Here is a 112,343-nt window from a genome sequence, read left to right as displayed (position 1 = left end):
CAGCATGCCTTGCGCGTCCTTGATCAACACCCCGCCCGCGGCCGGAATGATCTTGCCTGACCAGGCGACCGAGAGTGCAGCCATGAACTGCGGCCGCTCCGCCGCCATGTCGCCCAGCTTGCGGCTGGATACGCCCATGGCAAGCGCGCCTGCCGCCTTGCCGCTGGCAACGTCGGGCCGTCCGAAACCGGCGCCATCCTCGCGCTCCATACCGACCAGGTGCCCGCCGGCGTCGAGCACGACGACTGTCAGCGGGTTGAGCCCCATCTCGCGCCCTTTCGCACGCGTAGTGGCGATGACAGTGCGAGCCTGTTCGAGGCTGAACATGTGCGAGATCCTTTGCGACGTACCAAACAAGGCACCTGCCTAGCGGCCGATGCCTCGCAAAGGCAACTGCAATGTATACACCACTTAGGTGTTCGCGCCGATTAGCTCTCGGCCGATAAGCATCCGCCGGATCTCGTTGGTCCCGGCGCCGATGTCGAGCAGCTTCGCGTCACGAAGGTACCGCTCCACTGGCCAATCTTTGGTATAGCCTGCACCGCCAAGCGCCTGGACCGCCTCCCCAGCCACTCGAAAGGCGCTTTCACTCGCAAGCAGGATCGCGCCCGCAGCATCGAAGCGCGTGGTCCGCCCTGCATCGCAGGCCCTGGCAACTGCATAGACGTAGGCACGCGCGGACTGGAGCGCGACGTACATGTCCGCCACTTTCGCCTGCATGAGCTGGAAACTGCCGACTGCCGTTCCGAACTGCTGGCGCTCCCGGACATAGGGAATGACCGTATCGAGGCACGCCTGCATGATCCCGAGTTGCAGGCCCGCCAGCACAACGCGCTCGTAATCCAGCCCGCTCATCAGGACGCCGACGCCTCCATTGAGCGGGCCCATGACCTGCTCTTCGGGCACGAAGCAATCGTCGAACACCAGTTCGCAAGTCGGCGAGCCGCGCATGCCCATCTTGTCGATCTTCTGCCCGATCGAGAAGCCCTCGAACCCGCTCTCGATCAGGAATGCCGTGATCCCGCGGGAGCCCTCACCCGTCTTGGCGTAGACGACGAGAGTGTCCGCGCAGGTGCCGTTGGTGATCCAGAACTTGGTGCCGTTCAGGCGGAAACCACCGGGCACGGCCTCGGCCCGCAGCTTCATGCTCACCACGTCCGAACCCGCATTTGCCTCCGACATCGCAAGACTACCGACGTGCTTGCCCGAGATAAGCTTGGGCAAATACCTCGCCTTCTGCTCCGCAGAGCCCCAGCGGCGGATCTGATTGACGCACAAGTTCGAGTGCGCACCATAGGACAGCCCCACAGAGGCGGAAGCGCGGCTCACCTCTTCCACGGCGACGACATGCTCGAGGTAGCCAAGGCCGATGCCGCCCCACTCCTCCTCCACCGTGATGCCGTGCAGGCCCAGTTCACCCATCTGTGGCCAGAGTTCGCGCGGGAACCAGTCTTCGGCATCGGCCTTCGCCGCCAATGGCGCGATCCTCTCGTCGGCAAAACGCGCGACGGTCTCGCGGATCATGTCCGCGCTCTCACCTAGAGCAAAATCGAAATCGGGAGTCGCACGCATCATTCGGCCGCCGCTACAAATTGGTTGTCGGGTGTCGCCGCGTCTTTGCCGTTGCCAGCCAGACGATAGGCATAACGAGTCAGGCCGATACGGGTACGGCGGAGGTGCAGGACAAGCGCCGCTTGCGCTGTCTCCACTTCGCCGCGCTCCATCGCATTATACATCAGCCGATGCTCCAGGTCGTGAGTGCGGTCGCTGCCGCTCATGACCAGCTTGAGATAGGCGCGGCGGTAGCTCTGGGTCGTATCCCACACCCGTTCGACGATCTGCGCCAGCAGCGGAGTGTTGTGACGACGATAGCTGATCCAATGAAACTCTCGGCCGAGAGCAATGGCTTCATCCAGGTCGGTGCAGCTTTCGTTCTGAGCGATGACACGCCGCAGATCCGCGAAATCCTCATCTGTGAGGTTGGGGACGCTCTCGGCCAGCAGCAGGGGCTCGATCCTCTCTCGAATTTCGTAAGAGATGACCAGATCACGGTTCGTCAGCTCGGTTACGCGGGCGCCAGCGTTAGCCCGCATGGTGACGAGGCCTCGCGCTTCCAGCATTCGCAGGGCGTCGCGCACCGGGATGCGACTGGTCCGCAATTCGTCAGCCAGTTCGTCCTGCTTGATCCGGGCGCCGGGCGCCAGTTCGCCGGATAGAATTCGTTCGGCAAGCAGGTCGGCAACGCGCTGACTTGCTACAGTAGACTGGTCCTTCGTCATCTGGCCCCTTGCGCATGACCGGCGCCCTGACGGGAAGCGGTTGCCTCTGGAGTAACCAAGCTCGCTCCTCTTGTCACGGTGCGCAGGCGTGGCCCGGAAGTTGCGCCGCCTGCTTGCTGCACAACTCGCATCACTTCCAGTCCACTCTGTAAAGGTCGAACCGCCGGTCGCGCAGGTTCTGCACCGCACCGGACTGGCGCGCTGTGAGCAACGCATCGATGCTGAGATCTGCAATCGCGATCGTCTCGGTGTTTGCCGCCGTATCGGCCGCGACGCCATCACGCGCGAAGGGGAAGTCGGATGGAGTCAGGATCGCGCTTTCGGCGTAGTGGATGTCCATGTTCTCGACGTTCGGCAGGTTGCCGACCACGCCCGAGGTCACGACGTAGCACTGGTTCTCAACTGCGCGTGCCTGGCTGCAGTAGCGAACGCGCAGATACCCGCGACGTTCGTCCGTGCAGAACGGCACGAACAGCAGCAGCGCCCCCTGGTTCACAAGGTGGCGGGCCATTTCAGGGAATTCACTGTCGTAGCAGATCATCACACCGATCGGGCCGCAGTCTGTTGGGATGACACTGGCGCCCTGGCCGCCGCGAATGTTCCACCAGCGCCGCTCCGAAGGCGTGGGATGCAGCTTCTCCTGCGTGTGCGTGGAGCCATCGCGCAGGAATATGTAGCTGATGTTGCGGATCTCGTCCTTGCCCACTCGAGTGGGGTGAGAACCGCCGATGATGTTGATGTTGTAGCTGACTGCCATGCGCTCCATGAACGCGGTAAATCTCTGCGTATATTCAGCGATTTTGGCGATTGCCTCGGCAGGCTGTAGCTTGCTCTCCTCGATCGAGAGCAGTTCCAGCGTGAACAGTTCCGGGAAAACCACGAAGTCCGCTGCGTAGTCGGAAGCAACGTCGATCCAGTATTCGACTTGCTCCTCGAACTCGTCGATGGCGGATATCTTGCGCATCATGAACTGCACGGTGGCCACTCGCACAGAGGAGGGAAGCCGCTCCTTCAGGCCGGGAACCCGATTGCCGGTATCCTGCGGCGCCAGCGGATTGGTCCAGTACATCAAGACGGCGTTGCCGCCGCTCTCACGGTCGTTGGGCAAGTACTCTGGTAGGATGCCGCGTGGCTCGTAGCCCTCGCTCATCTGAAACTCGATTACCTGATCGCGGACCTTCTTGGCCTTCACCGCTTCCACATAGGCGCTGGGATCGGGATAGTGGCGCCGGCGCCGCGAGTATCCCGGCATCCGTCCGGCGAAGGCAATGCCCTTCAGCTCGAAATCCTGGCAGAGTTCCCGCCGCTTGCGATAGAGCCGCTGCCCGATGCGCAGCCGCCGGAAATCCGGGTTCACGCAAATCTCGAAACCGTAGAGGACATCGCCGTCGGCAGCGGGCGGGCGGCCATAGCCGCCAGCGCTGATTTCTTCCCAGGTATGCGGCTTGAAGGCCAGCCCCTCCGGCACGATCATGGTGGCGCAGTGGCCAACGACCTTGCCTTCGTACTCGGCCACGAACTGGCCATCGGGAAAGTTGTTGATCTGCCCGCGCACTTCGGCACGGGTGAAGGCATCAGCCGGGCCATAGACTTTAGCGGAAAGGCGCGTGATTGCCGGGGCATCCGCCAAAGTGGCCGGGCGGATGATGAGCTTTGCTTTGGAAGTAGACATATTCGGTCCATATGCGCCTGCCATGCGGCAGTTCCAATGCCTTGATCAGGCGCGCACCACCTCCTGCTCGATCCGCCCGAAGATAGACTGGCCTTCTGCATCCCTCATTTCGACGGCGACGGTGTCACCCCAGCGCATGAACGCGGTCTCTGGCTTGCTGTCGCGGATGGTCTCAATCATGCGGATCTCGGCGATACAGGAATAGCCTAGGCCGCCATCCGAGACGGGGCGACCTGGTCCGCCGTTCTCATCCTTGTTGGACACGGTTCCGGAGCCGATGATCGTGCCCGCGCACAAAGGGCGTGTCTTGGCGGCGTGGGCCACGAGATCGGCGAGACTGAAGGTCGCGTCCTCTCCCGCCTGGGGGCGACCGAATGGCTGCCCGTTATAGTCGATGAGCAAGGGCAGGTGCACCCGCGCGTCCCGCCAGGCGCCGCCCAGTTCGTCGGGCGTCACGGCCACGGGCGAGAAAGCAGTAGGCGGCTTGGATTGGAAGAAGCCGAACCCTTTGGCCAGCTCGCCCGGAATGAGGTTGCGCAAGGACACATCGTTGCACAGCATGATGAGCTTTATGTGCTCGACCGCATCGGCAGGACTGACGCCCATGGGCACGTCGTCGGTGATGACGGCGATCTCCCCCTCCATGTCGCATCCCCAGGCTTCATCGCGCAGCGGGATCGGATCGCGGGGCGCCAGAAACGCATCGGAGCCGCCTTGGTACATCAGGGGATCGGAGTAGAAGCTCTCCGGCACTTCCGCGCCCCGCGCCCTGCGCACCAACTCCACGTGATTGATGTAGGCGCTGCCGTCGGCCCACTGGAAGGCTCGCGGCAGAGGCGATGCGCAATCGGCAGGGTCGAACGGTTCGCCGGGCCAGGCGCCGCTATCCAATTGCTCCGCAATTCCTCGCAGGCTGGCTTCGGCCTCGCTCCAGTTGTCTAGCGCTCCTTGCAGGGTCGGCGCGACCTCCGCGGCTTCGATGCAACGCGTGAGATCGCGAGAAACGACGACGAGACGACCGTCACGGCCGTGCTTGAGCGAGGCTAGTTTCATGCAGGGACTTTCTGAGGAGCGTCAGGTTGATTGTCGGGGTGAGCGGCCGCGAAGGCGGGAAGTGCCAGGCACGCTGCCTCTATGCGCGTGATCCGCGGCATGACGGCCAGATCGAAAGCGAAGCGCCGCGCGTTATAGAGTTGCGGGATCAGCACGGCCTCGAACAGGCCCGGCGTGTCGAACAGGAAGTCGCCGCTGCGCCGTTCCTCCAGCTTGGCCTCGACGCCGGCCAACGTCTTGCCGAGCCAGCGGTGATACCAGACGCGCACTGCCTCTTTGGACAGGCCCAGGTCCTGCTCCAGATAAGTCAGCACCGGTGAGTTGAGCGGAGCATGCAACTCGGTGGCTACCGCATAAGCGAGTTCGCGCGCGGCAAAGCGTTCTTCGATGGCGGACGGCAGCAGGCGGCGTTCAGGGTAGCGTTCATCCAGCCACTCCAGGATGGCGAGCGACTGGGCATAGACGCGGCCATCCACTTCCAGCGCCGGCACTCCGGCAAAGCAGTTGAGGGTACGGTAAGCCTCGCTGCGCTGCTCCGCCTTAAGCAGGTCCACCGGCACAGTTTCGTACTCGAGCGCCTTCAGGTTGAGCGCAATCCGCACCCGATAACTCGTGGAACTGCGGTGATAGGCGTGAAGTCGCATCAAACCCTGGTTTCTCCCGAGCTCTCCTGAGCAATCTTTTCGTGCAGCCACGCTGCATGGCGCGGCGCCTTGCGGGTACGAGACCATTCGTCCAGCATATCCTCGGCCACGTCCTTCAAACGCTGCATCTGCTCATCGGTGCCGAAGTCCCATGCGAGTTCCAGGCGATGCCCGTTTGGATCGAAAAAGTAGATCGACTTGAAGACACCGTGGTGCGTCGGCCCGACCACCTCAAGTCCTCGTGCCTCGACCCTCGCCTTCGCAGTCAGCAGGCTATCGTAGTCGGCGACCTTGAAGGCGATGTGCTGCACCCAAGCAGGGGTCGCTTCGTCGCGGCCCATCTCTCGGGCGTTGGGTAGTTCGAAGAAGGCGAGCACGTTGCCGGCACCAGCATCGAGAAAGACGTGCATGTAGGGATCCGGCGCCCCGGTCGAAGGCACCCTGTCCTCGGCAATGGCAAGTTTGAATTCCATGCCGAGCACGTCGCGGTAGAACTCGACCGTCTCCTTCGCGTCCCTGCAGCGATAGGCGACGTGATGGATGCCTGAGAGCACCGGAGGACCATCGGCGAGACTCATAGCGTTTTCCCTTCGAGCGGGCTCATGCGACGGGCTCTTCTAATTTCAGCACTCCGCGCCGCACCTGATCGCGCTCCATACTTTCGAACAGCGCCTTGAAGTTGCCTTCGCCGAAGCCCTCGTCACCCCGCCTCTCGATGAACTCGAAGAACACCGGACCCACGTTCGCCTCCGCGAAAATCTGGAGCAGGAGCCGCGTATGGCCGCCTTCCGTCGAACCATCTAGGAGGATTCCCCGCGCCTGCAGTTCCTCCACTGGCTGGCCATGCCTCGGCAAGCGCTCGTCGAGCATCTCGTAGTAGGTTTGCGGCGGCGCCGTCATGAAGGGCACACCTAACTGCTTCAGATGATCCCAGGTAGCGAGCAGGTCGTCCGAGATCAGCGCGATGTGCTGGATGCCTTCGCCGTTGAACTGGCGCAGGAACTCCTCGATCTGGCCTTTGCCTCCTTCACCTTCCTCGTTGAGGGGAATACGGATCTTACCGTCAGGCGCAGTCAGCGCCTTTGACGTGAGGCCGGTATATTCGCCCTTGATGTCGAAGTAGCGGATCTCGCGGAAGTTGAAGAGCTTCTCATAGTAATCTGCCCAGAAGGCCATTCTGCCGCCGTAGACGTTGTGCGTCAGGTGATCGATCAGCTTGAGGCCTGCCCCCTTGGGATGGCGCTCAACATCGGGCAAATACTCGAAGTCGATGTCGTAGATCGACAAGCCCCCGTTGCTCTCCCGCTCGTAGCGGTCAATCAGATAGATGATCGAGTTGCCGATGCCGCGGATACCCGGCAGGCGCAGTTCCATCGGACCTGTTTCCACCTGCACCGGCTCGGCCGAGCGCGCGAGCAGCTCGGCATAAGCCTTCCTGGCGTCACGCACCCGGAACCCCATACCGCAAGCGCTGGGACCATGCTCGCGACTGAAGAACCAAGCCGGCGAGTGTGGCTCGTAATTGGTGATGAAGTTGATGTCGCCTTGGCGCCATAACTCCACGTCCTTGCTGCGGTGACGTGCGACGCGGGTGAACCCCATGGCGGTGAACACCGGCTCCAGCACGCCCTTTTCAGGAGCTGAGAACTCAACGAACTCGAAGCCGTCGAGGCCAATGGGGTTTTCGAACAAGTCGCTCATGATCTGCGTTCTCCGGAAAGGTCGAGCGCCTGCTCGCCCGGCAGCAACTGCCCGGCGGGAAGCGGCGCCTCATCGCGCCAGCGCTCGTAAAGAGGACCAAAATCGAGCTGAACCAAGCCATCGATCAATTGATCGAGACTCTCGAGCACGAAATAATTCTGCTGGAAGCTGTCTATCGAATACGCCGTGCGCATGATGCGGATGGGATCGAAGGGCACTCGCAGGACGTTGCTGTCCTCGATCGCATAGACCGTCTCTCCTGCCGAGGAGACGATGCCTGCGCCGAACACCTTGAGCGCACCGTCCTCCCGCACCAGCCCGAACTCGACCGTGTACCAGTAGATGCGTGCCAGCATGTCGAGCGCGCCCATCTGCATCGCCCGCTCGCCAGCCTTGCCATAAAGCTCGAGGAAATGGGCAACGCTGGGGTTTAGCAGCATCGGTACGTGGCCGAAGAAGTCGTGGAACACATCAGGTTCTACGAGGTAGTCCAGCTCGTGCTCCTCACGGAGCCAGCGGGTCACAGGAAAGCGGCGATGGGCGAGGTGATCGAAGAACACGGCGTCAGGGATGAAGCCAGGAACCGCGACGAGACTCCATCCGGTCTCCGCACCGAGCACACGGTTCGCGTCCTCGAAGCGCGGGATGCCCTCAGCGCAATCGAGCCGCTCCAGCCCTTCCACGAATTGCGATGCGGCGTAGCGCCGCGCGAGACCACCTTGCGCAGCATAGAGCCGGCGCCAGCGCTCGTGCGCTTCGGGTGAATAGCGGCCCCAGTCCTGCGAAACAGTGAAGTCTTCCGCAGCGCTGCCGTACTCTCCCCGAAGCCCGCTCGTGCTTGTTTTGGTCACAGGGGTCTTCATGGATAGATAATGCCAGATCGGTCGCTTCAGTTCCGTGCGAACTTGGCTGCGCTGACAAGCCGAGCTAGTGAATTCCTTCAAGGATTTTGGTTACGGTGGTGCTTTCATGCAGCTGGATGAATTTGATCGAAAAATCATAGCGGCGCTGCAGGAGGATGCCCGCATGCCGGTGGCCGCCATCGCAGAGCGTACGGCGCTATCTGCTACGCCGGTCAGCCGACGGCTGAAGCGCCTGGAGGATGAGGGCCTGATCCGTGGCTATGTGCCGCTGCTCGACGAACGTAAGCTCGGCTTCGCTCTCGACGCCTACGTACTCGTCAATCTCGACGCCCACAGTGACGCAAACATCGCAGGCTTCGAACAGGCGATTGCTGACAACCCGTATGTGATCGCATGCCATGCCGTTACCGGCGACCGAGACTACCTGCTCCACGTCATTGCTCGCGACGTGGAGCACCTGGGCCAGATCACACTCAAGTCCATCGTTCGCACGCCCGGGGTGCGGGACGTGCAGTCCGTGATCGTGCTGGAGACGATCAAGAACACGCGCGCCCTGCCTTTGGAGTAGCCGCCGGAGGCCGCTCCTCCGACAGCTGCTTCTTTTGCCGGCGGCCTCCTGGGCTAGGCTCCGTCGCCCCTGCGCGATAGCAGATTTCGGGCCTGGCTGGCGATCTGCGCGAGCATCGCAGGCGCCGGGGGCACCGACTTCTCCGCACGCTCGACCATCGAGCGGAAGGTGCGAATGGAAGTCTTATGTGAATCCGTCCATTGCTCCACCGCTGCTACCGGGTCCTCGCGGTCTGCCTTGCGTTTCGCCAGCTCGGCCAGGAACTCCAGACGCATCTGCTGGAAATCGCGGGCGAGGCCCGCCACCAGCAAGCGCTCCCACGGATCAGACGGGCTCATCACCGCGGCACTGTTCTGCGCCCAATCGAGCCCGAGAGCCGAGCCTACGCGGGTGAACGCCGCCACCATCTTGCGCGGCTGAATGCCTGTCTCTTTGGCAAGCGCTGCGATACCGACGGCACCGTCGAGGTCGTATAGTTTCGTAACAGCGAGCGCTTCGGCTTCAGGCGCCCCCTCGTCGATCAAGGCCGCGCTGATGCGGCCGGAGTGCTCTCGTGCGCTATCGCCGAGCATTTCCGCTGTATCGGTCGCAAGCGCTGCGACCGTGTCGGTCAGCCGCTCCGCCAGCGCCTCCGGTGCCATGCTGCCCGCACCCACACGCAGCAGATCGGCCATGTGGCCGCGGACCGCGTGCGCCATCCCGTCGAACAGTGCCAACCGAGCGGTTTCCGACATCGGCGTCGTTTCGATCCGCTCCCATAGAGCCTCCAGGCCGAACAACCCGTCAGCTAGCGCGAAAGCGGAAGAGACCTGCCCGAGCGTCGCGCCTTCCTCCTCAGCCAGCTCGAACGGATGGATCATGCCCAGCCGATTGACGATCTGGTTCGCCAGCTTGGTAGCGACGATTTCGCCGGCGAGCCGATGCTCCCTGATGAAAGGAGCAAACTTGGCTTGCATCGGCTTGGGGAAAGCAGCCAGCAAGATCCCTTCCATACTGGGGGCCAGCGCCAACGGGCTTTGCTCGATAGCGTCCTGCAGCACGAGTTTGGAACTCGAGAGCAAGACCGCCAGCTCTGGGCGAGTCAGCCCCTGACCATCCATGGTGCGGCGCGTCAGCGTCTCTGAGTCCGCCAGCCCCTCGGTGCGGCGATCCAGACTGCCGGTCTCCTCCAGCGCCTCTATCAAGCGGATGTAGGAAGGCGTCGCAGCACTGCCGCCCCGCTCGGCGATCGAAAGCGCGAGCGCCTGGAGGCGGTTATCCTCCAGGACGATCTGCGCCACTTCGTCAGTCATGTCTCGCAGCAGAGCCACGCGCTTCGGTTCGGTCAATTTACCCGCCCGCTTCGCCGCTGCGAGTGCGATCTTGATGTTGACCTCGTTGTCCGAGCAATCGACACCCGCCGAATTGTCGATGAAATCCGTGTTGATGCGGCCGCCGCGCTGGGCAAACTCGATCCTGCCGGCCTGGGTGACGCCCAGGTTCGCTCCTTCGCCGATCACGCGGGCCCGCACCATCGCGCCGTCCACTCGGAGCGGATCGTTGGTGGGATCTCCCACAACTGCGTTGTTCTCGGCGGATGACTTCACATAAGTGCCGATGCCACCGAACCACAGCAGATCGACGGGCGCCTTCAGAATAGCCGCGATCAGAGCCTCCGGCTCCATCTCGTCGGCAGTCACGTCGAGCAGCCTGCGCATTTCATCGCTAACCGGTATGCGCTTTGTCGCCCGCGGGAACACGCCGCCGCCCTTGGATATCAGCGACTTGTCATATTCTTCCCAGCTTGAGACCGACAGCTCGAAGAGCCGCTTGCGCTCGGCCCAGCTCTTGGCCGGATCCGGCTTGGGGTCGATGAAGATGTGGCGATGGTCGAACGCCGCCACCAGTTCGATCGTTTGAGAAAGCAGCATGCCGTTCCCGAAGACATCGCCCGACATGTCCCCGCATCCGGCGACCCGCACCGCATCGGTCTGCACGTCGATGCCCATTTCGAGGAAGTGCCGCTGCACCGATATCCAGGCACCGCGAGCGGTGATGCCCATCGCCTTGTGATCGTAACCCTTGGAGCCGCCGCTGGCGAAGGCATCATCGAGCCAGAAGTCCCGCTCTTGCGCGATACCGTTGGCAACGTCCGAGAAGCGTGCGGTTCCCTTGTCCGCAGCCACCACGAAGTAAGGATCCTCTCCGTCGCGCACGAACACCGCTTCCGGGTGGATCACTTCACCATCGACGATGTTGTCCGTGACGGAAAGCAGCGTGCGGATGAAGATCTCGTACGAGGCTTGCCCTTCTGCGGCCCAGCCCGCGCGGTCGCGCTGCGGGTCGGGCAACAGCTTGGGATAGAAACCGCCCTTGGCGCCAGTGGGCACGATCACCGCGTTCTTTACTCTTTGCGCCTTCATCAGCCCGAGCACTTCAGTGCGAAAGTCGTCCCGCCGGTCTGACCATCTGAGCCCCCCGCGCGCGACAGGGCCGGCGCGCAAGTGAATACCTTCCACACGGCGCGAGTACACGAAGATCTCCCGCCACGGCACAGGCTTGGGCAATCCGGGTACGAGCGCGGAATCGATCTTGAAGGCCAGCGCTTCCGCCGAGGCCGGAGCGAACGCGTTGGTCCGGAGGATAGACTCCACCAGACTGCGGAAAAGCCGCAGGACACGATCGTCGTTGATTGCCGCAACACCTGAAAGGCCGGTGCGGATCGCGTCGGAAGCTTCTTGTTCAGCCACGTCCCTGTTGCCCGAGAAGGCGGGGTCGTGGCGCGCGCGGAACAGCGTGACAAGCGCGTAGGTGATGGCCGGCGAACGCCCCAGTGCATCGACGACGGTGTAGATCGTGTAGCTGACCCCAGCCTGGCGCAAGTAGCGATAGAAGGCGCGCAGCCAGTCCACTTCGCCTGCGCAGAGGCCAGCTGTGATGACCAGGCGGTTGAATGCATCATTCTCCGCCGCCCCGTTCAGCACGGCGGCAAAAGCAGTCTCGATCGCGTCGGCACGGTCGAGCAGTGGCTCCGCGGACTCCCCGCTGGGCATCTCAAGAAGGAAATCGTGGATGGTGCCCATTTGCCCACGGTCGAGCGGCGTCGGAATCTCCTCCAGCACGCGAAAGCCGAAGTTCTCGAGCGCAGGAACCGCGTCCGACAAGGGCAATGCCCCCTCGTTCTGGTATATCTTGAGGCGCAGGCGCTCCTGTCCGTCATTCAGCATGCGATAGAGCCGCACGTCGCGCCAACGGTGCGGCCCGGACCGAACCTCGGCCTCGCTCCCGGCAAGGCGCCGCAGATGACGGATATCGATGGCCGCCTCCGCCGCGCCGTAATCGCTCCGGTATGACATCGGGAACGCGTCGGCATAGCGGGCCGCAATCGCCGCCGCCCTTGCGCCCTCCCCGTGTGCCACGATAGCGGCTTCTACAGCCTCGCTCCAGCCGCGAAGCAGTATACGCAACTGCTGGTCGAGTTCCCCTTCATCCGGCAGTGTTTCGGCCTCACGCGTGTCGAGCACATAGCGAAGCATCGTCAAAGTGCCTGACTCGACCTGCATGGACCAGTCCAGCACTTCCACACCGGAGGTCTGCTCGATGAGCGATTGTATCCGCCCGCGCATCTGCGTGGAAAGCTGGTCGCGAGGGAGCCACACGAATGCGAGCACGTGCCGAGCCAGCGGAGCCTCCACCAGCAGCAGGCGCGGTCGCGGCCGATCGACAAGGCTCGTCATCGTCGTCGCGACCCGCTCGACATCGGCATCGCTGAAGCTGACGAGCAGATCGTGCGGAAGTGCGGTAAGGGCGTGGCGCAATGCCTTGCCGGTGTGTCCACTCGGATCGACACCGAACCGCTCTCCGAGCATACGCAACTGCTCACGCAGCCGTGGCACGTGATTGGGGGCCGCGTTGAGCGCAGCGCTGGTCCAAAGCCCCGCATGGACCGAAATTGCCTTTACTTTATCACCCCGGATAACCGGCAGCAGGAACAAGTCGAGCGGTACGCGCCGGTGAACAGTGGCAAGGCGGTTGGCCTTGATGATGATAGGCGTGCGCCCCCTGCCCTTTGCCAAGTCATCATCGAACGCTGCGAAGGCGCGTTCATAGCTCGGGTCGGCCAGGATTGACCTGCCGCCCCGCTTACAGATGCCGAGCAGTTGCGACTGGCTACCGTCGCGGTTGCGCATGACGTGGCCGAGTTGCGTCAAACTACCATCGGCAAACCAGCGCAACAGCTCGGCACTCTCCTCATCGTCGATGCCCGCAGCGTCTTCTTGGAGAAGCGCGACCATCCGAGGCCAGTCGGCCACGGCAGAGCGCACATCGCTTAGAGTCGCCGCAAGCGATTGTGCCAGTGCGCGACGCTGGCGGGCGTCGACCCGAACCGTCTCGATGTAGATCATGGATTCCAGCTGCGCGTCTGGAGCCCCCCGCCCGGGCAATGCGACAAGCTGCCCAGCCCCGTCGCGGCGCACCGCAATGATCGGGTGGACGAGCTGGTCGATAGCCACGTCCATCGCCGTAATTGCCGCCGCCACGGAATCGACAAGGAACGGCATGTCGTCGTTGATCAGCGCGATCCGAAGAAAGCGCCGTCCTTCGCTTGCAGAAGCAATCTCGATCACCGGTTCGCCCGGCTTTCGCTGGCGCGCCGCCGTCAGCACGAAGGCAGCAGCATCCTCGACCCAGTCTTGCTCCACGGGGCCGTCACCCGGCAGCAGCGAGTCCGTGATCCTCGCGGCGATCTCTGCCTCCAGGACGTCGGGCGAACCCGCCTCTGAGCTTAAGGAAGTGGCCTTGCTGTCTGCGCTCATCTGTCTCTCCGCTGACAGCGGCGCCCCATTCGCCGCCGCTGCCTCAGTGTGCTGAACAGACGATATAGTCGCTCCGCTCCTTCAACGCACACCACGTGTTTGCGCCGCATCGCTCCTGCAAACCGGCGCTCAGACCAAAGGAAACGCCGCTGCCAGCCTCTTTCGCCGTCAGAGACTCAGTTTCTTGAAAATGCTTTCCGGGATGTGACGAATGATCAGCATGATAAGCTGCCAGATCGGCCGCACGTAGATCACGTTCCGTTGCTTCTCGACCGCACGCACGATGGCGGCTCCCACTTCCTGCGGCTGAGCTGTCAATTTCGCCGGCAGATCCATCCCTTGGGTCATGTGCGTCTGGACAAAGCCTGGCAGCACGGTGACGACATGCACGCCCGTCTTATCTCGGGCGAGCCGATTCCGCAGGCCTGAAAGGAAGGTGCTGAAACCCGCTTTCGCCGAGCCATAAACGTAGTTTGCGCCCCGTCCGCGAATGCCCGCTACCGAACTGATGCCCACCAGTGTGCCGGAGCCGCGGGTCACCATCCGGTTCGCCAGCAGAGTGAACAGGCTGGCCGGTCCCTCGAAGTTACTGCGCAGGACAGTAACCATTTCGTCTAGAGAGTTCTCGTTCTGCTTCTGCTCGCCCATGTACCCGACTGCACAGACGACCACGCCGGGCAGCACCGGCAGCGTGTCCACGAAAGCCGGATGACTGGCGAGGTCGAGCGCATCCACTTCGTGGAGTGTAACGCTGATGCCGTGGCGGATCTCAAGATCCCTCGCATCATCTCGCAGAGCTGCGACGTTGCGGGCGGCAAGCTGCACCGTGAAACCTCTGGCGGCAAACGCGTGGGCCGTCGCCATGCCAATGTCGGACCGAGCGCCGATCACGAGAATGGACGTGCTCATAGGCCGAGCCTTTCAGATTGTAGCGACTGGAAGCGCGTCGCAGCCCCGGTCTGAGCGCGCATGGTGGCGAAGGCTTGCGCGCGAGGATCGGCAAGGCGCAAGCGCTTGGCGGTGAGCTGGCTGTCCTTGGCAAGATAGAAGCGGCCGCCGTGGTCGATTGCGATCCGCTCAAGCTCGGCAAATAGCTGAGGCGTCGAGCGGCGCATGGGGAAGTCGAGAGCGAGCGTGTAACCCTCCATGGGGAAGGAGAAGCGGCTCTGCTGCACGCCCATGCGTTTTAGCACTGCCAGGAATGATGCCTGCCCGGAACGGCCGATCTCCGTCAACAGTGCTCGCAAGCCCCTCTCCGCGGCCTCCAAGGGGATCACGCACTGAAACTGCGCGAAGCCCTTTCGTCCATAGATACGGTTCCACTCAAGTATCGCGTCCAGTGGGTAGAAGTAGCTGTCGAAGTCGATCAGTGTCTCGCCCGCCTGTCGCCGTCCATTAGCGTAGTAGAGCCTGTTGAAGGCTCGCACCGACCAACGGTTCAGCGCCGCGCTGGGGAAATCAAGTGGGACAGCCTTCTTGCGCTTGCGCGTTTCCAGCCAACGATCGTCTAGTTGAGCGGGGCCAAGCTGCTCGAGCGTCGCATGCTCGCCCAGCATGACCAGCGAACGGCCAGTCGCGGGGCCGCCCGCCAAACAGTCGATCCAGGCGACAGAGTAAGTAGCGGCTTGGCTCTGCTCGAACAGAGCCATCGCTGTCGTCAGATCCGGTGCGGGTAGCGTGAGATGCCGGATCCATCCGGTCTCCACCGGCACCATACGGAACGCCGCGCGCAGAATAATACCAGTGAGGCCCATGCCGCCGATCGTCCAGGCGAAGAGCTCGCTCTCCTCCTCCAGGCTCGCGCGGCGGACAACGCCATCAGGGCAAAGCACGTCGATCCAGTCGACGAAGGCGGCAAAGGACCCAACCTTGTGATGGTTCTTGCCGTGAACGTCGGCCGCGATGGCGCCGCCTACCGACACGAATTTGGTGCCAGGCGTCACAGCGGGGAACCACCCCCGAGGCAGGAATACGTCTATAACATCGGAGAGCAGCACACCTGCTTCCGCCACAACTTGCCCGTTTGCGGGATCAAATGCCAGGAGCCGCCGCAGGTCGCGCATGTCGAAGGTCCAGGTCGGATTGAGCGCGCTGTCGCCGTAGGCGCGCCCGTTCCCCCGAGCGATCACGTGAGCCTCCGCAGCCGCGAAGGCGGTCCGTACAGCCTCCTGATCGCGGGGCCGGTAAACCGAGCATTCCGCGCGAGGATAGCGCCCCCAGCCGGAAAGTATCACCGCGGCACCGTTGTCCGAGCCGCCTGATGGTGCAGCACGGCATTGGTAAAAACGAAGCGGCGGTCGAGCCGGTACTTGACCACGTAACCGATCGCGAGGCCCAGCACTGCACCCAGTTCACGCATGCCTTGCGTATGCCAGACGAACCAGAAAAAGCTCTCGGTTCCCCAGAAGATCGCGGTCGTGACGATGCCCATGGCAGTGTAGAGCGTGAACTTGTGCCCATGCTGCTTCACGCCGCTTTCCGCGTCGAAGAAGATCCAGCGTTTATCAAGCGCATACTTAATGATTAGGCCCACCAAAGTACCCGCGAAAATCGCCCCAAGATAGACAAAGAGCCCCTCGCCCATGTGCATTACCAGGCGTTGGGTGCCGAGGTTTGCCACGGTCGCGACCACTGCAAAAGCTCCATACCGCACGATGAGCGCCGCTAACGTCACGGCATCGAAGCTCCGACGGCGAAAGCGAAAATCAAGGCTCCGCAAAGAATGCTGCCCCGGTCCTTCGCAGCAAAGACAATGGGATCATCATGCATCTCGCCGCGATGGGCTTTGAAAATCACGCGGCTGATCCAGAACAGCAGGACCGGCGTCACCCCCCACAGCAACTCGGCCTGGGGGTAAATTTGCATCACGTCATCGGAGCTCAGGTAGAGTGTCATCACCAGCACCGAGACGAAACCGGAAGCAACCGCCATCTGCGAGACAAGCGCCAGATCATCGGGATGGTAGCCGCGCCCATGGATCTTGAGCTTTCCGTCCTTCACTGCATCCACAAGTTCGGCCTGCCGCTTCACAGCAGCAAGCGAGAAGAAAATGAACAAGGAGAAGGCCAGCAGCCACACGGAAATCGGCACTCCGGTCGCGACACCTCCTGCGAGTACGCGGATCGTGTAAAGGCCCGCGAGAACGCAGACGTCGATGATCGTATGCCGTTTCAGCGCAAGCGAATACGCCGTCGTCGTCACATAGTAGATTCCCAGCACCAGCAGGAACATCGGCCCCAGCAAGGCCGCGATGATCGTGCCGCTCAGCAGCAGCATGGCCGCGACCGGCAGCCCCAGTTCTATCGCTGCCGCGCCCGAAGCGAAGGGGCGGTTACATTTGCGGGCATGGGCTCGGTCTGCCGAGAGATCGAGCAGATCGTTGACGAGATACACGCTGGAGGCAACGAGACTGAAGGCCACAAAGGCTCCGAGCGCCCGGAGCACGGTCTCGCCATCGAACTGGTGTGCGCCCAGCATGGCCAGGAATACGAGCGCATTCTTAAGCCACTGGTGCGGCCGCAAGGCGCGCAATACCCCGTGCAAGCTACCGGCGGGCGGCTCGATCGCATGAAAGCTGTGATGCGCGGAGGCCGTGGCGCGGACCCGGGCCGACCGGCTTTTGACCACGGCATGGCCTGAGTTGCGCCACACTTCGGCATCTGCATACGTATCACCCATGTAGGCGTAGTTACCAGCGCCATAGCGCTCCACCAGGAACCGTGCTTTGGCGGGGCCCTTGAGGTTTCGAACGCCATTCGATCCGAAGACATCGTCGAAAAGGCTGAGATGCGCTGCGATAGCATTGGCGAGCCGCTGGTCGGCGGCAGTGACGAGCGCCACCTTGCCTCCCTCAGCCCTCCACCTTCGGATGTAGGCGATCACCTGCGCGTCATAAGGCAGCACGCTGACGTCCACAGAAGAGCGCTCGGCGAGCAACGCCTTCAATGGCGCCTTGCCTTGCCTGAACCGCGCCGCAGCCGCAAACGGCGTGCGCCAGTCGGCACCGAAGGCAGACCAGAACGTCTCGTGCAGCATGTTGGAGCGCAGCAACGTGCCGTCAAGGTCGACGGCAAGAACCTCCGGCAGCGCGCGCGCAATGCCCGCTGACGTGACCGGCGGGATGGGCTGTAGCAGCGTCACCGGATATCCGGGGTTGTGCGCGCAGCCACATTACCGCCTGCCCCTAGCACACGGAACGGCTTACCCTGGGGCGGCCGATTCAGCGAAGGACTGCAGCTCACGCAGGCAACTCCATGCTGAAATCATCCTTTCCAAAGACAAGTCGGCGTCTCCGGGTTGATTGTGGCCAATCACGCTCAAAAGAACGTTAACGCAGGTGCCGTTATTGGGCGGTCAGGTGTGGCGACCCTGCAAGTGGCGCTCAGCAAAGTTGGAGCAGGCGGCACTTTCCAGATCATCGCCCCAGCCTCGACATGCTTCGCCTACTGCTTCTCGACTGCTTGCCACTGTGAACCGATCACAAGGCAGCAGCAGCGGACGATGCTGGGCGCTTCTCCTCACTTGCTGGCTTCAAGTAGCTGAATGCGAGAGCTTTCCTCGCGGCATCGTCCAGTCGCGGCCCAGCAGGTGCTGAGCCAGCCTCCCTCCAGCCATAGACGGCGCATCTCGTGCGCCCGCCGCACAATAAGTCCGCTGCTCGTTGTCCTGCCGCTTGTGCGGAGCCGGGCGGCAGTTCGAGATAGAAGACGGCTTCATCTGCAAACATCCGTAGCAAACGGCTCCCACCCAGTGCGCTGGACCCGACGACCAATGCTCGCGAGCCTTGCGGGTCGGCACTCAGTGGCGTGAGCCGCCTTGAGGGCGGGATCGCGCCCGCCCCCCTAAGCTGCGCCTCGCTCTCCCGCGTCCGCCTTCGAACTTGCTCGCTCTCCCTTCCTCCATCCTCCAGCGCAGCGAGCTGCACCTCAATTTTGGGAGTGTCGGCAGCAATGTCCGCCTGCGAATATGAGGGAGGCTCCGCCGCGAATTGGGTAAACAGGGCCGCCGCAGGCTCAGGCGCCTGCCGTTTGCCGACAGCCGCCTTCCCTGACCCCCAATCGCCCGGCCAGCGAAAGAAGAGGTGCGACCCGACATGCGCGATCTTTTCGAGTTGCGGACTCCACCAGGGGTAGACCTCTTGCGTGTGATAGTGGGTCGCGTGCCCCACTTGCGCGAACACAAGGCCATCCAGCATGAGGTCCGCTCGGACCAGCGCTCTGGCACGCGCGCTTGCACTCCAAGGGCGCGCAAGTGCTCCGTCGCACGTGAAGGTGAACTGACATCCGGTCCTGCGCTCGCTCCCCTGCGTGACCACACCGCAGATGCTCCCAGGAAATGCCGGGTGTCGCACGCGATTGAGAACGACTTGGGCGACAGCCAGTTGATCCACTCCACTGTCGCCGGCCTCGTACAGCATTGTTGCCGCGAGACAGGCGCGGGCACGTGATCGATCCTCCGAGGCGCCGGTAAACCGGAAAGCCCTGGCGGCTGCACCTACAGGGTGAAAGGGCACGGCGTCATTGCTTTGCGCAGCCACACTCCCTGTCAGCGGTGCGGGCGTCGGCTGCGCGCCTTGCTCCTCCGCCCCTGGGCTGCCCGGCAACTCTCCAGTGTTCGGCATAACGAACATCTCAGGCTCGAGAGCAAAACCGTCCTCCGTCGAATAGAACGCCAACAGCCATGTTGCGAAAGCCGCCAAGCCAATGGTCAGGCATGCTAGCGCGAGCAAGGGCCCTCGCGTTCGCCGGCTCGAAAGAAGTGCCAGGCAGTGAACCAGAAGCATCGAACGCCTTCTGTTCGGAGCTGTGCCCTGCAGGGCCTCCGGTAAGATTTGCATCCGCATCGGACTATTTGCCCGTTCCCGAAGCCTGCTCCGGCGGCCACGAACCTATCCAATCCGCCCCGAGGATTTCTTCAATGTGGATCAACTTGCCGCTGGAATGGAGCGCCAGATCATGCTGCCGTGTGTTATCGTGTCGCCAACAAAAAAAGATGAGGATGCTGGATATGACCATCGGCTCTCTTGCCGATCCCTGGCCGCCTGCGGGCGAGGATGGGAAAGCGAAGCTCCCTTCACGCAAACGCCTGCGGGTCGCTGCCGCGCTCTTTGACGCAGCTTGCCTTTCTGTAGTGCTCTGGCTGGCTATTCTCGCCATCCTGCGCTGACAAGATTGGAGAACGGTCTCCACGGGCGCCGCGCCGCGAAGTCCCCTTCGAACGGAAGGCCTTCTCAAAGGCGGCCATGAAAGGCTTTGGCCGCTCATGCGCGATCCAAAGGCCGAATGACGAACCAGACATAAGCAAGTGTCGCGCACATCAGGACAGTTGCGGGGATCAACCAGCCGGCATTCCCAATCTGGTTCGCCGCCATACACGCGGCTGCAGGCGGAAGGTACTTCCACACTGCGTCGTGCTCAGGCCGGGCACCCACCGAACGCTGAAGATACACCACGGCCAGCCCAGCAAAGATCGCAACGGTCAGCCAGTCAAAAACGGTCTGCACGATGCGCCTCCTGCTGACCGCGGCCGTTTCCAAGCGCATGTGCAGGGCCGCTGATAGTGACCGCGCGGTTCATGCTCAGGATTCTGCAAGCCGCAGGTTAGAACTCCCAGCCTCTCCATAACTGCCCATAAGTATGTCACTGGTGACGGGCACTTCGGTCAGGACAAGTCCGAGCACCGTGTTGCCCGCTCGCGCCAGAAGCGTGATAGCGAACTCGATCGCTTGGCGGGACGTGTGCTTCCAGCGTGTAAGCAGGACGACACCGTCACTCACCGCAGCGATCACGCGAGCCTCCGCGACCTGAAGCACTGGCGGAAGGTCGAGTACGACAAGGTCAAACTGCGTACGAGCGTCCGCAATGAGCGCATTTAGCTGATCAAAAGCTATGGATTCTCCCGGCTCGATGACTTCGCCTGCAGGCAAGAAGCAGGTTGAGGTGAGGCTGTCGCTCACGAGACCATCTGCAAGACTGGCTTCGCCCCGCAGCACCTCGACAAGGCCTTTGCCAAGCTGGCCGAGACCAAACCGGCTGTGAAAGCTCGGCCGCTGCAGGTCACAGTCGATAACCAGAACCCTGCGACCCCGCAAAGCCTGGCTGCGACCGAAGGCGATCGCAGTGGTTGACTTACCCTCGCTGGCTTGGGGGGAAGTAAAGGCGATTACCCGCGGTTGTTCCTGACCCGGCACGAACAAGCCTGCCGCCAACGCCCTGAGAGACTCGGCGTAAGGTGAATTGGGCGCTTCCACCACATGATTGATGATCGCCATGTCATCGTCGTTGCGCAGCCGTGGCACAGCAGCCAGGAACTCCACACCGAAGGTAGATTCCACTTCCTCCGGGGAACCGACCCCTACCGCAAAGACCTGCCGGACCAGCGCGAGGATCACGAACAGGATTCCCCCCAGCACCGCGCCTATGACCATGTTAACCAGCCAACTGGGGCCGGATGGATCGACCGGGAACGGCGCAAAGGCGACGATCCGCGCGTCCGGCTGCTCAAGGCCGCTTTGCGTCGATATCTGCGCCAGCCGCGCCATGTACGCATCCAGCAAGGTCTTGGGAGCGGCCAATTCCGCCTCCAGTTCGCGCAGGCGCACGGCGGCCGTACCTGCGCCAGCAAGGTTGCTCTGCGTCGAGGCGAGCTTGGCCGCGATCTCGGCGGCACGTCCCGCTGAGGCCTGCGCCTGGGCTTCAAGGCCGGAAACCACCCGCGACCCCTGGCCCGAAATCAGGCGGTTGATGTCTTCCAGCTGCCCACGGGCGGTAATTAGTTCAGGATGATTGGGACCATATCGGCTGGCCAACTGCGCGACGAGGGCGCTGGCGGTTGCCTGCTGCGCTCGAAGATTTGCCATACTAGGGGTATTGAGTTCGCCCAGCTTATCGGCCCCGCCCGCCATCTGCGACCGCGCTGCATTGAGCCGCTGGGCATCCTCCGCAGCTTGAGCACGTGCAAGCGCCAGCGTCTGGTTATAGCTGGAAATCTCCTGCTCGGTCAGAGTGCCGGCGGCCGTGTTCCCGTTCAGTCCCGTCCGCGCCTTGTAGGCGGCGACTGCTGCATCGGCGTTCTTCACACGCGACCGGAGTTCCGCAATCTCACTCTCGAGGTGGCGGCGAACGCGTTCGTTTTCCTGGACCCGAACGCCGACTTGCGATTCAAGGTACGTGGTCGCGAAAAGGTTGGCGATCTGCTGCGCCAGTTCCGGGTCGGTTGAGCGATAGCGTATCTCGATAAGATACGTCAGACCGACTCTCCTGATCGTGCGGTTCTCAAGCAACTCGCGGACGACCAGCGCTGCCTCCTCCTGCTGCTCATGCGACATCTGCGGGATGGGAGTGTTCGGAATGAGACCAGCCTTGCGGGCGACCTGGAACGCCATACCAGAGGAAGAGAGTAGCTCGACTTCGGTGTCGACTACGCTGGAATCTGCAGGAAGCGGCGAGACCACCTCCTCAAGTCCCTGCACCACCTGCTTCTTGCGCTGATCGAGTAGGACACTTGCGCTCGTCTCGTAGACCGGATCCTGACGCCACGTGTACAGAGCAGCGAGACCCAGCACGACAGCCATGACAATCAGGAACAGCTTATAGTTTTCCCGCACGAAACGGCCGAAGCGACTGCCGTCCAGCTGCGCCGCGTGCGCACCCGAAGCGTAGCCCGGGGGGTCTTCAGAGGCAGAGTGGCGCGCACGCTCGGCCAGCGCGTAGTGGTGTCCGGCGGTCATCTCATTGCTCACGTTCTAGTCCCCATGACGAAAAGTGGGCCTGATACTTGGCTCGTTTGGTGCGCAGCGCTGCGCTGACTGGCGATGTTCTTCACGGTTTGAGAAGAACACCGACGCTGATCACGTTGTCGGTAAGCTGGCGGCCAAACTCTGATGGCCGCGTTGTTACGTGAAGGTAGTCGTAACGCGCGAAGAGCGTTGCATGGCGACTGACCAGGTACTGCCCACTTACCCCGCCATGCCATCGCCGCTCCGTCCGCCTTGGAAGTTGAAAGCGGTCGTCCTCATAGTTTCCGAATGCGGAGACCAGGACGTGGCGGTAAAGCTCGTGGTCCACCCGTAAGCCTATATGCGAACGCTGATAGCTGGGGGCGAGCGGATTACCCGCATCCTGCAGAGTGCGAGACGCATCTATCCGTGCTGTCGTCAACCGCGTCGGAAAGTACTCAAGCTCGGCTCGCCCGCCGAAGCCGCTGAAACCGCGAATTGCTGGATTACGAAAGCGTAGGTCTATGTAACCGAGCGCGAATTCGCCCCGGAGCAGGTCGGTGAATTCAAAGCTGACACCGCCCAGCAACTCCGCCTTGCGCGCGGAGCGATCTGGCGCAACAGCCTGCGCTGTCTCATCGAAGTCGACCTTGCCCAGCGTACCGCTGAGAAGAACAGCTATGTTGGGTGTGATCGCGTAGTCCGCTCTAACAGAGGTCTCATATCGCGTTCGGCTGAGTTCGCGAGAGTCGATGACCCGCCCTTCGACAGTGGTCACGTCAGCGTAGTTGATACGGGCTGCACTGCCGCTCCCGGACACGCGTAGGCGATTGTTCTGCCACGTCAGTTGCGCGCCCGCCGTCGCCGTGTTGAACCTGGCGGGCCGTCGTGTGCCCCGCAACGCTCCGGGCGCGGTGCGCCGTTCGACATCGCGGCGATAGCCTGCATAGCCGTAAAGCTTGATTTCATCTCCGGCGTCGTAACGCCCCTCGCCGCGGACAGCGAAAGTCTCCGCATTCTCAGTCTTCAAGCTCGCGAAGCGCGTCACGTTTGCGGAAGCGGAAAGCCCCAACTCATGGCGGCGCCACTGCGAGATGGCGCGCAAGGCCGGCGCAAGGGAGAACGCGACGTCGCTCTGGTCTCCCCCTGAACTCGAACTGGCGCGGACATTGTCGTCAAAGGACGCCTGCACGGTCAACCGGGGATAGACGATAAACCCGTCCAAGCGCGTGCCGACTTCCTCGTATCCAGGCTGCACGCGCTGAGAGACAGCGATGCTGCGCCCCCGATCGAATTGTGTACCCGCTACCGGTGACGCCGAGACATCCTGAGCATGCGCCGCTGCCCCGGCCGCCGCAACCGCACCCATCCCGCATACACACCTGATTGCCATAAACCGCATAGGCGGCGGTCATATCGAGAGGACCAAGTGCCGCAACTTCAATTACAACGATGATCGATGTTGTTCGCGTTGAGGCTCCAAAACATCCTGATACGTACTCATCTCGAACGCAGAATACGCACTGTTATCCTCAGGGATAACCCCAATTACATCGAGTGAGGTAGGGGATAAGTAGCTTCATTATGGATGTGTCAAGAGAGATACAGCCTTCGCGTTTTCACCTATTCTCTGAAACACCCGATCAGGAGGAGGGCCGAGAATGAAGATAAGCCGGATAAGTGGGTTCGTTCTGGCGCTATGTGCGGCTTTGAGTGGCTGCGCCGGGGGACAGAAGGAAATCGCTCCCACCGTGGCAGAGGCGCGCGATTACCGGCTCGGCGCCGGAGATGCTCTGCGAGTAATTTTCTATGGCGAAGACAAGTTGAACGGCGAATACCGCATTGGCAGTGACGGCGGCTTGGCGTTGCCGCTAATCGGCCGTGTCGATGCTGCCGGCAAGACAGTAGCAGAACTGCAGAAAGCCGTCGGCGCCACCTACGCTCGTGGGGGATACTTGCTCGACCCGAAAGTCGCCGTCGAGATCATATCCTACCGTCCGTTCTTCGTTCTCGGAGAAGTCAACGCGCCCGGCCAATATCCGTTCATCCCCGGTATGACTGTGCGCCAGGCGATTGCAACGGCAAAGGGCTATACGTATCGCGCGCAAGAAGGAACTGCGATGGTCACCCGCTGGGGCGACACCGCCGAGGTCTCCTACAAGCTTGCGCCAGGTACGGCCGTTGCGCCAGGAGATACGATCCGCATTCCCGAGCGCCATTTCTGACGGGGCTCGAAGTGCGGCAAGCGAAAAAGAGCGAGCCTTCTCACGAGCCTCAGGAATCCGCGACTATATGATCCGCTCCACTTCGCTTGGACATCCAAAATCGTTGCCAACTATAGCGGCGCCTTGGCGGAAGAGCACGACAGCGCTGGAAGTCGCCTGCCTCGCACTATCGATGGCGGGAGCACTGTTAGGCTCGTCTTACTGGGTTCATCCGGTTTGGTCGTTTGTAGCATTTGGCAACTACATTTGGCTCTGCCTGCTGCTTTTCCGCATTGAACCCCGTGCCGTTATCTTGGCCCTACCGTTTCTGATCAGCCGACTGTCCACAATGGTGGCCATGATTATGATCGAGTATGGGGCCGAAATGTTCGAACTCGGGCTGGTGGGGAGGCCTGGCCCATGGTCGAACGCGCTCAATATCTATCACTGCCTGTTTTGCCTGGGGCTGGTGGCGAGTTTCAAGCCCATCAGCAGAATGTTCGACCGTCGACGCGACTATCCGCTTTCGGCTATCTGGGACCGTTACGCCAACCTGCTGTCATGGCTGGTGCTGGGCTTGGCGACTCTGATTGCTTTGGCACTGATAGTAAGAGGCCTGCAGGCAGGATTCCCGCTACTCGCAGGTACTGATCGGTTCTTTTTTCGCCGCTTTGCCGCAGACAAGGTGACGCTCTATGCGCTGAACTTCAAATCCGCGATTAGCTATGCACTCGGCTTTGTGGCCTTTGTATTGCCGGTTACCCGGCCTCTTAGGGTTTCGGCCGGAGTGATGTTTGTAGCAACAGTCGTGTTGTACTTCTTATTCGGTGATAAGTTCTTCACCCAGCTTGCAGCTTTTGCCGCCTTCTTTGGCCCTTACCTCTATCTTAACTACCGTCGACTTGGCCGGCATGCCTGGCGTTATGCGGTTGGCGGGGTGATTGCATTGTCCCTCGCGGGAACGGTCACCACGTACATTTACTCAAGAGGCTTTACTGAGACGGCGGCCGCCACGACTGACCGACTAAGCGGCCGTATGGTGGGTCAAGGCGAGTTGTGGTTCCTTCAGGCGAGCATCGGAGCCCCCATGCTGCACTGGAATCGGCCCCTTCTCGAACGCTATGCGGAGGCGTTCACGATCAAAGAGGTGGATCTGTTCGCGCTGCAGAACTCGATTGGACCACACTACTTTTCCAACAGGTATGCTCCGGATTACCTTCGGGCATCCCTGCATCGTAATGCCGGATCGGTGACGTACACCGCGGCCACCGAAGCAATGGGACTGGTCCTTTTTGGATGGTTCGGTCTGGGGGTCATGATGTTTGTTGTGGGCGCGGTAGTAGGATTGGCGAGCGCCTACATCGCCTTTGCCATCGAGAGCCGCTCCATCGCGAGCGGGATTTTCGCCGCGTACATCAATGTGCAGCTCCGTGCTTCCATCGTGCAGGCGACCCCATGGGTGATCGGCAGCATCTACTCGATGCGGTGGCTCTGCGTCATTTTGGTCTTTGAATTGGCCCTTCTGATGCTTGGCCGAAGCGCCGCCCCCTTACCTCCGGGCAAAAGGATGATGGGCAAACTCCCAAGACGCACTAGGCGCCCGCGCAACGTGGCTGCTTGAGTGACACAAGGCGAACACTTTCGAGGAGACATCGGCCATGGATTGCGTGACGTATGACAATGCTCGAATGTCGAGACATCTTTGGGATCCGCTGAATTGAAAATCGCCAAGCCTTGAACTAACGCGACACTAGAGAGAGCTTTTTTGAAGCCCAACTTATTTTACGAATAGCATCAAGAGCAGCGAAAGACGTCCGCGTACGATGCGGTCGGAACCAATGGTCTAGCAGAGCGCAAGGGCAGATCGCATGTTGAAGCATCTCGCCTCAATGTCGTCGCTGAACCTGTTTAAGGCAGCGGTGCAGTTCGGCATTGGCACACTCGTCACGCTTTTCGTACTTCCAGCCGAGTATGGTCTAATCACCTTTTCGCTGCCAATCATCCAGCTCATCGCGCTGATGACGGATCTGGGCCTGGGCAGCGCGATCATACGACAGCGCAACTTGCGCCCAGGGGACGCCGGAGCGGCCCTGGTTCTGTCAATGAGCCTCGCAGCAGCAGCCGGGTTGGTTCTGGCGTTGAGCGCCGCCCCGGTGCAGCATTGGGCGGACATGCCCGGACTTGCACCTGTGCTGTCAACACTCGCGCTAGCAGTCACCTTCACAATCGCCGCAGCCATCCCCCGCGCGATGCTAGAGCGCGAGTTGCGGTACCAGCATATCGCGTTGGTGGAGGGGGCCTCCACCCTCACCGGCGCCTTGGTATGCGGCATCCTTATTGGCCTCGCGGATGCGGGGATATGGGGGGTAATCGCCTTTCATGTAACTCTCCAAGCCGCGCGCGCCTTGGCGTTCATGGCTATGACACAACGTCACTACAGACTCGACAGTGACTGGCGCCGCGTGCTTCCCATGATCGGCTTCGGAAGCTGGGTGCTTGCCAGCAACGTTATCAACTTCGCTGCGCGCAATGCGCAAAGCCTCCTGATCGGCGCAGCTCTGGGAGCAACCGCTGTCGGCCTCTATGGCATAGCTTATCAGGTCATGATCTTGCCGCTGATGGCGCTAGCCTGGCCAGCCTCTGGCGTGTTGCTCGCCACCCTGAGCCGCCTGGCCGCCCCAAATGAGGATCACGCGGAACCAAGCGCCTTCGGGCAACCGGTTATGGCCCTCAGCTTGCTTACAGCAACCATCACCTTCCCGGTGATGGCGTGGGCTGCCATAGGTCTGGACTATCCAGTGCGCATGCTGCTCGACCCGGCGTGGCATCGTGCGTTGCCGCTGATCTCCGTGCTTGCCCCTCTCGGCGCGTTGCAATCGCTGGCCTCTTACAATGGCGCCGTGCTGATCGCCTGTGGCCATGCGCGTTTGCAATTTCACGTCAATCTCGTCAGCAGCCTTGCTCTCCTTGCCGGCTTCATAGCTTCGCTGCCATTCGGCATCCATGCGTTCGCGTTGATGTACCTCACGGTGGGCTCGGTCGTTGCCGCAGGGCAAGTCGGGGCAAAGCTGTGGGGAGCGGGTATAGAGCTTGCGACTTACGCCCGCGCGTTGGCTATTCCGCTGCTCGCGACGCTGGCCGGCTGCGCCGCTGCAGCAAGCTATGAATTGCACCCGGCGAGCTGGGCAGAATGGGGCACGATGACACTCGCTTATGCCTGCGCGGTTCTGGCGGTAAATGCGTGCGGGCGCCGGCCGATACTGCGCGCAATGCACAAGCTCCTGCCGGCCTGAACAGTCGGTCAAGGGGCTAGCAAGGCTTCCATCAAGCCGCGGGCGCTGTCTTGCCAGCGGAAGTGAGCAACGCGGGCAGCGGCCGCACATCGCAGCCCGGCTCCCATCTGAGGATCATCCCAATGCCGCCGCATGACATCGGCAAGCACTTGGGCGTCGCGCGGGGGAAAGTAAGTGGCCCCTTCGCCGCATACCTCTCGCACGACGGGAATGTCGGAAGCTATCACGCGACAGCCACTTGCCATCGCTTCCAGTGGAGGGATGCCAAAGCCTTCGTACAAACTCGGGAAAACGTGAGCGGTGGCATGGGCGTAGAGTGCTCCGACTTCGGCGTCGTTGCGGCCCGGCGCAACAATTACTCCCTCTCCGGACGCTGCACCCATGCCGCTAAAGACACTTCGGTCCAGGGATCCCGCGATAACGAGTTTGGCGCCAGGGCGATCAAGGCGTGCGAAGGCTTCCAGAAGCACGCCTAAGTTCTTGTTTGGCGCAGGACTGCCGACAAAAAGAAAATAGCGCCCCTGCTCCAGACCCAAGGCACTGAGGATCCTTTCGTCCCGAGACCGGTCCACGAAGTGGTCGCAGCCGTTGCTGGCCACGACAATTGCCTCCTCACGCATACCGAGCACATGAGCGAGCTCTCGCCGGGAAAACTCGGAAACGGTGCCGACTTTCCCTGTGCGCGCGAGTCCGCGGCCCAGCGCGCTGTGAGCCACTCTATACTGCCAGCTGAAATTCGCGGGGGTGCGGAACACCGCGGCATCATGGATGATGACCAGCTTGTCGCGATGCAGCAGTGGACCGGAGTTCCCAAGGTTTAGCAGTCGAGTACCGGCCGCTACACGAGCGAGGTCCGTCTGCTCCCACAAGTGACCGCTGTGGCGACCGACCGCCTCGACCGTGATGGCGCCCAACTGCAAATCTGTATCGGCGCCATTGGGGATAAGAAGACGCCATTTATGCCGACCAAGGTGATTTGGATCAGACTGGATCAAACGGTCCATGGCCGATACCATCTCTCGGCTATACCTTTGAACTCCACTCAACCTCTGACCTAAAAATCTTCCGTTTACGGAAATACATTTCGCGACTTGTTGTGAAGACATCCGACGTTCTGCCATCATCTGTGGATTAACAGTCATCATCATACTTCACCTCAGCTCCCTCTATCCACCCGCTTCTGTAGGCGGTGCGGAGAGAGTTGCCTCCATATTGGCAGAGACGCAGGCGCAACAGGGGCACAGCGTTTACGCTTCCTCGCTTGTACGTCGGCCGACGGGAGAGTTCAGGCGCCACGGCGTCGCCGTTCGGCCGCTTCGCGCACGCAATCCGCTGTGGATTGAGGACACAGCGAGGTACTCCGCGCCGATCCGACTGGCGAACAAGGCGGCGACGGTGCTGAACTGGCGGGTTAGCTCCGAATTCGGGGCACTTCTCGACGACATTCGCCCAGAGGTCCTGCACACCCACTCCATGGTCGAACTGCCCCCTGCCGTATGGGACGAAGCTGCCCGCCGTGGCGTGCCGATCGTCCATACGCTCCACGATTACGACCTGCTCTGCATCCGCGCCGCATTGTTCAAGGACGGACGCAAATGCCACCCGCGCCACACCGCCTGCCGCGCGCTCTCCACCCCCAAACGGGCTTTGCACGACCGCATCTCTGCAGTCGCAGCAGTGTCGCGCACCGTACTCGACGTCCACCTTGCTCATGGGCTTTTTACCCATCTTGCGCCCGAGACGAGGCAGGTGGTCTGGAACCCCGCGCAACTGGAGCGTGGGAGCCATGGACGGAAGCCTCGCGCGTCCGGCGCTCCCCTACGCTTCGGTTTCCTTGGGCGACTCGTTACAGAAAAGGGCTTGGGCCTCTTGCTGAACGCCTGCAGCAGCCTTCCTGCATCCGGCTGGACGTTGCGCATCGCCGGGGAAGGACGCGACAGGGCGACGTTCGAACAACAGGCCCGCCACCTTCCCGTTACCTTCGGCGGTCACGTCGACGCGGCGCAGTTCTTGTCCGAAATCGATGTTTTGGTATGCACGCCTTTATGGGATGAGCCGTTCGGACTGACCACGCTTGAAGCTTACGCCGCCGGCTGCCGAGTCATCGGCAGCGCCTCAGGCGTCATCGGCGAACTGGTGCAGCGCGTGGAGCCAGGCTGGTCCGTTCCCCCCAACGATGCTGAAGCACTTGCGGCGGCTATGGCACGTGCCATCGGGGACGACAGCGCTCTTCCTGCGGAGCGGCAATTCGCCGTCGAGGCGCTCCTCGAAGAACTCGAGCCTGACAGTGTCTCCCAGACTTACCTCGATCTCTACAAGGCCGTTGGAGCAGGCGCAGCCGCACCCTCGGCAGCGCACAGGTGACATCATGCGTATTCTGCACCTCAGCATGCTCTACCCACCACACGTCCTCGGCGGTGCAGAGCGCTCGGTCGCTATGCTCGCGGAAGCACAGACAGCGCTCGGGCATCAAGTAGCAGCGGCCTGCACGACGCCTGGCGAATTCGCGCGGGAGGAGCGCAATGGGGTCAGCGTATTTCGCATGCCGCACGAAACCTCTTTCTGGGCAGAGGAATGGCCGCAGCACGGAAAGCTGGAACGTGGGTGGCGCAAGTTCAGGCAACAATTCAACTACCGCCTTCGCGCGCACTTCGGCCGAATTCTGGACGAATTTGCACCAGACATCGTCCACACCCACTCACTGGTGGATGTTTCTACGACGGTGTGGGAAGCAGCCGCCGCGCGCGACCGGCCGATCGTCCACACCTTGCGTGATTACGATCTGCTCTGCGCCGACGCGTCCATGTGGCATGATGGCGAGCCTTGCGGGGTAAAATGCAAGGTGATGACGTTCGCCAAGATCGGTCGCCACCGGCTGACCCATGGTGTCGCCGCCGTCGGCCGCGAAACACTTGATATCCACCTGCGAGCGGGTCTGTTCGATCATCTCCCTGAGCACTTGCGCAAGGTGATCTGGAACCCCGCGGTAGTTGAGGGCGCAGGAGAGGGTTACGTGCGCCCTTCACGTGCGGGCAAGCCCTTCACCTTCGGTTACCTGGGTCGCATCAACGATGAGAAAGGCGTGGGCACGCTGATCGACGCAGCCCGCAGGCTTGCACCAGGAAGTTGGCGGGTCGTCATCGCAGGTAAGGCGAACAATGCGATCCAGCCCTTTGTTGAACGGGCGGCCGGGTTGCCGATCACGTTCCCGGGCTTCATGGAGCCCCGCACCTTCTTCGAAGACATCGACGTGATGGTTGCTCCGTCTATCTGGGCAGAGCCGCTACCCCGCACGATCCTTGAATCCTACGCGATGGGTGTGCCGGCGATCGGCGCCCGATCCGGCGGCATCCCCGACCTCGTTGGACATGCCAACGCCGACTGGCTCTTCACGCCCGGCGTTGCGGAGGACCTTGCGAGCCGCATGCAGTCCGCGATCAACATTGGTCGGCAGAGCCTGCCCGGCAAAACGGCATTCGGCCATGTCTTGAAGGAAACGTTGCCGGAGATCGTCGCTCAGCGCTACCTCGCTTTTTACGAGGATGTGCTGGCCGCTCGCCTGGCCCGGGCGGCCTGAGCGACCGACATGCGCATTCTGCACGTTGCCGAGTCGGTGAAGGGAGGCTGCGGCACCTACCTCGATCAGCTCGTGGGCGCGCAACTCGCGGACTCTGCCATACAGAATGTCCACGCCATAGTTCCTGACGCCCACGTCAGCCAACTCGCGAATATTCCGCTAGAACGTCTCACGCTATTCCGTAGCCAAGGCCGTTCACCTGCGTCGCTCATGGCCTTGTGGCGCGCGGTGCAGCAGGTGACGCAAACGTTCCGGCCCGACTGCGTTCACCTGCATTCGACTTTCGCAGGAGCGATCGGCCGCCTCGGCTTTGCGTCCCGCCGCCCTCGACCTTCCATAGTCTACTGCGCGCATGGGTGGGCCTTCGATATGGAGGGCTCTGCGGCGCGTCGCACCATCATGGCATCGGCGGAAAGGGCTCTTGCCTTCGGCTGCGAGGGCATCATCGCCATCTCGGGACATGAACGACGGCGTGCCATTGAAGTAGGGATTGCGCCCGAGCGTATCGTTACCGTGCTTAACGGCATCGTTGACCTTCCACCGCCGCCGCCTCCGCGGCCGGGGTCGGTCCGCAAAGTGCTCTTCATCGGCCGACTGGACCGTCAGAAGGGCATCGACGTTCTGCTCAGCGCCATCGACGGACTCCACGACAGAGTCTCCCTGAGGATTATCGGCGCGTCAGTAGTCGGAGACCAAGCGCTCACGCACTCGCCTCGTGCGGGCGTCGATCTGCTTGGCTGGTGCGACGAGGCGGGCATACAGGAAGAGCTCGCTTGGGCAGACTGTGTCGTCGTCCCCTCTCGATGGGAGGGGTTCGGGCTGGTTGCGGTGGAAGCCATGCGCGCTGGTCGCGCCGTCATCGCGTCGAAAGCAGGCGGCTTGCCGGAGGTGATCGAAGATGGCGTGACCGGCTGGCTAGTTCGTCCTGAGGACCCTGCAGAACTGCGCTCGGTGCTGCTTTCACTTAGCCACGCCCAGCTCGTGGACGCCGGAGCCGCCGGTCGGCAGCGTTTCGTCCGGCGCTTTACCATCGATCGCACAACGACGGCCTTGAACGCGGTTTACACGCAGGCGATCGCTATGCGCAGCAGCATTTCCCACGCGCTGCCCCACGCGGCAAGTGCTCAGGCTGCCGGATAGCACGGCGCGCAGCGCACCCGACTGAGCAGTCTTCAAGCTGCTCCGTCGCGGCGGGCGGCGGACTCCGCAGGAAGTTTTCTCTATTCGCCTAGTCTGTCGCAGGCACTTGCTGACCGGCAGCTTCATCCGTCGTTATGCTGCACTAGTTGGGCAGCAACTCGCCATTCGGCCGACGTTTGTGCCAGAAAGGCCAGTGGTTTCCGCGCTATCTCAGTTCCGTTTAGCCGCCAGTTCCGCCGATGGCGTCGTCGTCGGAGCGTAGCCGGGCTGATAGGATATCTCCGCGTCTTTGCGCAACGCGAGGAGCTTTTCCTGAACGGCTTCCTGCTTGAGCGCGGTAATCGCCATCGCTGTGCGGTCTACTGGTGCAGGCGGCGCATCCTTTGCCTGCAAAACTGCCAACGAAACCAAAGCACCGTTATGTGCCAGCACAAGCGGAGTTTCTGCGGGGAGAGCGACTATCTGCTGGTATAGGTCGAACGGCAAAGTTGCCGAGTCCAATACGGTTCTCTCACGCCCGTAAGGCTGCGAATGCGAGTCCAGGTATGATGCGACGGCATCATTGCTCTGCAACGGCTTCAGGGCCTCAGCGGGGCTGGTGCTTGCTGCCTGAATCCGGTCGACGAGAAACAGCTTTCGTCCCTCAAAGCGCTGAGGGTTGGTGGAGATGAAGCTCGCGACGGCGCCCTCGCTCGGCTCCGGCGCGTCTTCAGCCCACCGGTCGAACAGGGTGCGGCTGAGCATCACCTCGTCTAGCCGCTTGGCCCTCGCCAGGTATTCAGGCGTTTGATCAAGATCGAGGCGGCGAGCCTCTGCCACAGCGAGCTTGCGATCGATCACGCCGCTCAGCAGGGCAGCGAGGGCAGGCTGCGCCGTGCCCTCCCCCGACGTGCCTGCTTCCGGCTCAAAGGCGAGCTCGCGGCGCGTTACCTCCTCACCGTCTACCACCGCTACCACCTGGCCGTTGGGTGTTTTTTCTCCGCAGGCAGCGATAGTCACGAGCATGCCGAACGCGAGGAGGAGACGCGCTGCACCGGCACCCGATCGAAGCAGTCTCATGTGAATATCTCCCTTCCTGCCTCGCCAAACAAAATCCGCTGCCCGACCGGTGAAAGGCCACGGCTCAAGTCCGCTAGGAAAGCCTTTGCGGTTGCGGCGCCCTCCTCACGGCTGGCGGTCGGCACCGAAAGGCGCACGAGAATGCCATCTGGCATGCGCCCGGCGAAGTTCTCTCGAGCAACCACCAACGACTGCCCGGCACGATCTGGCGGGAAGTTCGCCCCGATCCGCGACCAGAAAGCGACTTGTTCGATATACCCGCTGGCACGCCGGGCTGTCAGAATACTGGCAGGAATGCTATGGCCGTGCAGTTCCATGACAAGAGGTTCAGGATCAGTGATCGTGAAACCTTGCTGAGGATAGCACTCGTCCGGCCGGTGCAGTTCAAGCGACAGGTTCTGCACGCTGCCGTACGCCATGAGAGCCATCACCGCAGGTTTGCCTGGCGCCGCGTAAACGCGCGTAAGCACCTGATCATACAACCTATCCGATAGCTCATCCCGAGGCGGCAGGACGAGGCCCGAAGTGGTGAGGAAGCGATAATCGCCGACAGTGGTGGGAATCGCCGCTTCCAGTTCCCCCTGCGTCAGCTCATCGAAGATGCGCCGGGGCTTCAGCAGCACAGACGCGGCAGTAATCCCCAAAACCATTGAACCCGTCAGCAACTCGCGCCGAGTGGGGCTTGGAAGGGAGGTCGGGAGCCAAGGCCTGGCCGAGTCCGTCGAGCTCATCGTGCCTTCTCCCGCCCCAGTAGTAGAGGTGCCAAGATCCGGTCCAACGCGACCAATGTACCGAGCGCTACAAGGAAGATGAACAGGCCTGCAGCGTCGTGTAGAATTCCCTGCCCCACGGCATCACCGCCGTAATACGTCAGCAGAAGCAGAGCGATGACACGCACCGCGTTCGCAAACAGTGCGACCGGAATCATCAACACGGCCAGCAAAGCTGCATAACGGACGCGCGCACGGTGCAGCAGGTAAACGTAGAAGAGCCCGATCGCGGTGAGGCTCACGATGGAGTTCATGCCGGAACACGCGGCCGCTACGACCAACTCATACTGCCCGATGTACAGCAGGACCCCGTCTCGGGCTACGGGATAACCCAAGGCGGATAGGAAACCGACAGAGCCGCTCGCCACGAGTCCTTTCAATGCATGGGTCGCGGGAACAGCGATGTTATCTGGCGGCGGGATGATGAAGGCGAGGTACAGCACCGGCACTCTCAACCGCAGCAACTGACGCCAACCCAAAGCGCCATACAGCACGGTTACCAGGCAAATATAGATGCCAAGCAGTTGTAGCCACTGCTTGGCGGTGATTGCAGCTGCGACGGTAAAGGCACCGAACACCAGCAAGCTGGCGGGCACCAGCCATCGCGCCTGGCGATCTCTCGCGGCTTGCACTCCCCTCGCTTCGTGTAGAAGCAGCCATGCCCCGGTCATCAGGATGATCGGCCCCGCAGCTCCCTGTTCCGTCGACCAGTAGTTCTTCGCCAGCGCAACGATCCCGGGCGCTACGGTAATCAGCCCGGCCACAAGAATAAACCAGTGGCGCATCCACCAAGACGCGACGACTTCCTTCGGTACGCTTTGGCAGGAAGGGGCGGTGTGCATGGAAAGCTGCATTCCACCAGCATAAAGCGCTGCATGGCCGCAGCCACGAAGATCAGGTCCATGCTGACCCTAAACCGTCGCCTTTCTCGATACCAATCATCAGCCCGCAAGGGGCAACCCAGACCTCACCGCTCATAGGGCGAGTATCTGAAGCGTGTTGCACGGCTGTTTAGCGTCCGGTTTGCAACTGGCGACGAGCTCTGCAGAGGATGAGGTGCATTGAAGCCGATTTGGAGTTATCGATGCAGCAGATCATCCGCTCGTGGCATTTTGCCACGCAACGAGCGGATGAGTTTGGAGCGGGCAGGAAGAGCAAGTGCTATCCAATCGTGATGTCCCGCCGACGTCCTCGGCTCGCTACCCAGAGGTTAAGGCGTCGAGCTCCGAGGATGGAGACCCCCCGCGCGCACCTCGAGGACTTCTCATCGGTGTTGCGATCGGGCTGGCCCTCTGGGCCACCTTCGCGCTGACCTATGTGTTGATCTGGTGAGATCACGCGACAAATAGCAAAGCGGCCGACGCGAGCTACGTCCATTCTCGCTATACTTTCAGGGGTCAATACCCCTGCGTAAGTCAAACGCAATCAAGCAAAATAATATATATACCCGTACAATCCGATTCTACTGGCAGCAAAATTACATCCATTTTCGTAATAATTACGCATTTACCCTTAGGTTGCGATCAGTACAAATTCATGAGACCTACTCAGGAGCACAGATCAATTCTGATTCCCGTGCCTTTCTAATAATTATAACCATCTAGGAGCATGATGCTATGCCCGGACGCCAAGTTCTCATCACATCTGCAGTGATCGCCTCGGCCTTGGCCGTCTGCGCTCCTGCGCAGGCCGCCAGCACGTTCGCCGGAGACGGCTCGTCAAGTATCGTAAATGGCACTGGTGCTTTCTACGACAGCATGATTCCAGCTGGCATGTTTACCGATACAATCGAATTTTCTGTGGGCTCCGCCGGCACTTCCGACGTGGGGGTGCTTTACTTTAAGACAGTAGCGGGAATCACGGATCTCGCCGCCTCGTTCAACGGCACTCCCATCACCTTCGAGGAGGTAGGCGGAGTCCTCTTCGCCGGCGGCCTCAGCAAGTCAGTTGATGCCGGTCTCCAGGTGCTGACGATCACAGGCAAGTCGGGCGGAGCTGGGGCTTACTCCGGCACAGCCATGTTTTCAGCCATTCCCGAAGTCGCAACCTGGCTCATGATGATCGCGGGCATAGGTTTTACCGGCTTTGCGATGCGCCAGCGCAAAGCTGACGCCAAGGTCAGCTACGCCTTCTGATACCTGCCTCGGGAGCAATCCCGGGGCCTCTCTTCTGATCTCAGCGACACGCGAGGACGGCAATGCAACTTGGCGCCACTCCCCATGTGCCCTTCGAAGCCACGGAAATGCTGCGCACTGCAGCGTCCCGCTCAGTCGCCCGCGACGCGGCGCTCACGCGTGCGCTCGACATAACAGCGGCCCTGGCGGCCATCGTGCTGCTGCTTCCCTTGCTCGTGCTGATCGTTTTGGCTCTCAAGCTTACCTCTTCAGGTCCGGTGCTCTTTGCGCATCGCCGCATCGGAAGGAATGGAAAGGCGTTTCCCTGCTATAAATTTCGTTCCATGGTCGCGAATTCCGCAGAGGTGCTGGAGCGCCACCTTGCGGAGTGTCCCGAAGCGCGCGCCGAGTGGACGCGTGACCAGAAGTTGCGCAGCGATCCACGGGTGACGCCCGTAGGCCGCATTCTGCGACGCACCAGCCTGGACGAAGTGCCTCAGATCTTCAATGTGCTGCGTGGTGAGATGAGCATCGTAGGGCCGCGCCCGATCGTGGAAGGTGAGATGATCCGCTATCGCCAGTATATCTCCGCGTACTGCAGCGTGAAGCCGGGAATCACTGGACTTTGGCAGATTAGCGGACGCAACAATACGACCTACCGTCGCCGGGTTGCACTTGATACAGCGTACGCGCGCAGCCGCAGCATAAGGCTTGATATTGCCATCATCGTGCGCACCGTCCCAGCAGTTCTCTCTGGATCCGGCTGCTACTGACCGCTTTACACCAGTGCTGCTTATCACCGCAGCTGCGCAGCATCATAGGCCGACGCTCCTCATTGGTGGCCGCGCATCTTGCAAACTACGCCGGCCCGCATCGACCTGACGAACTCGCCATTTGCTTTGGCGCATGCGATTTCTGGCCAGGCGATCACCATGAGGGTAGATCAAACTCACGGCAGCGAGCTCGTCAGCGGCGCTTCATCCGCGACTTGGACGCGCTTCATCACGTGATCTCGCCATCGGCTTTCATCCTCCGTTTCTGGCAACGGGGCGGCCCGACGAGAGTTCATCCCTCACAGACGCAGCGCGTTGAAGTCAATGAGCATCCCAAGAGGCCGTCCGCCAGGATGAGCATTCAGCGAGACCTGTTTGGCTTTCCATTACTTCCAGGACTTGCAACGCACCTGGACATTGTCAGCACGCAGGAGGAGCCAGCACTCATAGATCACATTAGATCAGAGAGCTTGCTACCCTTTCGCTTCCAAGGCTGGTTCGGCAAACGCCTGACTCGCTCCTTCGGCTGGTCTTATGATTTTGAGAGCGGACGTTTCATACAAACCGATGCCATTCCTGGCTGGCTGTTGCCGCTACGTGACCGAGCTGCAGATTTTTCTCAGTTGGCTCCGGAGGCACTCGCCCAGGCATTGTTGATCCGGTACGACGCAGGCGCCGGTATCGGCTGGCACAAGGATAAGCCTGTCTTCGAGCACGTGGTCGGCGTCTCCCTCGGAAGCCCGGCCGAGATGCGCTTGCGACGGCGGAACAGCCGCGCGTTCAGCCGCCTTTCACTCCCTCTTGTTCCTCGGTCGGCCTATCACTTGTCAGGCGAGGCACGCCATGAATGGGAGCACAGCATTGCGCCCATGGCCAGCACACGCTGGTCGATCACCTTCCGCAGCCTGGCTCGGGTGTAGCGAAGGGAGGGCGGATGCGCAGAGGCGCGACAGCCTTGCTGCCGCGCCTCCCGCCCACTTCCTTTTGCATTTTGCTGATCGTTTGCGGTCGACCAGCTAGCGCTGAGCGCCCAAGTCTGTGTCTTTCCGGTAAACCTGACACGCCTCAGAAGCTGGTCCAGTCATCTCCCGCAGATGCGGTGACAAGACTGCCGTTGCCGCTGCCGTTCGGCTTGGTCTTGACACTCGCCGGAGGAGCCTGGTTGTTTGCGACCGGAGGCATGAAGCTGGCTGAGGATTTCGCCATTGCCTTGGTCGACTTGCTGCTATTACTGATTCTGAACTGACCAGCCTTGCCCGCAAGAGCTTCAGATTCGCTGTTCAGGTTGCGTGCGGCAGCCGAAGTTTCCTCAACCATCGCGGCATTCTGCTGCGTAGCTTGATCCATGTTGTTCACGGCAACACTGATCTGGCTGATCGCGGAGGCCTGAGCCTGGTTGTCAGATGCCATGCCGCCCAGCAGCTGGTGAACTTCGCCGACACCTTCGGAGATGCCTGCCAAGGCGCCGTCGACCCGCTGCACCGCCTCGACGGCGGTAACGATGTCGGTCTGAGTCACCGTCAGCTGATCGCGGGCACGCTTCGCTTCCTCTTCGGCACGCATGGCGAGCGCACTGACTAGATCAGCCACGACCGCGAAGCCGCGACCCGCGTCACCCGCACGACCTGCTTCCACGGCGGCGTTCATGGCGAGAACGCGGGTCTGGAACGCGATCTTGTCCACGCCTTCGATAACTTCGTCGATGCCTTTCGCGCTTGCACGCACGCGGCTCATAGCCTGGACTGCTTCGTCGGCAACGACGCGTCCGCCCGACACGGTGCTGATGGCTTCATCGGCGCGCGTTACCGTACGGCCAGCGGCTTCGGCTGTAGCCTTGATGCGGCCGTCGATCTGCGCCAGCGCAGCCGAGGTTTCCTCCAGGCTCGCAGCATTGCTCTCAGTGCGGCGAGCAAGGTCCTCCGACGCGTGGGCGATCTCGCTCGATCCGGTGCGAAGGCTGTGAGAACTCTCGATCACCGAGCCGATCAACTCGCGCAGATTCGTCAGCGCGGAGTTGAAGTTTGTGCGCAGATCGACGTAAGAGGGTGGGAAATCGGCCTTGATCTCAGCCGTGAGGTCGCCCTCCGACACGCTGGCAAGCTTCTCCGAAACCGTGTCGACGACAAATTTCTGTTCCGCGTCGGACTTGGCTTTATCCGCGGCGGCGCGCTCTTGGGCAACGGCCGCATCGCGAAACACGAGCACTGTCTTGGCCATCGCGCCAACCTCGTCGCCACGCTCAACTCCTTCAACAGCAACCTTGTTGTTGCCAGCCGCCAGGTGGCGCATTGTTTCCTGAAGGCGGCTGAGGGGTGCCACGATTGCTTTGTTGGAGGCGAATATCGCGACCGCTACACCACCGCCGACGCCCACAAGGCTCATCACAAGCATCCAGAAAGCGCGCGATCCCGCCGTTGCAGCGAGTTCGTCGGTTCTGCGGTCGCTCTCGTCGACACGAGCCTTATTGTATTCCGTCCAAGCCCTGGAGAGATCGTCGACTTCCCGGTCCGCTGCTCGAAGGACCTGCGCGGCCTCTCCATCACGGTTCGCGAGGGCGAGCTCAATCGCCTTCAAGGCAGTGCCGCTCACCTGCTCAAACCGCTGGCGAAACTTTGCAATATCACTAGCCAGAGCCGGGTCCCTTTTCACCGCGTTATCGAGATTCCCGCGTCCGGCTTCGTTCGACGCCTTCGCGAATTCGGCGGCAGCACGTGCTTCTGAGCTCGCGCCTTCCGCATTCATGGCACGGTAGCCTGCGAGAACCATCTCGACAGCGCGCCGATTGGTACGCACGAGATCGGTCGTCGCTGGTAGCGTCTCGTCCGCCAGGTCCGTGTACTCGGCGTCAATGGAAGAGATTGTCTGGTAGCTGAGGATCGCAAGGCCAAGAGTGACGACGCCCAGCATGATTAGCAGGGCCGTAACCTTTCCGGCGATCTTCATGTTGCTGATAAAGGTCATGAACCGTCCTCGATTTCTTTTGCAACGCCGCCTGGAGGCAGCGCAAAGCACTAGAAAGTTATAGGAAAGTTGGTTCACTCACTCGGCAGGGAAAACGATTTTTTTCGATTCGCGATGTTGGCTCGGACGTGCGCTTCGGCTCTAGATTGATGCGTAGGAGTGGCGCAGCCGCCGATCATTCGATTGAAACCAGACCGGCGGCGAAGGAAAGCCGTAGCGCTTCGGAAAGGCTGCTCACTTCCAGCTTATCCATCAGCTTGGACCGATGAATCTCCACTGTGCGGGGGCTGATATCGAGTTCATGGGCGATCACCTTGTTGGCATGACCACGGATCAGCCCCTCAAGTACCGCCTTCTCCCGCGCTGAAAGGCGGTCGACCTTAGCTTGTGCTGCCGCAACGCGGGCATCGGCCGCGCGGTTCTGCTCAAGCCTTTCGAAGGTGGCATCAACGATATCCAGCAAGCGCTTAGGCTCGTAGGGTTTCTCCAGGAAATCGACGGCACCGGCGCGGATCACATCCATGGCAAGGCTCACGCTGGCATGACCAGTGAGCATGATCGTCATGAACTTGCTTCGGTCGATGTCGCGAAGCACGTCGATGCCGCTGACGCCCGGCATGTGGTAATCGACCAGCAGCACGCCCGGCTCGAGCTCGTCCACCTGCTCAAGGAAAGCGCTACCTGAACGATAACAGTGGATCAGAAGGTTTGAATGTATGGCCAGAAGGCTGCGCAACGAGTCACGGACGGCGTCATCATCATCGACAACGTAGATCGTTCGAGTGGGCACTGCTTACCTCTTCCGAACGGTGATCGGTGCAGCAAAGCGGATGGTGGTTCGCTCCCGCTCAACTTGACGGCACAGCACCCTGTCGCCGCGAACCTTCTCGTCAGGGCGGCGCAAAGAAAGCGCCAAGCTTCGGCAGCGGCAAGAGCAGGCCGCTTCTAAGGCCGCAAACAGAGTAGCACGGGAACTTCCTGAAAGGTCGGTGTCACCAGCGGACGCCCCTACTACGATCATGTTCTTCCCCCTTTTTTTCAGCTTATAGCCGCCTTGTTGGCACTTTTATGCATGTTGCATCGCCCACACGCAATTTCCAAGTAGTTTACGAGGGATGTGGTGCTCGCCCCTGATGCATAGCCTCAGCGCTGGAGGCAAATGCCTCGCTATTCAGATGTAGCCTCGCGGGAGCCGGGCGGGCGTACGAGATGGTGTCGACACAACGCCTGAGACCGGCGCAACGGAAAGCCGCGCCGGGCAGTTGAGCCCGGCGCGGCGCCAAGAGAGAGAAACGCCGCGCCCCGAGGCGCAGCATTTAGCTGAGATGCCCGACTACCCCAATCAGGCTGCCAGCGAACCTAGAACACTGGCGCTGGCGGCCTTCAGCATGACGTCGGAACGAACCTCTGTTGCGTCGGCAAACGAAGAGGAAGAGTCGACACTATCGACTGCAACGACACGCAAGGCGCGGTTGTGTGACAGCGCGGGGTCGGGAAGCAGGCTCACACCGCTGTGCGCAACGATCTGAGGGACTTCCACCTGGATCTGCGCCGGCTTCGCCTTGGCGGCCTTGGCTGCAGTGACGCCATAATCGGCCATGATGGCAAAGCGCGGTTGAGTGGATGCGAGTTCGGCCAGCCCCTTAGTCGCGCGCTTGCTGATTTGCCGGATCTGTTCCTTTGTGATCCCGGTGCCAGCGCCGACTTCGTCAAGCGTCGCTTCCTCGAATACGCGTCGCTCCAGGATCTGACGGTCGCGGGCCAACTTGTCCTCTAGCTTCTGAACTTCAATCGGATCGAGACGGCTGAACGGAGACCGCTGTTCCGTAGCCTCCGTCGGCTGGCGCAGTGCGCGCTTGGGCTGAGGGCGACGACGCAACTGCTCAAGGCCGAGCGCCCGGTTGTGGCGGACGTACTCTTCGAGAAGAGCGCTGGTGCTCCGCTTCGCGAGGTACTCCGAGGCGCCGCTCTCGGTGAGCTCCAGTGCGCTTTCGTCCTCAATCATGCCCTCCAGCGAGGTCTCCTCCCCTTCGGGGCCGCTCGCTGCCGCATGAAGTGAGACGGTCGTCGCCTCCACCTTCTTGGCCGACGCGCGCTGATCCGTCATCAGGCGGAAGCGCAAGCTCTGCAGTTCACCGCGAAGCTGCCAATTCACGAACGTGGTGAACTGAGCCTTCGTCGGATCGTAGCCTTCGATGGCGCGGTGCACGCCGATGGCGCAGCACTGTTCAGCGTCGTCCCAGTGAGCCACCAAGCCATACTGGCGTATGAAGTGGCGGATGCGCGGTGCGATGAGCTTCAGTATCCTGGCGAAGGCTTTATCGACATTGGCGCGCTGGCGAGCAGTTTGCCGCTCCCCCTCATTGGGACGGTTTTCGATAACCGTAGCGACAGCGGCTTCCAAAGCGATGGTGATCTTGGACATCGGAGCGTGATCCCGGCTTCCTTGGCGGCGACCCCCCGTCGCCTCCCGTGAGACCTCTTTTGCTCCAGACCTTCTGTAGTCGTGGTAACCATACCCATAGGTAAAAACGCGTACCTAACTTTTTTAGGCGAAGCGATCCGGGTTAATCCGACGATCAGCGTAGGCGTTCAGCCAGCGACGATGCGCGTCCGTGGCATTTCCCGCCTCTTCAAGCCGGCGACTCGCCTCATCAGGACCGACCTGGGCTGCCAGAAGTCGCTGCGCCCGAGCGGGATTAAGCCCGCCATCCAGAAACTTAGCAGCATCGCAGGGCCCTAGATGATGGCCCAGGTAAGCGGCCTTGGCAACGCTCTCGACGTCACCATCAACCTTGACTCCTGCGCGCTTAAGCCGTTGCAGGTTACCATTTGCATAATCCGCGATCGTCTGGATCGAGGCTTCCGGATCGTAGCGAAGCGTCAGGAGCGAACTTCGCGACCCGGCCGTCACCTGCCCTGCTCCGTTTAACCATCCGCGCCGATTCGCCTCAGCGTTGAGCCAAGTGCCGGGCCGCTCTGCTTCGGCTTCCCAGGTGCCACTGAGGAACTGGCCAAGTCCGGCGGCGCTGGAACGCGGGTTGCGCGAATGCACGTTCCAGGTGCCGTCTCTCGCACGGCCTGCTTCGGCATCGATGATGGAAGCCAGCGCAGTCGCGGGAATTCCCGTGCGTTCGGCAGCCCGAGTGATCGAATCCGCGTGACGTGCGTTAGGACCAAGCGCCTCTGCGCGAAGCGGCATGTCAGCGCTGGAGACGTTCGACGGCAGGGCGGAGCGCGGCTCGGACGCGAGGACGGCTTGGCGGGGAGCCGCCGTTTCGCATGAGCGGGGAGGCGCATCGCCTTGCGCCATCACGGCGAGCAGCGCGTCAAGCCCGCTCGCCTGTCCCATTGGCTGGCTCCAGGAGGTGGCTTGGCTATCCCGAGCCCGATCATCCCCCAGCGCCGCCCGCCACAGACCCTGGGTCAGCTCGGACCGCGCCTGGCGATAGATCAGATCAGCGCGCTGTGTTGGGCTGAGTGCGGAAATCTCTCCCCTGTCCATCATCGACGTCGACCGGCTGCTGCACGAACAACGCGCACTTTCGAAAGGAAGTCGGCCGCGGCTCGATCATCGATAGCTGACTGCTCAGCGCCTTCAATGCGGCGGGCCTCTTCATCGCGATAGCGGGTGGCGGCACCTTCTATGGCGCTCAGCGAACCGTAGACTTCGCGCGCCTGCGATCGAAGCCGAGCAACGCGGGCGTCAATGGTTCGCTGATTCTCCTCAAGTTGCGACCGCTCTGCCCGCATCCGGGCGAAGTATGCCGTGGCCGGAACGTTCAAGGCGCCCGCCGCGATCACGCGTTCGCGGCATACGTTCGCCTCGATCTCCGTCTGGCGCCGCTCGACGTCAGTAAGCCGGCCCATTTCGACACCGATGGATATGCGGAGTTGATCGACTTCACGGCGCTGAAGTCCAATGGCCGAGCAGTAGGGTGTCCTCATGCGACAACTTCCTCAATATCGACGGGGCTGGCGGTGGTCTCAAGGATCTCTTGAAGCGCGGCGAAGCTTCCGGCGCGGAACCCTTGGTCGTCCTTGCCCTGGCCCAGCAGCGCTTCGATGCGCGGCGCAAGCGCGATGGCGCGGTCCACCTCAGGGCTCGCGCCCGACTTGTAGGCTCCGAGGCGCACCATCTCTTCCATGTCGGCATAGAGCGACAGGATACTTCGCGCGCCGAGGCGAAGCGTGTTCTCTTCCTCGGTGTGGGCGCGCGGCAAGGTGCGCGACACGGACTTGAGCAAATCGATCGCGGGGTAGCGGCCCCGCTCGGCGATGCGGCGACTCATGACGACGTGACCGTCCAATACGCCGCGCACGGCATCGGCAACCGGTTCGTTATGGTCGTCGCCGTCAACGAGTACTGTGAACAGGCCGGTGATACTGCCCTGCCCGGCAAGCCCCGGTCCGGCTCGTTCCAGAAGACGTGGCAATTCGGCAAAAACGGTCGGCGTGTAGCCCTTGGTCGCCGGCGGTTCGCCCGAGGCGAGGCCGATCTCGCGCTGGGCCATGGCGAAGCGTGTGACCGAGTCCATCAGGCACAAGACGTTGAGGCCTTGGTCGCGAAAGTGTTCGGCGACAGCGAGCGTTGTCCAGGCCGCCTGCCGACGCATAAGCGCTGGCTCGTCGGACGTGGCCACCACTACGACGGACCGTGCCAGGCCTGAAGCTCCAAGATCGTCTTCGACGAACTCCTGCACTTCGCGGCCACGTTCTCCGATCAGACCGATCACCGCCACGTCGCATTGGGTCCACCGTGCGAGCATCGAGAGCAGCACTGACTTGCCAACGCCGGAGCCTGCGAACAGGCCAAGCCGCTGACCGCGGCAAAGCGGTGCAAAAACATCGAGTGCGCGCACCCCTGTATCGATTTTCTCGCCCACGCGCCCCCGTGCCGCAGCTGGCGGCGGCGAAGCCTTGATTGGCCGCGATACTGGTCCCAAAGGCAGCGGGCCCTTGCCATCGATCGGGCGGCCGAGGCCATCGATCATTCGGCCGAGCCAGCTACTGTCCGCCCGCAGGCCAAAACTGGTGGCCACAAGGTCTGCGCGGGCACCCGACGCCACCCCCTGTGGATCGCGAAACGGCATGCAATGGGCAATGTCGTGGTCAAGGCCGGTGACTTCGGCTTCGACTTGCCCCGTCTCGGTCGAGATTTCGACACGCGATCCGATCTGAGCGGCTCCGGCAAGACCAGCCACTTCGATCAGGGCACCGCGGACCGCCACCACTTTGCCGAAACGGCAATCAGGCGTCAGTTCGCGGATCGCGCGCGCTGCGGAAGCGATACTCGGCATAGTGAAAACTCGAGGTTGTTCAGGTCAAAGAGCTAGTTCAAGCTGCTGCGTGCAGCCCGTTCGCCGATCCGATCGAGACCTTTTTCCCGACCAGGATTTTTTCGCGACCAACCGCTTTCATGACGGCTCCATTCACGACGATCTTCTCGCCTTCGCGCAGTGAAATCCGAAGCATGCGGCTGATCCTCTTGGTGCTTGCCCCGTTATAGGACGAAGCTGACAGTCACCGGCGCCGTGATACGATTTTTTACTGAGTCACAGCCTCTGCCGTACTTCGTCCTATAATTGCTGGGCAGGCAACGGCATTCGGCCGTGCGCATCACCTCTCCAAGGGAGACCCCTGTTGAGCCTCTACTCCGCACTCTACTCTGGCGTGTCCGGCCTCAGCGCCCAGTCGTCCGCGATGGCGATCGTCGCCGACAACATCACCAACATCAACACGATCGGTTACAAGGGCGTCAGCGCCGAGTTTCGCACACTGGTTACCGACGGTCGTCTGGGTAACTCCTATTCAGCAGGCGGCGTCTCCGCAGCGCCACAGGCGATGATATCCAAGCAGGGCGTGCTACAGGCTTCGGCGAGCGGAATGGATCTCGGCATCGAAGGCGCAGGGTTCTTCGTGACGCGCAGCGGCAGCGGCCCCGACGCTGATCTCGCCTTCACCCGCGCCGGCTCTTTTAAGCCCGATCTCGAAGGTTATCTGCGCAACACCAGCGGCTTTTACCTTCAGGGTTGGCGCCTTGACGCTCAAGGCCAGCCGATCAGCACGAGCAACCTCGAAGCCGTGCGAGTAAGCGAACTGACCGGTTCGGCTGCAGCGACTGGCCGCATCCAGCTTCGCGCCAATCTTGCTTCGGACCAGGTCCCACACAATCCGGCTGCCTTTACTCCCGCCAAGACTTACACGGCAGGCACCATGGCCGAATACGCGACGAACCCGACGAGCGCCACGGCCATCCAGCCCCACTTCACGCATACGGTCGACGTCTATGATGCCCAGGGCAGTGTTCACACTCTGAAGCTTTCGTACCTGAAGACCGGCGCCAACACATGGAAAGGCGAAATCTACGCGGTCCCTGCCTCTGATGTGACTGCAGCCGGCGGACTACTCGCCAGCGGTGACGTTGTTTTCAATCCTGACGGCACGCTGAACCGCGCAGGGTCGAGCCCGGCGCTGTTCGATACGCTTAACGTTGGCTGGACCAACGGTGCGGCTGCCGGACCGATCCAACTCGAACTTGGCAGCAATGGCCAGCTTGATGGTCTGTCCCAGTTCTCGGGCCAGTCCAGCCGTATTTCGTCCTCTGAGGACGGCGGTCTGCTTGGCACGATTGCCTCTGTCGAGATCTCGGCCGAAGGTAAGGTCAGTGCGATCTTCTCGGACGGAACCGCGCGCGAAGTGTTCCAGCTTCCACTTGCCACTTTCCAGAACCCGGATGGCCTCACGCGCCTGTCCGGCAACGCGTTCATCACATCGGGTTCCTCGGGTAACTTCGCGATCAACGCGCCAGGAAAGCTTGGAGGCGGTAACATCAAAGCGGGAACGCTGGAGGCTTCCAACGTCGATCTGGCCCAGGAATTCACCAACATGATCCGCTTCCAGCGTGCCTACAGCGCCTCGTCGAAGATCATCACCACGGTGGACGACATGCTGCAGGAGCTCGGCAACCTGAAGCGCTGATCGCCTTCTCGACTGACCACCCGCCGCTCCATCAGGAAGAAGTCACGTGTCACTAAACGATATCTTGGGATCAGCGCTCTCCGGCCTTGGCGCTTCGCAATCCGGTCTGCGCACGACTTCCGCAAACATCGCGAATGTGAACACGCCCGGCTATGCCCGCGAGCGCGTCTCGTTTGCGACAGGCGTCACCTCTGGCCGGGTAAGCGGCGTGGTGGTCAGCGAGCCAGACCGGATTGCCGACCGTTTTCTGGAAACGGCTGTCTATCGCCGTTCCGGCGAAATGGGCCGCGCCGACATCACCTCCAACTATCTCGACCGGCTGCAATCACTGCTCGGTGCTCCCGGAGCGCCATCCGGCTTGACTGCCCGTCTGGATGCCATTTCAAGCGCTGCTGTCGCGATGACAGGGTCGCCGGGATCGGAGCAGACGCTTGCTGCTTTCACTCAGCAGATCGGCGACGCTATTGACACCATGCAGCAGCTCGACACCGATGTCGCAACTCTGCGCGGGGATGTCGAGACCGAGGTCGGCCACACCATCGATACGGTGAACGGTCTCCTCAAGCGCATTCACGACCTCAATGACACAGTAGCGCAGCTAAATGGACTTGGCCGCAGCTCCGCTGGTGCAGCCGACCAGCGCATGACGGCGTTGGAGGAACTGAGCAACCTGATGAACGTGACGGTGCGCGACCAGCCGGACGGCCGCGTGACCATCGACACCGCTTCTGGCACGGTTCTGCTGGATCGGCGCTTGCGGCAGCTTTCCTACCCCGTCGCGGGTCAGGGCGTTGCTCAGCCGACCTACCCGCCGGTCGACATCCGCTTTGCGAATGGCGCCTCCACTGGAGATCGTATCGATTCCGCTGCCGTGGGGGGCAAGCTGGGCGGTCTTATCGACCTGCGCGATAGAGCCCTGCCTCAATTTGCCGACCAGGTGGGGGTCCTTTTCGGCGGCCTTGCCGAAACACTCAACGCGGTGGCGAACGAAGGGACCTCCGTTCCTGCTCCCAACGTCTTGGAAGGTCGGCAAACCGGCTTGATCGGGACCGATCGGCTTGGCTTTACCGGCAGCGCCACATTCGCGGTCCTGAAGGCGAACGGCGATCTTGTCGCAAAGACCGCGATCGATTTCAGCACGCTGACCCCCAGTACAGTCGATGGGGCAGTCGCCGCGATCAACGCAGGACTTGCTGGAGCCGCCACGGCTTCGTTCGTGGATGGCAAGCTGACGATCACAGCGACGGATGCGGCGCAGGGCGTGGCAGTCGCACAAGACCCGACGCAGCCAAGTAACCGAGCGGGCATCGGATTTTCCCAATACTTCGGGTTGAACGATATCGTCCGCAGCGCTGATAGTGCGCTCGTGCCATCCGGCTTGGCAGCGGGCGATCCGCATGGTTTCACGACGGGGGAAACGACGGAAATCGTCCTGCGGGACGCAAGTGGACGCTCGTTGACCGGGTATACGCTTTCACCGACCACTGGCGGGACGATGGGCGATCTCGTTACGGAGCTCAACGCCAGTCCGCTTGCAGCCTACGGATCGTTCTCCCTGGACGACCGCGGCCGGTTTCAGTTCATGCCGACCTCTGCGTTGAGCGGAGCATCGCTGAGCATACCTGCCGACTCCACCAGTCGATATGGAACCGGGCGGTCGTTTTCGTCCCTCGCGGGTCTGACAGGAGCCGCCAACGGCCTTGCAAGCGCAGAAGTGCTGCCGGTGTTGGTTGGAACCCCACGCCGGCTTCCATTGGCTCGGCTCGATACGACGGCTGCAATCGGCACCAAGGCCGTCGGCGCCGGCGACGTGCGCGGCGCCACCGCTTTCGTGGACAAGCTGTCCAAAGCGGCGGACTTCGGCAAGGAAGGAAGCTCTACGATCGAGCGCTTCGCAAGCGGTGTCATCGGTCGGGCTGCCATGCAATCTGCGCAGGCCGGCGCATCGCTGACCGACGCAGCCGCGCGCCGGGACGATGCAGTTAACCGCCGGGACTCGTTCTCGGGAGTAAACATCGACGAAGAGCTGTCGCAGTTGATTGTGTTCCAGAACAGCTACTCAGCCGCGGCGCGAGTGATGTCTACCGCTACGCAGATGTACGACACCCTCCTCGACATGGTGGGTTGAAAGGAACGATAAGATGACCAGGGTTGCCTCCATCCCAATGCAGCGCACGATGTTCAATGCCATCCAGCGCTCGCAGCAGAAGCTCTCCGCGACACAGCTCCAGCTTGCGTCCGGTAAAAAGGCGCAGAATTATGCTGATCTGGGCACAGACGCAGTACGCACGCTTTCGGCGCACTCGCTTCTTGCTCGGCAGGACGCACACGCTGCGGTTATCAAAAGGCTGGGCACGACCCTGTCCATCCAGGATGCCAACGTGGCCGGCATCGAGACTTCTGCAGAATCGCTGCGGGTGGCAGCGCTCAACGCGGTAGGCACCGGGGGATCGGCTGGTCTCCAGGAAGCGATCGACGCTGCATTCCAGCAGGTTCGCTCTGCTCTAAACGCGGACGAAGGCGGCGTGCCGCTTTTCGCGGGCTCGCGCACGGACCAACTTCCGTTCACGCCGGAAAAGCTATCGGACTTGGTCGGCGTTCCCGTCGCGGATAACTTCATCAACGACCGCAATCGTGCGTCTGCGCGGGTGTCAGAGGGGCTCGACGTCAAGTTCGGCGTCCTCGCCAGCGATCTGGGCTCCAAGATCATGGAGGGCTTCCGTACGCTCGCCGAGATGGGGCCTATCGGCGAGACCGTGACTGACGCCCAGAAGGCAACGCTTTCCGACGCGATCAAGCAGATCGAAAGCGGTTTGATAGATATTCGCTCGATCAACGCCGAAAACGGCCGCAAGCAAGCTCAGATCGAGACGCTCGGCACGCGCTCGGAGGACCGCGCCATCCTCCTCAAGGAACTGATCTCGCGCAGCGAGGATGCTGATCTGGCCGAAGTGGGATCCGAGCTGAAGATGCGCCAAACCGTGCTGGAAGCCTCCTATTCGGTCTTCTCGCAACTCTCCGGCCTGAGCTTGGTGCAGTACCTGCGCTAAGCAGCCAGTACTTTCCTTTAGTATCCCTTTGGAGCCCGGCCTTCCCGCACGTGCAGTGCCGGGAGGGTCGGGCTCCTCTTCATTCAAGCTCCAGGCGAACGCGCGGGTTCGGAGCACCCGTTGATGCCCGACCAGGATCGTGAACCTGCCGCGCCAGATGGAAACCTGGCCCAAAACGGGCAAGCTTCCTACCTTGAAGGGCGAGCTCGGGTTTGCGGGGTATCTTCGTTGGTGCGGTTGCCAGACGGACACCGGCAGCCGCAGCGGGCCAGGACCTTATGTGCTGGGCGATCCTGCCGACCTCTTCCGCAGCAAACATTCCGCAGGTTAGCACCGCGCTAACGGAGTGCCCATACCGGTGCCGTTCAGCAGGCCGGCCGCGGCCTTAAGCCGAGCCGGCCACAAGGGCTCACTTGCGCTGCGGCGCGGACGGTGCGGACGGTGCGACGTCGAGGAGATCCGCGTAAGCCCCTGCCGGACTGGCGGCGGGTATTGCCGACATTGCGCGGGAGAGGTTATCCGCGTCAACACTGGTGGGGTTTTGGGTTAGCATGTCGAAAGCAGGAGCTGTCGGTAGTCCCGCAAAGCCGGCCGCATAGCGGCTGCGGAGGCGAGCCAGCTCCCCTTCCCGGCCCAGCATGCCCAGCGCGATCGCGTGTCGCAGCACGACCGCCTGTCTCACTTCGGTGAGGCCTTCAGGAGGCGGCAGATCCGCCGCGCTCTCGGCGACGAGGCGGTTCCAGTCGCGCCGCTTCCACAGCAGCTCGGCCCTCAGGCCGCTCGCGCCCGGTACATCTTCGAGCACCGCCAGCGCCTGTTCTTTCTTGCCGGTCTGATACAGGGCCACGGCCTCGATGCGGGCGCGATCCCACAGCATCTCCTGCGGGAAAATGGTTCTCTCAGTGTCTTTCACCGCCTTGAGCGCACGATCTGGGCGCCCAGCGAGGATGTGGAGAGTGGCGACGCGCACGGAAAGCGGTCCCTGTGCTACGTCGAGTGCACGATGCCGCAACTGGTGTTCCAGCAACTCTGCGGCACGGGCATAGAGACCTGCCGCCTGCAGCCGGTCTGCAAGCTGGACGACCAAACGGTCCCCCTCCCCGCCTGCCGGCATCATGTCCCGATAATCCCAGTAAATTCCAGCAGCCTTTTCCAAAGGCATCTTGTTCTGGGGGGCCAGCAAACCAGATAGCCGCGTCTGAATTTCGGCAAGAAGCGACGGAAGGTCGGGACCCAGTTCAAAGTAGCGGACGAGCGTCGCGCCCGCTGCAATAGCTCCACCCTCGTCGCCCGCCTTCTTGGCCAGCTTATAGCTAAGGCGCAGGGCCTGTTCCTCGATAGCTCCACCGCGCCAGACGAAACGGATGTGATCGACTTCGCTGCGCGCCTGCGGCAACGCCATGGTTCTCTGCGAGACAGCGAGGTCTATCAGCGCCAAGCGAGCTTGATAGCGCTGTTCCTCATTGCCGTGGCGCTCCGCACGACCGAGCCGAATGCGGGCCCTGCCGAAGTCATCCATCGCGAGGTGGGCTCGACCGCGCATGATGTTGGCGGCAGCATCTGCATCGGGCGCGGCATTCAGCCAGCGCAGCGCCCGCTCTGGCTGCCCGCTCGCTAGCGCGGCCTTGGCCAGCTCTGTAAGGAAGGGGACCCGCTGGGCTCCCGTGCGAGCCGCAAGAGCGGCGCGGGCACAACCCACTTCGCGTTGCGCCTCTTCATCCCGGCCGGACATTGCCAGAGCCCGCGCTCGCCAGAAACATGCTTCCGGATTGCTGCCAAGCTCTTCACGGCTCAGTGCCGTCAGCGCCTCTTTCGGTCGCGCCAAGGCGGCAAGGACGACGCCGCGAGCAAGTTCGAAATTGGCAACCAGCGCCAGATCGGAATCGTCCTTCAACATGACGTCGAGGACGCCCCATGCATCCGCATAGCGCTCCTGAGCGATCAGAGTTTTCGCATAACCCCACCGCGCAGCTTGGCGCGTGGTTGGCTGCGACCGGCCCAAAGCTTCGAGCGCCTGTTGCCTTGTCAGCCCGCCCCAGCCTTGAGGTCCATTGATGCGAGCCATGTCGGCAAGCTCCGGCGCGAATCCGGGAAAGCGCGCAGCCCGCACCGCCTTTGCCTCCTCGGACCGAGCGGCTGTGTCGGATTTGGGCATTTGCACGTGAAGCGGAGCGGGCGCGAGCGGCGCCTGGCTGGACCCGCGCGGAACGCCGGCCGTGCTTGCGCCCGCCAGCAGAAGGAGGAGCGAAAGTTTCATGCAGGTGTTCCCCCGACCAGCCCGAAGTACACGGTAGCCATCCCTCCGGCGGCGCAGGCCGCCAGAAAGAGCAACGGAAGAAGCAATCCGGGGGAACCGGATCCCTCGGCGGCAACGATAGGAGCGGGAGCTTGCGGATCGCCGGGAGCAACCTTCGGGTCCCCCGGCATCGCATCGCCGGCACGGCGACCGTAGTTGGGTTGCGCGCCGGAGCCCACCAGCTTGAATTTGCCCGGCTTCTGATTGCGGCTCATCCGCCCGTCACCTCAATATCCTGTCAACTCTTCCATTATAGGAGAAACAAGCCCGGGTCGGCGCCACGCCGAACGAACCCGCCGCAGGAGTACAATTGCATGCGCAAGGCGATCACAATGGCAGGCGCCGCATTGACCTTAGCCGGGGGCGGCACGGTCGCTGCGACAGCAGGAGCCGACAAGACCGAAAACGCCGCGCTCGAGCCACATCTCGTGCCAATGCAGGAGATCGCGGTGCCGATTATCGACGGCGACCGCCTCGATGGCACGTTTCGCGTGAAAACATTTCTCGCTGCAGACGATGCCGAGGCAGCAGAGCGAATCGAGGCCGCTCTGCCGCGGCTACGTTCGGCCTCCCTCGCGGCCGCACTGGAATTTTCCCGACTGCACGCCTCACCATTTCGCCCAGTCGACGCCGAGATGCTGAGCAAGGATTTAACTGAAGCGCTTCAAAGCGAGGAGCCTGGCGTGACCAGAGCTCTGGTGGTGGAAGTGGTAGCCAGTCCCGCCTGAGCGTACCGCTCAGGAGGTCAAAACAAAAAGGCCTTGAAGCGCACACGCGCTTCAAGGCCTTTTTGTTTTACGGTCCTTCTTCGCTTTATGGCTTCGCCCTTTGCCCTCCCGCCGAGGGGAATGGCGCTTGCGGCTGCGGCATACGAGCCATAGCCATCGTCAATGCCGCCGCGCGCTGCGGTGACATGTTAGCCAGGATCAGCCCGGTAGAGCGTTCGCGCATGCGGCGAGCGACTTCTACTTGCACGTCCATTTCGAGTTGCTCGAGTACGATAGCCGCTCGGTTCGGACGCATTGCTTGATAGATGCGCGCCAATTCGGAGAAGCGTTCCTCGTTCGCATCCCTTGGTGGGCTGTTTGCCGCGGCGCGCTGCGGTGCGCCTCCGCCGGCCTGCAGTCGCTGCTCAGCCGCTCGGGCAGCTTGCTCGCGCAGCTCAAGTGCACGGGCGCGGCGCGCGGCCTCCTGGTCGCGTTGGGCAAAGTCCTGCTTGATCGAAGCACCGAGCCGAGTCTCAGGTGCACTAGGCGCAGGATTGGCAGCACTGACGCCATTGGCCAGCACAGAAGCACCTGCCGCAGCCGCGGTAAGCATCAGAAGCGAAGGACGCAGGTTCATGCCAGTTCTTCTTCAAGGTCGAGAGGTTCCACGCCCTCTTCGGATCCGCGCTTGCTGCTCGCCTCAAGAAGGCGATCGGCGGTAACGTTGGCGATCCCCACCATCACGCTGAGTTCATCGCGGATCTCTTCCGCCTGTGCCAGAATGCGCGCATTGGCGGCGGCATCCGTGCACAACGTGGTCTTGAGCTCGCCCAGCACCTTGCTGGCTCTGCTGGTGGCTGAATCCAGCCCCTCGATCAACTGCGGCAGCGCCGCGCCCGCACCTTTGACGGCCTCAAGGCTGCGCATCATCCGCACGCTCTGTACAAGCACGGCGAGGCAGAAGATAACCGTGATGATGTTCACGAAAGTAGCGAAGCCCATGACGTTCAGTCCTTGGTGATGTCAGTGACCAGGCGGACGGCAATATTTTGGTTGCGCTGTCCAAGCTGGGCGCGGCCGAGACGAACTCCACCGCATTGAATTTCGAAAGGATCGTCGGGGTGCTTGGCGAGAGGGAGCGTCTGCCCCACCTTCAGGCCTCGCATCTCAGACAAAGAGAAGGAGCGTTCGGCGAGTACCGCATCGAGTGTGACCTCTGTTTTGCGAATTTCGCCGCGCATGTGCGCCTCCCAGATCGCGTCGCGACCCATCTTTTCGCCCATGAACCGCTGAAGGAGCTTGTTCCGCACCGGCTCCAGCGTCGCATAGGGTAACAGCACGCTGAACATTCCGCCGCGGCCTTCCATGTCGACGCGGAAGGTGGAGACAGCCGTCACGTTGCTGGGCCCGGCGATCGCAGCAAATCGAGGGCTGGTCTCGATCCGCTCAAGCTTGATCGTAATCGGCGCGATCGGCTCGAACGCTGCCGCAAGGTCCGACAGAGCCAGTTCCACCATGCGCGAGACGAGCGAAGTCTCGATCGTGGTGAAGCTGCGTCCATCGGTTCGCCCCGGTCCGCCGTTGCCCCGTCCGCCCAGCAGGGCGTCGACAACAGAATAGATCAGCGCGGAATCGACAGTAACGATCCCGTAGTTCTCCCACTCCTCGACGCGGAAAACTCCGAACATCGCAGGCAGCGGAACCCGGTTCATGAACTCGCCAAAGCGTACGGAGGTTGTTGCCTCCAGGCTCACGTCGATCGCATCCGAAGTGAGATTGCGCATGTTGGTCGCGAACGTGCGGATCACCCGGTCGCCGATCACCTCAAGCATCGGCAGACGCTCGTGATTGATCACGTCGGACTCGATTACCGCGCGCAAGCCACTCTTTTGTGGAGCAGGCGCACCGACGTCACCGAACAGTGCGTCGATATCCAACTGATCGAGTTCCTGATCCTCGCCAATAACCATCGGCTTGGGATCGGGTAGATCGAAATCCCAATCATCGCTCATTGCTGAACAAGGTCCTGGATAAGAACGTCGGCGACAACACCGTCGCCCAGTTGCTGGTTGGCTCGGATCAGCATTTCTTCCTTAAGGCGGAACGTGGCTGCGGAACCTGCGAGGTCCTCGGGCCGCAATTCGCGCAGGAATGGCTGATAAGCGTCGATGATCAAAGGCAACTTCTTCGTGATCTCGTCCTGTCTGTCTGCCGAAGTCGGCACCAGCATCAGATGAACACGAAGAAAGTGCGGCGTGCCATCAGCGGAGCGCAGGTTCACAGTCATCGGCGGAATGTCGATGAAGGTGTCTACCCCCGCGCCTTCAGCGCCGTGGCTTTCGGCGGCCTTTTCCGACTTGCCGCCACTCATCATGGCGTAGCCCACGCCGCCGCCGCCCAGCAGGAGGACTGCCGCGGCTGCGCCGATGATGATCAGCTTCTTCTTGGAATTAGCCGGCTTCACGGCCAGCTTCTCTTCCCCGGCGTCCCTTTCGGCTCCGCCCGGATCGAGCTCCTGCAATTCTGCCATTTTCAATCCTTGTAACCGGTGGCTCACCAAAATTGGCGGTGTGACGCCGGATGCCCTGGTTTTCTCCTATTATAGAGCGGGTGGGCGGCAATTTCTGCCTAGTGAACTTTTCCCGAGAATTTTTCGGAGCGAGTGAATGGACGTCTCTTCCTTCGTGCTTTTAAGCCATGAACAGGCGCTTCGCCGTCGCATGGACGTGGTTGCCAACAATATGGCGAACACGAGCACAGCCGGCTTCCGCCGCGAGCAGCCCGTCTTTCGGGAGTTCGTGGAACAGGGGGCCGAAAACGCGGTCGACGCGGCTCGCAATGTCTCCTTTGTCCTGGATTATGGCGCGGTGCACGATACTCGCGCCGGCGCCTTCCAGACCACGGGCAACAACCTCGACGTGATGATCCAAGGCAACGGCTATCTCGCCGTCGAAGCGCCTGGCGGCGGCACCGCCTATACGCGCGGGGGATCTCTCAAGGTCCTGGAGAGCGGCGACTTGGCCACGTCGGCAGGGATGCGAGTGCTTGGCGAAAACGGGCAGCCCATCAACATCCCGTCCGATCAGACCGTCGGTTTGCGCATCGACGAGGACGGGACGGTCACTGGCCTCGCAGGACCACTCGGCCGTCTCTCCGTCACCGCTTTCGATAACGAAGCCGCCGTAACGCCGCGCGGCGACGGGATGATGGCCGGAGAAGGTGGCCGCGTTCTTGCCGCCGCCGAAACTCGCTTGCGCAGTGGCGGCCTGGAAGGTTCGAACGTCGAGCCGATCATCGAGACCACGAACATGGTCGAGATCCTGCGCTCCTACCAGACCAGCCAGCGCATGTCCGATGCGCTGAACGACATGCGCAAGCGCGCGATTGAACGACTCAGCCGCGTCGGCTGACACTCAGATTCTTAAAAGGAAAAACTCATGCGTTCCTTATCCATCGCTTCCACCGGCATGCTGGCACAGCAGACCAACGTCGACGTGATTTCGAACAATATCGCGAACATGAACACCACCGCCTACAAGCGGCAGCGTGCCGAGTTCCAGGACTTGCTCTACCAGCAGGTTGCTCGTCCCGGTGCGACCACCGGCGGGCAGGAGGCGCGTGCGCCTTCGGGCATCCAGATAGGTGCGGGTGTGCGCACTGGCGGCGTCTACCGCATCGGCACCCAGGGAGCGCTTACCCAAACGGACAATCGCTATGACGTGGCGATCGAAGGTCAGGGCTATTTCCAGATTCTCATGCCCAACGGCACGACCAACTACACGCGCGCTGGCTCGTTCCAGGTGTCTGACCAGGGCGAACTGGTTACCGCTGATGGCTACCCGGTCCAGCCCGGTATCACCGTCCCTCAGGAGACAACCGACGTGGTTATCTCTGCGTCGGGTGCTGTTCAGGTCAAAGTCGATGGCGACCCGCAGCTGCAGGAGGTTGGCCAGCTCCAACTCGCCACGTTCGTGAATGAAGCCGGCCTTGAAGCGCTGGGCGGAAACCTCTTCGCCGAAACCGCTGCCTCGGGTCAGCCGAACATTGCCGCGCCGGGAGAGCCGGGCCTGGGAACGCTCCGCCAGGGCTTCCTCGAAGCATCCAACGTCAATCCCGTGTCTGAAATCACGGCCCTCATCACGGCACAGCGGGCTTATGAGATGAACAGCCGCGTGGTAAAAACGGTCGACGAGATGCTCTCGACCACGAGCCAGATGCGCTGATCATGCTGGGCACTGTCCTCGCCCTCCTCGCCGCGCAGGCCGTTCCGACTGCAGTCGAGACCCCCGTCCTTGCCCGCATCGTCGAGCGTGGGGAAATCGTCTCGATCGACGACTTCACGGTCGAGGCGCTGCCTGCATCTCAAGGGCGTGGAGCGATCAGCCCAAAGGCGGCGAACGGCATGGAAGCCGCACGCCGCCTCGGCGCCGGTTCCGTTGTTCGCGCCAGCGACGTCATAGCGCCTCGGCTTGTCCGTCGGGGCGAGCCGGTGACGATCTACGTCCGTTCGGGCGCGCTGCTCATCAGCACCACTGGTCGCTCGCTCGACAACGGCGCCATGGGCGACCGGATCCGCGTCGTCGCCAACTCCACCAACCGCACCCTTGATGCCGAAGTCGAAGGCTCCGGCGCCGTGCGCACCCTCGCGCGCTGACGCGTTCGCCTTCAATCGGGAGCCCCTTTCCATGAAAATGAAAACTGTTGTTGCGCTGATGATGGTCGCGCCCCTCGTTTCCGGGTGCGGCGCCGCTGGGCGGCTATCCAATGTGGGGAAGGCTCCCGCTTTCTCTCCGCAAGCTGAGGTGCAAACTGCCATCCTGGAGCGTTCGATTGCACGGCCCGACATCGTGGACCCGCTCAGCACCCGCTCGCCAGTAGGTCAGCCGCAGCAAGCACCGGCAACAGCCTCGCTTTTCCGTTCCGGCGCGGGCGGCCTATTCCGCGATCAGCGAGCCTCCGTCACCGGGGACATCGTGACCATTCGCATTGATGTCCGCGATCGTGCGAGTGTCGACAATACCACTTCGCGCAGTCGGACGAGTTCCGAGAATGCAGGCCTGACCTCGCTATTCGGTCTCGAGCGGCCCCTTAGCAAGCTCCTGCCGGGCAATCCTGACACCGGGTCACTGGTGGATGCCGGCTCGACCTCAAAAACGAGCGGCGCCGGGTCGACAGAACGCAGCGAAACGATCAACATGACGATGGCCGCTGTCGTCACCGACGTGCTGCCGAACGGCAATCTCGTCATTCGCGGTCGGCAAGAAATGCGCGTGAACTTCGAACTGCGCGAACTCATCGTCTCGGGCATCGTGCGTCCGCAGGACATCGCGCGTGACAACTCCATCCGTCACAGCCAGATCGCCGAAGCGCGGATCAGCTATGGCGGCCGCGGCCAGCTCACCGATGTGCAGCAGGCGCGCTGGGCACAGCAGATCTACGACGCACTGTTTCCGTTTTAATCACGGCCCTGCAAACGGTGCCGCCATTCAGCCGAGATACCCCGGTGATGACGGTAGACGGACTTGATGGTCTGAGACGTGGGGGCGGAGTGGAGACACTCCGGCCCCATTTCTTTGCGACTGCCCGATATACAGGACTTTTTCGAAGCAGTACGGGGCTGGCATGCGGCGAGTTGCCTGCGTACGCCCGTTTACCATTCTATAATGATTGAAGAAAACAGGCGAGGCTTTGTGTTCCCTAGAATTCGCGAAATCATCGACGAGAACGGAGATCGCCTCCGCGTGAGCGTCGTCGCGGATAGGGGTGGCGCGCTGATCACTCTTGAGCTTCCGGATCGCCCGGATGTGCCACAAGTTGCGCTTGACCCCTTGGCTGCTGAGCTCCTGAGCAGCTTCATCATGTCGGCAAGGCTTGCCCTGCCGCATGGTCTTCCCGACGAGGACAGCTTGCGGGGCTTGGCACGGCGCTTCCATCTGGTCGTGGCACCCAACCCGCTTATCGAAGTCACCCAAGGCGCTGGCGGAGACCCCTTCCAGGTTCCGGCACGCTATTGGGACAGGCTCTACGCCGAGCTTTGCCTGATCATCGCCCATACCCGCGACTTGACCTGGCACGTCCCCGTGCGCCTGCAGTAGCTACGTACAAGGCGCCATCGTGAGACGGGCGGGCTTGGTTCTCCAGGCTCGAAGACGGTCGACCTGCCCTCTTCTACCATATGCAAGGCTCAGAGCCTGCTGGAGCTTGCAACCGCCCCTGCCTGCGAACCTACTCATAGTGGAGGGCGTAACAGGCACAGCAGAAAACGACTGTCCTGACGGGTCGGCAACCTGCAGATCCGGGCGCAAACAAAAAAGCGGCAGACCCGGAGTTTCCGGCTGCCGCTTCTTTACACTGCGAAAGGATGGGGGCGGTCCGCTCAGAGGCGAGCGACGCTGCCCCCACATCCAGGCGAGGCCTTAGCTCCCCGCCTTCGTGGCAACGCTGACCAGCGTGCTTGAGGGAAGCTCGATGCCGTTGACCCCAAGCATGACATTGCCGGAAACGGAGGTCACGCTGTCCACAACGCCAACGCTGCGGATGACTGGAGCCACGGATTTGCCGCTGGCGTCCAGCGCCTGCAGCGTGAGCGTGTATTGCCCGCCTGGTGCGGTGCCGCCGCCCGCCAGGGTGCCGTCCCATACAAAACGACCATCAGTGCCCGGCTCCAAGTTCTTCGTCGCGACAGTTCCGCCTTTGGCGTCCTTAACCGTGGCCGTAATTGAAGCCGCCTCGCGCGGGAGGCTGTACGACCACTCTGCGCCTGCGTCGGTCAGTCCCGCTACGTTGGTGTCGAACTCGGCCTGGCGCCCGATGAAGCCGGAGGCTTGTGCCATATCAGCGGCGGAGAGGCGCGAGAGGATATCGCGCAGGACACCCGTTTGCTGCATCGACTGCTCAACTTGCGAATACTGCACGAGCTGCTGCGTGTATTCGGAAGTATCCATCGGATCGAGCGGATCCTGGTTCTGCATCTGCGTGGTGAGCAGCTTCAGGAACATGTTGAAGTCCGCACCCGTCATACTGGCTGCGGCCTGGCCGGTTTGAGCGACCACGTTGGACTGCTGGGTCGCGTTGCTTACGCTTGTCATCGGAAATCCTTAAGCCATCATGTTGATGCGGCCGTTCGTGGCCATGGGTCGATACGTCGTGGGATCTTCGCTTCCGCCAAGACCACTGCTATCGTCGCTACGGGTGCCAGCCTGCTGCTGCTGATAGCGCTGCTGCCACTGGTTGCCGGAGTCGTTGCCGCTGCCACGATCGAAGCGGAAGCTCTGGCTGTCGGTGCGTACTCCCGCCTGCTCCAGCGCGCGGCTGAGCTCCGGTATATCGGCACGGATCGCCTCCAGCACGCCCGGCGCATCGGCAGCGACCACTGCGCGAAGCTGCCCCTGCTCGTTCATGGTCATGCGGATATTGATGCGGCCCAGTTCAGCCGGGTCGAGCCGAATAACCAACTCGTCGCTACCCATGGAAACGCGCCTGGCGATTTCCAATCCCATTTCCTGCGCGACCTTATCGGCGCGAAATGACATGGTAGGATGGCTCTCTGCCGCGGCATGGATTGTGGGCAGCGGCTGCAATGCTGGCTGGGCCTGCTGGCCGACGGCTTGGCTCGCGGCCTGCCCCATAGGCTGCGGACCCGGCGCATTCGTTTGCTGCTGCGGACGTTCTGGGGCAGCGCTCGACACCATGCGAGCGAAAGGCTCGCCCGTGGTGGCGGCGCTATCGTCTCCGGATGTGGACGTGCCGGTGGCTGTCTCACCCGAGGCAGCTTCAGCCTGCGGGCTACCGCCCAGCGACAATTCTGGGGACTTGGTTTCCGCCTTGGCGCCCTGCTCCTGAGCCTGATGCGTGGGAGCAGCGACTGGCATCCAGGCCGCGTCCTGCAAGGCAGCCGGAACCGCGGCCGTCTCTGTCTGCATCTCGTCTGCAGGATCGGGCGACACGAGCTCCACCAGCGCCGTTTCGGGTGACACTTGAGGAGCCGTAATCGGCTCTTTAGTGTCGCCGTTCTGGCTATCGAGAGCAGTTAGAGACCCGATCAAGTCCGCCACCTGCTTCTGCTCTGGCTTGCCCGACGCTTTGGTAGCAGGCGTGGCACCGGGATTCGAGACCGTCGGCCCCGCAGTTCCCTTAAGTGCAAGCTCACTGCCCTGCATTATGCTAGGTTCCGCAGCCGCTGCGAGCACGGCTGCCTCTGCAGTTCCTTGGGAAACCGACTTGCCGCTCGCCACCAGATCAGGCTGGGGCTGCATTTCGACTGCGCCGGGCATAGCCAATAGTGCTTGTTCCCCTGCTGCGGGAGCGCCGTGCGCCAGACCGGCGGACGTCGTCTGGACGGTCGCCGCACTCGCCAATAGCGGCATGTTCGTGGCGCCGGCGGCAGTGCGCAGCGCGACCGGCACAGGCGCCGGGGTTGCAACCGTAGCGGCAGCGGGAGATGTTCCGGTTTCAACTTCGCCTAATACCGCAGCGAAGGCGGGACCGCCTTCGCTCACGTTGGCTCCAGTGTTCGCGGCACTGTGCGAGAGCATGCCGGTTGCTGCAATTTCCATTCGGACCCCTTCAAGCGAATGCATCGCCGAACATCATTATAGGACGGATTGCGCGGCTACGGTTCAGCCCACCATCCCGATTGCCCGGACACGAGCGCGCGTGTGGATTTCATTTTGTGAGAGAACGACAGTAGCAGGCCGCACGCGTTCGACGATGGAGCGCACAAACGGGCGGATCATCGGGTTGGTGAGGATGCAAGGTATTTCCCCTGCGGCGGCAAGTCGATCGTAAGTGTCGCGTACCGCCGCGATAAAGGACTGCAGCGTCGATGGGGCCATGGCGAGCTGGCGCTCATCCCCCATTCCTACGATGCTTTCGGCGAATGCCTGGTCCCATTCGGGAGACAAGGTAACGATCGGTATCGCGCCGTCATGGCTTTGCTGGGCCGAGATCTGGCGCGCCAGTCGTCCGCGAACGTGCTCAGTGATCTGCACGATGTTGGACGTCATCGCCACGGCTTCGGCGATGCCTTCCAGGATGGTGGGAATGTCGCGGATGGAGACGCCTTCGCTGAGCAGGTTCTGCAGCACACGCTGCACGCCCGAGATCGAGATCTTCGACGGAATGATGTCGGCGATCAGCTTTTCGGCATCCTTGTGCACTTCGTTCAGCAGCTTCTGGACCTCCATGTAGGAGACCATGTCGGCGATGTTGTCCTTCACCAGCTCGGTGAGATGGGTGGCGATAATGGTGCCGCAGTCCACGACAGTCACGCCGCGCAAGCCCGCTTCCTCGCGCAGGTCCCGGTCGATCCACAGAGCCGGGAGGCCGAACACGGGTTCGCGGGTGCTTTCGCCCGGCAAGCTGGTCGGCCCGTCAGATGGGTTGATTACCATCAGCTTGTCGAGGCGCAGTTCGCCGCGCGCGACTTCGGTCTCCTTGATGAAGACGACGTATTCGTTGGCTTTCAGCGCCATATTGTCGATGATCCGGACGGAAGGCAGCACGAAGCCGTATTCCGTCGCCATATTGCGGCGCAGTGCGCGCACCTGGTCATCAAGGCGCGGTTCGGCGCGGGCCTCATTGATAATGGGCAGCAGGCCATAGCCGATCTCGATGCGAATGGCGTCCAGAGCGATGGTGCGGGAGACCGGCTCTTCGCTCTCCGCGGCTTTGGACTGCTCCTGCGCCTCCAGGTACCGTTCGCGCGCAGCGGATTCCTCCGCCTTCTTGCTCAGGCTCCACGCCAACCAGCCGCTCAGGCCCGCAAAAGCGGCGAAGGGTATGAACGGCAGGCCCGGCATGAGCGCCAGCGCGCCCATGAGGAAGGAGACCATACCGAAAGCCTTCGGGTAGCGACCGAGCTGCTGCGAGAGCGCCGCCCCCGTTTTTCCGACGACGCCGCCCTTGGAGACGAGCAAGCCCGCTGCAGTGGATACGATCAGCGCGGGAATCTGGCTGACGAGACCGTCGCCCACCGTCAGGATGGTGTACGTATGGAAAGCATCGCCAATCGCGAGGCCGTGAATCACCACGCCCACGACCAGGCCGACGAGCACGTTGATGCCGGTGATCAGCAGACCGGCGACAGCATCGCCCTTCACGAACTTCGAGGCACCGTCCATGGCGCCGTAGAAGCCACTCTCCGCCTCGACTTCGGAGCGGCGAGCGCGGGCGCTCGCTTCGTCGATCATGCCTGCATTGAGATCGGCGTCGATCGCCATCTGCTTGCCGGGCATGGAGTCAAGACTGAAGCGCGCGGCCACTTCCGCGATACGGCCAGCGCCCTTGGTGATGACGACGAAGTTGATCACCATCAGGATGATGAAGATGGTGAGACCGATCACCACCTCGCCACCGATCAGGAACTCGCCGAAAGCGGCGATCACCCCGCCTGCCGCATCGACGCCCTCGTGCCCATGACCCAAGATCAGACGCGTCGAAGCGAGGTTGAGGCCGAGCCGAAGCATGGTGGAGATGAGCAGGATCGTCGGGAAGGCCGAGAGGTCCAGCGGCTTCTCGATAAAGAGCGCCGTCATCAGGATCATCACGGACAACGTGATCGATAGCGCCAGGCCAAGGTCGAGCAGCCAGGCCGGCATCGGCATGATCAGCATCGCGATGATCGCGATGACGCCGCCGGCAAGCGCCATGTCGCGGTTTGCACCCAGGCGCTGAAGGAGGTCGGCGAACTTGTTCATGATTGCCCTCAGACCGCAGGGGAGATGGAAATGCCGGCTTCGAGGAAGCTCTTGAGCTTGTTACGCATCGTGCGAACGGAAATGCCCAGGATGGTCGATGCGGTAGTGCGATTGCCCCCACAGCGCTTCAGCGTCTGCAGGATGAGTTCACGTTCCACGTCCGCCATACTGCGTCCGACAAGCGGGCCAATCTCAAGCTCGTTTGCGGCCGCGCCGTCGACGGGGTCCGCCGCGAGTATTTGCGAGCCGTCGCACAACACAAGCGCATCGGCCTCGATCACTGGTCCGCTCGCGAGCAGGAGAGCCCTATGGATTACATCCTCCAGCTCTCGGACGTTGCCGGGCCAATCGTGACGTCGAAGGCACTGCAGGGCCTCAGCGCTAAGCGGGCGCAACGGTAGTCCGTTGACGCTCGCGAGGCGTTCAGCAAAATGCACCGCAAGCTGCTCAATATCCTCGCCCCGGGCACGAAGCGGCGGAATTTCGATCCGCAGCAGCCCTAAGTGCGCAAGCAGATCCGCGCGGAACGTGCCCGCAGCAACTTGGGCAGCCAAGTCCCGGCTGGTGCTTGCAACAAGCCGCGCACGCAGTGGCGTGTTTCCACCGCGACTGCCGTGAATGATCCCGTCGTGGAGCGCAGCGGCGAGCCGGGCTTGCGTGATCGCGGGCAAGGCGCCGATCTCACGAAGGAAAACGGTGCCTTCGCCCGCCTCCTCCAAACGCCCAGTGCGCCGTGCAATGGCACTGGCGAATGCGCCGGCATCATGCCCAAACAGCTCGGATTCGATGACCTCGGCTGATACCCCGGCACATTCGACCGTCACGAAACGTTCGCAACGGCCCGATGCATCATGGATCATACGAGCCATCACTTCTTTGCCCGTGCCAGCTTCTCCCGCAATCAAAACCGGAGCATCCGATGGAGCGACAGCTCGAGCATAACTGACAGCGTGCGTCAGCACCGTATCGCTGCCGATCGGCGACGAGAGACGATGCCCCAGGCTCAGGATTGCAGCGGCGATCAGCTCGCGGTCCGGCGGCAGCGGAATGTAGTCCAGCGCACCCGCCCGGATCGCAGCGACAGCGCGTTCCGCGGAGGCATGGATGCCACAGGCCAACACCGGCACCCCGATCCGTTCCGCACGCAGCTGCCTGAGGAAGTCCAGCGCATCCAGGCTGACGTCAACCATGACGAGGTCACCCGCGTCCCGGCGTAGCGCCTCAAGCGCGGTGTCCGGGCAATCGGCCATGATGACCTCGGCTCCCGCTTCGCGCGCCATCTCGGCCGCGAGGCGGAACTCCCCTCCGGGCGATCCGATAAGCACCATCCGGATCAGATTGGACGAGCGTTCGCGCATCAACCTTCCTGCTTCACGATCTCGGTGAGCGTGACACCGAGAGAGCCATCGACGAGGACCAGTTCACCACGCGCGATGAAACGGTCATTCACGAAGACGTCCACCGGCTCTCCGACTTTGCGGTCAAGCTCGACGACGCTTCCGCAGCGCATCTGAATCAGTTCACCCACCTGCACGCGCGCACCACCAAGGACTGCCTTCACTTTGACGGGAACGTCGAAGATGGCCTCCATTTCGTCGATGTCGGAAGCCAACGGTGGCAGTGCGGCAGAGACATCATGGCTGACGAAGGTATCGTCGAAATCCTCAAGCGGAGCTTCGAAGGTAGCTGGCATTACGTCTTGGACGGTTGTTTCGTTAGTCATTGCTAAATCCCTCAAGCGGCCATCCACTGGCGGATTACGGAGGCGGCCTCGGCAGGGCTCGCCGTTACTGCCTCGCCGATTCTCCTGATGGCGGATAGCTTCACCCGGCCATCAACTTCAGCGAGCGCCACTTCCTGTTCGAGCTGGCTCTGCACTCCTCCCGGGGCGGGCAGTGTCATAGATCCGTCAAGGCTTTCTCCATCGGCGGAGAGTGCCAGCTGCCCTTCTTCCGGAGCAGGAAGTGCGGCCTGACCATTCTCATCGCCTGCCAAGCGCCGCTCATAGCGGGGCCGCAGCATACGCACCGCGAACAGGGCAACTGCGGCGAGGATGAGCAGCTTCAGGACGCTGAAGATCTGGTCCGTCGGTAAGTTGGAGAAGAACCCGTCCTGCGCTGCAGCCGCATCCACGGCCGAGAAGGGCATGCCTTCGACGACAACGCTGTCACCACGCTCCGCATCGAACCCGACGGCATTCTCCACGAGGCGTTGAAGCCGCTGAAGCTGAGGCTGCGACAAGCCGCCTTCACCGCCGTCCACCATCACTGCTACGGTGAGCCGGGTGACGGCGCCGGGCGAACGCACTCTCACCGTGTTGGTGCGGGTGTTCTCGAAAGTGGTGTCTTCGGACGTTTCATTGCTCTGCGAGCGCCGCGTATCGCCGCCGGCGGCGGGAGGTACGGCATTCGCATCGGGCAGCTGTTCCGCAACCGAAGCGGTTTCTGCGCCGGCGTCGTTCTCGTTGCTGGCGTTGGTAGATTCCACCGTTACCTGGCGCGCAATAGCCTGACGGTCGGGATCGACGACGCTGGCCTCCTCGCGGGTCTGGTCGCGGTCAATCGTCGCGGCAATTTGTGCGCGGACCTTGCCGGCACCGACGATCGGCTCAAGAAGCTGCTCGATCTCCTGGCGAAGCTTGGCCTCGACCGCTTGCTGGCGCTCATCGGCATCACCGCCGCTCGCTGCGCCAGCCTCGCCGGCCCGAGCCAGCAGAGCCCCGGTCTGGTCGATGATCGAGACGCTTTCGGGGGAGAGCTCCGGAACTGAGGATGAGACAAGATAGCGGATCGCCTGCACCGATTCACCGGAAAGGCGCCCGCGTGTCTTGACCGTCACGGCAGCCGTCGCGCGGCGAGGCTCGGCAGCAAAGATCGCGCGCTCGGGCATCACGATATGGACACGGGCATTGACCACGTTTTCCAGGCTCTGGATGGACTGAGACAGTTCACCCTCGACCGCGCGGGTCTCGTTCAGCCGGGCGCGTGAGGACGAGACGCCGAAAGGCTCCTCTTCATCGAGAACGGCATAGCCGATCTTGCCTCCGAGCCGCTCTGTGGCCATGCCCATGCGCAGCTCTGCAAGCCGATCCTGAGGCGCCATGACCGCCGTGCCGTCCGCGGAAAGCTGGAACGGCACGTTCTCGGCTTGGAGCCGCTCGACAATGGTTTGGGCAGAGGAAGGATCAAGGTCCGTGTAAAGATAGGCCATCTGCGGCGCACCCGCACGCAGGCCCAGATAGGCGAGACCGACCAGCAGAGCGGCGGCGACACCGCCCATCACTGCCAATCGGCGTGTGCCGATCTTATCGACAAATTCGCGCAAAGCGTTCAATTGCAGCCCCGTGACTGACGGGCCCAATGCCCCACAGCCACATTATAGAAGGAAATGGGCGGCAACTTTTTCCGGGAGGAAATATTTGCCGGTCGAACCGGCAAAGCCTTCTACGCCGGCGTGAAAATACCGGCCATCTCGGCACGAATGGCTTCGCGCCGCGCATCTGCGTCGAGACGCAAACCACCTTCGTCCCACTGCAAAGCAGCATCGCCGAGCGATAGCGACGCATCGGCGAAGACGAGCAGCGACAGGCGTCTGCGCTCGTGCGCCTGGCGGTCTGCGACGAGGCGTTCGACGTCGGCAACGAGATCTGGATGTACGCGGATACGGATCGGCTGACCGCGACGCACCTGGCCGAGCGCGCGGCCAATCGCCTCATCGATTGCAAGCGAGGAATCGTGCTCCAAAGCCCTTGCAGCCAGCAGGTCGGCGGCAGCGAGAGCCAATTCGCCAGCTTCGCGCGTGAGTTGATCCTCTATGGCGCCGAGGCCCTCCTCCATCGCCTCGATCGAGGCCTGGAGCGCATCTACGGCGGCCAACAAGGCAGTCTCCCTCTCGCCTCTGGCTTGCTCGAGGCCCTGTTGAAAGGCTTCGGCTCGCGTAAGACCGAGCGCGGCCTCATGCTCTGCCCTCATGCGTTCGCGCTCGACTTCGAGCTCCGCAATGCGAGCAGTCAGCGCCGCTTCCTCAACACCCGCAGCAGCGACAGCCACGGTGGGTTCGGAGAAAATCCGCGTGAATGGAAATGGCTTGACCTGCGCGTTGGTGATCAAGGCGATTGCTCCTGACGAAATTCAGAACAAAGAAATGCTAGCGCGATCAGATGATGACAGCTTCGTCGTTCTTCGGATCGACAAGCACAATTTCGCCCGCATCAGCCAGCGTCTTCGCGAGCCTGACGAGACCGCTCTGCGCCTCCTCACAATCACGCGCACGGACAGGCCCCATTGCTGCCATGTCTTCGCGCATGAGTTTGGAAGCACGCTCGGTCATGCTGGCAAAGAAGATGCCGCGCATCTCCTCCGGAGCGCCCTTCAGTGCGAGAGCCATCTGACGCTTGTCGGCGTTCTTGACGATCTTGGCGATCGCGGCCGGCAGCAGGTTCATCAGGTCCTCGAACGTGAACATCAGCGCTCGGATGCGTTCCGCAGAGTCCGGAATCTTCGCGTCCAGAGCGCTGAGCATCGCTTCTTCGGTAGAACGGTCCATTGCGTTGAAGACCTCTGCCATGCTCTCATGCGGATCGCGCTTTTGAGCGCGAGAGAGATTGGTCATGAACTCGGACTTCAGTGTCTGCTCGACTTCCTGGATGACTTCCTTCTGGACGGTCTCCATCCGCAGCATGCGAGTGATCACGTCAACGCCGATGTCCTGGGGCATTTCAGCCAGCACACGCGCCGAATGGTCGGGCTTCAGCTTGCTCAAAATAACTGCAACAGTCTGCGGATATTCGTTCCTGAGATAGGCGGCGAGCACAGTCTCACTGACGTTGGAGAGCTTGTCCCACATCGTCCTGCCGGACGGGCCGCGGATATCCTCCATGATCTCGCGAACCTTGTCGCTTGGCATGATGCCGCCCAACAGCCGCTCCGTGGTCTCATAGGACCCATGAAGCGAGGCCATGCTTGAGACTTCGCCGGTAAACTGGACGAGAAGATGCTCCACGACGCTAGCGGGCAGGCGGCCCAACTGCGACATGGCGGATGACAATTCCTTAACCTCATCGACCGATAGCTGCTGCCATATAGGCGCTCCGTGCTCTTTGCCGAGCACAAGGAGAAGAGCAGCGGCTTTCTGCAGTCCGTTGAACTTCTTCAGTTCGGGCGGCTCGGCCGTGAGGATATTGCTCATTCGGGTTCCCTATGACGAAACTTGGTCCGTAGCGCCCAAAATCGGCGCGTTGCGTCTATTATAGGACAAGACAATGGAGTGGCGGGCGAAATGAGCATCAACTTGTCGAACAGCTTGGCTGGTCTTGCATTGCTGACAGGCAACAACAATGCCTTCTCCACCGTAGGCTACGGAGCGGACTTGGGGATCGAGACACGCGCCGCCCGGATAGCGAAAGCGCAGTTCAAGACACCCGCGACAACTCCGCCGTGGAAGCAAGCGCCGTCCTCTACCCCAGTGTCAGCGCAGGTCTCGGCAATCAAGCGCATGAAAACAATCATTGACGATCCCTCGCGCACCGGCACCACAATTCCCGACGTGCAGACCACCTTCACCACTTATAAAGCGCTCGACCGGCTGCGCATGCTTGCCGAAACGGCTGCGAAGAAAACCACCTCGTCCGCAGAGCGCACCGCTTTGGACGCAGCCTTCTCCAAGGGCATGTCCGATCTTCAGACCTTCCTCGGAAAGGCGCCGAACGATCTGCTGCAAATCTCCTTTGCACAGCCGGCGCGTCGCATAGAGAGCGTCGCTGTCCCCAGCCCTACGGCCGCCACGACGCTTGCCAAGGGTGTTCTTGCAGAGCGCGACACCTCTGTCCCAGGGATGACGGGATCGGAGACGTTCACGATCCAGCTGAGCCGCGGAACCATCAGCGACTCAGTTACGATCGACCTCTCCGGCACGCCTCAGCCGCCAACGCTCGACTCCGTCGCCGAAGCATTCAACGCCGCTATAGCCGCAGTGCCTATGCGCGACACTTCTGGTACCATTGTCACTGATGCGAACGGCACTCCCGTCTCTCGGTGGACGACGAAGTTCGCCGTGACGAAGGAAAGCGGCAAGTGGGGCCTGAAGCTGGAAACGCCAGGCAACGAGCGCGTTTCGATCGAGCAGACCAATGCGCAGGACGCCCTTGTGGTCGCGGGCGGGCAAACCTTCACAGACAAGCCCACGGCCACCAAGTTCATGCGTTTTGACGATCCAGCGGGGGGGCTGGAGATCAAAACGCTGAATTACATCCGATCGCTCGACCGCCTCGCCACCGATGAGGCGAAACTTGCCGAAACGAAGGAGAAACCGGCGGAGCAAGTCTGGGCACCCACCACAACAAGCGCGGTTGCGACTGACGCTCAGGGCTACTCCTATGTCGTGGGCACGGCCGCCGGCGACCTTGATGCGAACCGTATCGGCAGCGCTTCCGACCTGTATTTGAGCAAGCTCGACAGCGAGGGCAAGATTGTCTGGCAGCAGACGCTCGGAACAGCGGCGACCGCAAAAGGCGCTGCAGTCAGCATCGCGTCCAACGGCGATATCGTCGTTGCGGGTACAGTCAGTGGCAGTTTCAACAACACGACTAGCGACGGGGACATGCTGGTCGCGCGCTTCAGCGCCAGCGGCGATGAGCAATTCGCCACCGTGGTTCGCGCATTAGGAGCCGACACCGCAAACGCCGTAGCTGTTGGAAATGATGGCAGCATTTACGTTGCCGGCAAAGCCGCGTCAGGTGGCGGTGACGCCTTCATCGCGCGTCTCAGCGCAACTGGCCAGATCCAGCAACGTCGAGCCATCGACAGCGGCGGCAGCGATTCCGTCAAGGCGCTGGCGATTGGTGCCGATGGTGACTTGCTCGCTCTCACCAACGAAAGCGGCACAGCTGTGCTTCGCAAGATTGCAGCGGGCTCGCTCACCACAGATACCGGCTCGATTAACCTCGGCGCGCGCGAAGCACGCGCGATTGCCGTCGCGGCAGACGGTCAGATTGCAGTGGGCGGCGTGAGCAGCGGCGACGGCTTCGTCGCCCGCATCGATACGGCGCTCACCAGCTCCAGCTTCACGCAACTCGCAACCTCTGGTCTGGATCAGGTTGACAGCCTGACATTCATGGGCGGAGCACTTTACGCAGGAGGCCGGACGACAGGCGATCTTGGGGGCACCCGTTCGGGCACAGTCGATGGCTTCATTGCCCGCATCGAAACGACGAGCGGCGCCGTTGAGACGATCAAGCAGTTCGGGCAATCAACATTGCGCACCGAGCCGGTCTACGTCGCGGCAGCAAAAGGGGGCGACAGCGCACTAGGCGCACTGGGTCTGGGCCGTGGCACGATTAACGCCGACGCTTCCGTAAAGCTTACGTCGCACACCAGCCTTCGAGCGGGAGACGAATTCAAGATCCGCATAAACGACGGATCGCTGCGTCGCATCACTATCGACAGCGGCGAGACGCTGGCGACGCTTTCCAAGAAGGTGAGCACGCTTACTGGCCGTAACGCTTTGGTGACCACGCCGCTGGACGGCAAAGGCAATCGCACTCTGCGCATCGAAGCCAAGGCAGGGCAGGAGATCGAACTCATTGCCGGTGCAACTGGCAAGGACGCTCTCGCTAAAATCGGTATCGAACCGGTCCGCATCTCGACGCCAGCGCCGCTGCCGAACGATGCGCCGCGCGTACGGCCTGGCGGCACCTACGGGCTTAGCCTTACGCATGCACTCAGTCTCAAGACTCTGGAGAGCGCCGCCACCGCCCTCGATCGGATCACCTCTGCGGTGTCCATGTCGCAGACCGCGTACCGATCGCTGTATTGGGACAGCGGCAAGGAAGCCCTGGCGAACGGGAACAGCTCCTCAAGCAAGGGTGGGTCAGTCTCGAAGTACCAAGCGGCCCAGGCCGCGCGCTACCAGGCGGCGCTCGATCGCCTGTCCGGCTCAACCTTCTAACTAAACAGGATAGTCAATCATGAGCGGTAGCACCCCGCCCATCATGCAGGGCGTTGCGTTGGCCATGCGCCATCTTTCGGACCGGCAGCGCGTTGTCGCGCAGAACATCGCCAACAGTGATACGCCGGGATACCGTGCACGTGATATGGAGCCCAAAGACTTTTCGGGCCTTGTCGAGGCGGCCGGCGCGCGTGCAGGCGCTCCGCGCGTCGCTCGCCCCCGAGTGCAGCTAACGAACGGCATGACCGCCCTTGGCGCTAAGTCAGCGGTCGGCGCAGGCGTTATCTATGATCGCAATGTATCGGAGACCAAGCCCGACGGTAACAACGTCACGCTTGAAGACCAGCTTCTGCGCATGGGCGAGATCCAGGCCGACTTCACCGCGCTCTCCGGCCTCTATCGCAAGCAGATGGGCCTCTTGCGCACTGCGACCGGCAGCCGCGGCGGAGGCTAGCGCCTGAAACTGTAACTCGTATCGTGCGAAACAAGAGGGGAGCTCCATGCGGGCTCCCTTTTTTGGTGTGCCTGCCGCTTGCGCCCTGCCCGCACCTTCTCTGCTGACGAGAAAGCCCGCCGCTCCGGAAGGAGCGACGGGCTTTCTCAGGGGACAGGAGAGCAGCGTCAAAGCTGAGTATTGATTGATATCGGGGTGGGTAGATCCACGCGCGAAACTCCACCACGGGCGCAGTACGTTTCGGAGCGCGTACCGGAGAGGCGCTTCGCTTCCACCGCAATAGCGTCAAGGATCTCGACCGAGAGACGGATCTGCCGCTCCAGCGCGTTGCCGTTCTCGGCCGATATTTCGCAAAGCTCGGCGAGAGCTTCGGTCAGCTCCTCACGCTCATCATGTTCCATCTTATCGCGCCAGTCGGGCTGCTCGCGTTGCAGTTGAACTGTGCGGGCCTCGATCCAGCCGACCAGCCGCGCCTTTGCCGCAGCGATCTCCTCGAGATCGGCAGTGGGGCCGCCAGAGAGAAGCCGATCCGTTTCTTCGCGCATAAGCGAAATGAGGGACCGGATGGTATCGATGAGCTCACTGGCCATTGCTGTTCCCTTGCATGCGTATGATCTGATCCATGACGACGGGCGCAAGGCCGACGCCGCCGCTTCTTGCCATCTCGGTGCCCAGCCGTTCGGCCAGGATGCCGCGAAACATCTGTTCGCCATGGCCGCCTGAAAACTCGTCGCCCATCTCGACGCTTTCCAGCATCAGGCCAGCCATCTGGCCGAGAAAAACGGCTTCGAATTCACGCGCCTTCTCCGCTGCGACGTCCGCACCGGACTTGCGCGTTGCCGGCACAGCGGGCGCTGCTGCGGCATTGACGGCAGCTGGTGTCGTAGGGTTCATCACTGTACCTCGATTTCTGCTTGAAGGGCGCCTGCGCTTTTCACGGCCTGAAGGATCGTGATGAGATCGCGCGGGCTGACACCCAGGGCATTGAGTCCGTTGACGAGTTGGCTCAGCGAAGTGCCGCCGACCATCGCCAGCGACCGGCCCTGCCCGTCATCGACTTCGACCTGCGTGCGCGGTACGATAACCGTCTTGCCATCGGAGAACGGCGCGGGCTGCGAAACTTCCGGCGTTTCGGCCACGCTGATGGTAAGCCCACCCTGCGCAACCGCCACGCGGCTGATCCGCACATCGGCGGTCATCACCACAGTGCCAGAAGCTTCGTTGATCACGATCTTGGCGGGCTGATCAACTTCAACCTCGAGATTTTCGATCCGCGAAACGAGCTCGATGAGCGAACCGCGCCCACTTGAAGGGGACACCTCCACCGTGGCGGGATCCAGCACCTTAGCTGCACCGGGGAACTCACGATTGATCGCGGCGCCGATACGCTGCGCGGTGGTGAAATCCGGGTTGCGCAGCGCCAGCTTCAAGCTGCCGGCCGTGCTCAACACATAGGGAACCTCGCGCTCCACGATGCCGCCATTGGCGATGCGCGCGGATGTGGCGACGCCGCGGCTGATACTGGCAGCAGCGCCCTGAGCCTTGAAACCGGAAACGGCGACCGGGCCCTGCGCAACAGCATAGATCTGCCCGTCGAGGCCGCGCAGGACTGACGCGATCAGTATTCCACCCTGAAGGCTGCTGGCGTCGCCGAGAGCGGAGACCTGCACGTCGATGGTGGAGCCGCCGCGGGCGAATGGCGGCAGCGTCGCGGTAATCGAGACAGCGGCGACATTCTCAGTCCGCATTTGCGTGCCGCGAACATTGACGCCCATGCGCTCCAGCATCGCCTGCATCGATTCCTCGGTGAAGGGCGAGTTGCGGATGCGATCACCCGTTCCGGCGAGCCCAACCACCAGGCCGTAGCCTACGAGCTGGTTCGAGCGAACGTTTTCGACAGACACGATGTCCTTGATACGTGGGCCCGCGTAAGCAGGCGCAGCGGCGCTGAGGTAAGCAGCGCCCAGGCAAACGAGAATTCGGGGAAATCGCATAGCGCTCCGGTCGAGTGGAAATTTACCGTCTTTTTTCTTATAGGATAATAAAGGAGCGAACGGTTCGGCATGCAGATCAATGCGGTTTCTTCATTGCTGCAGATCCTGCTCGCCAATCAGGCGAAGCCGGCCGCAGCCGCGTCCCCGGTGTTCGAGCCAGCGGTGCAGCCTGCGACCGCTCAGGCGGCGGTGGGTTCTCCTACGCAATCCGTGCAGATGCTGGTGACCCTGGCAGCCATTGCCGCGCCCCTGGAACCGGAGCGCCGCCGGCGCGTGGCGAAGGAAGCTGAAAAGGCGCTCGACGCACTGCAGATGCTGCAGGCAGCGCTTGTCGTGGGCGTCGGTGCCGCAGAGCCGGTCGGACAGCTCAGGGACTGGCTTGAGACGCGCACGCAACCTGAAGATCCCGATCTTGCCGCAGTTATGGACGAGATCGACCTTCGGGTTCAGGTCGAACTGGCAAAGCTCGAGCGCAGATAAGTAGCGCAAGCCGCTCTGGGCCGAGGGAACTTAGCCTCGCCCTTTCGCGAGGCGCATCACGTAACCGATGATTTCTGCAACCGCCTTGTAATGCTCGGTCGGGATCGGTCGGTCGATGTCCGCCGAAGCGAACAGCGCGCGCGCCAGCGGCGGGCTCTCGACGATCGGCACCTTGGCTTCGGTGGCAAGCTCGCGAATTTTCATCGCAACAGCGTCAACCCCCTTGGCCACTACCACCGGCGCGGCCATCGCGCCATGGTCGTATTTAAGCGCGATCGCGTAGTGCGTCGGGTTAGTGATGATGACGCTTGCGGTCGGCACCGCGGCCATCATCCGGCTCCGGGCACGCTCTGCCTGGATCGAGCGGATGCGCGCCTTCACATGCGGGTCGCCCTCTGCGTTCTTGTGTTCGTCTTTCACCTCCTGGAGCGACATTCGCATGCGAGAGAGAAATGACCGGCGCTGATATATCCAGTCGAACAGAGCCAATGCCCCTACAAGAAGCGCTACGGCTTTAAGCATCGTCAATACGATCATGCCGGTCGTGCGGGCGACCGCCTCGGGTCCCATGCCGATCAACTGGTCCAGCGCTACCGTCTTGGGCCACACGACAATGATGGCGACCGTGATTACAAACACGAATTTGGCGAGCGTCTTGGCAAATTCGATTAGACCTCGCGGACCAAACATGCGCTTCAGCCCCGCGACCAGAGAAATCTTGGACCACTTCGGCTGAAGCTTCGACCACGAGACCGTCGGCCGCCCCTGCGCGAACACGATCAACACCGCAAAGGCTACGAGAACTGCGAACATCGGCGCCAGAATGAGTGCCAGTTCGCCGAGTAGGCCAGTGGCGAAAGCCTGGGCGCCTGCTGGCTCCAGCGACAGGTCGTCGGCACGCCCCCACAGACGCACGAAGACGTTCTGCAGTTTGGTTAGAGTCGCAACGCCTAGGCTGCCGCACACGAAGATCATCGCCACGAACATCACAGCGTGGCGCATTTCCTGCGCCATCGCCACGTCGCCCTTTTTGCGGGCGTCGTCGAGCTTCTTTTGTGTCGGCTCTTGAGTCTTCTGATCTTTGTCGGGTCCTTCAGACATATCTCACGCCCACCCGCTCTGCATCCACTCGCTCATCGCAGAAGCGAAGGCGGAAAGCATGGCGCCCAGGACCACTGCGAAAAGTGCCGTTCCCAGTAGGATGTTCAACGGCTGGGCAATGAAGAAAATCTGGATGGTTGGCGCGAGCCGCGCGGAGAAGCCCAAGGCGACGTTGAACACGATCCCGTAGACCAGAAGCGGCGCTGCCATGCTGACCGCAAGCGCCATGGACTTGCCAACGGTCGCCACGGCAAGGCTGGCGAAGTCGCCGAGGTTGGGCACCGCGCCGACGGGAAAGATGTCATAGGACCGGATCATGGCCGCAATCCAGAGATGATGAAGGCCCAGCGCTAGGCACACCAGAGTGGCGGCAAGCACGACGAGTTTCGCGAGTACCGGAGCCTGCCCGCCCAAAGCAGGATCGAAGATCACTGCGGACGACAGACCCGTCTGTGTACTGGCGATCGAAGCCGCCATGATGGCTGCCTGAAACATCAGGCGCACGATCATCCCCAAAGCAAGACCGATGCAAAGCTCGATCACGATGATACCGGCCAGGCCGTTGCCGTCGCGTGCGGCCGGCAGCACCGTCGGGGAAAGCAGCCCCCACAAGCCCAGGCTGAGACCAAACGCAATCAGTAGCCGCATCCGGCCCGGGACCGCCTCCTCCGAAAAGACAGGCAACAGCATCAGCATAGCCCCAACCCGCGCGAACAGGATGAGGAATGCACTGACCTGGAGCGGCAGATCCAGCATCCGCCTCAGCCGCTGATGACGCGTGCGGACACCTCGGCCATGAAAGCCGACAGTGCCTGGCCGCTCATGGGCAGAGTCATCAACATCACCACGCCCAGAACAAGGATCTTGGGAACGAAGGTGAGCGTCATTTCCTGAATCTGCGTCAGCGCCTGGACAAGACCGATCGCCACGCCGACGATCAGGGATGCGATCAGCATCGGCCCCGCGATGGTCAGAACGAGCATCAAGGCTGCTTTTGACAGCGCGAGAGTATCAGCTGGGCTCATGGCGTCAGATCTGCATTCGCATGATTTCGCCGTAGGCGCTGACTACGCGGTCGCGCACGGCAACGACCGTGTCGAGCGCCGTCTCGGCAGCCCCAATTGCGGTCACGACGTCGATCAGATCGCCCTGCCCTGCAACCTGACGCGCACTGGCCTGCTCGGCGCCACGCATCGCCTCGGTCGTGTCTGTCACCATCTCCTCGACCATGCTGCCGAAGCTGCCGCCGGAGCCGGCCACGCTGGTGCCGCCCGCGGAAGGCAGCTTGGAAATGCCGGCAGAACTACCGGTACCTAGCGCGCGGCCATAGGCTGCGGCTGCATCGAATGCGCCGATGGACATGTCTGTTTTCCCTTAAAGTTTTAAGTGCTGTTACTTAAGCAAGTCGATGGTGCGCATGGTCATGGACCGCGCCGTCTCGATGGCATTTACGTTTGCTTCGTAGGAACGCTGCGCCGAGCGCATGTCAGCGGTCTCCACTGCGCTGTTCACATTGGGCATGAACACATAGCCCTGCCCATCCGCGGCCGGGTGCCCCGGCTGGTACACACGCTGGAACGCGGACTTGTCCGTTGCGATGCCACGTACGCGCACGCCTTCGTGGGGTTCGTCGCTCTTGGCGCCGCCACCGTCCAACACCGGCTCGAACGTTACCACGCGGCGCCTGTAAGGGTCACCCCCGGGGGTGCTGGAAACCGACTGCTGGTTCGCAAGGTTCTCGGCAATGACCCGCATACGCAGCGACTGCGCGCGCAGCGCCGATGCGGATACTTCTACTGAGTTACGAAGGGACATCTCTATCTCCGGGATGGGCGAACCCGCCTCGAGACTCTTGTAGGCAGAATTTGCCTAGTTGGTCCGATCACCCGGAAATTTAATCCTATAAGTCTCCCCATAAGGAGACGCATCCGTGCTTGAAGAAGTTCCCGTCCAGATGTCGGTCGTACTGGGTTCCAGCCAGCTTCCGATCCGCCAAGTCCTCAAGATGGGTCGTGGCGCGCTGATCCAGCTCGACTGCGGCTATGACGACCCTACAGAAATCTACGTGAACGATAAGCTGATCGCGCGCGGCAAGATCCAGGTTTCGGGCGACCGGATGTCGATCGAAGTGACCGACGTCATCAGGCGAGGCCGCTAAGAGGATGGACGCCTATGCGTTGCTGCGCACTCTTGGCGCACTTGCGACAGTGCTTGGCCTGCTGGCCGGCGCACTCTGGATCGTGCGCCGGTATGGCATTCGCCTGCCGGGACGGGTCAGTAGCGACGGCACGCGCCGGCTGGAGGTAATCGAGCGAACCATGCTGGATGGACGTCGTTCGGTCGCCCTCCTTCGCAGAGATGGCCGCGAGCACCTGATCCTCCTTTCGCCTGAAGGCAATGTCCTGCTCGAAGCAGGCATCATTCGCGACGAGATCGATCTTGAAGATCAAGCAGTCCGCCTGGAAGCCCAGCGTGAGGCGATGGAAGCGTCCAAGGCCCAAAACGAGGCCATGCGCGAATCCTTCTTTGCCATGGTCGATAAGGCCCGCACCGGTGTCAAAGACCGCATCGAGGCCGCTCAGCCGGTCGTCGAGAAAGTCAGGAATCGCGTGCAGCCCGTATCCAAGCGCGCGAAGTCGCGCCGTTCCGGAGATTCTCGTGCGTAAGCTCGTCCGCATCCTCGCCGTATTGGGCTCACTAGCCCTACCTACGGCAGCTCTCGCGCAGTCCGCTACCGTGGATCTTGGCGACACATCGCTGACCGGCCGCGCCGTCCAGCTCGTGCTCCTGATGACGGTGCTCAGCCTTGCACCCGGCATCCTGATGACGGTCACTTGTTTCACCCGGATCGTCGTGGCTTTGTCCTTGCTGCGCAACGGCATCGGCGCACCCGGTGTGCCGCCGAACCCGGTGCTGATTAGCCTGGCAATCTTCCTCTCGTTCTTCGTGATGGCTCCCACATTCGAAGAAGCCTGGACGCGAGGCATCAATCCGTACACCGAGGGAAGACTGACGGAGCAGCAGGCATTTGACCGCACGGCGCAGCCTTTTCGCGTCTTCATGCTCGGCCAGGTCCGCAACGATGATCTGCGGCTGTTCACCGAACTTTCGAAAAGACCGCCCGCGCCCAGAGCCGAGACGCCGCTGGCAACGCTCGTCCCCGCGTTCATGATCTCCGAACTGCGCCGCGCATTCGAGATCGGCTTTCTTCTACTCCTGCCTTTCCTGGTCATCGACCTTGCGGTTTCGGCAGTGCTGATGGCCATGGGCATGATGATGCTTCCACCGCCAACGATCTCGCTACCCATGAAGATCATCTTCTTCGTTCTGGTGGACGGTTGGGCGCTCGTCTCAGGTTCGCTGGTGCGAAGCTTTACGGGCTGACCGAAGTCCCGGCGCGCTGCGCCGGGACTTCGTCATTCTGGCCGGATTGCGCCGCGCGTGCCTCGAGCCAGGCTGCCAACATGTCGAACGGCAGTGCCACGTAGAAACCGAGGCCGACTTCGTCCTCTCCGATCCAGCGCACGCCACCGCTCTTCAGCGGCAAGTCGGGGATGGTGAGGACAAGCCGCTCGTCGCGCGTGGGACGGAACGGCAGGCGCAGCTTGGCTCCGCCTTGCGAGATGTCGAGCAAGGTCGCGTAATGGATCGTGCCCCGCGCTTCGACCTTGATGGCGCAAGCCGCGGAAAGCCGAGGTCCGCGCGGCGCCCGCTGCCTCCTGATCCGGCTCTGCGGTAACGGCGCGAGCGTGGTTTCCACATCGATCGGCGTCAGGAAAGCCAAGCCCGCCGCACCATCCCGCGTCCACGCGACACGGGCAGCGATCTCTTCGCCGTAGCGCAGGCCCACTCGCAGTTGCTGATCCACCTGAAGCGCCATGTGCGTCTCGATCTTCATGCCGGTCGCCGAGATGTTGCGCACCCGGCACAGATTCTCCCGGCCGTCGAGAGTAACCTTGCCCGTCATCAGCAGCGTCATCGTACGCGCTGCCCGCTCCCGGAACTCGGGAGAACCTAGCTGGTCGGCAGAGGCTTCGGCGTTCATCGGTTTTCTTGCCTCGTCTGCGGTCAAGCCGGATTGGCTTGGGTGATGGCAGCATGACGAACGACGTCCTCGCCGAACGCTTCAGGCGCCGCTTCCATCACGATCTTGCGGAACTGCTCGAGATTGGGAAGCATGCCGTCCGGTCCGCTTGCCAGTGGGCTGCGGAAGGTCCTGAGGTTCACGGCATGGAGCAGCAACGGCATCCTGGCCGTCACGAATTCGACCTGGTCCGAGGGAACCTCGAGCTGGATTTCGAACGTGACATATCCCGAGAGGCGCCCGTCCTCGAAGACCAAGGGAGCCAGAAGCGGCCCCGTAGGGACGAAGGCGCTGTCCGCAGGCTCATGCGCCGGTGGCGGGCCTAGCAGCCTCGATGTTGCGTAAGCCGCACCTCCACCCACGGCCAAGCCGAGAGTCAGAAGGGCCAATAGCCGAAAGATGCGCTTCATCGCGTCAGAACCTGAAACTTACGTCGCTTGGCAAAGCGGAAGGCTCTGCCAGCAGAACGATGGTGATGCGGCGATTTTCAGGACGCTCCGGCTGATCGGGATAGACCGGCCGCGAAGAGCCCAATGCCACGACTTCAGTAAAACGGTCCTGGGGCACACCACTAGCCACGAGCGCTGCACGAGCGGCATGCGCGCGATCACCCGAAAGCCGCCAGTTAGCATCCGGCTGACCCGCTGCATCGGTATGGCCTTCAACTGCGATCTGAACACCTGAGCGTGCAATTCGCCCGGCAATGCTTGCCAGAAGGTTGCGGCCGTAGCCGTTGAGTTCGGCGGTGCCGCTGCGGAACATCGACCGGTGGTCGGTATCCATCAAGCTTACCCGCACTCCTTCTCGCGTGGGCTGAACGTCAGCGTTCTGGCGCTCGTCCTGCTCCGCGTCGAGCGCGAGACGCAGTTCCTGCGCAAGCACGCGCATCGAAGAATCGGGTATGTTGGCAGTGCCCCCCCGCGCGGTGCCGGCGGTCGCCGCTTCCATACTGGGCTGCCCCACTGAAGTCGTGTTGTCGGCTTGGGCGCGACGGGTGCGCCCGCCCTGCCCCCGGGTGTCACCGGGAGACATGCCCGACATCGACGAAGTGCTGGGCGGCGCCGGCGTGAAATACTCAGCCAGCCCCCGCAGGCGCTCCTTGTCCGGGTTCGCAAGCAGCCAGAGCAGCATGAAGAAGGCCATCATGGCGGTCACAAAGTCCGCATAAGCGACTTTCCACGCACCACCATGATGCGCCGCGGCCGCTTTCTTGACCTTCTTGATTATGATGATCGGGCGCTCGTTGACCCCGGACTGCTGGGACACGTCAGGCGGCTCCCAGCGCCACGCGGAGGCGATCCTGAACCAGGTTCAGACGCACTCTCTCCACCGCTTCAAGCGTGCTCGTGCCGTTGGCTACGCACTCCAGGAGATCCGCAGCTTCCTGCGAGCGCTGGACCAGAAGGTCGAAGGTCTGCAGTTGCTCGGTGTAGGTGCAAGCCAGATACTCGTCCGAGGCGAGGACCTCGGCCAGCGATTCGATAAGCGTGCGAACGTCACGGATCTCCTGTGCAACGGCAGAACACAGGGTGATGGCGAGGTCGTCGATCTTTGACATCCGAATGATCCGATACAGCAAGTGGGGGCGATGGCTTAGAACAGCTCCAGGTCGCCGACGCTCTGAAGCGGGCGGCGCACTGGAGGGGTGACGACCGGGTCGGGTGCGTGAACGACACGGTTGCAACGCGAGCGGCCTTCAAACGGCTGGAATTCAACTCTGCGCGCCTGATTTCCGCCAAGGTCGACATGCGCGATGGCAATGCCTTCTGCCTCGACGAAGCGGCGTGCGAACTCGGCGTTGCTCGAACCGATCATGCCCAGTCCGGCGATCATGTTGGCGCCCCCGTACAAATGAGCGCGCAGGCGGTTTCTCGCAGCGCCAAGCTTCATCATCTCGTTGATGAGGAGCTCCATCGCATGAATGCCGTAACTTGAGAGGTTCTGCTGTTGAACGCGATGATCGGGCTCCCCGAGAAGGAAGTGATTCATTCCTCCGACGCGGGCCACGCTATCCTGGAGGCACACGGCGACGCACGAGCCGAGCACCGTCGAAATGACGACGTTCGGCCGCGACACGACGGCATGCTCCCCCTGTACGATCGAAATGCGTTCCATCGTACAGCTCAGGTCAATTCGCCGAAGATGCGCTCGATCTTCTCCTTGAGCGCGGCCGGGGCGAAGGGCTTCACCAGATAGTTGTTGACGCCCAGCGCCGCCGCCTTCTGCACGATCTCGCGATCCGAAGATCCCGTCAGCATGATGAACACGGTCTTGCCGATCACGGCGTCCTTGCGCACTTCCTCAAGGAACTGCAGCCCATCCATTTCCGGCATGTTCAAGTCGGAGATGATAAGGTGCACGCGATCCGAGCGGACGGCGCCGAGGGCTTCAACAGCGCCCGGTTTGTCACGGACATCCTTGAAGCCGAAGTCCTGGAGGGCACGGCGGATCATGGCGCGCATGCTCGCCTGATCGTCGACCACCATGACCTTGATTGCAGCTGCTGCTGGCATTGCTTCCTACCTCAAGAACGGCAAGCCGCGAGGATTGCCTCGGGCATTGCGGATAAACTGAACTGATGCTCCACGGCACCAGCTTCGAAGGCGGCGCGGGGCATACCGTAGACCACGCAGGTCTCCTGATTTTGACCCAGCGTGCGTGCTCCGGATTGGCGCATCGCAAGCAGGCCTTCGGCGCCATCGGCCCCCATACCAGTGAGGATGACTCCCACAGCGCCGGCACCCAGAGGTGCGACGGAACGGAAGAGCACGTCGACGGACGGGCGATGTCCACTCACCGGCTCGCCGGAGCGAAGCCGTATCCGCGCCTGACCAGGGCTGAGCGACATGTGCTGCTCTCCCCCAGGTGCAATATATGCGGTTCCGCGCTCTACCGGCATGCCGTCCGCCGCTTCGACGACGTTGACCGCACAGATCGCGTCAAGGCGAGAAGCAAACCCGGCCGTGAAGCCGGCTGGCATGTGCTGGACGATCAGCACCGGCGGGCAGTCGGCAGGCAAGCTGGCGATGAGCGAGAACAATGCCTCGACGCCCCCTGTCGACGAACCGATGGCGATCACGACGTTCCGGAAGGAAGATCCTGCGGGCGCTGCGCGCGTGGGCGCAGCCGAGCCGCTTTGACCCACCCGGCTACGCGCGGCGGCCTTCACCGTCTTGCGCAAATGGTCCGCATTTTGAGCTAGTTCCAACGAGTTGCCGCTGGGTTTCGCAATGCAGTCCACCGCACCGAGACGGAGCGCCTCGATGGTGACCTCGGTTCCGCGCGCCGTCAGTGTCGAGCACATGACCACGGGCATGGGCCGAAGCCGCATGATCTTTTCCAGGAAAGACAGCCCGTCCATCCCCGGCATTTCGACGTCCAATGTCACGACATCAGGATTGAGCTCCCTAATCATCGCGCGAGCCGCGTGAGGCTCCGGCGCGAGGCCGATGACTTCGATCTCCGGGTCCGCCGAGAGGATCCGGTTCAAAGCCATTCGCATGCTGGGGCTGTCGTCCACGACCACGACCCGTACAGGGTTCGTCATCGCGCTCCTCCGTTCTTCTGATAAATGGTCTGACCGGCGGGGCTCATGCCCAGCTTGGCCGGAGCGATCAGCCGCTCCGAGTGACCGATGTAAAGGAATCCACCCGGCGCCAGTCGCTCAACCAGCCGCGCCTCAAGGTCCGCCTTCGCGTCATCATCGAAATAGATCATGACGTTGCGGCAGAAGATGGCATCGTAAAGCTGACGCATCGGCCAAGTCTCGAACAGGTTAAGCGTCCGCGCCGTCACCAGAGCCTTAGCTTCCGCCGCCATTTCGAAGCCGTCGGCATGCGGGCGCAGCCAGGTGGAACGGTAAGGCTCCGGTATCGAATCCCGAGCCGCCGCTGCATAGACCCCACGTTCCGCCGCCTGGACCACCGGAGTGGCGATGTCGGTTGCCAGCAGGCGCACGTCCGTGCTCCTGAGCCAGGTCGCGTCGGTGCGGTCGCGCCCCAGCAGGCACATGGCGATCGTATAGACCTCCTCACCCGACGAGCAGCCCGCCGACCAGATCCGCACGCCCTGCCCTTTCGACCGCTCCTTCAGCTGCGGCATCAGCGCGCTGCGGAAGTGGTCGAAGTGATGAGACTCGCGGAAAAAGTGCGTGTGGTTGGTGGTGAGCGCGATGACCATCGTCTTACGCTCGACGGGATCGCGCTCCACCAGGGCTACATAGTCTCTGAAGGTCGTCATGCCGTTCTCACGCAGACGCCGGCTAAGACGTGAATGGACAAGCGTCCGCTTCGCATCAGTCAGGTGAATGCGAGCCTCTCTCTGCATCACAGCGACGATCTTCGCGAACTCGGCCGCGCCGAGTTCCGCTTCGCCAGCTACTGCAGAGGGACGAGGGAGAGCGGCAGCGTTTGTCACGCAGCCAGTTCCATGTGCCGGGTGACGCTCAGCGCTTCCAGATCGAGCAACAGCACCATGGCACCGGCCTGCTCAGGCTGGTTCTCCTGCGCGCGGGCAGCCACCTGCACCAGACCGGCGATGACATTGCTGTCGTCTACTTCGATTTCCGGTGCCGGCTTGATCTCGCTGTCGTTAATCGGAACAATGTCAGCGACTTCGTCGACCAGGAAGCCGGCCTGTTTTCCGCCGATGCTCACCACCAGGATGCACGAGCGTGCATGAGGCACGCTAGGCTCCCAGCCGAGACGTTCTGCAAGCCCGACGATCGGGATCACCGTGCCGCGCAGGTTCGCCACGCCCTTGATGTACGAGGGCACGCGCGGGAGAGGGGTTGGCTCTTCCCATTCGCGGATCTCGATCAATGCACGCATGTCGATGCCGAAGGTCTTTTCGCTCAGCGAGAAGGTGACAATCTTCCGCTCGTCGCTTTCGATGGAGGAAGTCATGCTGCGAGTCCTTTGAGAGTGTGCTTGGGGGTTGATGGAGCGGGGGTGGCAACGAGTGCATCGACATCCAGGATCAGCGCGATCGAGCCGTCACCTAGAATGGTGGCGCCGCCGATACCGCGAATGGGATGAAGATTTTGGTCAAGGCTCTTGATGACGACCTCGCGGCGGTCATCTATTGTGTCGACCATCAGCCCGACCAGCCCGCCGTCGCTTTCGACGACGATGACCAGGGAGTCCTCCGGTTCTTGAACCTCAACGCTATCAAGTCCGAAGAAGTCGGTGAGGCGCTTCACAGGCAAGTAGTTGCCGCGCAGTTCGATGACCTCGCTCGTCGGCGAGACCGACTTCACTTGGCCAGGTTCCGGCCGCACTGATTCCACCACGCTTGCCAAAGGAAGCACGAAGCGCTGATTGGCCAGGCGAACGACCATGCCGTCGAGGATCGCCAGCGTCAGCGGGAGGATCATCGTGAAGGTTGTCCCCTCACCGGGCACGGACTGGATCTCGACCCGGCCGCCCAGCGCTTCCACGTTGGAACGGACCACGTCCATGCCGACGCCGCGTCCGGATATGTTCGAGATCGTCTCGGCGGTTGAGAAGCCAGGTGCGCAGATGAGCTGGTCGATCTCCTCGTCGGAGAGCACAGCGTCCGCTGCGATAATGCCCTTTTCAACGGCTTTGCCGCGCACTCGCTGACGATCGATCCCACGTCCGTCGTCGCGCACCCGCACCAGGATCCGAGCACCTTTCTGCTCGGCCGAAAGGCGCAAGCTACCTTCAGCAGGCTTGCCGCGTGCAATACGTTCGTCGGGCTTCTCGATGCCGTGATCGATGGCATTGCGGATCATGTGGGTGAGCGGATCACCGATTTTCTCGATGACGCTCTTGTCGACTTCGGTGGTCTCCCCCTCGACGTCCAGGATGACCTGCTTGCCGGTTTCGCTCGAAAGCTCTCGCAGCATGCGCGGCACGCGGCTGAACGCCTGTTTGATGGGCTGCGCGCGCAAGGACATCACGCTGTCCTGGATCTGGCGGGTAAGACGCGAGAGCTGCGGCAACTCGACGCGCTCCTGGTCCGCCGGCGAAAGCCGATCAGCCAGGATGGAGCCGCGTATAACCAATTCGCCCACGAGGTTCAGGAGCTGGTCGAGCTTGGTAAGCTCAACGCGGATCGTCTGCGATCCCTGTTCCGTCGGCTTTTCGCCTTTTGGGGCCGCCGGCGTTGGAGCCGCAACCGGCTTGCTCTCCACCAGTGTCAGCGTCGGTGATGGCGCTGGCGCTGCCGTTGCCGTTGCCGTTGGTGTCGGTGCTGGCTCAGCAGAAGCAGGCGCAGGTGCCTCAACGGGAAGATCGACCTGTGCCTCGACTGGCTCTTTGCCAGGCGGAGGAGAGCCGGGCCCGTCGGCGCGATTGATCTCAACCACGGAATCCGGCGCGACGAAGTCAAAGCATTCGTCGATTTCGCTCTTCTCGATCGAGCCGGGAACCGAGATGGACCAGACAAAGTAGCTGGCTTCCGGATCGAGTTCGCGCAGCGCCGGCAGCGCAGAGCTGTCGACATCGACAACGCGCCCGCCCAAACGCTCCAGTTCGCGCACGATCAGAAGGGGTTCACCGCCATTGCTCAGCGCATCGCGCGACGGGGCGAAGCGAACCATCCAGTCGCTCTGGCTGTCAGCGGGGCCATCGAGGTCGTCGAGGGAGACGGCCACAGGCTCGAAGCCGAAAGGATCGAATTCCTCGACCACTGCGGTGATGGGCGTGAAGCCGAACTCGTCCGCGTCTGCCTCCGGCGCAGGAGCGGAAACCGGTGACGGCTCCGGCGCGGGCGCTGCTGCGGCAGCAGCTGGAGCAGCCCCGCCGTCGACACATGCACCCATGGTGGCGAGAATCTCGTCCAGCTTCGCCAGCATGGCATCGTCGGCCGGGGGAGCCGACTGCTCCTGCGCCGCCGTGACGTGGTCCGACAGGATGTCGAACGCGCTTAGCATCTCCTTTACGACACCCGCGCTCGCCGCGATGCGACCGGCGCGAACTTCATCGAGCACGTTTTCGAAGCGGTGCGAGAAAGCGAGCAGAGCGGCGTGGCCGAACGCCCCCGATCCGCCCTTGATCGAGTGGACAGCGCGGAAGACTCCAGCGATCGTCTCAGCTGACGTATCGCCGTTGGCCATGTCCGACAGCCCCGCTTCCGCGGCGGCGAGACCTTCCACGCATTCTTCGAAGAAGATTGCCTGGATTTCGTCGAGTTCGTCGCTCACGGGCAAACCCGGCGGATCGCCGTCCCCAGCTTGGTGGCATCGAACGGCTTGGTGATCCAGCCGGTTGCTCCAGCGTTACGGGCACGCGCCTTCTTGTCCTCCGAAAACTCCGTCGAGAGAACCAGGATGGGCGTTCCGCGGAACTCTGCGACCGCACGAACCGCTTCGATAAGTTCAAAGCCGTCCATCTTGGGCATGTTGATGTCCGTGATGAGGAGATCGGGCTTGACCTCGTGCATCCGCTCCAGACCGTGCACGCCATCATTGGCGCTCTCGATCGTGAAGCCCTGGGCTGTCAGCGACGCTTTCAGCAACATGCGCATGCTGGCCGAGTCGTCGACCGTTAGAATGAGCTTGCTCACGGGTGGTCCTTTCCAATTTCCAGGCCCAGCGTCTCTGCCAAGCCACACCCGCTGACGCGCTCTACGAAAGCCGCGCTGGGGTTGGTGATTTCGAATTCAAGCGCCTTGTCGTCGGCTTCGGCGCGTGCTGCGACGAGGAGCTGCAGCACGCATTGGCCGACACTCTCCACCTGGGACGCATCGATGCGGATCTCGTCATCGAGGTCGGCAGCGAGGACCAGCCGGACCTTCAGGTCCTCTGCGGCAACGGTGTTGCCACATGCGGGAAGGCTCAGTGAGCGGTCTTCTGACAGATTAGTTGGCAGCGAGGAGTTCATCTTTGGCCTCGTCGAGTGCAGTCTCGAGTTGTTGGAATGAAGGGGCATAGACGGTGGGCGTCATGCGTCGGGCGATCTCGATCGCAACCTGAACGGGCGTGCCCTGCGCATATGCAACGATGGCGGTCTTCACGATGCTGAAAGGCTTGCTGTCGTCTTCGACAATGCCGAGCAGCTTCGAGGCGAGCGGTCCCACCACACAGTAGGAGAGGAGAACGCCCAGGAACGTACCGACGAGTGCGCCACCGATCATCGCGCCGAGGACTTCGGTCGGCTGATCGATCGAGCCCATCGTCTTGATGACGCCAAGCACGGCGGCAACGATACCGATTGCCGGCAAGCCGTCCGCCATGACCTGTAACGCATGCTGCGGCGCAAGCTCCTCGTGGTGGTGCTTTTCGATGTCCGCTTCCATAGCGGCATCAAGCTGATGCGGGTCCTCGAAATTGACCGTCATCATCCTGAGGTAGTCAGAGATGAACTCGATCAGGTGATGATCCGCGAGCAGACGAGGATAGCGCGAGAAGATCGGGCTCTCCTCCGGCCGGTCAAGGTGCGGCTCGATCACGGTGGCTCCGCCCTTCTTGAAGGTGGAGAGCAGCGCGAACAGCAGGGTCAGAAGATCGCGATAGTCGCTATCCTTCCAGCGCCCGCCTTTGAAAGACCGCTTGATACCTGCGGCAGCCTTCTTCACCGTCGCAAGAGAGTTGCCGACGATGAAGGCGCCAATAGCCGCACCGCCAATCGCCACCATCTCGTGCGGCAGGGCATGCAGGATGATGTCCACCTTGCCGCCTGCGACGATGAAGCTGCCGAAGACGCAGCCCAGAATAATTAGAAAACCGATACCGTTGATCATAACCTGTCCAGCCCCTGATCGGGATAGTTCAGGTTATAGGATGAAATCGGGACGCCCGGCGTAAGTCGAGCGCTTTTCGTGTGCCTCTCGACACCCATCATGGCTGAGCATTCGCACTCGTTGTCCGCAACAACCTATTTCCGTCTAAAATAGGTGAAACGACAGGAGCTACGATATGTCTCTTTCTGCCTACCAGCGTGTGAAAACGATCGCGGAATCGCCGCGAAATACCGAATTCCGCCTGGTTAGCCAGATCACCGGTGAGATGATCGCCGCCCGAGATGCCGGTCTTTCAGGCGCCGCCCTGATGCCGGCACTCCACCGCAATCGTGAAATGTGGAGCATCTTCTCGAGCGCGTGCGGAGCGCCCGGCAACGAACTGCCCGAAACGGTGCGCGCCGGTATCATCTCCCTGTCCCTGTGGGTTGACCGCTTTACGACGGACGTGGTGACGGGACGTGAGCCGATCGACGAGTTGATCGGCGTCAACCGTACGCTTCTTGAGGGTCTCGCTCCGGAGCAGATGGCGGCCTGACCCTTCGGGGCAAGGTTGCGCTTAAGCTAAAGAGCGGAACCTCCTACTTCAGTCGAAGGGCGAGCCCCGCCGTCACCAGCACAGCTTCGCTGGCCGCTGCAGCCATGCGCTGATTAAGGCGACCCGCTTCATCGCGGAATCGCCGGGCAAGCGCATTGGTGGGCACTATTCCCTGGCCGACTTCGTTCGTGACCAGAGCCAGCGGCACGCGGCACTGCAGCACCTCTCGCTCCAGTGCGGCTGCGGCCGCATCAAGATCGCGATCGACCAACATCAGGTTGGACAGCCACAGTGTCAGGCAATCGACCAGGATTGCGTCGGCTTGCGTTTGCGCAAGATGGATAGCCTCCGGCAAATCCAGCGGCGCTTCGTAGGCAATCCAGCGCGGACCGCGGTCTGCGCGGTGATGGGCAATGCGCTGCGCCATCTCGGGATCGCGCTCTTGCGCGGTGGCGATGAAAGCCAGGGCGCCGGGGACGGCCTCGATCCGGCTTTGCGCATAGCGGCTTTTGCCCGATCGCGCTCCGCCGATGACGAACAGGGTTCTCATCCGCGCTGCTCCATCGCAAGAGCGACCAGACCGTCGATATCCAAATGGCGCTCAAGTCCGTGCGCCAATTCCTCCAGCGCCCCCTCGACCACAACATCGTGATCCGCGCCGTTGCTTCGCACACCGATGTGGCTGAGCAGAGCGCGCCGCAGATCGCCCGAGGCAAGCAAACCGTGGCAGTACGTCCCCATTACGAGGCCGTCGGCGGACATCATGCCATCCGGCCTATCGCCGTCCAGCGTCGCGAACGGCTGCGCTCCGAGGGGGGCGCTGGTGGTACCCATGTGCATCTCGTAACCCTCGAACTGCTGCGAGAAAGCGACGCCAGCGACCTGAGTCAGCGTCTTGCGTGAGCCCAATACGGTTTCGGCATCCAGCAGCCCCAGCCCAGTCGTACAGCTTACCGGGCCCTCGACGCCCAAGGGATCCGCGATCATGCGGCCGAGCATCTGGTACCCCGCGCAGATACCCAGGATCATGCCCCCGCGCCGACGGTGCGCCAGGATATCGATATCCCAGCCCTGTTCGCGCATGAAGTTCATGTCGGCGATCGTGGCCTTCGAACCCGGAAGGACGATGAGCGCCGCCTCCGCCGGCAGAGGCGTACCGGGAGGGATCATCGCCAGTTCGACACGAGGTTCGACTTTCAAGGGATCGAGATCGTCGAAGTTGGCGATGCGCGGAAGCATGGGGCATGCCACGAGCACACGATCGGTGTCGCGGCGCCTTCCCCTTTCAAGGACGACTGCGTCCTCGCTCGGCAAGCGTGCAACGGATGAGAGCCAGGGCACGAGCCCGAAGCCGCGCCAGCCGGTCCTGTCTTCGATGGCTGCATAGCCGTCAGCAAACAGCGCGGGGTCACCCCGGAACTTGTTGACAATGAAGCCTCCGATCATCGCTGCATCGTCGGGATCGATGACCCCGCGCGTGCCGACCAGTGAGGCGATGACGCCGCCGCGGTCGATATCGCCGACGAGCACCACGGGCACGTTAGCCGCCCGCGCGAAGCCCATGTTGGCGATATCGCCTTCGCGCAAGTTGATCTCGGCAGGCGATCCCGCGCCCTCGATCACCACCACGTCACAGCGTTGGCGCAGCCGCTCCCAGCTCTGCAGAACTTCGGGAAGCAAGTTGCGTCTCGCCTCGCGGAAGTTGGCGGATCCCAGAGTACCCCGCACTTGTCCATGGACAATCAGCTGCGAAGTGCGGTCGGCCTGGGGCTTGAGCAGCACCGGATTCATGTCGGTGTGAAGCGGCGCCCGCGCGGCAATCGCCTGAAGCGCCTGTGCGCGCCCGATTTCTCCTCCGTCTACGGTTACGGCGGCATTGTTCGACATGTTCTGCGGCTTGAACGGCAGCACCCGCAAGCCACGATTGGCGAGCGCGCGGCACAGCCCCGCCACCAGCACCGACTTGCCGACGTCGGAACCGGTCCCCTGCAGCATCAAAGCAGCCATTGCACACTCCCGGACAAGACCCATGCCAATGCGCAGGCCCGCACAAAAATCGCCCGCGCCTTGCGCATGGCTGCGATATCCGCCTCGCCCCCTCCCCCGATCCATGGCTTTGCGGCGAGCATGCCGTCATAGCGCAGCGGGCCGGCGAGACGCACGTCCAGGGCGCCAGCCATCGCGGCTTCAGGCCAGCCAGCGTTAGGCGACGCGTGCTTGGCGTGGTCGCGACGGAGCACGCGCCAACCGCCCGCTCCGGCAAGGCAGATCAGCACTCCGGAAATCCGAGCCGGAATCAGGTTGACCACATCGTCGCAGCGGGCACTGGCCCAGCCGAAAGCGCGCAAGGACTCTTCGGGATGGCCGATAAGACTGTCGGCGGTGTTGATCGCCTTGTAGGCCCAGGCTCCCGGCAATCCCAGCACGAGCAGCCAGAACAGCGGTGCGATCACGCCGTCGCAGAAACTCTCTGCCAGGCTCTCGATGGCAGCACGCGCGATGGCCGGTTCGTCCAAGGCTGCTGTATCGCGACCGACGATCATGCCCACAGCGCTGCGGGCTGCGGGTAAGTCGCCGTTCGACAAGGCAGCCTCTATGGGACGATAGTGATCGAGCAAGCTGCGCTGCGCCAGCGCCGGCCACGCCAAGATGGCCACGAACAGCCAAGCCCACGATCCGGCGAAGGTGCGGATGGTCCATTCAGCCAGTGCCGCCGGGCCTGCGGCGGTCAGGATCAGCAGCAGCAAGGTCATCAGGCCCAGGAACCGCCGCCGGCGTTGTGGCGCACCGGGCAAGTTCCAGCGTCGCTCACAACCGACGATGATACGGGCAAATGCGCCGACCGGATGCCCCACGACGCGATACAGCCGCATGGGCCAGCCCAGTGCGGCATCGAGCGCCAAAGCTGCGAGAGCAACCGGCTCAGCCATGGCCGTCCGTCTGGCCGAGTGCTGTGTCCAGCCTCGCCAGATCCTCGACATCCCTCGGCAGACCGAAGCGCAGCAGTTGCGGATGGTCGGCGAACGGGCGAGTCAGAATGCGCAGATTGGCAAGTGCGGTGAAAACCTGCGCCGCCCGCGATGCCTCTACGAGCCTGAACAAGGGGCTCCCTCCGCGCCGCGCCAATCCATGGCGCACAAGCACTTCATCCAGTTGCGCTGCGGCGGCAGGCAAGGCGGCGCGTGTTCGAGCGATCCAGTCGGAGTCCGCGTAGGCGCGAGTCCCGAAACTCAGCGCAGCCGCGCAGACCGGCCACTCCCCCTGCATCTGCCGTAGCTGTGCCAGCACATCGGAGGGAGCAAGGACGAAGCCAAGCCGCACGCCTGCCAAGCCGAAGAACTTTCCGAACGAGCGCGTGACGATCAGGCGCCGGTTCTCGGTAACGCAGTCGGCGACGCTCCACTCGGGCGCGCAATCGACGAAGGCTTCGTCCACGATCAGCCAGCCACTATACCGCTCCTGCTTCTCCAGCGCGGCAAGCAGCACCTCGCGGGGTATCAGAGCCCCGTCCGGATTGTTCGGATTGGCGAGCACCAGTACCGAGGGCGAGCGGCCGGCGCCCTCTATTCCGGTGATCGGCTCCGCGTGCGCAAACGCCTGTTTGTGCGTGCTATACGTCAGCGGTAAGTGGCGGGCAGGCAGGCGCAGGATACGAGCGACCGCTCGAAGGCCCGCTTCGCTTCCCGGCACCGCCAGGCACAGAGAAGGATCGGTTCCGAAGTATGCGGCGGCCGTGCTTTCCAGACGCGCCAGTTCGCCTGGATCGGGCAAGGCGCGCCAGTCCGGCGAAGCAAAGTCAGGCGGCGGCCAGGCATTCGGGTTTATGCCGGTCGACAAGTCCAGCCAGTCCTCAGCCTTTCCACCGAACCTCGCGCAAGCATCGCTGATGCGGCCACCATGGAACGGGAGAGGCTCGCTCATCGCAGGAACACCACTGTGGCCAGCGTGATGGTCTCGACGAGTTCAATGCCGGCGCCGTGCCCGTCTCCTGAGATCCCGCCAATGCAGCGGTGCAGCCACAAGCTCCACAAAGCGATGGCAGGCAGCGCAGCGAGGAGCGCCGGTCCCAGGAACCAGGCCGCTGTCGAGAACGCAAGCAGCCACACGGCAAAGGCTTTCCAGGTCGCGCCGGCTCCAAACGTACTGCCGATCCCCTGATGGAGGGGAGGCAGTGTCAGCGTCCAGAACAGCGGTCCCACTCGTGCGAGCACCGGCACCGCGACAAGAGCGCCGAACGTGGGCATGTCAAGCGCAAGGCGCAGGAGGATCAGCTTGGCCACAAGCTGCAAGGCAATGGCCGTCACTCCGAAGCTGCCGATGTGCGGGTCTGCCAGCACACTGGAGATGCGGCTACTGTCCGCATGCGCGGCACCGGCGGCATCGGCGATGTCTCCCAAGCCATCCAGGTGGAGCGCGCCGGTGATGCCGGTCCAGGCGAGCAAGGCCAGCAGCGAACCAGCCCAAGGGTCCCGTTGCAGCCCCACCCAGGCGGCCCCGGCAATGCACAGGCCGACAAGCAGCCCGGCAACAGGAAACCAGCGGATGGCAAGCGCCATATGCCGCGCTTCGGCTGCGATATTGGGGAGCGGCAGCCTCGTCATGAACTGGATCGCCAGAACGAGCGGCTTCATGTCCTGAGGCCCGTGACCTGGCCGGAGCCGTCTTTCCAGATGCAGAGGCTAAGCAGCCCCCGGTACGGAAGATCGATGGCCCAGACCCCGCGATGGTCGAGCCCTGTCAGCACCGACACCGCAGCACGCATGGCGCCCCCGTGAGCCACCACGAGAGTGTCTGTAGCCAAAGCATCAAGCGCAACGGAGACTCGGGTCCGCAGGTCCGACCAGCGCTCTCCTTGCGAAGGTGGCGCTGCATCGGGATCGTCCCAAAATGCTGTGAGAGCGGCTTGATTTATGGTTTGCGCCGCCAAACCGTCCCACGCCCCGAAAGAAAGCTCCCGCCAGTTCGCGTCCAGGGTGAGCGGCACCTGAAAGTGGTCCGCTAGTATCTTCGCTTGCTCCGCCGCGCGCGTGAGATCTGACGCGACCACCTGATCAATCCGGAGGTGTTCCACCCGCGCTCTCATCTGGGGGCAATCAGAGTTGAGAGCCGGCATGTCGGTATGGCCGAGCAGAAGCCCGGAGTGCAGCGGCGGCCCATGCCGCAGCAGGTGGACAATGCGCGCGCTCACCCGCCGCTCGTGACGGCAGCCTCGGCGAAGGTGGCCATTTCGTTGTGAGTGGCAAGGGCTGCGCGCACGAGCGGGACCGCCAGTGCAGCGCCGCTTCCCTCGCCCAGTCGCAATCCGAGATCCAGCAGCGGCTCCAGTTCAAAGCGCTCCAGCAGAAGCCGGTGAGCGCCCTCGGCGGAGCAATGCGCGGCGATGCAGTGCGAAGTGAACTCAGGTTGCCTCGCCACCAGCGGAGCGATGGCCGCGCAGGCGATGAAACCATCCAGCAGAACCGGCAGGCGCAGCAACCGTGCCGCTAGCATGGCTCCGGCCATGGCCGCGATCTCCCGGCCGCCGAGCCGGCGCAGAGTTTCGAAGGGATCGCGGCAGTCCGCCCGGTGAAGCGCCAGCGCTTGCTCCACCGCATCGATCTTGCGCGCAAGACCGGCGCTATCCACCCCGCTGCCGCGGCCGCACCATTGCCCGGCATTCCCTTCAAACGCCGCGGCGCAGATGGCTGCCGCTGGCGTGGTGTTGCCTATGCCCATCTCGCCCACCAGCAACAGTTGCGTGTCCGAAGTGACCACCCCAGCACCCGCGTTCAAAGCGGCAAGGCATTCCGCCTCTGTCATCGCCGGCTCCTGCGCGATGTCGCCGGTGGGGCGATCGAGGTCGAGCGGGACGACCGACAACTCCGCACCGCATGTGCGGGCGAGCACATTGATGGCCGCTCCCCCGGCAGCGAAGTTCGCGACCATCTGAGCGGTCACCTCCACCGGAAAGGCACTCACGCCTCTGGCGGCAACGCCATGATTGCCAGCGAAGACCACAGCCTTAACCCGATCCACGCGTGGGCGGGGCGTATCCTGCCATCCCGCCATGAAGATCGCGAGGTCCTCAAGCTGGCCAAGCGAGCCGCCGGGCTTGGTCAACTCTGCCTGTCGCTCCTTTGCGGCTGCCGTGGCAGCAGCCGAGGGAGACGGCAGACCGTCGAGTGCAGCCAGGAAAGCGCGAGCGTCTGCAAACGCGATCATGTGCAAAGGTGCCCCTCGGGCGGGGTGCGCACGATGAAATGGCCTTTCACGCCGTCCGGCCACTCCGCATAACGCACCACGCCTTCCTCGCTGGCCGCGTGCCGGGTGGCATATGTGAGGATAGCGCGGGCGGCTTCTCGGTCGGGCGTGAAGTCACCCAGGACGTATCCGACCTTACCCGACGCCCGGATGTGGACGGTGCAATACCGCTGGCAGGCGAACAGGCACGGCATTTCCTGCACGGCCACCCCGGCCAGCTCTGGCGTCTCCTCTTGCACCGCGCGCATGGCTTCAGCGAGCAGCGCGCCTCCGCGCCGTCCCCCTTCATCCTCGCGCGCTTCGGCGGAGGCTCGGCACGTTGAACAGACCACGACCGCTGGCCCAGGCTCTACGGGTTGAAGCATTAGAAGCGGCTCCTCAGCCCAAGGTAGACCGTGCGGCCGAGGGAGGAATAATCGCTTGCCGTCTGGTAATCCTCGTCCGCAACGTTCTCGACGCGTACCTGCAAGATCAGCGCTTCGCTCACGCGCCACTGCGCCCGCAAGTCGACAAGCCAGTAGTCGTCGAGCACTTCGGCGCTGCTGGCGTTGTTGAAGCTTTCGCCCGAATAGCGCGCCGCCACGCTGGCCCGCAGACCGGAGGGAAGTTCCACGCCGCCCTCCAGGTTGGCGAGATGGCGCGGCACACGGGCGAGCTGGCGGCCATAGAAGGCGCTGTCATCGCTGCGGTCCTCAGCCTTGATCCAGCTGTAGTTGCCCTCCACGAAGAGCACGTTCCAGCGAGCCGAGCCGGCCAGTTCGAGCCCGCGAGCGCGGCTCTCCTTGATGTTGGCGTAGTACCCGAAACGGCTCGTAGCGGTGCCCGGGATGAAGCAGATCGGCGGCTGGGCGCCAGTGGTCGGGCAATACGCAAAGTCAATGAGGTTGTCGGTATCGCGCTGGAACCAGGTCGCCGAGGCTTCAAAGATCTCCCCAAAGCGATGCTCAAGGCCGACTTCCCAGCCCTTCGCCTTCTCAGGTCCCAGATCGGCGACACCATAGGCGCTGAAGAGCTGGTAAAGCGAAGGCGCCTTGTAGCCTTCGTCGTAACTGGCGCGCAGAATTGTGGCGCCGTCGTTGGGAGTGTAGACAGCGCCGGCGCTGAGCACCGTGTTGTCGCCAAAGCGCGACTGGTGATCGTAGCGCGCGCCTGCATTCAGTGTGAGACCGGCAACCGGCGTAAGCCGGACCTGCCCATAGAGACTGTCGGTGTCGGCCTCGCTCGGGACCAGCGTATAAGGCGCAAGAGTGTTCGATGGCGAAGCCGTGGTCATGCGCTGCTCCTCGCGCTCGGCTCCGAAAACAACGCCCAGCGCCTCGGAGGCGCGGTAAGTACCCTGGTATTCGAACCGCCGGACTCTGCCCTGCGCATCGAAGGTGATCTGACGGACGCGGCGTGATGGATCGTAGTTCTCGCGGTCCGTCTCGGTCTGGAGCACTGCGAGCCGGTTCACCAGTTTGCCGCCGAGCAGTGCAAAGTTGAGGCCTGCGTAGCCAGACCATTCCTCGGTCACACCATAGGCACTGCTATCGCCGCTGAAGTCATCGAAGTCGTTGCGAGCTTCGGCCCAGTAGCCCCGCACATCGAGCGAGACACCCTCTGCCAGCCGCACCGTCACCGTACCGCTTGCAGCCTGGCGGGAATAGCCGTCGTCCTCGGTGCCGTTGGCGCGCGTAGAAATCCCGTCAGTGGTGAAGGTGGAGCCTGCCAGGCGCCAGTCGATAGCCTCGCTCGTGCCGCCGATACCTGCGCGAGCAGAAACGGTTTCGTTGCTTCCTCCTTCGAGTGCAATGCTGCCTTCAAGCGGCTTCTCGGGCCGGCGTGTGGTGACGTGGACCACGCCTCCGATCGCATCGCTACCCCACAGGATCGACTGCGGGCCGCGCAGGATTTCTATGCGCTCGATGTCGTCGAGCATCAGGTTCGAGAAGCCATATCCGCCAGCGGTGGATGAGGGATCGGACAAGCGCATGCCATCGATCACCATGACGGTCTGCCCGGCGTCGGCGCCGCGAATCCGCAACGATGTAACAGCGCCGTAGCCGCCGTTGCGTGAAAGGCTGATGCCGGGCGTGCGCAGGAGAATGTCGGAGACAGCGATCGGCTGCTCCTCAATGATAGCCTCTTCGTCAAGGACAGTGACGCTGGAGGAGTTGCGTTCCTGGGAGACGGGAGCGCGGAAGGCGCTGACGACGATGCTCTGATCCGGCGCCTCGTCGGCGTAAGCGGGAGCGGAGAGAAGCAGCGTGATGACCGGAACAGCGGCCAGAGAAGTGATACGAGGCAAGATGAAGTCCCTTCCAGCAAACGGCGTCGAACCTGCCGGTCGACCGTCGCAAGGGAACGTGCGCGCTTGCCCCGTACGCAGGGCACGACATGACGCCCCTTGCGCGGTTTCCCGGCAAGGCAGTGCTGTCGTTGCACGAGGGGCGACCCTGCTTGTGGCGAGGGCCCTCGAACACCCGGTGCACCCTGCCCGGATGAAGAACGACTGCGTCAGGTAGGTCTCCTGGCTTGCGGGTCAGCACCGTTCCGGCCGCCTTCTCAGAACTGGGAAGTCCCAATGGCGAAATGGCCGGATGGCTCACCGCTTACAGTTGCAGGGGCAGCCCGGGGCTTTCACCCGAGTTCCCTTTTGATCCCTTCGCAGGGAACCTGTCGCGGCGCGGCCCCTATCCCGGACATACGCTGCATGCAAGTGGCTGAAGCTTGCCGCTCGCCGAGACATGGCTTATCGCGGCTCGCGTATCGGGTGCCCGAAGGGGCTTAATCGGGAAGTCTGGGGCTGGCGGCGTTGTCCGCTGGAGACCAGCACTGCTCCCGCAACTGTGACCGGTGAGCGCATCGCCACGATGCCATTGGGAGGCTTACTCCCGAGAAGGCGGCGACCAGCGTGTTTGATCCGGAAGTCAGGAAACCGGCCTGATGCCGTCGTTCCTTCGCGCGGGCGGGATGAACCGAGCGAACGAGGGGCTCGCACAATGCGGGCAAGACCCTTGGCGGACGACATTCGTGTGTCGCGTCGAAGGGGAGCCGTACGTTATGTCCAAACGCTGACCTGCTAGAGACGGCAGCTGTCGCTTTGCCTTGCTTCCTTCACGTGATCGCGCGCCAGCTGCGGGCGCGCTCTTCCACAGCCCTGACCGGAGACCCTCTATGGACCGTCGTCTTTCCTTGCAGTCGCCGCGCTTCGAGCTGGCGACATTCGCCACGCTCGCCGCCGTCATGCTCATCACCCGCACGCACTCGCTCAGCCATGTGGTGCATCTGCCCGACACCAGCCTCGCGAGCTTCTTCGTGCTTGGATACTTCGTGCGGCGTCCAATGGCCTTCGCGGGGCTGTTTGCCCTCGGCTTCGCCATAGATGTCGTGAAGATCTACGTTCTCGGCGGCTCCGGCTTCTGCTTCACGCCCGCATACTGGATGCTGCTTCCCGCCTACGGAGTGATGTGGTTCGCGGGTCGCTTCGTGGCCGAGCGCTTGGGTGAGCGGCTCTCCGCACTTTTCGCCGCGGCCGCGCTGCTGGTAATCTCCGCATTCGTCTCCAATCTCTTCTCCAGCGGCGGGTTCTACTTCCTCGGCGGCCGCTACCCGGATCCGACCATTGCCGAGTTCCTGCCCCGGATTCAGCGCTACTTCCCCGGCACTTTGCTGGCGACCTTGCTCTGGTCAGGCGTTGCCGCCGTGCTCTATGCCGCGCTCATCACCGCTCGTCCGGGTTTGCGCGACGGGGCTGCAAAGTGAGCGAGGAGGCAGACCTCACTCAAGAGGAACGCAGACACGAGGAACGCAGCCGCAAGCACAAGGCTGTCGTCGATGCTCGCATCGCCGCCGCCAAAGTCGACAAGGGCTTGGTGCTGGTCCTCACCGGGAACGGGAAAGGCAAGTCTTCGAGCGCCTTCGGCATGGTCGCGCGCTCGCTAGGCTACGGGCGCACGGCGGCGGTGTTTCAGTTCATCAAGAGCAAGGAAGATGTGGGTGAACGCGCCTTTCTTGCTCGCCAGCCCGGCGTAAGCTGGGAGAACTGCGGCGAAGGCTTCACCTGGGAGACGCAGAATCGCCGGCGCGATATCGCTATGGCGCAAGCCGGGTGGGAGAAGGCCAAGCTCGCTCTTGCCGACCCGGAGGTCTCGTTAGTGGTTCTTGATGAGCTGACGTACCTCATCAACTATCGGTATCTCTCGCTGGATGAAGTGCTGCCGCCGATCCGCGATCGGCCGCCCATGCAGCACGTCGTCATCACGGGCAGAGCAGCGCATGACGAACTGATCGCGCTTGCCGATACCGTCAGTACCATCCGCGATGAGAAACACGCCTTTCGTGCCGGCGTGCGCGCACAAATCGGTATCGACTTGTAAGCCTCACATCCTGTCGGAGTCAGCAAAGATGCGGAGACAAGGATAACACTGCTTCACTTTAGCAAAAGCGGGAATCACGCGGCGTCTCTTTTCGATTCTTTCTCGAATACCGCCAGGGCGCTCGATCAGGAATGAACGACGGGTTGTCGTTCGCGGCTGGATGCGCTTATCAGGCACAGCGTTTCGATCACTCGCGCGGACCTGCTTCTGCGCACTTCAGCAATGGGCCCGATATGACGACACAAACAATGTATGAACGCCTGCTCGATCTTTTCCAGGCAGAAGGGGTCGATACGCTGTTCGGCATACCGGACCCGAGCTTTTTCGGACTGTTCGTCGAAGCCGAAAAGCGCGGCATGCGGGTCGTTTCACCGCACCACGAGGAAGCCATGGCTCTCACAGCCGACGGTTACTACCGGATGACGGGCAAGATCCCCGTGCTGTGCGTCAACAAAGGCCCTGGCGTCGGCAACATCGCGGCAGGCGCCAATTTCCTGCTCAAGGAGAACGTCCCCGCGATCTTCCTCATGGCGCAGCGCCAGCGCTTCTACGAACAGCGCGTCCGCCGCGGCAAGATGCAGTACATGAGCCAGCCGCCGCTGTTCGAGAACGCGGTGAAATACACAGGCGTTATCGAGTATCCCGGCCAGACCGACGAGATCGTGCAGGAAGCATTCCGCAAGGCCCTGACCGGCGTGCCCGGACCCACCTACGTCGAACTGCCGCTCGGCGTAATGCAGGCCAAGTTCGACGGTTCTCCCGTCCTCACCCCCAATCGCTATCGCCTGGTGCGCCAGCGTGCGGATGATGTGTCGGTTGCCGAAGCGGTCGCACTGCTGAAGGACGCGAAGAACCCGGTCCTGCTCTACGGGCAGGGCGTTTTCGTCAGCCGCGCGCATGCGATCGCGACAGAGCTGGCAGCAAAGCTGAACTGCCCGATTCTCCAGTCCAACGCTGTAGAGGCAGTCCTGCCCGGCATGGACGACCGCACCTTTGCCTACAGCTCGGAGGCAGGGGCGCAGATTGCCTCGAACTCCGACGTGGTGCTGGCAATCGGCACCGAGTTGGGCGAGGCGCTCAACTATGGCCGTGGTCATGCCTGGAAGGAAGGCAACCAGAACCGCAAGTGGATCTATGTCGAGCGTGACGCCACCGCCATCGGCGTCAACCGGCCCATCGATGTGCCGCTGGTCGGCGATCTGCGCGACATCATGCCACAACTCAACGATGCTTTGGGCGACCTGAAGCGCGAACCCGCTGCGAAGCTGGCCGAGTGGAAGAAGACCCGTGACGACGTCAAGCAGGCGCTTATGGATACGGTGCCGACAACCTCGCAGCCCATCCACACCGGGCGCCTCGCGATCGAGGCCACGAAAGCGTTGCCGGAGGACACGATCCTGGTGCGTGATGGCGGCGCGGCGAGCATGTGGTTCTCCGCTCTTCTGCAGTGGACCCCGCGCGATTCCATGTGGAGCTCCAACTGGGGCGCAATCGGAAACGGTCTGCCCATGGCTCTGGGCGCGCAGCTCGCGGTCGGGGACAAGCGCCGGGTCGCATTGTTGACGGGCGACTCCGCCTTCCTGTTCCACATCTCGGAGCTGGAAACCGCGGTGCGCAAGAACTTGCCGCTCCTCTGCATCGTCGCGGTCGACCATGCGTGGGGCATCGAGGCTGCGTCCTACAAGGCGAACCTGGGTGAGAATACATCCACGCCTGAAGCCCGCTGGGGGAACGAAGTTCGCCTCGACCTTACGGCCGCAAGCTTCGGCGCGCATGGCGAATACGTCACCAAGCTTGAGGAGATCGCGCCTGCCATCGAGCGCGCGCTCGCTTCCGGCAAGCCGGCCGTGATCCACGTGGAAGTCGATCGGGAAGCGAACAGCACCTTCAAGGGAATTCCGGGCTTCCTGGAGTTCCGCAACTGGTTCGGCGAAGAAGGCGACTTCCTCGGCGTGCCCGGTGCAGCACCTGCGGCCTCATCCGGCGGCGGCTCGACTGAGAACAGCAGCGGATATTGAGTTAGCGTTTCCATCGCTTGGAAGCATGGAAGGGGAGGAGCGCCAGTCGGTGCTCCTCCCCTTTCGTTTTTCCGATGAGGCAAATTTGCCTGTGGGTTGGCGCACCTCACCCCCGGCACACGCTTGACGCGCAACCCAATTCATTGGAACATAAAGGGAACAAGTGAGTCGATTCTGATCTGTGCCTGTCCAATCATCTGCCCTGCCCCGGTCTCCGGCCGAGATGCTTTCCGTCCTGCGCGCCGAGCTGTCGGCCACACAGGCTGAGCGCGGCCCTGCCCTCGGCTTCGGTCTGCCCGAGATCGACGAGAAGCTTGCCGACCATGGCCTTGATACAGGTGGGCTGCATGAGGTGGCGGCGGCGTCAGCCAGCCTCAACGATGATGCCGCCGCAACTCTGTTCGTAGCAGGAATAGCTGCCAGATTGAGCGAGCAGCCGGGCTGCACCGTGTTGTGGACCGCGACCACGTTCGACCTCTATGCGCCGGGTCTGGAGCAAGTCGGCCTCGGCCCTGACAAAGTTCTCTACGGTCAGGGCCGCAAGGACGCCGAAGTCCTTGCTCTCGCCGAAGACGCACTGCGCGATGGATCGCTCGCCTGCGTGGTTGCCGAAGTGAAATCGGCTGACATGACCGCGACCCGCCGCCTGCAACTCGCAGCTTCCGATGGCCAGACGCCGATGCTGCTCTATCGGCGCCACCGATCGCGCGAGCGCTGCCCGCTCAGCACGCCCTCCTCGGCGATGACACGCTGGCGGATCGGCTGCCTCGCCTCCGAGCATCTGCCTTGGCCCGGTGTCGGGCGGCCCCGCTGGCAGGTCGAGCTGGTGCGCCAGCGCAACGGCCAATCCTTCACTCTCGAACTGGAGGCGTGCGATGCACAGGGTCGCCTCGCTCTTCCTGCCGCAGCTGTCGATCGAACGGCTGCGCAGGAACGAGCGGCCAGCCACGCCGCCTGAAGTACGCCTGGCGCCCGAGCCGCGCTTCCCGCCGCCCATTGACGACGATCCCGGTGCCTGCTCGGTTCCGAGAGGCGGAGGCTGGCGTCCGGGCGCGCGTTGGGCCCGCGACGAAGCGCTTGGTCGCAGGCCGTCCCAGTCGGACCTCGATGCCTTGCCGGCACACCAGCGGCCGACCATGCGCGAGATGGGCCGCCGCAGCGAACATGCCGAGCATCCCTTCAAGGCCATGCCTGCCGACGATGGCAAGGCCACCGCAGTCGCTGCGTTGCCGACAAGGTCTGCGCTATGGGACCGTCCGACTGTCCTCATCACGCGCATCAGCCAGCGCGATGTGATCACTGCCGCTTGCCCCCTTGCCCTGGAGCTGGGCCTTCGTCCCGGCATGGCGGCCGCTCATGCACGCGCGCTCGTCGCTAGCCTCAGGGTTTGCGATGCCGAACCCGATGCGGACCAGGCCTTTCTGGACCGCCTCGCGCTCCACGCAGCTCGCCACTGGACGCCAACCGCCTGCGTCTCGGGTCCAGACGGCCTGTGGTTCGATCTCACCGGCACGACACATCTGTTCGGCGGCGAGGAGCGCTTCTGCCGCCGCTTGCTCGCGTTCCTGAGACGGCTTGGTTTCACCGCCTGCATCGCGGTCGCGGGCACCCTGGGCACGGCGCATGCACTCGCCCGCTTCAGCGGCAAGGCCGTCACTCTCCTCGGTGTCGGCGAGGAAGCCCAGGCCATCGCCGACCTCCCGCTCGCCGCGCTTCGTCTCGAACCGGAGGCGCTTGTCGCGGCCGCAAGGTTCGGGCTGGAGCGGGTCGCCGATCTCTATTCCATGCCACGCGGACCGCTCGCGCGCCGGTTGGGCCTGCGGACTGTCGAACGGCTCGACCAGGCGCGGGGGAGCCTTGCCGAGCCGATCATTCCCGTCGTGCCCACCGATGCCCCACGGGTGACGCGCCGCTTGCTCGAACCCATCGGCACGCCTGAGAGCATCGCGCACGTGATTGGCGATCTCGTCGATGATCTCGTGGCGCACCTGCGCACGCGCGGCCTGGGTGCGCGCACCGTCCTGCTGACTGCAGATCGCGTCGACGGAGAGGCTCAGCGCCTGGGCGTAGGGGCTTCTCGCGCGACGCGCGACGACCGGCACCTGAAGCGCATGTTTGCCCTAAAGATGGCCGAACTCGATCCCGGGATGGGGATCGAGGCGATGCACCTCACGGTTCCGCACCACGAACCGCTGGGCGCACAGGCGGCGGGCGTGCTGATCGAGACCTCCAGCAAGATGCGCGACATTGCGCCGCTGATCGATCAACTCGGCACCCGCGCTGGCGCTTCCGCCCTCTTCCGCATGTCATCGCGCCAAAGCGATGTGCCGGAACGCGCGATGATGCGGGTGCCGCCGCTTATCGTCCCCCAGGGATGGCCCGCCTGGAAGCGGCCGGTGCGCTTGCTGAAACGGCCCGAGACGCTCTCCAACGTGGTGGCGCTGCTGCCCGACCATCCGCCCCGCCGTTTCACCTGGCGCCGGTGCGACTACCGCGTCGTCGCCGGCGACGGCCCGGAGCGCGTGCATGGCGAGTGGTGGCGCAACGCTCGCGAGATGTGGGCGGTGCGGGACTACTTCCGAGTCGAGGCGGAAGGGGGGTTACGCTTCTGGCTGTTCCGCCGGGGGGATGGCGTCGAACCGTCCACCGGGGATCTCAGCTGGTACATGCACGGGGTGTTCGGCTGATGGCGACTTATGTCGAGCTGCAAGTCACCAGCCACTTCTCCTTCCTGCGCGGCGCATCGTCGCCTGAAGAGCTGTTCGCAGCGGCAGCGCTGCTCGGGCACAAGGCGCTCGGTCTGGCGGACTGGAACTCTGTCGCCGGTATCGTGCGCGGATGGGAGGGGCAGAAGGCCACGGGGTGCCGGATGATCGCCGGCACGCGTGTGTGCCTGACCGACGGGCGCGTGCTGCTGCTCTATCCTTCCAACCGCGCCGCCTGGTCGCGGCTTACGCGCCTGCTCTCGATCGGCAAGGCGCGCGGCGGCAAGGGCCGGTGCGTTCTGGACTGGGCCGATGTCGCCGCTCATTCCGAAGACATGGTCGGCATCCTCGTGCCGGACATGCCCGATGAGGCCACGGCCACGCATCTGCGCGATATCCACGATGTGTTCGGCGTGCGGGGATATTGCGCGCTCTCGCTGCGGCGCCGTCCCGACGATGCCGAGCGCCTGCACCGGCTAAACGGCCTGGCCCGCAAGACCGGCATAGGCAGCGTCGCGACAGGCGACGTACTCTATCACAGCCCTGATCGGCGACCGCTGCAGGATGTGGTCAGCGCCATCCGCGAGAAGTGCACGATCGACGAGCTGGGATTCCGGCGCGAGCGGTTCATGGACCGCGATCTGAAGTCTCCGGAGGAAATGGAGCGCCGCTTCGCCGCCTTTCCCGATGCCGTGGAAGCCAGCGCTGAGATTGCGCGTGCCTGCACCTTCGATCTGGGCGAGATCCAGTACCAGTACCCTTACGAGGAGGTGATGGAAGGCCGAACCGCGCAAGAGGCGCTGGCCACGCTCACCCAAGACGCGGCAGCGGCGAAATTTCCTGGTGGCGTACCGGCTTCGTATCGCCAACAGATCGACCATGAGCTCGGACTGATCGACCAGCTGGGCTACGCCCCCTATTTCCTGACCGTCCATTCCATCGTCGCCGAGAGCCGCCGCCGTGGCATCCTGTGCCAGGGGCGCGGATCGGCGGCGAACAGCTGCGTCTGCTATCTGCTCGGCATCACTTCGATTGATCCCATCCACCACCAGCTGCTGTTCGAGCGCTTCGTTTCGGGAGAGCGCAAGGAGCCGCCCGACATCGACGTCGATTTCGAGCATGAGCGACGCGAGGACATCATCCAGTGGATCTACGAGACGTACGGACGCGACCGCTCGGCGCTAACCGCCGTCGTCACCCGTTATCGCACGCGCGGAGCCGTCGCCGAAGTCGGCAAGGCCTTGGGCCTCCCGCGTGACCTCACCAAGATGCTGACCGGCCTCGTCTGGGGCTGGAGCATGGACGGCATCCCGCAAGAGCAGATCGAAAGCCTCAACCTCAATGCCGAAGACCATCGGCTGAAGCTGACGCTGGAACTGGCTCGCCAGCTCATCGGCACGCCCAGGCATTTGTCCCAGCATCCCGGCGGCTTCGTGCTCACGCAGGACCGGCTCGACGATCTCGTCCCGATCGAGCCGGCCCGCATGGAGGACCGTCAGATCATCGAGTGGGACAAGGACGATATCGACGCGCTCAAGTTCATGAAAGTCGATGTCCTGGGCCTCGGCATGCTGGGCTGCATGAACCGCGCCTTCAACTTGCTGGAGCAGAAAGAGGGCATCAAGGTGACGATGGCGGATCTTCAGCACGATGATCCCGAAGTCTACGCCATGATCCAGAAGGCCGACACGCTGGGCACTTTCCAGATCGAGTCTCGCGCGCAGATGTCGATGCTGCCGCGCATGAAGCCCAAGGAGTTCTACGATCTCGTCATCCAGATCGCGATCGTGCGCCCCGGACCGATCCAGGGCGATATGGTCCACCCGTATCTTCGCCGCCGCGAAGGCAAGGAGAAGGCCGAATATCCCCGTCCCGAACTCCGCGATGTCCTGGGAAAGACGCTGGGCGTGCCGCTTTTTCAGGAGCAGGCCATGAAAGTCGCCATCGTTGGGGCCGGGTTCACGGCGCAAGAGGCTGACCAGCTTCGCCGCGCGATGGCCACGTTCAAGCTCACGGGCGGAGTCAGCCACTTCTACGACAAGCTGGTGGGCGGGATGGTCTCGCGCGGATACCCTGGGGATTTCGCCGAACGGACGTTCAAGCAGATCGAGGGTTTTGGAAGCTACGGCTTCCCCGAAAGCCACGCCGCATCGTTCGCCAAGATCGCTTACGCCTCCTGCTGGATGAAGTATCACCATCCCGACGTCTTCTGCGCGGCCCTGCTCAATGCGCAGCCCATGGGCTTCTACGCCCCCGCACAAGTCGTCCGCGATGCACGCGACCATGGCGTGGAGGTGCGGCCCGTCTCGGTAAACCACAGTCACTGGGACTGCACTCTGGAACCCGGCCGGGGCCGCTACAGGGCGGTGCGCCTTGGCTTGCGGCAGGTTCGCGGCCTGGCCAATATCCATGGTGCGACGATCGTCGCCGCACGCGGGCCGGGTACTTACGACAGCGTCGAGGAAGTCTGGCGCCGCGCGGGCGTCCCGCGTGCCGCCATCGAGCGGCTGGCCGAGGCCGATGCCTTCCACTGCATTGCCGAGGATCGCCGCCAGGGCCTCTGGAAGGTGAAGGGTTTGGGCGAAGCGCCGCTCCCCCTCTTCGCAGCAGCCGATGCGCGTGAGGGCGGTTTCTTGCCCGAGGGCCTGGAGCCAGCCGTGGCGCTCCAGGCGATGGGCGCCGGACGCGAGGTGGTGGAGGACTATCGCTCGCTGCAGCTCTCGCTGCGCGGCCACCCGGTGCAATTCCTACGCGGTAAACTTGATGCCATGGGCATCGTCCGTTGCGCCGATCTCCCGTCGATCCGTGACGGCCGCAATGTCGAAGTGGCCGGCGTCATTCTCGTGCGCCAGCGTCCCGGCTCGGCCAAGGGCGTGCTCTTCGTGACGATCGAGGACGAGAGCGGCGTCGCCCAGGGCATTCTCTGGCAAAAGACGTTCGAAGCCTACCGGCGCCAGATCATGTCAGCTTCGATGATCGCGATGCGCGGACGTCTTCAGAAGGAAGGCGAGGTCATCCACATTATTTGCGACCGGATCGCCGACCATGATGCCATGCTGCGCTCGATCGGGCGCATGGACTTCGCAGTAACGCCGGGGCGCGGCGACGGCGCCTCTCACGCCAGTGGTCCCGATCCCCGCGACCCTCACTTTCCGAGAGGCCGCACGCTTGCCTCTCCGCCGTTCGGCAACTTGCAAGGGGCGGAAGATATCGTGCCTATCCGCAGCCATGACTTTCATTGAAGCATGGCCGGCGGCCTACAGCGGGATCGCCTCGCCCCCTTCGAGCCGGTGCGAGCAGCCCAACGCGATTGGATCGTCTTCGTCTGAAAGCGCCGCAACGGTTCGCCAACCGATCGCGCGCTGACGAGCCGCAATCACCGGGTCGTGACCGGCAGGCAGGAAAAGCGCAGCAGTTTCGCTGTTTGTCTCGGCCAACAGTTCAATCAAGCGATCCGGGTAAAGCGAGAAACCTGTCGCCGGCTCGCCCTCGCCGGTCTGCCCCAGAATGCGGTAGGTTCCGCCCCGCCCGAGTGCACCCTGCACGCCTTGCGCATAGATCATGAAGCCGAACCAGGACTGATACTCGAACCCATGGCGCTCCGAGGGATCGAGCGTCACGCGCGCGCGTCCATCGATCCGCGCCGCGATCTCGCGCAAGCCCGCGATCCGGCTTGCCAGCGCACCGCCTGCATCGAACGCCGTCAGCCGCGCGATCGCTTCTTCGAAAGGCCCCACGGCGTAGAGCAGCGGCAAGTAAGCCGAGCCACCGGCATCGACGAGCCCACCAGCATCCTTCGCGTCCAGTTCCCGGCGTACCGCCTCGATCTGGCTGGACGCAAGAGGTAGAGCTTCAGCAGCGAGCGTATCGACGAGATCGGGCAGCGTGAAATCGATGGAGATGCCGGTCGCACCAGCGCACTCCAGCGCTTCGATGGCGATCGCTACCACTTCGGCCGCCGCCGCCACGCTATCGCTGCCGACCAGCTCGGCACCAAGCTGCAAGTGCTCCCGCGCAGGATCGAGACCATCGCCCTTGATGGTGACTACCTGCCCACAATAGCACAGCCTCAGGGGACGTGGGCGAGCGGCCAGGCTGGTCGCGGCTACACGACCGACTTGCACGGTGATGTCCGAACGCAGGGCCAGAGTACGCAGCGAGACCGGATCGACGAAGCGGAACATGCGCCGCGGCTGCACGCCAGCCATGCGACTGGCCATCGATTTCTCGAACTCGATCGTCGGAGTATCGACCCGGTCGTAGCCGTGGGAGGCGAAGACATCGAGCGCCCCGCGGCGCACGCGAATGGCTGCCGCAGCTTGGGCCGGCAGCCGGTCGCCCAGACCCTCGGGCAGAAGATCGCGATCGTTATCGTGCATCAAAGGAGTTCAGCCCTGTCTATCGTATCCCCTCCCCTGCCGGAGGGCCGAGCGGCCTGTAATCCATGTCGCGCTTCAGGACAAACAAACGCGCCGCTTGGCCCCTCCCGCAAGCGGGAGGGGCATGAGGAGCTCAGAACGAGAGTGCTTTCACCATCTTCACACCGGGCAGCTCGCAGGCCTGCTTCAACACGTTTTCAGAAACCGGGCTGTCGACGGAGAGCAGCAGCACTGCTTCCCCGCCGGTGTTGCGACGACCGAGGTTGAACGTGCCGATGTTGATGCCGTTCTCTCCCAGCAGGGTGCCGATACGACCGATAAAGCCGGGCGCGTCCTCGTTCACGATGTACATCATGTGGCCGCTGAGGTCCGCTTCCACCTTGATGCCGAACATCTCAACCAGACGCGGCTCGACGTTGTTGAACAGCGTGCCCGCCACCGAACGCTCTCCGCTTTCGGTCTTGACGGAGACGCGTACCAGCGTGTGGTAGTCGCCCTCGCGCTCGGTTTTTACTTCGCGCACTTCCAGACCGCGCTCCTTGGCGAGGAACGGCGCATTGACCATGTTCACCGTGTCGGACTGCACGCGCAGGAACCCGGCGAGAACGGCCGCCACGATCGGCTTCTGGTTCAGCTCGGTTGCGGCGCCTTCGGTGTGGATCGAGATCCGCGGCACCGAATCGCGGGTGAGCTGGCCCACGAGGCTGCCCAGCTTCTCTGCTAGCGCCATGTAGGGCTTGAGCTTGGGCGCTTCCTCAGCGCTCAGCGATGGCATGTTGAGTGCGTTGGTGACGCCGCCGCTGACCAGGAAGTCGGCCATTTGCTCGGCAACCTGCAAGGCCACGTTGACTTGCGCCTCGGTGGTCGACGCGCCCAAGTGCGGGGTGCAGATGAAGTTGGGCGTGCCGAACAGGGGCGAGTCCTTGGCGGGCTCGGTCTGGAACACGTCGAGCGCGGCGCCGGCTATGTGACCGCTATCAAGCCCTTCCTTCAGCGCCGCCTCGTCGACCAGCCCGCCACGCGCGCAGTTGATGATGCGCACGCCCTTCCGGGTCTTGGCCAGATTCTCGGCGGAGAGGATGTTGCGGGTCTGGTCCGTGAGTGGCGTGTGCAGTGTGATGAAATCAGCGCGCGACAGCAGCCCGTCGAGGTCCACCTTCTCGACACCCATTTCCACAGCACGCTCAGGCGTGAGGAAGGGATCGAAGGCGACCACCTTCATCTTCAGGCCCAGCGCCCGGCTGGCGACGATCGAGCCGATGTTGCCCGCGCCGATCAGGCCCAGCGTCTTGCCGGTGACTTCAACACCCATGAAGCCGTTCTTCGGCCACAGCCCCGCCTGGGTCTGCGCGTTGGCTTCGGGAAGCTGGCGAGCCAGCGCGAACATGAGGGCGATGGCGTGCTCGGCCGTCGTGATCGAATTACCGAACGGCGTGTTCATCACCACTACGCCCTTCGCCGACGCTGCGGGAATATCCACGTTGTCGACGCCGATGCCCGCGCGGCCGATGACCTTGAGGTTGGGGGCTGCGTCGAGAATGGCCTGCGTCACCTTGGTCGACGAGCGAATGGCCAGACCGTCATACTCACCGATGCGGGCGATCAACTGTTCGGGCGTCTCGCCGGTGATGACATCGACGTCGCAGCCACGCTCTTCGAAAATGCGGGCGGCGTTGGGGTCCATCTTGTCGGAAATGAGGACTTTGGGCTTGGTCATGGGATCTGTCCTTGGGTCATCCCGGCACCAGGCCGGCGTCGCTGGACGCATTGCTTGCGCCGCGTGGAGAGCAGTCCCGGGTCAAGCCCGGGACGACCTGAATGTTAAGCAGCCTTGGCCGCGGCGTAGGCCCAATCGAGCCAGGGGCCGAGCGCTTCGATATCGGCGGTCTCGACAGTGGCGCCGCACCAGATGCGCAGGCCAGCAGGGGCATCGCGATAGCCGGCGACGTCATAAGCCGCGCCTTCCTTCTCGAGCAGCCCAGCCAACTTCTTGATGAAGTCGGCATCGGCGCCTTCCACCGTGAGGCAGACGGACGTCTTGGAACGGATGGCCGGATCGGCAGCGAGGTGGCCAAGCCAATCCCGCTCCTGCACGATCTTGTCGAGCGCGGCGGCGTTGGCATCCGAACGCGCCTTGAGCCCTTGCAGGCCGCCCAGCGACTTGGCCCATTCGAGCGCGAAAATCGCGTCCTCGACGGCAAGCATCGAGGGCGTGTTGATCGTCTCACCCTTGAAGATGCCTTCGGACAGCTTGCCCTTCGACACGAGTCGGAACACCTTCGGCAGCGGCCACTCGGGCGTGTAGCTTTCCAGCCGCTCCACAGCGCGAGGGCCGAGGATCAGGACACCGTGGCCACCCTCGCCGCCCAGCACTTTCTGCCAGGAGAAGGTAGCGACGTCGATCTTGTCCCACGGAATGTCGTAAGCGAACACAGCGCTGGTGGCGTCAGCGAAGGAGAGCCCTTCGCGGTCCTCGGCGATCCAGTCGCCATTCGGAACGCGGACGCCCGAGGTGGTGCCGTTCCAAGTGAACAGCACATCATTCGACCAGTCCACCTGATCGAGATCGGGAAGCTGACCATAGTCGGCGCGGATCACGGTGGGGTCCAGCTTGAGCTGCTTGACAGCGTCAGTCACCCAGCCTTCCCCAAAGCTCTCCCACGCGAGCGTCGTTACCGGGCGCGCGCCCAGCATCGTCCACATCGCCATTTCGAAGGCCCCGGTGTCGGAACCAGGCACAATGCCGATGCGGTGCGTGTCGGGAAGCTGCAGCACTTCGCGCATCAAGTCGATGCACAAGCCAAGGCGCGCCTTGCCGATCTTCGCACGATGCGAACGACCCAGCGATTCAGTCGCGAGCTTTTCGGGAGCGTATCCGGGCGGCTTCGCGCACGGGCCGGAAGAAAAATACGGACGCGCAGGCTTGCGGTCCGGCCGGGTGTATTCAGTCATTTAAGACTCTCCTCACAGAGAGCACGCGCGGCGTTGGGACCGCGTGGCCCGGCGCCCGAACTAGAGAACTGCGGGCTCAAGTCAATCGTAATCACGATGGTTTGCGGCTCCACGGCGGTCGGCCGCCATGCATTCTTTCGAATTGGGGTTGCGACCGGGAGCTGTTAAGGCGAAACGAACCCTGTTCGTTGATACACAATTTCATGCGAAGCATTGTGCTGCTCCTCCTTGTGACGGCCACGGTAAGTGGCTGCGTCGATTCGCCTCAGGTGTCTCGGCGGGATTCTACGCGCCCGTCAAAGGGCCTGCTGTCGCCGCGGCCCGAGACCCGCGAGTGCCTGGCGCAACTGGGGGCCACACGTGCCAACTTCACGCCAGTGGCGGACCAGTACTTTGGCGGTGGCTGCAGCAATCTGGGGACGGTACGTCTGACCAGCCTGCGCAGCGACACGGCCTCGCTTGCCCTCTCCAACCTGGGC

General features: G+C 62.6%; 110 protein-coding genes and 2 riboswitches (2 of these 112 only partly in view). Of the genes, 34 read left to right on the top strand and 76 right to left on the bottom strand.

Annotated features, from left to right (window positions below):
- The 9 genes from ABVV53_RS02945 to phhA form a co-directional block, all read right to left on the bottom strand.
- Positions 1-327 carry the 5' portion of a GlcG/HbpS family heme-binding protein gene (locus ABVV53_RS02945; protein ID WP_353982829.1) on the bottom strand. Its footprint begins 93 nt before the window's first position, so only the first 327 of its 420 coding nucleotides appear in the window; the start codon lies at positions 325-327; the stop codon falls past the left edge of the window.
- 84 nt (positions 328-411) lie between these two features.
- Positions 412-1,572 (bottom strand): isovaleryl-CoA dehydrogenase, encoded by a 1,161-nt coding sequence (locus ABVV53_RS02940; protein WP_353982882.1) that lies wholly within the window; start codon positions 1,570-1,572, stop codon positions 412-414.
- Positions 1,572-2,279 (bottom strand): GntR family transcriptional regulator, encoded by a 708-nt coding sequence (locus ABVV53_RS02935; protein ID WP_353982828.1) that lies wholly within the window; start codon positions 2,277-2,279, stop codon positions 1,572-1,574. Before ABVV53_RS02935 ends, ABVV53_RS02940 begins: the two co-directional genes overlap by 1 nt.
- Positions 2,280-2,409: 130 nt before the next feature.
- On the bottom strand, positions 2,410-3,951 hold the full coding sequence (locus tag ABVV53_RS02930; RefSeq protein ID WP_353982827.1) for a GNAT family N-acetyltransferase: 1,542 nt from the start codon (positions 3,949-3,951) through the stop codon (positions 2,410-2,412).
- A gap of 45 nt (positions 3,952-3,996) precedes the next feature.
- Positions 3,997-5,004, bottom strand: a complete 1,008-nt coding sequence (locus ABVV53_RS02925) for a fumarylacetoacetate hydrolase family protein (protein ID WP_353982826.1) — start codon at positions 5,002-5,004, stop codon at positions 3,997-3,999.
- Entirely contained in the window at positions 5,001-5,648 is a 648-nt protein-coding gene (gene maiA / locus ABVV53_RS02920; protein ID WP_353982825.1) for a maleylacetoacetate isomerase, read from the bottom strand. The genes ABVV53_RS02925 and maiA overlap by 4 nt, the downstream gene beginning before the upstream one ends.
- Positions 5,648-6,226 carry a VOC family protein gene (locus ABVV53_RS02915; protein WP_353982824.1) on the bottom strand — a complete coding sequence of 193 codons (579 nt, stop codon included), beginning with the start codon at positions 6,224-6,226 and terminating at the stop codon, positions 5,648-5,650. Before ABVV53_RS02915 ends, maiA begins: the two co-directional genes overlap by 1 nt.
- Positions 6,227-6,248: 22 nt before the next feature.
- Entirely contained in the window at positions 6,249-7,349 is a 1,101-nt protein-coding gene (hppD, locus tag ABVV53_RS02910) for a 4-hydroxyphenylpyruvate dioxygenase (protein WP_353982823.1), read from the bottom strand.
- Entirely contained in the window at positions 7,346-8,212 is an 867-nt protein-coding gene (gene phhA, locus ABVV53_RS02905; protein ID WP_419956736.1) for a phenylalanine 4-monooxygenase, read from the bottom strand. The genes hppD and phhA overlap by 4 nt, the downstream gene beginning before the upstream one ends.
- Positions 8,213-8,318: 106 nt before the next feature.
- Here phhA and ABVV53_RS02900 point away from each other — a divergent pair, with 106 nt between their 5' ends.
- A complete protein-coding gene (locus tag ABVV53_RS02900) occupies positions 8,319-8,780 on the top strand; it encodes an Lrp/AsnC family transcriptional regulator (protein WP_353982821.1) in 462 nt (153 codons plus the stop codon).
- 53 nt (positions 8,781-8,833) lie between these two features.
- On the opposite strand, the gene ABVV53_RS02895 is transcribed toward ABVV53_RS02900, so the two are convergent.
- From ABVV53_RS02895 to ABVV53_RS02870, 6 genes are all read right to left on the bottom strand, one after another.
- Positions 8,834-13,576: an NAD-glutamate dehydrogenase gene (locus ABVV53_RS02895; protein WP_353982820.1), complete on the bottom strand. Its 4,743-nt coding sequence runs from the start codon at positions 13,574-13,576 to the stop codon at positions 8,834-8,836.
- A gap of 168 nt (positions 13,577-13,744) precedes the next feature.
- A complete protein-coding gene (locus tag ABVV53_RS02890) occupies positions 13,745-14,485 on the bottom strand; it encodes an SDR family oxidoreductase (protein ID WP_353982819.1) in 741 nt (246 codons plus the stop codon).
- Positions 14,482-15,810 (bottom strand): FAD-binding oxidoreductase, encoded by a 1,329-nt coding sequence (locus ABVV53_RS02885; protein ID WP_353982818.1) that lies wholly within the window; start codon positions 15,808-15,810, stop codon positions 14,482-14,484. Before ABVV53_RS02885 ends, ABVV53_RS02890 begins: the two co-directional genes overlap by 4 nt.
- Positions 15,807-16,250, bottom strand: a complete 444-nt coding sequence (locus tag ABVV53_RS02880; protein ID WP_353982817.1) for a GtrA family protein — start codon at positions 16,248-16,250, stop codon at positions 15,807-15,809. The genes ABVV53_RS02885 and ABVV53_RS02880 overlap by 4 nt, the downstream gene beginning before the upstream one ends.
- Positions 16,247-17,716, bottom strand: coding sequence for a UbiA family prenyltransferase (locus ABVV53_RS02875; RefSeq protein ID WP_353982816.1), 1,470 nt, complete (start codon positions 17,714-17,716; stop codon positions 16,247-16,249). The genes ABVV53_RS02880 and ABVV53_RS02875 overlap by 4 nt, the downstream gene beginning before the upstream one ends.
- Positions 17,717-18,053: 337 nt before the next feature.
- Positions 18,054-19,304: a cell wall hydrolase gene (locus tag ABVV53_RS02870; protein ID WP_353982815.1), complete on the bottom strand. Its 1,251-nt coding sequence runs from the start codon at positions 19,302-19,304 to the stop codon at positions 18,054-18,056.
- Positions 19,305-19,582: 278 nt separating this feature from the next.
- On the opposite strand from ABVV53_RS02870, the gene ABVV53_RS02865 reads away from it, so the two are divergent.
- Positions 19,583-19,741 carry a hypothetical protein gene (locus tag ABVV53_RS02865; RefSeq protein WP_353982814.1) on the top strand — a complete coding sequence of 53 codons (159 nt, stop codon included), beginning with the start codon at positions 19,583-19,585 and terminating at the stop codon, positions 19,739-19,741.
- A 94-nt stretch (positions 19,742-19,835) separates the two neighbouring features.
- Here ABVV53_RS02865 and ABVV53_RS02860 read toward each other — a convergent pair whose 3' ends face one another.
- The 3 genes from ABVV53_RS02860 to ABVV53_RS02850 form a co-directional block, all read right to left on the bottom strand.
- Positions 19,836-20,078, bottom strand: a complete 243-nt coding sequence (locus tag ABVV53_RS02860) for an XrtV sorting system accessory protein (protein ID WP_353982813.1) — start codon at positions 20,076-20,078, stop codon at positions 19,836-19,838.
- A gap of 75 nt (positions 20,079-20,153) precedes the next feature.
- On the bottom strand, positions 20,154-22,316 hold the full coding sequence (locus ABVV53_RS02855) for a GumC family protein (RefSeq protein WP_353982812.1): 2,163 nt from the start codon (positions 22,314-22,316) through the stop codon (positions 20,154-20,156).
- A gap of 79 nt (positions 22,317-22,395) precedes the next feature.
- Positions 22,396-23,661 (bottom strand): outer membrane beta-barrel protein, encoded by a 1,266-nt coding sequence (locus tag ABVV53_RS02850; RefSeq protein ID WP_353982811.1) that lies wholly within the window; start codon positions 23,659-23,661, stop codon positions 22,396-22,398.
- A gap of 292 nt (positions 23,662-23,953) precedes the next feature.
- Between ABVV53_RS02850 and ABVV53_RS02845 the strand changes: the two genes are divergently transcribed.
- The 3 genes from ABVV53_RS02845 (at position 23,954) to ABVV53_RS02835 (ending at position 27,789) form a co-directional block, all read left to right on the top strand.
- Positions 23,954-24,517 carry a polysaccharide biosynthesis/export family protein gene (locus ABVV53_RS02845; RefSeq protein WP_353982810.1) on the top strand — a complete coding sequence of 188 codons (564 nt, stop codon included), beginning with the start codon at positions 23,954-23,956 and terminating at the stop codon, positions 24,515-24,517.
- A 67-nt stretch (positions 24,518-24,584) separates the two neighbouring features.
- A complete protein-coding gene (locus tag ABVV53_RS02840) occupies positions 24,585-26,117 on the top strand; it encodes a DUF6418 domain-containing protein (RefSeq protein ID WP_353982809.1) in 1,533 nt (510 codons plus the stop codon).
- Positions 26,118-26,364: 247 nt separating this feature from the next.
- The gene (locus ABVV53_RS02835) at positions 26,365-27,789 is read left to right on the top strand and encodes an oligosaccharide flippase family protein (RefSeq protein WP_353982808.1); all 1,425 of its coding nucleotides are present in this window, start codon (positions 26,365-26,367) and stop codon (positions 27,787-27,789) included.
- An 8-nt stretch (positions 27,790-27,797) separates the two neighbouring features.
- Here the strand turns inward: ABVV53_RS02835 and ABVV53_RS02830 are convergent, their stop codons facing one another.
- Positions 27,798-28,793: a glycosyltransferase family 4 protein gene (locus ABVV53_RS02830; RefSeq protein WP_353982807.1), complete on the bottom strand. Its 996-nt coding sequence runs from the start codon at positions 28,791-28,793 to the stop codon at positions 27,798-27,800.
- Between the two features lie 73 nt (positions 28,794-28,866).
- Between ABVV53_RS02830 and ABVV53_RS02825 the strand changes: the two genes are divergently transcribed.
- The 3 genes from ABVV53_RS02825 to ABVV53_RS02815 are packed head-to-tail and all read left to right on the top strand — an operon-like array spanning position 28,867 to position 32,506.
- A complete protein-coding gene (locus ABVV53_RS02825) occupies positions 28,867-30,153 on the top strand; it encodes a glycosyltransferase family 4 protein (RefSeq protein ID WP_353982881.1) in 1,287 nt (428 codons plus the stop codon).
- A gap of 4 nt (positions 30,154-30,157) precedes the next feature.
- Positions 30,158-31,366 carry a glycosyltransferase family 4 protein gene (locus tag ABVV53_RS02820; RefSeq protein WP_353982806.1) on the top strand — a complete coding sequence of 403 codons (1,209 nt, stop codon included), beginning with the start codon at positions 30,158-30,160 and terminating at the stop codon, positions 31,364-31,366.
- Positions 31,367-31,375: 9 nt separating this feature from the next.
- Positions 31,376-32,506, top strand: coding sequence for a glycosyltransferase (locus ABVV53_RS02815; RefSeq protein WP_353982805.1), 1,131 nt, complete (start codon positions 31,376-31,378; stop codon positions 32,504-32,506).
- 210 nt (positions 32,507-32,716) lie between these two features.
- Here the strand turns inward: ABVV53_RS02815 and ABVV53_RS02810 are convergent, their stop codons facing one another.
- Genes ABVV53_RS02810 through xrtV form a run of 3 tightly spaced genes read right to left on the bottom strand, consistent with a single transcriptional unit; the run spans position 32,717 to position 35,177 of the window.
- Complete coding sequence (locus tag ABVV53_RS02810) at positions 32,717-33,565, bottom strand: hypothetical protein (RefSeq protein WP_353982804.1); 849 nt, start codon at positions 33,563-33,565, stop codon at positions 32,717-32,719.
- Entirely contained in the window at positions 33,562-34,296 is a 735-nt protein-coding gene (locus ABVV53_RS02805; protein ID WP_353982803.1) for an exosortase C-terminal domain/associated protein EpsI, read from the bottom strand. The genes ABVV53_RS02810 and ABVV53_RS02805 overlap by 4 nt, the downstream gene beginning before the upstream one ends.
- The gene (gene xrtV / locus ABVV53_RS02800) at positions 34,293-35,177 is read right to left on the bottom strand and encodes an exosortase V (protein ID WP_353982802.1); all 885 of its coding nucleotides are present in this window, start codon (positions 35,175-35,177) and stop codon (positions 34,293-34,295) included. Before xrtV ends, ABVV53_RS02805 begins: the two co-directional genes overlap by 4 nt.
- A 774-nt stretch (positions 35,178-35,951) precedes the next feature.
- Between xrtV and ABVV53_RS02795 the strand changes: the two genes are divergently transcribed.
- The 3 genes from ABVV53_RS02795 to ABVV53_RS02785 all read left to right on the top strand — a co-directional run bounded on the left by ABVV53_RS02795 (position 35,952) and on the right by ABVV53_RS02785 (position 38,142).
- On the top strand, positions 35,952-36,470 hold the full coding sequence (locus ABVV53_RS02795; protein WP_353982801.1) for an FxDxF family PEP-CTERM protein: 519 nt from the start codon (positions 35,952-35,954) through the stop codon (positions 36,468-36,470).
- Positions 36,471-36,532: 62 nt separating this feature from the next.
- Positions 36,533-37,222: a sugar transferase gene (locus ABVV53_RS02790; RefSeq protein WP_353982800.1), complete on the top strand. Its 690-nt coding sequence runs from the start codon at positions 36,533-36,535 to the stop codon at positions 37,220-37,222.
- A 353-nt stretch (positions 37,223-37,575) separates the two neighbouring features.
- Complete coding sequence (locus ABVV53_RS02785) at positions 37,576-38,142, top strand: alpha-ketoglutarate-dependent dioxygenase AlkB (RefSeq protein ID WP_353982799.1); 567 nt, start codon at positions 37,576-37,578, stop codon at positions 38,140-38,142.
- 145 nt (positions 38,143-38,287) lie between these two features.
- Here ABVV53_RS02785 and ABVV53_RS02780 read toward each other — a convergent pair whose 3' ends face one another.
- From ABVV53_RS02780 to ABVV53_RS02750, 7 genes are all read right to left on the bottom strand, one after another.
- On the bottom strand, positions 38,288-40,183 hold the full coding sequence (locus ABVV53_RS02780) for a methyl-accepting chemotaxis protein (protein ID WP_353982798.1): 1,896 nt from the start codon (positions 40,181-40,183) through the stop codon (positions 38,288-38,290).
- Positions 40,184-40,358: 175 nt separating this feature from the next.
- Positions 40,359-40,973: a response regulator transcription factor gene (locus tag ABVV53_RS02775; RefSeq protein ID WP_353982797.1), complete on the bottom strand. Its 615-nt coding sequence runs from the start codon at positions 40,971-40,973 to the stop codon at positions 40,359-40,361.
- Positions 40,974-41,525: 552 nt separating this feature from the next.
- Entirely contained in the window at positions 41,526-42,608 is a 1,083-nt protein-coding gene (locus tag ABVV53_RS02770; RefSeq protein ID WP_353982796.1) for a sigma-70 family RNA polymerase sigma factor, read from the bottom strand.
- Positions 42,609-42,731: 123 nt separating this feature from the next.
- On the bottom strand, positions 42,732-43,691 hold the full coding sequence (locus ABVV53_RS02765) for a lysozyme family protein (protein ID WP_353982795.1): 960 nt from the start codon (positions 43,689-43,691) through the stop codon (positions 42,732-42,734).
- Positions 43,688-44,131: a hypothetical protein gene (locus ABVV53_RS02760; RefSeq protein WP_353982794.1), complete on the bottom strand. Its 444-nt coding sequence runs from the start codon at positions 44,129-44,131 to the stop codon at positions 43,688-43,690. Before ABVV53_RS02760 ends, ABVV53_RS02765 begins: the two co-directional genes overlap by 4 nt.
- On the bottom strand, positions 44,128-45,483 hold the full coding sequence (gene fliI, locus ABVV53_RS02755; RefSeq protein ID WP_353982793.1) for a flagellar protein export ATPase FliI: 1,356 nt from the start codon (positions 45,481-45,483) through the stop codon (positions 44,128-44,130). The genes ABVV53_RS02760 and fliI overlap by 4 nt, the downstream gene beginning before the upstream one ends.
- Positions 45,484-45,520: 37 nt before the next feature.
- Positions 45,521-45,658: a hypothetical protein gene (locus ABVV53_RS02750; protein WP_353982792.1), complete on the bottom strand. Its 138-nt coding sequence runs from the start codon at positions 45,656-45,658 to the stop codon at positions 45,521-45,523.
- Positions 45,659-45,826: 168 nt separating this feature from the next.
- Between ABVV53_RS02750 and ABVV53_RS02745 the strand changes: the two genes are divergently transcribed.
- Genes ABVV53_RS02745 through ABVV53_RS02735 form a run of 3 tightly spaced genes read left to right on the top strand, consistent with a single transcriptional unit; the run spans position 45,827 to position 50,214 of the window.
- Positions 45,827-47,164 carry a flagellar hook protein FlgE gene (locus ABVV53_RS02745; protein ID WP_353982791.1) on the top strand — a complete coding sequence of 446 codons (1,338 nt, stop codon included), beginning with the start codon at positions 45,827-45,829 and terminating at the stop codon, positions 47,162-47,164.
- A 46-nt stretch (positions 47,165-47,210) separates the two neighbouring features.
- Positions 47,211-49,292, top strand: a complete 2,082-nt coding sequence (gene flgK, locus ABVV53_RS02740) for a flagellar hook-associated protein FlgK (protein ID WP_353982790.1) — start codon at positions 47,211-47,213, stop codon at positions 49,290-49,292.
- A 13-nt stretch (positions 49,293-49,305) separates the two neighbouring features.
- On the top strand, positions 49,306-50,214 hold the full coding sequence (locus ABVV53_RS02735) for a flagellin (protein WP_353982789.1): 909 nt from the start codon (positions 49,306-49,308) through the stop codon (positions 50,212-50,214).
- A gap of 409 nt (positions 50,215-50,623) precedes the next feature.
- Here ABVV53_RS02735 and ABVV53_RS02730 read toward each other — a convergent pair whose 3' ends face one another.
- Positions 50,624-52,471 carry a tetratricopeptide repeat protein gene (locus tag ABVV53_RS02730; protein ID WP_353982788.1) on the bottom strand — a complete coding sequence of 616 codons (1,848 nt, stop codon included), beginning with the start codon at positions 52,469-52,471 and terminating at the stop codon, positions 50,624-50,626.
- Positions 52,468-52,725 (bottom strand): hypothetical protein, encoded by a 258-nt coding sequence (locus ABVV53_RS02725; protein WP_353982787.1) that lies wholly within the window; start codon positions 52,723-52,725, stop codon positions 52,468-52,470. The genes ABVV53_RS02730 and ABVV53_RS02725 overlap by 4 nt, the downstream gene beginning before the upstream one ends.
- A 99-nt stretch (positions 52,726-52,824) precedes the next feature.
- On the opposite strand from ABVV53_RS02725, the gene ABVV53_RS02720 reads away from it, so the two are divergent.
- Positions 52,825-53,238, top strand: coding sequence for a hypothetical protein (locus tag ABVV53_RS02720; protein WP_353982786.1), 414 nt, complete (start codon positions 52,825-52,827; stop codon positions 53,236-53,238).
- Between the two features lie 85 nt (positions 53,239-53,323).
- On the opposite strand, the gene ABVV53_RS02715 is transcribed toward ABVV53_RS02720, so the two are convergent.
- Genes ABVV53_RS02715 through ABVV53_RS02700 form a run of 4 tightly spaced genes read right to left on the bottom strand, consistent with a single transcriptional unit; the run spans position 53,324 to position 55,747 of the window.
- Positions 53,324-53,854, bottom strand: coding sequence for a MotE family protein (locus tag ABVV53_RS02715; RefSeq protein WP_353982785.1), 531 nt, complete (start codon positions 53,852-53,854; stop codon positions 53,324-53,326).
- Positions 53,851-54,219 carry a DUF6468 domain-containing protein gene (locus ABVV53_RS02710; protein ID WP_353982784.1) on the bottom strand — a complete coding sequence of 123 codons (369 nt, stop codon included), beginning with the start codon at positions 54,217-54,219 and terminating at the stop codon, positions 53,851-53,853. Before ABVV53_RS02710 ends, ABVV53_RS02715 begins: the two co-directional genes overlap by 4 nt.
- Positions 54,220-54,224: 5 nt before the next feature.
- A complete protein-coding gene (gene fliM, locus ABVV53_RS02705) occupies positions 54,225-55,229 on the bottom strand; it encodes a flagellar motor switch protein FliM (protein ID WP_353982783.1) in 1,005 nt (334 codons plus the stop codon).
- Positions 55,226-55,747, bottom strand: a complete 522-nt coding sequence (locus tag ABVV53_RS02700) for a flagellar basal body-associated FliL family protein (protein WP_353982782.1) — start codon at positions 55,745-55,747, stop codon at positions 55,226-55,228. Before ABVV53_RS02700 ends, fliM begins: the two co-directional genes overlap by 4 nt.
- Positions 55,748-55,883: 136 nt before the next feature.
- Between ABVV53_RS02700 and ABVV53_RS02695 the strand changes: the two genes are divergently transcribed.
- The 5 genes from ABVV53_RS02695 (at position 55,884) to ABVV53_RS02675 (ending at position 59,312) form a co-directional block, all read left to right on the top strand.
- Complete coding sequence (locus ABVV53_RS02695) at positions 55,884-56,627, top strand: flagellar hook-basal body complex protein (protein ID WP_353982781.1); 744 nt, start codon at positions 55,884-55,886, stop codon at positions 56,625-56,627.
- 27 nt (positions 56,628-56,654) lie between these two features.
- Positions 56,655-57,440, top strand: coding sequence for a flagellar basal-body rod protein FlgG (gene flgG / locus ABVV53_RS02690; protein WP_353982780.1), 786 nt, complete (start codon positions 56,655-56,657; stop codon positions 57,438-57,440).
- 2 nt (positions 57,441-57,442) lie between these two features.
- Entirely contained in the window at positions 57,443-57,871 is a 429-nt protein-coding gene (gene flgA / locus ABVV53_RS02685) for a flagellar basal body P-ring formation chaperone FlgA (protein ID WP_353982779.1), read from the top strand.
- Between the two features lie 37 nt (positions 57,872-57,908).
- Positions 57,909-58,676 (top strand): flagellar basal body L-ring protein FlgH, encoded by a 768-nt coding sequence (gene flgH / locus ABVV53_RS02680; RefSeq protein WP_353982880.1) that lies wholly within the window; start codon positions 57,909-57,911, stop codon positions 58,674-58,676.
- Between the two features lie 231 nt (positions 58,677-58,907).
- Positions 58,908-59,312 carry a hypothetical protein gene (locus ABVV53_RS02675; protein WP_353982778.1) on the top strand — a complete coding sequence of 135 codons (405 nt, stop codon included), beginning with the start codon at positions 58,908-58,910 and terminating at the stop codon, positions 59,310-59,312.
- A 321-nt stretch (positions 59,313-59,633) separates the two neighbouring features.
- Here ABVV53_RS02675 and ABVV53_RS02670 read toward each other — a convergent pair whose 3' ends face one another.
- The 8 genes from ABVV53_RS02670 to ABVV53_RS02635 all read right to left on the bottom strand — a co-directional run bounded on the left by ABVV53_RS02670 (position 59,634) and on the right by ABVV53_RS02635 (position 69,101).
- The gene (locus ABVV53_RS02670; RefSeq protein WP_353982777.1) at positions 59,634-60,305 is read right to left on the bottom strand and encodes a flagellar hook assembly protein FlgD; all 672 of its coding nucleotides are present in this window, start codon (positions 60,303-60,305) and stop codon (positions 59,634-59,636) included.
- A 9-nt stretch (positions 60,306-60,314) separates the two neighbouring features.
- A complete protein-coding gene (locus ABVV53_RS02665) occupies positions 60,315-61,772 on the bottom strand; it encodes a flagellar hook-length control protein FliK (RefSeq protein WP_353982776.1) in 1,458 nt (485 codons plus the stop codon).
- Positions 61,773-61,835: 63 nt separating this feature from the next.
- Entirely contained in the window at positions 61,836-63,914 is a 2,079-nt protein-coding gene (gene flhA / locus ABVV53_RS02660) for a flagellar biosynthesis protein FlhA (RefSeq protein WP_353982775.1), read from the bottom strand.
- 8 nt (positions 63,915-63,922) lie between these two features.
- A complete protein-coding gene (locus ABVV53_RS02655; protein ID WP_353982774.1) occupies positions 63,923-65,272 on the bottom strand; it encodes a sigma-54-dependent transcriptional regulator in 1,350 nt (449 codons plus the stop codon).
- Positions 65,272-65,637 carry a flagellar motor switch protein FliN gene (gene fliN, locus ABVV53_RS02650; protein WP_353982773.1) on the bottom strand — a complete coding sequence of 122 codons (366 nt, stop codon included), beginning with the start codon at positions 65,635-65,637 and terminating at the stop codon, positions 65,272-65,274. The genes ABVV53_RS02655 and fliN overlap by 1 nt, the downstream gene beginning before the upstream one ends.
- A gap of 11 nt (positions 65,638-65,648) precedes the next feature.
- Positions 65,649-67,247, bottom strand: a complete 1,599-nt coding sequence (fliF, locus tag ABVV53_RS02645; protein WP_353982772.1) for a flagellar basal-body MS-ring/collar protein FliF — start codon at positions 67,245-67,247, stop codon at positions 65,649-65,651.
- A 110-nt stretch (positions 67,248-67,357) separates the two neighbouring features.
- Positions 67,358-68,023, bottom strand: a complete 666-nt coding sequence (locus ABVV53_RS02640; RefSeq protein WP_353982771.1) for a FliH/SctL family protein — start codon at positions 68,021-68,023, stop codon at positions 67,358-67,360.
- A gap of 46 nt (positions 68,024-68,069) precedes the next feature.
- Positions 68,070-69,101: a flagellar motor switch protein FliG gene (locus ABVV53_RS02635; RefSeq protein WP_353982770.1), complete on the bottom strand. Its 1,032-nt coding sequence runs from the start codon at positions 69,099-69,101 to the stop codon at positions 68,070-68,072.
- A 90-nt stretch (positions 69,102-69,191) separates the two neighbouring features.
- Here ABVV53_RS02635 and ABVV53_RS02630 point away from each other — a divergent pair, with 90 nt between their 5' ends.
- Together ABVV53_RS02630 and ABVV53_RS02625 are read left to right on the top strand one after the other, a co-directional pair.
- Entirely contained in the window at positions 69,192-71,858 is a 2,667-nt protein-coding gene (locus ABVV53_RS02630) for a hypothetical protein (RefSeq protein ID WP_353982769.1), read from the top strand.
- A 19-nt stretch (positions 71,859-71,877) separates the two neighbouring features.
- Positions 71,878-72,312 (top strand): flagellar basal body protein, encoded by a 435-nt coding sequence (locus ABVV53_RS02625; protein WP_353982768.1) that lies wholly within the window; start codon positions 71,878-71,880, stop codon positions 72,310-72,312.
- Between the two features lie 167 nt (positions 72,313-72,479).
- Here ABVV53_RS02625 and ABVV53_RS02620 read toward each other — a convergent pair whose 3' ends face one another.
- The 3 genes from ABVV53_RS02620 to ABVV53_RS02610 are packed head-to-tail and all read right to left on the bottom strand — an operon-like array spanning position 72,480 to position 74,306.
- Positions 72,480-72,902 carry a flagellar biosynthesis protein FlgN gene (locus tag ABVV53_RS02620; RefSeq protein WP_353982767.1) on the bottom strand — a complete coding sequence of 141 codons (423 nt, stop codon included), beginning with the start codon at positions 72,900-72,902 and terminating at the stop codon, positions 72,480-72,482.
- Positions 72,892-73,206 (bottom strand): rod-binding protein, encoded by a 315-nt coding sequence (locus ABVV53_RS02615; RefSeq protein WP_353982766.1) that lies wholly within the window; start codon positions 73,204-73,206, stop codon positions 72,892-72,894. Before ABVV53_RS02615 ends, ABVV53_RS02620 begins: the two co-directional genes overlap by 11 nt.
- Entirely contained in the window at positions 73,206-74,306 is a 1,101-nt protein-coding gene (locus ABVV53_RS02610; protein WP_353982765.1) for a flagellar basal body P-ring protein FlgI, read from the bottom strand. The genes ABVV53_RS02615 and ABVV53_RS02610 overlap by 1 nt, the downstream gene beginning before the upstream one ends.
- Before the next feature lie 69 nt (positions 74,307-74,375).
- On the opposite strand from ABVV53_RS02610, the gene ABVV53_RS02605 reads away from it, so the two are divergent.
- The gene (locus ABVV53_RS02605; RefSeq protein ID WP_353982764.1) at positions 74,376-74,786 is read left to right on the top strand and encodes a flagellar assembly protein FliX; all 411 of its coding nucleotides are present in this window, start codon (positions 74,376-74,378) and stop codon (positions 74,784-74,786) included.
- A gap of 30 nt (positions 74,787-74,816) precedes the next feature.
- Here ABVV53_RS02605 and flhB read toward each other — a convergent pair whose 3' ends face one another.
- The 5 genes from flhB to flgC are packed head-to-tail and all read right to left on the bottom strand — an operon-like array spanning position 74,817 to position 77,702.
- Positions 74,817-75,887, bottom strand: a complete 1,071-nt coding sequence (gene flhB / locus ABVV53_RS02600; protein ID WP_353982763.1) for a flagellar biosynthesis protein FlhB — start codon at positions 75,885-75,887, stop codon at positions 74,817-74,819.
- A gap of 3 nt (positions 75,888-75,890) precedes the next feature.
- The gene (gene fliR, locus ABVV53_RS02595) at positions 75,891-76,643 is read right to left on the bottom strand and encodes a flagellar biosynthetic protein FliR (protein ID WP_353982762.1); all 753 of its coding nucleotides are present in this window, start codon (positions 76,641-76,643) and stop codon (positions 75,891-75,893) included.
- Positions 76,644-76,648: 5 nt separating this feature from the next.
- Positions 76,649-76,912, bottom strand: coding sequence for a flagellar biosynthetic protein FliQ (locus ABVV53_RS02590; RefSeq protein WP_353982761.1), 264 nt, complete (start codon positions 76,910-76,912; stop codon positions 76,649-76,651).
- Positions 76,913-76,916: 4 nt separating this feature from the next.
- The gene (gene fliE / locus ABVV53_RS02585) at positions 76,917-77,249 is read right to left on the bottom strand and encodes a flagellar hook-basal body complex protein FliE (protein ID WP_353982760.1); all 333 of its coding nucleotides are present in this window, start codon (positions 77,247-77,249) and stop codon (positions 76,917-76,919) included.
- A gap of 30 nt (positions 77,250-77,279) precedes the next feature.
- Positions 77,280-77,702 carry a flagellar basal body rod protein FlgC gene (gene flgC, locus ABVV53_RS02580; RefSeq protein WP_353982759.1) on the bottom strand — a complete coding sequence of 141 codons (423 nt, stop codon included), beginning with the start codon at positions 77,700-77,702 and terminating at the stop codon, positions 77,280-77,282.
- 115 nt (positions 77,703-77,817) lie between these two features.
- On the opposite strand from flgC, the gene ABVV53_RS02575 reads away from it, so the two are divergent.
- Genes ABVV53_RS02575 through fliP form a run of 3 tightly spaced genes read left to right on the top strand, consistent with a single transcriptional unit; the run spans position 77,818 to position 79,271 of the window.
- On the top strand, positions 77,818-78,045 hold the full coding sequence (locus ABVV53_RS02575) for a FliM/FliN family flagellar motor switch protein (RefSeq protein ID WP_353982758.1): 228 nt from the start codon (positions 77,818-77,820) through the stop codon (positions 78,043-78,045).
- A gap of 4 nt (positions 78,046-78,049) precedes the next feature.
- Positions 78,050-78,553: a FliO/MopB family protein gene (locus ABVV53_RS02570; RefSeq protein WP_353982757.1), complete on the top strand. Its 504-nt coding sequence runs from the start codon at positions 78,050-78,052 to the stop codon at positions 78,551-78,553.
- Complete coding sequence (fliP, locus tag ABVV53_RS02565; protein WP_353982756.1) at positions 78,546-79,271, top strand: flagellar type III secretion system pore protein FliP; 726 nt, start codon at positions 78,546-78,548, stop codon at positions 79,269-79,271. The genes ABVV53_RS02570 and fliP overlap by 8 nt, the downstream gene beginning before the upstream one ends.
- Here the strand turns inward: fliP and ABVV53_RS02560 are convergent.
- Genes ABVV53_RS02560 through motA form a run of 13 tightly spaced genes read right to left on the bottom strand, consistent with a single transcriptional unit; the run spans position 79,261 to position 88,677 of the window.
- On the bottom strand, positions 79,261-79,932 hold the full coding sequence (locus ABVV53_RS02560) for a PilZ domain-containing protein (protein ID WP_353982755.1): 672 nt from the start codon (positions 79,930-79,932) through the stop codon (positions 79,261-79,263). The two genes, fliP and ABVV53_RS02560, sit on opposite strands and share 11 nt — an antisense overlap.
- A gap of 23 nt (positions 79,933-79,955) precedes the next feature.
- A complete protein-coding gene (locus ABVV53_RS02555; RefSeq protein ID WP_353982754.1) occupies positions 79,956-80,381 on the bottom strand; it encodes a hypothetical protein in 426 nt (141 codons plus the stop codon).
- A gap of 4 nt (positions 80,382-80,385) precedes the next feature.
- The gene (locus tag ABVV53_RS02550) at positions 80,386-81,237 is read right to left on the bottom strand and encodes a flagellar motor protein MotB (protein ID WP_353982753.1); all 852 of its coding nucleotides are present in this window, start codon (positions 81,235-81,237) and stop codon (positions 80,386-80,388) included.
- Between the two features lies 1 nt (position 81,238).
- Entirely contained in the window at positions 81,239-81,529 is a 291-nt protein-coding gene (locus ABVV53_RS02545; RefSeq protein ID WP_353982752.1) for a hypothetical protein, read from the bottom strand.
- A 35-nt stretch (positions 81,530-81,564) separates the two neighbouring features.
- The gene (locus ABVV53_RS02540) at positions 81,565-82,086 is read right to left on the bottom strand and encodes a chemotaxis protein CheD (protein ID WP_353982751.1); all 522 of its coding nucleotides are present in this window, start codon (positions 82,084-82,086) and stop codon (positions 81,565-81,567) included.
- An 8-nt stretch (positions 82,087-82,094) separates the two neighbouring features.
- On the bottom strand, positions 82,095-82,484 hold the full coding sequence (locus ABVV53_RS02535) for a response regulator (RefSeq protein WP_353982750.1): 390 nt from the start codon (positions 82,482-82,484) through the stop codon (positions 82,095-82,097).
- An 11-nt stretch (positions 82,485-82,495) separates the two neighbouring features.
- Positions 82,496-83,518 (bottom strand): protein-glutamate methylesterase/protein-glutamine glutaminase, encoded by a 1,023-nt coding sequence (locus tag ABVV53_RS02530; RefSeq protein WP_353982749.1) that lies wholly within the window; start codon positions 83,516-83,518, stop codon positions 82,496-82,498.
- On the bottom strand, positions 83,515-84,387 hold the full coding sequence (locus ABVV53_RS02525) for a CheR family methyltransferase (protein WP_353982748.1): 873 nt from the start codon (positions 84,385-84,387) through the stop codon (positions 83,515-83,517). Before ABVV53_RS02525 ends, ABVV53_RS02530 begins: the two co-directional genes overlap by 4 nt.
- A complete protein-coding gene (locus ABVV53_RS02520) occupies positions 84,384-84,875 on the bottom strand; it encodes a chemotaxis protein CheW (RefSeq protein WP_353982747.1) in 492 nt (163 codons plus the stop codon). The genes ABVV53_RS02525 and ABVV53_RS02520 overlap by 4 nt, the downstream gene beginning before the upstream one ends.
- A complete protein-coding gene (locus ABVV53_RS02515) occupies positions 84,872-87,139 on the bottom strand; it encodes a chemotaxis protein CheA (RefSeq protein ID WP_353982746.1) in 2,268 nt (755 codons plus the stop codon). Before ABVV53_RS02515 ends, ABVV53_RS02520 begins: the two co-directional genes overlap by 4 nt.
- On the bottom strand, positions 87,136-87,501 hold the full coding sequence (locus tag ABVV53_RS02510; RefSeq protein ID WP_353982745.1) for a response regulator: 366 nt from the start codon (positions 87,499-87,501) through the stop codon (positions 87,136-87,138). The genes ABVV53_RS02515 and ABVV53_RS02510 overlap by 4 nt, the downstream gene beginning before the upstream one ends.
- Positions 87,498-87,818: an STAS domain-containing protein gene (locus ABVV53_RS02505; protein WP_353982744.1), complete on the bottom strand. Its 321-nt coding sequence runs from the start codon at positions 87,816-87,818 to the stop codon at positions 87,498-87,500. The genes ABVV53_RS02510 and ABVV53_RS02505 overlap by 4 nt, the downstream gene beginning before the upstream one ends.
- Positions 87,796-88,677 (bottom strand): flagellar motor stator protein MotA, encoded by an 882-nt coding sequence (motA, locus tag ABVV53_RS02500; RefSeq protein ID WP_353982743.1) that lies wholly within the window; start codon positions 88,675-88,677, stop codon positions 87,796-87,798. The genes ABVV53_RS02505 and motA overlap by 23 nt, the downstream gene beginning before the upstream one ends.
- A gap of 175 nt (positions 88,678-88,852) precedes the next feature.
- On the opposite strand from motA, the gene ABVV53_RS02495 reads away from it, so the two are divergent.
- Entirely contained in the window at positions 88,853-89,212 is a 360-nt protein-coding gene (locus ABVV53_RS02495) for a flagellar biosynthesis regulator FlaF (RefSeq protein WP_353982742.1), read from the top strand.
- A 43-nt stretch (positions 89,213-89,255) separates the two neighbouring features.
- Here the strand turns inward: ABVV53_RS02495 and cobU are convergent, their stop codons facing one another.
- From cobU to ABVV53_RS02450, 9 genes are read right to left on the bottom strand one after another with little or no spacing between them, the layout of a single operon-like run.
- Entirely contained in the window at positions 89,256-89,762 is a 507-nt protein-coding gene (gene cobU, locus ABVV53_RS02490; protein WP_353982741.1) for a bifunctional adenosylcobinamide kinase/adenosylcobinamide-phosphate guanylyltransferase, read from the bottom strand.
- The gene (locus ABVV53_RS02485) at positions 89,759-91,219 is read right to left on the bottom strand and encodes a cobyric acid synthase (RefSeq protein WP_353982740.1); all 1,461 of its coding nucleotides are present in this window, start codon (positions 91,217-91,219) and stop codon (positions 89,759-89,761) included. Before ABVV53_RS02485 ends, cobU begins: the two co-directional genes overlap by 4 nt.
- Positions 91,207-92,142 carry an adenosylcobinamide-phosphate synthase CbiB gene (cbiB, locus tag ABVV53_RS02480; RefSeq protein WP_353982739.1) on the bottom strand — a complete coding sequence of 312 codons (936 nt, stop codon included), beginning with the start codon at positions 92,140-92,142 and terminating at the stop codon, positions 91,207-91,209. Before cbiB ends, ABVV53_RS02485 begins: the two co-directional genes overlap by 13 nt.
- Positions 92,135-93,133 (bottom strand): threonine-phosphate decarboxylase, encoded by a 999-nt coding sequence (locus ABVV53_RS02475; RefSeq protein ID WP_353982738.1) that lies wholly within the window; start codon positions 93,131-93,133, stop codon positions 92,135-92,137. Before ABVV53_RS02475 ends, cbiB begins: the two co-directional genes overlap by 8 nt.
- Positions 93,130-93,843 (bottom strand): adenosylcobinamide-GDP ribazoletransferase, encoded by a 714-nt coding sequence (locus tag ABVV53_RS02470; protein WP_353982737.1) that lies wholly within the window; start codon positions 93,841-93,843, stop codon positions 93,130-93,132. The genes ABVV53_RS02475 and ABVV53_RS02470 overlap by 4 nt, the downstream gene beginning before the upstream one ends.
- Positions 93,840-94,400: a histidine phosphatase family protein gene (locus ABVV53_RS02465; protein ID WP_353982736.1), complete on the bottom strand. Its 561-nt coding sequence runs from the start codon at positions 94,398-94,400 to the stop codon at positions 93,840-93,842. The genes ABVV53_RS02470 and ABVV53_RS02465 overlap by 4 nt, the downstream gene beginning before the upstream one ends.
- Complete coding sequence (cobT, locus tag ABVV53_RS02460; protein WP_353982735.1) at positions 94,397-95,413, bottom strand: nicotinate-nucleotide--dimethylbenzimidazole phosphoribosyltransferase; 1,017 nt, start codon at positions 95,411-95,413, stop codon at positions 94,397-94,399. The genes ABVV53_RS02465 and cobT overlap by 4 nt, the downstream gene beginning before the upstream one ends.
- Positions 95,410-95,817 carry a DUF1636 domain-containing protein gene (locus tag ABVV53_RS02455; RefSeq protein WP_353982734.1) on the bottom strand — a complete coding sequence of 136 codons (408 nt, stop codon included), beginning with the start codon at positions 95,815-95,817 and terminating at the stop codon, positions 95,410-95,412. The genes cobT and ABVV53_RS02455 overlap by 4 nt, the downstream gene beginning before the upstream one ends.
- Positions 95,817-97,739, bottom strand: a complete 1,923-nt coding sequence (locus ABVV53_RS02450; RefSeq protein WP_353982733.1) for a TonB-dependent receptor plug domain-containing protein — start codon at positions 97,737-97,739, stop codon at positions 95,817-95,819. Before ABVV53_RS02450 ends, ABVV53_RS02455 begins: the two co-directional genes overlap by 1 nt.
- A gap of 195 nt (positions 97,740-97,934) precedes the next feature.
- Positions 97,935-98,126, bottom strand: a riboswitch (cobalamin riboswitch).
- A 59-nt stretch (positions 98,127-98,185) separates the two neighbouring features.
- A riboswitch (cobalamin riboswitch) is annotated at positions 98,186-98,392 on the top strand.
- A gap of 216 nt (positions 98,393-98,608) precedes the next feature.
- Between ABVV53_RS02450 and ABVV53_RS02445 the strand changes: the two genes are divergently transcribed.
- From ABVV53_RS02445 to ABVV53_RS02420, 6 genes are all read left to right on the top strand, one after another.
- On the top strand, positions 98,609-99,196 hold the full coding sequence (locus ABVV53_RS02445) for a hypothetical protein (RefSeq protein WP_353982732.1): 588 nt from the start codon (positions 98,609-98,611) through the stop codon (positions 99,194-99,196).
- Positions 99,193-99,810: a cob(I)yrinic acid a,c-diamide adenosyltransferase gene (gene cobO, locus ABVV53_RS02440; RefSeq protein WP_353982731.1), complete on the top strand. Its 618-nt coding sequence runs from the start codon at positions 99,193-99,195 to the stop codon at positions 99,808-99,810. Before ABVV53_RS02445 ends, cobO begins: the two co-directional genes overlap by 4 nt.
- A 233-nt stretch (positions 99,811-100,043) precedes the next feature.
- A complete protein-coding gene (locus ABVV53_RS02435; protein WP_353982730.1) occupies positions 100,044-101,828 on the top strand; it encodes a thiamine pyrophosphate-binding protein in 1,785 nt (594 codons plus the stop codon).
- A 181-nt stretch (positions 101,829-102,009) separates the two neighbouring features.
- On the top strand, positions 102,010-102,786 hold the full coding sequence (locus tag ABVV53_RS02430) for an ImuA family protein (RefSeq protein WP_353982729.1): 777 nt from the start codon (positions 102,010-102,012) through the stop codon (positions 102,784-102,786).
- Positions 102,704-104,515, top strand: a complete 1,812-nt coding sequence (locus tag ABVV53_RS02425; RefSeq protein WP_353982728.1) for a Y-family DNA polymerase — start codon at positions 102,704-102,706, stop codon at positions 104,513-104,515. The genes ABVV53_RS02430 and ABVV53_RS02425 overlap by 83 nt, the downstream gene beginning before the upstream one ends.
- The gene (locus tag ABVV53_RS02420) at positions 104,515-107,775 is read left to right on the top strand and encodes an error-prone DNA polymerase (protein ID WP_353982727.1); all 3,261 of its coding nucleotides are present in this window, start codon (positions 104,515-104,517) and stop codon (positions 107,773-107,775) included. The genes ABVV53_RS02425 and ABVV53_RS02420 overlap by 1 nt, the downstream gene beginning before the upstream one ends.
- 15 nt (positions 107,776-107,790) lie before the next feature.
- On the opposite strand, the gene ABVV53_RS02415 is transcribed toward ABVV53_RS02420, so the two are convergent.
- The 3 genes from ABVV53_RS02415 to ABVV53_RS02405 all read right to left on the bottom strand — a co-directional run bounded on the left by ABVV53_RS02415 (position 107,791) and on the right by ABVV53_RS02405 (position 111,864).
- Positions 107,791-108,912, bottom strand: coding sequence for an ATP phosphoribosyltransferase regulatory subunit (locus ABVV53_RS02415; protein WP_353982726.1), 1,122 nt, complete (start codon positions 108,910-108,912; stop codon positions 107,791-107,793).
- Positions 108,913-109,045: 133 nt separating this feature from the next.
- On the bottom strand, positions 109,046-110,629 hold the full coding sequence (serA, locus tag ABVV53_RS02410) for a phosphoglycerate dehydrogenase (RefSeq protein ID WP_353982725.1): 1,584 nt from the start codon (positions 110,627-110,629) through the stop codon (positions 109,046-109,048).
- Positions 110,630-110,733: 104 nt separating this feature from the next.
- The gene (locus tag ABVV53_RS02405) at positions 110,734-111,864 is read right to left on the bottom strand and encodes a phosphoserine transaminase (protein WP_353982724.1); all 1,131 of its coding nucleotides are present in this window, start codon (positions 111,862-111,864) and stop codon (positions 110,734-110,736) included.
- Positions 111,865-112,067: 203 nt separating this feature from the next.
- Here ABVV53_RS02405 and ABVV53_RS02400 point away from each other — a divergent pair, with 203 nt between their 5' ends.
- Positions 112,068-112,343, top strand: the beginning of a protein-coding gene (locus ABVV53_RS02400) for an extensin family protein (protein ID WP_353982723.1). It continues 384 nt past the right edge of the window; only the first 276 of its 660 coding nucleotides appear in the window; the start codon lies at positions 112,068-112,070; its stop codon lies off the right edge, out of view.

Origin of the sequence: Novosphingobium kalidii (assembly GCF_040534015.1) — a bacterium.
GTDB lineage: Bacteria > Pseudomonadota > Alphaproteobacteria > Sphingomonadales > Sphingomonadaceae > Novosphingobium > Novosphingobium kalidii.
The sequence above is the reverse complement of the archived record's forward strand: the minus strand, read 5'-3'. Positions and strand labels throughout refer to the sequence as shown.

Bases quoted from the DNA above. Each gene is read 5' to 3' on its own strand.
- ABVV53_RS02940 (WP_353982882.1), bottom strand. From the start codon at position 1,572: ATGCGTGCGACTCCCGATTTCGATTTTGCTCTAGGTGAGAGCGCGGAC.
- ABVV53_RS02935 (WP_353982828.1), bottom strand. From the start codon at position 2,279: ATGACGAAGGACCAGTCTACTGTAGCAAGTCAGCGCGTTGCCGACCTG.
- ABVV53_RS02930 (WP_353982827.1), bottom strand. From the start codon at position 3,951: ATGTCTACTTCCAAAGCAAAGCTCATCATCCGCCCGGCCACTTTGGCG.
- ABVV53_RS02925 (WP_353982826.1), bottom strand. From the start codon at position 5,004: ATGAAACTAGCCTCGCTCAAGCACGGCCGTGACGGTCGTCTCGTCGTC.
- maiA (WP_353982825.1), bottom strand. From the start codon at position 5,648: ATGCGACTTCACGCCTATCACCGCAGTTCCACGAGTTATCGGGTGCGG.
- ABVV53_RS02915 (WP_353982824.1), bottom strand. From the start codon at position 6,226: ATGAGTCTCGCCGATGGTCCTCCGGTGCTCTCAGGCATCCATCACGTC.
- hppD (WP_353982823.1), bottom strand. From the start codon at position 7,349: ATGAGCGACTTGTTCGAAAACCCCATTGGCCTCGACGGCTTCGAGTTC.
- phhA (WP_419956736.1), bottom strand. From the start codon at position 8,212: ATGAAGACCCCTGTGACCAAAACAAGCACGAGCGGGCTTCGGGGAGAG.
- ABVV53_RS02900 (WP_353982821.1), top strand. From the start codon at position 8,319: ATGCAGCTGGATGAATTTGATCGAAAAATCATAGCGGCGCTGCAGGAG.
- ABVV53_RS02895 (WP_353982820.1), bottom strand. From the start codon at position 13,576: ATGAGCGCAGACAGCAAGGCCACTTCCTTAAGCTCAGAGGCGGGTTCG.
- ABVV53_RS02890 (WP_353982819.1), bottom strand. From the start codon at position 14,485: ATGAGCACGTCCATTCTCGTGATCGGCGCTCGGTCCGACATTGGCATG.
- ABVV53_RS02865 (WP_353982814.1), top strand. From the start codon at position 19,583: ATGACCATCGGCTCTCTTGCCGATCCCTGGCCGCCTGCGGGCGAGGAT.
- ABVV53_RS02850 (WP_353982811.1), bottom strand. From the start codon at position 23,661: ATGGGTGCGGTTGCGGCGGCCGGGGCAGCGGCGCATGCTCAGGATGTC.
- ABVV53_RS02845 (WP_353982810.1), top strand. From the start codon at position 23,954: ATGAAGATAAGCCGGATAAGTGGGTTCGTTCTGGCGCTATGTGCGGCT.
- ABVV53_RS02840 (WP_353982809.1), top strand. From the start codon at position 24,585: ATGATCCGCTCCACTTCGCTTGGACATCCAAAATCGTTGCCAACTATA.
- ABVV53_RS02835 (WP_353982808.1), top strand. From the start codon at position 26,365: ATGTTGAAGCATCTCGCCTCAATGTCGTCGCTGAACCTGTTTAAGGCA.
- ABVV53_RS02830 (WP_353982807.1), bottom strand. From the start codon at position 28,793: ATGGACCGTTTGATCCAGTCTGATCCAAATCACCTTGGTCGGCATAAA.
- ABVV53_RS02820 (WP_353982806.1), top strand. From the start codon at position 30,158: ATGCGTATTCTGCACCTCAGCATGCTCTACCCACCACACGTCCTCGGC.
- ABVV53_RS02815 (WP_353982805.1), top strand. From the start codon at position 31,376: ATGCGCATTCTGCACGTTGCCGAGTCGGTGAAGGGAGGCTGCGGCACC.
- ABVV53_RS02810 (WP_353982804.1), bottom strand. From the start codon at position 33,565: ATGAGACTGCTTCGATCGGGTGCCGGTGCAGCGCGTCTCCTCCTCGCG.
- ABVV53_RS02805 (WP_353982803.1), bottom strand. From the start codon at position 34,296: ATGAGCTCGACGGACTCGGCCAGGCCTTGGCTCCCGACCTCCCTTCCA.
- xrtV (WP_353982802.1), bottom strand. From the start codon at position 35,177: ATGCACACCGCCCCTTCCTGCCAAAGCGTACCGAAGGAAGTCGTCGCG.
- ABVV53_RS02795 (WP_353982801.1), top strand. From the start codon at position 35,952: ATGCCCGGACGCCAAGTTCTCATCACATCTGCAGTGATCGCCTCGGCC.
- ABVV53_RS02790 (WP_353982800.1), top strand. From the start codon at position 36,533: ATGCAACTTGGCGCCACTCCCCATGTGCCCTTCGAAGCCACGGAAATG.
- ABVV53_RS02785 (WP_353982799.1), top strand. From the start codon at position 37,576: ATGAGCATTCAGCGAGACCTGTTTGGCTTTCCATTACTTCCAGGACTT.
- ABVV53_RS02780 (WP_353982798.1), bottom strand. From the start codon at position 40,183: ATGACCTTTATCAGCAACATGAAGATCGCCGGAAAGGTTACGGCCCTG.
- ABVV53_RS02770 (WP_353982796.1), bottom strand. From the start codon at position 42,608: ATGTCCAAGATCACCATCGCTTTGGAAGCCGCTGTCGCTACGGTTATC.
- ABVV53_RS02765 (WP_353982795.1), bottom strand. From the start codon at position 43,691: ATGATGGACAGGGGAGAGATTTCCGCACTCAGCCCAACACAGCGCGCT.
- ABVV53_RS02760 (WP_353982794.1), bottom strand. From the start codon at position 44,131: ATGAGGACACCCTACTGCTCGGCCATTGGACTTCAGCGCCGTGAAGTC.
- fliI (WP_353982793.1), bottom strand. From the start codon at position 45,483: ATGCCGAGTATCGCTTCCGCAGCGCGCGCGATCCGCGAACTGACGCCT.
- ABVV53_RS02750 (WP_353982792.1), bottom strand. From the start codon at position 45,658: ATGCTTCGGATTTCACTGCGCGAAGGCGAGAAGATCGTCGTGAATGGA.
- ABVV53_RS02735 (WP_353982789.1), top strand. From the start codon at position 49,306: ATGACCAGGGTTGCCTCCATCCCAATGCAGCGCACGATGTTCAATGCC.
- ABVV53_RS02730 (WP_353982788.1), bottom strand. From the start codon at position 52,471: ATGAAACTTTCGCTCCTCCTTCTGCTGGCGGGCGCAAGCACGGCCGGC.
- ABVV53_RS02725 (WP_353982787.1), bottom strand. From the start codon at position 52,725: ATGAGCCGCAATCAGAAGCCGGGCAAATTCAAGCTGGTGGGCTCCGGC.
- ABVV53_RS02720 (WP_353982786.1), top strand. From the start codon at position 52,825: ATGCGCAAGGCGATCACAATGGCAGGCGCCGCATTGACCTTAGCCGGG.
- ABVV53_RS02715 (WP_353982785.1), bottom strand. From the start codon at position 53,854: ATGAACCTGCGTCCTTCGCTTCTGATGCTTACCGCGGCTGCGGCAGGT.
- ABVV53_RS02710 (WP_353982784.1), bottom strand. From the start codon at position 54,219: ATGGGCTTCGCTACTTTCGTGAACATCATCACGGTTATCTTCTGCCTC.
- fliM (WP_353982783.1), bottom strand. From the start codon at position 55,229: ATGAGCGATGATTGGGATTTCGATCTACCCGATCCCAAGCCGATGGTT.
- ABVV53_RS02700 (WP_353982782.1), bottom strand. From the start codon at position 55,747: ATGGCAGAATTGCAGGAGCTCGATCCGGGCGGAGCCGAAAGGGACGCC.
- ABVV53_RS02695 (WP_353982781.1), top strand. From the start codon at position 55,884: ATGGACGTCTCTTCCTTCGTGCTTTTAAGCCATGAACAGGCGCTTCGC.
- flgG (WP_353982780.1), top strand. From the start codon at position 56,655: ATGCGTTCCTTATCCATCGCTTCCACCGGCATGCTGGCACAGCAGACC.
- flgA (WP_353982779.1), top strand. From the start codon at position 57,443: ATGCTGGGCACTGTCCTCGCCCTCCTCGCCGCGCAGGCCGTTCCGACT.
- flgH (WP_353982880.1), top strand. From the start codon at position 57,909: ATGAAAACTGTTGTTGCGCTGATGATGGTCGCGCCCCTCGTTTCCGGG.
- ABVV53_RS02670 (WP_353982777.1), bottom strand. From the start codon at position 60,305: ATGACAAGCGTAAGCAACGCGACCCAGCAGTCCAACGTGGTCGCTCAA.
- ABVV53_RS02665 (WP_353982776.1), bottom strand. From the start codon at position 61,772: ATGGAAATTGCAGCAACCGGCATGCTCTCGCACAGTGCCGCGAACACT.
- flhA (WP_353982775.1), bottom strand. From the start codon at position 63,914: ATGAACAAGTTCGCCGACCTCCTTCAGCGCCTGGGTGCAAACCGCGAC.
- ABVV53_RS02655 (WP_353982774.1), bottom strand. From the start codon at position 65,272: ATGCGCGAACGCTCGTCCAATCTGATCCGGATGGTGCTTATCGGATCG.
- fliN (WP_353982773.1), bottom strand. From the start codon at position 65,637: ATGACTAACGAAACAACCGTCCAAGACGTAATGCCAGCTACCTTCGAA.
- ABVV53_RS02635 (WP_353982770.1), bottom strand. From the start codon at position 69,101: ATGAGCAATATCCTCACGGCCGAGCCGCCCGAACTGAAGAAGTTCAAC.
- ABVV53_RS02630 (WP_353982769.1), top strand. From the start codon at position 69,192: ATGAGCATCAACTTGTCGAACAGCTTGGCTGGTCTTGCATTGCTGACA.
- ABVV53_RS02625 (WP_353982768.1), top strand. From the start codon at position 71,878: ATGAGCGGTAGCACCCCGCCCATCATGCAGGGCGTTGCGTTGGCCATG.
- ABVV53_RS02620 (WP_353982767.1), bottom strand. From the start codon at position 72,902: ATGGCCAGTGAGCTCATCGATACCATCCGGTCCCTCATTTCGCTTATG.
- ABVV53_RS02615 (WP_353982766.1), bottom strand. From the start codon at position 73,206: ATGAACCCTACGACACCAGCTGCCGTCAATGCCGCAGCAGCGCCCGCT.
- ABVV53_RS02610 (WP_353982765.1), bottom strand. From the start codon at position 74,306: ATGCGATTTCCCCGAATTCTCGTTTGCCTGGGCGCTGCTTACCTCAGC.
- ABVV53_RS02605 (WP_353982764.1), top strand. From the start codon at position 74,376: ATGCAGATCAATGCGGTTTCTTCATTGCTGCAGATCCTGCTCGCCAAT.
- flhB (WP_353982763.1), bottom strand. From the start codon at position 75,887: ATGTCTGAAGGACCCGACAAAGATCAGAAGACTCAAGAGCCGACACAA.
- fliR (WP_353982762.1), bottom strand. From the start codon at position 76,643: ATGCTGGATCTGCCGCTCCAGGTCAGTGCATTCCTCATCCTGTTCGCG.
- ABVV53_RS02590 (WP_353982761.1), bottom strand. From the start codon at position 76,912: ATGAGCCCAGCTGATACTCTCGCGCTGTCAAAAGCAGCCTTGATGCTC.
- fliE (WP_353982760.1), bottom strand. From the start codon at position 77,249: ATGTCCATCGGCGCATTCGATGCAGCCGCAGCCTATGGCCGCGCGCTA.
- flgC (WP_353982759.1), bottom strand. From the start codon at position 77,702: ATGTCCCTTCGTAACTCAGTAGAAGTATCCGCATCGGCGCTGCGCGCG.
- ABVV53_RS02570 (WP_353982757.1), top strand. From the start codon at position 78,050: ATGGACGCCTATGCGTTGCTGCGCACTCTTGGCGCACTTGCGACAGTG.
- ABVV53_RS02560 (WP_353982755.1), bottom strand. From the start codon at position 79,932: ATGAACGCCGAAGCCTCTGCCGACCAGCTAGGTTCTCCCGAGTTCCGG.
- ABVV53_RS02555 (WP_353982754.1), bottom strand. From the start codon at position 80,381: ATGAAGCGCATCTTTCGGCTATTGGCCCTTCTGACTCTCGGCTTGGCC.
- ABVV53_RS02545 (WP_353982752.1), bottom strand. From the start codon at position 81,529: ATGTCAAAGATCGACGACCTCGCCATCACCCTGTGTTCTGCCGTTGCA.
- ABVV53_RS02540 (WP_353982751.1), bottom strand. From the start codon at position 82,086: ATGGAACGCATTTCGATCGTACAGGGGGAGCATGCCGTCGTGTCGCGG.
- ABVV53_RS02535 (WP_353982750.1), bottom strand. From the start codon at position 82,484: ATGCCAGCAGCAGCTGCAATCAAGGTCATGGTGGTCGACGATCAGGCG.
- ABVV53_RS02530 (WP_353982749.1), bottom strand. From the start codon at position 83,518: ATGACGAACCCTGTACGGGTCGTGGTCGTGGACGACAGCCCCAGCATG.
- ABVV53_RS02520 (WP_353982747.1), bottom strand. From the start codon at position 84,875: ATGACTTCCTCCATCGAAAGCGACGAGCGGAAGATTGTCACCTTCTCG.
- ABVV53_RS02505 (WP_353982744.1), bottom strand. From the start codon at position 87,818: ATGAACTCCTCGCTGCCAACTAATCTGTCAGAAGACCGCTCACTGAGC.
- motA (WP_353982743.1), bottom strand. From the start codon at position 88,677: ATGATCAACGGTATCGGTTTTCTAATTATTCTGGGCTGCGTCTTCGGC.
- ABVV53_RS02495 (WP_353982742.1), top strand. From the start codon at position 88,853: ATGTCTCTTTCTGCCTACCAGCGTGTGAAAACGATCGCGGAATCGCCG.
- cobU (WP_353982741.1), bottom strand. From the start codon at position 89,762: ATGAGAACCCTGTTCGTCATCGGCGGAGCGCGATCGGGCAAAAGCCGC.
- ABVV53_RS02485 (WP_353982740.1), bottom strand. From the start codon at position 91,219: ATGGCTGCTTTGATGCTGCAGGGGACCGGTTCCGACGTCGGCAAGTCG.
- cbiB (WP_353982739.1), bottom strand. From the start codon at position 92,142: ATGGCTGAGCCGGTTGCTCTCGCAGCTTTGGCGCTCGATGCCGCACTG.
- ABVV53_RS02475 (WP_353982738.1), bottom strand. From the start codon at position 93,133: ATGAGCGAGCCTCTCCCGTTCCATGGTGGCCGCATCAGCGATGCTTGC.
- ABVV53_RS02470 (WP_353982737.1), bottom strand. From the start codon at position 93,843: ATGAAGCCGCTCGTTCTGGCGATCCAGTTCATGACGAGGCTGCCGCTC.
- cobT (WP_353982735.1), bottom strand. From the start codon at position 95,413: ATGATCGCGTTTGCAGACGCTCGCGCTTTCCTGGCTGCACTCGACGGT.
- ABVV53_RS02455 (WP_353982734.1), bottom strand. From the start codon at position 95,817: ATGCTTCAACCCGTAGAGCCTGGGCCAGCGGTCGTGGTCTGTTCAACG.
- ABVV53_RS02445 (WP_353982732.1), top strand. From the start codon at position 98,609: ATGGACCGTCGTCTTTCCTTGCAGTCGCCGCGCTTCGAGCTGGCGACA.
- ABVV53_RS02435 (WP_353982730.1), top strand. From the start codon at position 100,044: ATGACGACACAAACAATGTATGAACGCCTGCTCGATCTTTTCCAGGCA.
- ABVV53_RS02425 (WP_353982728.1), top strand. From the start codon at position 102,704: ATGCACAGGGTCGCCTCGCTCTTCCTGCCGCAGCTGTCGATCGAACGG.
- ABVV53_RS02420 (WP_353982727.1), top strand. From the start codon at position 104,515: ATGGCGACTTATGTCGAGCTGCAAGTCACCAGCCACTTCTCCTTCCTG.
- ABVV53_RS02415 (WP_353982726.1), bottom strand. From the start codon at position 108,912: ATGCACGATAACGATCGCGATCTTCTGCCCGAGGGTCTGGGCGACCGG.
- serA (WP_353982725.1), bottom strand. From the start codon at position 110,629: ATGACCAAGCCCAAAGTCCTCATTTCCGACAAGATGGACCCCAACGCC.
- ABVV53_RS02405 (WP_353982724.1), bottom strand. From the start codon at position 111,864: ATGACTGAATACACCCGGCCGGACCGCAAGCCTGCGCGTCCGTATTTT.